The organism is Pseudomonas sp. TWRC1-2, from assembly GCF_049896685.1.
Lineage (GTDB): Bacteria > Pseudomonadota > Gammaproteobacteria > Pseudomonadales > Pseudomonadaceae > Aquipseudomonas.
Genome location: NZ_JAFCUU010000002.1, coordinates 670,925 through 782,380 on the forward strand (window position 1 = coordinate 670,925; position 111,456 = coordinate 782,380).

Consider the following 111,456-nt stretch of genomic DNA (forward strand, 5'->3'; position numbering starts at 1 on the left):
TGCTTTACGCAGCATCGAAGTGAACTTGACTGACCGCAGCGCATTCCAATACCCGCTGCTGATCGGCTCCGAAGCCTTGAAACGCTTTGATGCGCTGGTCGACCCCAGTCTTAAATACGCAGCGGGCAAACCTGCCTGCGCCGCTGACGCTCCTACCGCCGAGTAAACCGAATGCGCTCTTTGACCCTGCACCTGAAAATCCTCATCACCATTTTGGTGGTGCTGGGTATTTCGGTCACCGCCTACCAGATTTTCGTGCTGGGGATTCCCGTCACCGAGGACGCCACCGACGATCTGTGGAACATCGACGCCAAGGTCGAGTTTGTCGCCAGCCCCAAAGACCCGGTGAAGATCTCGATGTTCGTGCCGCCCCTGAGCCGCGACTTCGTCAGCCTCAACGAGAGTTTCATCTCCAATAACTACGGCGTGAGCGTCAACCGCACCGACGGCAACCGCAAGGTCACCTGGTCGGCGCGCCGCGCCAAGGGCAACCAGACGCTGTATTACCGCCTGGTGCTGACCAAGCGTTACAGCGGCGAAAAGGTCAAGGTCAAAGGTCCGACCTTCCGCGACAGCATTGCTGTGGAAGGCCCGGAAAAAATCGCCGCCGAAGCCTTGCTGGCGCCGATCCGCCAGCATTCGGCCGACGTCGAAACCTTTATTACCGAAGCGATCAAGCGCACCAACAACCTCAACGACGACAATGTGAAGCTGCTGCTGGCGGGCGACCCGTCGACGCCGCACAAGGCCAAGATCGTCGAGTTATTGCTGTCCATAGCCCATGTGCCGGTGGAAAAAGTCCACACCATCCGCCTCGTCGCCGACCAGCCGCAAACCCCGGAACTGTGGCTGCGCAGCTTCAATGGCAATGACTGGCTGTATTTCAACCCGGAAACCGGCGAGCAAGGCCTGCCCGCCGACCGCCTGCTGTGGTGGACCGGCGATGAAAACCTGATCACGGTGGATGGCGGCAAGAAAGCCATGGTGACCTTCAGCCTGAACAACAGCGAAATGAACGCGATTCGCCTGGCCAAGCTGACCGACGAGAACACCGACGCCAACTTCCTCGAATACTCGCTGTACGGCCTGCCGCTGCAAACCCAGCAGACCTTCATGATCATGGTGATGATCCCGATTGGCGTGCTGGTGATTCTGATCCTGCGCAACCTGATCGGCCTGCAGACGCTGGGCACCTTCACCCCGGTGCTGATCGCCCTGGCGTTTCGCGAGACGCAACTGGGCTTTGGCATCGTGCTTTTCACCATTATTACCGCGCTGGGCTTGTCGCTCAGGTCGTACCTGGAACACTTGAAGCTGCAGATGCTGCCGAGGCTGTCGGTGGTGCTGACCTTCGTGGTGGTGCTGATTGCAGCCATCAGTTTGTTCAGCCACAAGCTGGGCCTGGAGCGCGGGCTGTCGGTGGCGCTGTTCCCGATGGTGATTCTGACCATGACCATCGAACGCCTGTCGATCACCTGGGAAGAACGCGGCGCCAACCATGCGCTGAAAGTAGCGATTGGTACGCTGTTCGCCGCCTCGCTGGCGCACATCATCATGAGCGTGCCGGAGCTGATCTACTTTGTGTTCACCTTCCCGGCAGTCCTGTTGATCCTGGTGGGTTTCATGCTGGCCATGGGTCGCTATCGCGGCTACCGCCTGACCGAACTGGTGCGTTTCAAGGCCTTCCTCAAGGCTGACTCGTAATGTTCGGCTTCTGGAAAACCTGGAAGGCCCTGGAAGCGCGGGGGATCATGGGCATCAACCGGCGTAACGCCGACTACGTGCTCAAGTACAACAAGCGCAGCCTGTACCCGATTGTGGATGACAAGATCATCACCAAGGAGCGGGCGATGGCGGCTGGCATTCATGTGCCGGAAATGTACGGGATCATTTCCACCGAGAAGGAAATCGACAAGCTCGACGACATCATCGGTGGGCGCAGCGACTTCGTGATCAAGCCGGCCCAGGGTGCCGGCGGCGATGGCATCCTGGTGGTGGCCGACCGTTTTGAAGGGCGCTATCGCACGGTGTCCGGCAAGATCATCAGCCATGAAGAAATCGAACACCAGATTTCCAGCATCCTCACCGGCCTGTATTCCCTGGGCGGCCACCGTGACCGCGCGCTGATCGAATACCGCGTGGTGCCCGACCAGATCTTCAAGAGCATCAGCTACGAAGGCGTGCCGGACATCCGCATCATTGTGCTGATGGGTTACCCGGTAATGGCCATGCTGCGCTTGCCGACGCGCCAATCCGGCGGCAAGGCCAACCTGCACCAGGGCGCGATTGGCGTGGGTGTCGACCTGGCCACGGGTTTGACGCTGCGCGGCACCTGGCTGAACAACATCATCACCAAACACCCCGACACCACCAACGCGGTGGATGGCGTGCAACTGCCCAACTGGGACGGTTTCATGAAGTTGGCGGCCAGCTGTTATGAGCTGTGCGGGCTGGGTTACATCGGCGTTGACATGGTGCTGGACCAGGAGAAAGGCCCGCTGATCCTCGAGCTGAACGCACGGCCGGGGCTGAATATCCAGATTGCCAACGACTGCGGCCTGACGTTGCGCACCCATGCGGTGGAAGCGCGGTTGGAAGAGTTGAAAGCTGCGGGCGTGACGGAAACGCCGCAAGAGCGGGTTAAGTTCGTGCAGGAGATGTTTGGGCATATTCCCGCCGTTGAAGGCTGACGCCACTCAACTGTGGGAGCGGGCTTGCTCGCTGCCCCATTTAAACCGCGCTCTAGGACCAAACCCTTCGGAGGACTACAATCGCCTCCCCCAAGCCAACAGCTGATCCACCCCGCATGTCGACCTGCTCTGTACACCCGCTGCCCTACCGGGCCAACCCCGCCGACTACTTCGCGGCGATTCGTCACGCTCCCGGCGCAGTGTTGCTCGACAGCGGCCGCCCGGCTGCCGAACGCGGGCGCTATGACCTGCTCAGCGCCTGGCCAGTGGAAACGCTGACGGTACGGCCTGACGAAAACGGCAGTGATTTCCTGCAACGCTTGCGCGAAAACCTCACGCAGTTGGGTGAGGCGGCATTGCCCGCAGGTTTAGAACTGCCGTTTGCCGGGGGTTTGATCGGCTACCTGAGCTACGACTTCGGCCGCCACCTGGAACACATGCCGCATTTGGCGGTGGACGACCTGCACCTGCCGGACGCGCGCTTTGGGCTGTACGCCTGGGCGCTGATCAGCGACCACCGGGTGCAGAGCAGTCAGTTGGTCTTCCACCCTTCGCTGATCGACAGCGAACGACAACGCCTGATTGCGCTGTTCAACGCTGAAGTTGTCGACATCCAGGCCAGCTTCAAACTGCACGGCCCCATGGTTGCGGACCTGACCGCCGACGCTTACCGGCAGGCCATCGTGCGCATTCAGGAGTACATCCAGGCCGGCGACTGCTACCAGGTCAACTTTGCCCAGCGCTTTCGCGCGCCGTGCGTCGGCGATCCGTGGGCGGCTTACTGCGCCTTGCGTGAGGCGTGCCCTACCCCGTTTTCCGGGTTCCAGAGCCTGCCGGACGACGGCGCAGTGCTGAGCCTGTCGCCGGAGCGCTTCGTGCACATCAGCGAGCGCCGCGTCGAAACCCGCCCGATCAAAGGCACCCGCCCGCGCGGCCTGACGCCCGAAGAAGACGCGGCCCACGCCGCCGAGCTGCTGGCCAGCCCCAAGGATCGCGCCGAAAACCTGATGATCGTTGACTTGCTGCGCAACGACCTGGGCCGCACCTGCCGCACCGGCTCGGTGAAAGTACCGGAGTTGTTCAGCCTTGAAAGCTACCCCAACGTGCATCACTTGGTGAGCAGCGTCACTGGCACCTTGGCCGACGACAAAGACGCCCTCGACCTGATCGCCGGCAGCTTCCCAGGTGGTTCCATCACCGGCGCACCGAAGATTCGCGCCATGCAGATCATCGATGAGCTTGAACCCACGCGGCGCGGGTTGTACTGCGGCTCGTTGGTGTACCTGGATGTGCGCGGCGAGATGGACAGCTCCATCGCGATTCGCAGCTTGCTGGTCAAGGATGGGCAGGTGTGCTGCTGGGGCGGTGGCGGGATCGTGGCGGACTCGCAGTGGGAGGCGGAGTATCAGGAGTCGCTGACTAAAGTGCGGGTGTTGTTACAAACGTTGGAAAGCTTGTAGCAGCCCGGCCCTGCCTGAGGCTCAGGCGCAGAGCCGAGCTGCCGAAAAAGCCTGCATCAGAACAGTCGTGGACGACGTGTAGCCTGGAGGATAGCGTCCACGTCCACCCGCCGTTTGTGAAGGATCACATGAAGCGACTGCCTACTCGTCAGAAATTATTTCCGCGATTGCATATCCACCTCACCGGGCCTACCATCTCCCAAATTGGGAGGTTGCAGCGATGCGCATAATCGCTCTGTCTGCCTTACGAACATTCTGGGAAAGCCATCCCGCCTATACCGATGCCAAAACACCCCTGGTCGAGTTGTACCGTCATAGGGAGAAGACCACTTACCAGACGCCACAGGCACTCAAAGCAGATCTCAGAACAGCCAGCATTCTCAAAGGCTGCAGGGTTGTGTTCAACGTGGGTGGCAACAAGTATCAAGTGATCATGGCAATCGATTATCAGCGCCAGCTGGGGTTCATACGCTTCGTGGGAACCCACGCGCACTACGACCAGATCAACGCGGAGACCGTGTGATGAACATAAAACCCATTCATTCCCAGCAAGACCTGGCGGCGGCGCTCGCACGCGTCGAGCAACTATGGGGGGCCGAGATCGGCTCGCCGGAGGGTGACGAGCTGGAGATCCTTGCCGTCCTTATTGAGAAATACGAAGCCGAACACTTTCCCATGCCGCCTTCGGACCCGGTGGAAGCGATCAAACTTCGCATGGAGCAGCTAGGCATGACCGCCCGTGACCTTGAGCCTTTCATCGGCACGAGCGGGCGAGTGTCTGAAGTGCTGAACCACAAGCGCAAGCTGAGCCTGGCGATGATCAAGCGCCTGCATGAGGGCTTGAGTATTCCTTATGATCGGTTGCTCGCAGGCAAGCCAGCCACCACAGGTTGAACTGTGTGAACCCGACCAAATGTGGGAGCTGGCTTGCCTGCGAAGCGGCCATCAGCAGCGCTGAAAAACTTACAGGCTCAACGCCCGATTCGACGCCTTGATGAACTCTTTCTTCAAATCCTCAAACGTATGCACCGCGGGAAATTGCGGGAACTCGCGAATCACGTTCTGCGGCGCATGGAACAGAATCCCACGGTCAGCTTCGCCCAGCATCGTGGTGTCGTTGTAGGAATCGCCGGCGGCGATCACGCGGTAGTAGAGGGTCTTGAATGCCAGCACGGATTGGCGCTTCGGGTCCTTTTGACGCAGTTGGTAACTCACCACCCGGTCGTTTTCATCGGTGATCAAGCGGTGGCACAGCAAGGTCGGAAAACCCAGCTGGCGCATCAGCGGTTGGGAGAATTCGTAAAAGGTGTCGGACAGGATCACCACCTGGAAACGCTCGCGCAGCCAGTTGACGAACTCAATGGCGCCGTCCAGCGGCTCAAGGGTGGCGATCACTTCCTGGATGTCGGCAAGCTTGAGCCCATGCTCGTCGAGGATGCGCAGGCGTTGCTTCATCAGCACGTCATAGTCGGGAATGTCGCGGGTAGTGGCGCGCAGGGATTCAATACCGGTTTTTTCGGCGAAGGCAATCCAGATTTCCGGAACCAGCACCCCTTCCAGGTCGAGACAGGCAATTTCCACAAGACACTCCCATTTAGATGTTGTTAGTTGAGCGAGCAAAAGGACTGCCGAACTCTAGCGACTCAAGCTCTGCGCCGCAACGCGGGGCGGATTTTGGTACCATCGCTTCCCTATAGAGCGCTCAGCGCCACTGACCTGTAGGAACCGTCCTGATGAACCAAGCCTTCGACGTCGTTGAACTCGCCACGACTTATGCCAACAAATCCGCCCAGGACATTCTCAAACTGGCGTTCAGCCAGTTCGGTGATGACCTGTGGATTTCCTTCAGCGGCGCCGAGGATGTGGTGCTGGTAGACATGGCTTGGAAGCTGAACAAGAACGTCAAGGTGTTCAGCCTCGACACCGGGCGCCTGCACCCGGAGACCTACCGGTTCATCGAACAGGTGCGCGAGTTCTACAAGATCGACATCGAGTTGATCTCGCCGGACCAGAGCAAACTGGAACCCTTCGTCAAGGAAAAGGGCCTGTTCAGTTTCTACAAGGATGGCCATGGCGAATGCTGCGGTGTGCGCAAGATCGAACCGCTGCGCCGCAAACTGTCCGGCGTGAGCGCCTGGGCCACCGGCCAACGCCGTGACCAGAGCCCCGGCACCCGCAGCCAGGTGGCGGCGTTGGAAATTGACGCGGCGTTCTCTACGCCCGAGCGCACCCTGTACAAATTCAACCCGCTGGCGCAAATGACCAGCGAGGAAGTCTGGGGTTACATCCGCATGCTCGAGCTGCCGTACAACAGCTTGCATGAGCGCGGGTTTATCAGCATAGGCTGCGAGCCGTGCACCCGCCCGGTACTGCCGAACCAGCACGAACGCGAAGGCCGCTGGTGGTGGGAAGAAGCCACGCAGAAGGAATGTGGGCTGCACGCGGGGAATATCATCAGCAAGGCCTGAGGTCTGTCGCAGTAAAAAATGTGGGAGCGGGCTTGCCCGCGATGAGGGTGTGTCAGTCAATGAATTGTTGGCTGATAGATCACTATCGCGGGCAAGCCCGCTCCCACATTTGCTTTGTGGTGAATAAAAATTCTGTACACACTCATGTAACTATCGGTGCCATTTATGTGTGCAATTTATATTGCACCGCACCAAAACGTAACACCCATCCCCGCGTGCTGCTTGCCTCTCCAGTAGAGCGCCTCCCCACTTAAAAATAAATACCTGTTCAAACGGTCAATTTATATCGCTTTAAATTCAGCCAGTTATTTTAATAATCAGTAAAAACGAAATTAAACACAGTTTTTATAGATCGAAAACTGGCACGCATGTGGCTTAAGGTGAATTACGCTTTGTATACAATAAATACAAAACATACATACACTTTGCCATCTGCGACGTTCCAGCAGATGCGCCGGAGCCTGCCGGAATGCGTACAAGCCTCTCGAATAACATCGCACTGGATCTGCCCTCCTCCGTCCTGAACCCTGTGGCCGCAAGCCCCGGCCCGCTCGTGCTCAGCCCGCGCTTGCACAACAAAGACCTGGCGCCCACCAAGGTTGAGGGCCGACGTTGGGGCCGCTACAGCATCTTTGCGCTGTGGACCAATGACGTGCACAACATCGCCAACTATTCGTTTGCCATCGGCCTGTATGCCTTGGGCCTCGGCGGCTGGCAGATTCTGATGTCGCTGGGGATCGGCGCAGCGCTGGTGTACTTCTTCATGAACTTGTCGGGGTTTATGGGCCAGAAGACCGGAGTGCCCTTCCCGGTGATCAGCCGCATCAGTTTCGGCATCCACGGTGCACAGATTCCGGCATTGATTCGCGCGGTCATTGCGATTGCCTGGTTTGGTATCCAGACCTACCTGGCCTCGGTGGTTTTCCGCGTGCTGCTGTCGGCCATTCATCCAGGATTTGCCGACTATGACCACAACTCCATCCTCGGCCTGTCGACCCTCGGTTGGGCGTGTTTCGTGGCGATCTGGTTTGTGCAGCTGGTGATCCTGGCGTACGGCATGGAAATGGTACGCCGCTACGAGGCGTTCGCCGGGCCGGTGATTCTGGTGACGGTGGCCTCGCTGGCCGGTTGGATGTACTTCCAGGTCGGCGGCAATATTGCCTGGTCGATCCGCGAACCGCTGAGCGGTGGCGAGATGTGGCGCAATATCTTTGCCGGTGGCGCGTTGTGGCTGACGATCTACGGCACGCTGATCCTCAATTTCTGCGACTTCGCCCGTTCCTCGCCCTGCCGCAAGACCATCCTGGTCGGCAACTTCTGGGGCTTGCCGGTGAATATCCTGGTGTTTGCCGCAATCACCGTGCTGCTCTGCGGCGGGCAGTTCCAGCTCAATGGCCGGGTGATCGAAAGCCCGACCGAAATCATCGCGGCCATTCCCAATACCTTCTTCCTGGTGCTCGGCTGCCTCGCCTTCCTGATCGTTACCGTGGCGGTCAACATCATGGCCAACTTCGTCGCCCCCGCGTTTGTGCTCAGCAACCTGGCGCCCAAGTACCTGAACTTTCGGCGCGCCGGGTTGATCAGCGCCACGCTGGCAGTGCTGATCCTGCCGTGGAACCTCTACAACAGCCCGCTGGTGATCGTGTATTTCCTCTCGGGCCTGGGCGCGCTGCTGGGGCCGCTGTACGGGGTGATCATGGTCGATTACTGGCTGATCCGTAAAAGCCAGGTGGACGTATTGCAGCTGTATAGCGAAGACCCCAATGGCGTTTATTACTACAGCCGCGGAGTCAATTTACGTGCGGTCGCGGCGTTTATTCCCGCAGCGGTGATCGCAATTCTGCTGGCGCTGTTGCCCGGCTTTGCCAGCGTCGCCCCGTTTTCCTGGCTGTTTGGCGCCGGTATTGCAGGGCTGTTGTACCTCTTGATCGCCAAGCGTCGGCCGCACTACGCCGATGTCAGTGGCGAAAGCATTGCAGTCGATAACGTCAGTCATTAATCAAGGACATTCCATGCGTATCCTCGTGGTCAACGTCAACACCACCGAATCCATCACTGAAACCATTGCCCAGCAGGCGCGGGCCGTCGCCTCGCCAGGCACTGAGATTGTCGGGCTCACGCCTTACTTCGGCGCCGAATCAGTGGAAGGCAATTTCGAAAGCTACCTGGCCGCCATCGCGGTGATGGACCGCGTGATGGCCTACGACCAGCCGTTTGATGCGGTGATCCAGGCCGGCTATGGCGAACATGGCCGTGAAGGGTTGCAGGAGTTGTTAGACGTGCCAGTGGTGGACATCACTGAAGCAGCCGCCAGCACAGCAATGTTCCTGGGGCACGCCTATTCAGTAGTCACCACCCTGGATCGCACCGTGCCGTTGATTGAAGACCGCCTGAAACTCGCCGGCCTGTACCAGCGCTGCGCCTCGGTACGCGCCAGTGGCATGGCCGTGCTGGAACTCGAAGAAGACCCGCTGGCGGCAATGGAAGCCATCGTGCGTCAGGCGGAACGGGCCATTCACGACGACAAGGCCGAGGTGATCTGCCTGGGCTGCGGCGGCATGGCCGGGCTGGATGAACAGATTCGCCAGCGCACCGGCGTGCCGGTGGTGGATGGGGTGACGGCCGCGGTGACCATTGCCGAATCGCTGGTGCGGTTGGGGTTGTCGACGTCGAAGATCAGGACCTATGCCACCCCGAGGCCGAAGAAAGTCATTGGCTGGCCGGGTCAGTTCGGCCGGTAGACTGCGTCGCCTGCATCGCGGGCAAGCCCGGCTCCCACAGGGGAATGCGCTTAACAGTAGGAGCCGGGCTTGCCCGCGATGGCCGCGCCTCGGTAGGCCGCCGGGATCAAATGGCGCTGAACCGTCGCCCCAGTTGCTGCTCGGCAAACTGCTCAATGATGAAATCCACAAACACCCGGGTCTTGCCGGGCAGCAGTTTGTGTTCGGCGTAGTACAGGGAGATGTTGCCGTCGTCGACGAACCAGTCGGGCAACACCCGCACCACCGCACCGCTGTCCAGAAACGGCACGGCCATCGGCATGCTCACCAGCGCAATGCCCAGGCCTTGAGCGCTGGCGCAGCAGGCGGCTTCGGAGTCGCTCATGGTCATGCGCGGTTTGAGTACCAGCGGGCGTTGTTCACGGTCCGGGCCGGTGAGTTGCCAGGTGCGCACGCGGCCGGTTTGCGGCGAGCGAATCAGGATGCCCAGGCACCGCGATAAATCTTCGGGCGCGTGCACCGGCGGGCGTTGCGCCAGGTAATCCGGGGAGGCCACCAGCACTCGATGCGCGGGGCTCAGCTTGCGCGCCACCACGCCCTGGGGCAGTTCAAAACCACCGCCAATGGCAGCGTCGAAGCCTTGACCGATCAGGTCGACCTGACGGTTATCGAAATGCCAATCCGGGCTGATATCCGGAAAGCGCCGCATAAACTCCGCCAACAGCGGCACCACATAACGATTGCCGAACACCGTGCCCATGCTGACTTTAAGCGTGCCCACCGGCCGCCCTTCGGCGCTGGCCAGGTTGGCCACGGCGTTCTGGATGGTGGTGAGGCTGCCACTGACCTCTTCGAGGAACAGCTTGCCGGCCTCGGTCAGGGTCAGGCGTCGGGTGCTGCGCTGGAACAGCCGCACACCCAGGCGTGCCTCCAGCTTGGCGACACTTTTACCCACCGCCGCCGGCGTCAGGCTCAAGTGCCTGGCGGCCTCGGCAAAGCTGCCGCCTTCGGCGCTGCGTACAAAACATTCGATACTGCCAAAGCTATCCATATCGCCCCATTGCAAACTTTTGGTTTACACAGACTATAGCAATCACGGTCTACCGGGTCGGTTGGGCGAGGTCGATACTCACCCCATCAACTACTTGGAGATCGACATGACTGCACACAACCTCACTGGCAAAGTCGCCTTGATTCAAGGCGGTTCCCGCGGCATCGGTGCCGCCATCGTCAAACGCCTGGCCGCGCAGGGCGCAGCCGTCGCCTTTACCTACGTCAGCTCGGCCGCAAAAGCCGAAGCGTTGCAAAACAGCGTGATCAGCGCAGGCGGCCAAGCCCTGGCGATACAGGCCGACAGCGCCGATGCCACAGCGATTCGCGCTGCCGTCAACGCCACCGTCGACGCCTTCGGGCGCCTGGATATCCTGGTCAACAACGCCGGGGTGCTGGCCATCGCGCCACTGGAAGACTTCAAGCTGGAAGACTTCGACCAGACCCTGGCGATCAATGTGCGCAGCGTGTTCATTGCCACGCAGGAAGCGGCCAAACATATGAGCGAAGGCGGCCGCGTGATCAACATCGGCAGCACCAATGCCGAGCGCATGCCGTTCGGCGGCGGCGGGCCGTACGCGATGAGCAAGGCGGCGCTGGTGGGGCTGACCAAGGGCTTGGCACGGGACCTGGGGCCGCGTGGCATCACGATTAACAACGTGCAGCCTGGGCCGGTGGACACCGATATGAACCCGGCGAGCGGCGAGTTTGCCGAAACATTGATCGGGTTGATGGCAGTGGGACGTTATGGCCACGTGGAGGAGATTGCCAGTTTCGTGGCGTATCTGGCGGGGCCGGAAGCCGGGTATATCACGGGTGCCAGCTTGACCATCGATGGTGGCTTCAGCGCCTGAGGGTTCTGGAGAACAGCAAAACCCAATGTGGGAGCTGGCTTGTCTGCGATGGCGTCCTCAAGGTCGCTATCGCAGGCAAGTCAGCGCCCACATTTTTTGGCCTGTGTTGAGTCAGCGCATGGGAGGGAGGCCATAGGCGGCCAGGTCAAAGTCTGCGAGTTTGCGGATGATCTGGTCGGCATGCGCGTACTTGCTGTCGGCCATGGCTTCATCCGGCACGGCGATGGCCGTCATGTTGGCAGCTTTTGCGGCCGTCACGCCAAACGGTGAATCTTCGAACACCAGGCAATCTTCTGGCGCTACGCCCAAGCGGCGCGCAGCGGTGAGGAAGATATCCGGTGACGGTTTGGCGGCGCCGACTTCCGGGTCGTCAGCGGTGACGATGGTGCCGAACAGGCCAAACCATTCGCGGTGCAGCGTGGTTTTGTGGCCAAACGAATGACGCGACGAGCTGGTGCCCACCGCAATCGGGATGTTATGCGCGTTCAAGTGCCGCACCAGCGCTTCGGCGCCGGGCATGCCCAAGGCCTTGGGGAAACGCTCGCTCATCAGCGGTTCGCGTATTTTCAGAAACTCAGCCGGCGTGATCGGCAAGTCCAACGCTTTCACCACATAGTCGGCCAGGTCCTGAGCACCTCGGCCGATGATGTGCTGCTTGATCCCCCAGTCGTAGGTGCGACCGTAACGTTCGGCGATGATCTGCGTGACTTCGGTGTAGATGCCTTCAGTGTCCAGCAACAACCCGTCCATATCGAAAATCACGGCCTTGATTGGACCGACTGCAATACGCGGTGCATTCATCACAACAGAACCTTGGGGGAAGGACTAAAAGGATTCAGCACAATAACGGTCATGGTTGCCTGCAAGCAACCGTTGCGATGACCAATCCGCCCTTCCCCTCCTGCCTTACTGAACACAGCGGAAAACTGCGCGAGCTCATCGACTACCCGCAAGAACAACTCAGTTAAGGAACAACACTGTCATTATGCTGAGGTGTTGCCTGTTCTGTCTGTGACTCACTTTTAAAAGCGAACCCGACATGCTCTATCGCGTAGCCGCCGACAGCCTGGTGCTGTTTCACCTGTGTTTCATCCTGTTCGTATTGTTCGGCGGGCTGCTGGCGCTCAAGTGGCGGCCGGTCATGTGGCTGCACTTGCCCGCTGCCGCCTGGGGCGTGGCCGTGGAAGTGTTCCACCTGCCCTGCCCGCTCACCCGCTGGGAAAACCTGTTTCGCCACCTCGCCGGGCAGGACGGTTATGGCGGCGGGTTTATCGAGCATTACCTCCTCACGCTGATCTACCCGGCCGGGCTGACTCCAAACATTCAACTGGTGCTTGGCGCGCTGGTGTTGCTGATCAATATCACGGTGTATGTGCGCCTGATCAGGCAGGCGTAGGCAGGCAGCCCAGGTCAGCCAGGGTGGCTTCGACCGCTTGATCCAGCGGCGTGTGTGGCTCACAGCCCAAGGTATCCAGCAAACGCTGGTTATCCATCCGCAGCGGGGTTTGCCACAGGTAGCGCATCTCCAGCATCTCGCGAACCGTGACCACGAAGGGCGCGATCACTCGCATCAACCACCAGGGGAAGCGGCCTGCGCGGGGTTGATGACCGGTCCTGCGCAAGACTGCCCGCTGGATCGCCTGAGTCATCTGCGTGCCATCCATATCCTCATGCCCTGCCATATGAAAGCGCGCGAACGCCTCGAGCGTTTCGCGGCGTTCAATCAGCGCGAGCATGGTGCGCGCCACATCCGGCAAGTACGCCCATTGGTGCGCCACACCCGTCGCGCCCGGATAGCTGACGACATGCACCGGTTTGCCGGGCTTGACCAGGCCTTGGGCAAACCAATTGTTGGCGACACGGGCGCCAAAAAAATCCCCGGCCCGTACGATCAACACGCGAGCGCCCTGGCGGGACGCCTGTTCCAAACGCTGCTCCAATTGCACCCGGATCGCGCCCTTGCGCGTTTGCGGGTGTTGAGGCGAGTCTTCGTGCAACACGGGAAACGCATCCGGCCCGAAGTTATAGACCGTGCCGGGCAGCACAATCGTCGCGCCTTCGGCGATGGCCGCCGCAATGGTGTTGTCGATCATCGGCATCACTAATTCAGCCCAGCTGCGATAGCCCGGCGGGTTAACCGCATGCACGATCACCGCACAGCCACGCGCCGCGGCAAGCACGTCTTGACGATTGAGCGCGTCGCCCTTGATCCAGGAAAAAGTCGAGTTCTCACGCCGGGCCTTGTCCACATCCCGGGTCAACGCACACACTTGCCAACCCGCCGCGCGCATCTGCCGCGCCACTTCACCGCCAATCCCGCCCGTTGCACCCAGTACCAGAACTTTGCTCATGACCTGCTCCCATGTTGTCGGTGAGGTCATTTTGTGTGCAGCGTCGCTATAGATAAATTGCCGAAGAGCATCCAGCCGCTATACATTTATGCATGGCTGCACATATTGGTTGGGAGCTTTACCGATCGTTCCTTGGTGTACTCAAGGAAGGCTCGTTGTCGGGGGCCGCACGGCAGCTTGGCATCACACAGCCCACAGTCGGCCGGCACATTGCCGCGCTTGAAGCGGCGCTGGGCGTGGTGCTTTTTACCCGTTCACCCACGGGGCTGTTGCCAACTGCGGTGGCGCACACCTTGCGCGCCCATGCTGAAACCATGGAGCGCACCGCCGCCGCTCTGGAGCGTGCGGCGTCTTCTCAAGGCGATGAAGTGCGCGGGGTGGTGCGGGTCTCGGCCAGTGAAGTGGTTGGCGTGGAAGTGCTGCCGCCGATCATCACCGCGCTGCGCCGCCAGCACCCGCACCTGCGGGTTGAACTGATCCTGACCAACCGCCTGATCGACCTGCTGCAACTGGAGGCCGACATCGCTGTGCGCATGGTCCGCCCCAGCCAGGAGCAACTGCTGGCGCGGCGTGTCGGCTTGATTGAAGTCGGCCTGCACGCCCGCGACGATTACCTGCACGAACGCGGCATACCTGTGCAAATGCAGGATCTGGTCGGTCATTCAGTGATTGGCTTCGACCAGGAAAACGCGTTTATCCGCAGCCTGGCCATCAAGGGCTTTGAACGCAGCGCCTTCGCCATCAGCAGCGACAGTGACCTGGCGCAACTGGCGATGATCCGCGCCGGCGCCGGCATCGGCGGGTGCCAGGTGCAATTGGCCAAACAGAACCCGCGCCTGCAGCGGGTATTGCCGCAGGCGTTCGCGTTCAAGATGGACACCTGGGTGACCATGCACGAAGACCTGCGCAACAGCCCGCGCTGCCGCGTGACCTTTGATGCGTTAGTGGCGGGTTTGCAGCGTTACGTACAGGCTTGAGACAGCTTGGTTGGTAAAGAATCAGTCTCCCTCATTCCGTTCGTAGACGCCCCCATGTCCGAAGCCTTCGAAGTCCCCAGCCCCCACGAAAAACATATCGAGCACACCACCGAACATGCGCACGGGCGCGGTGACAATTTTGCCAGCCGCATCGCCGTGATGACCGCGCTGATGGCCACCCTCGGCGCCATGCTCAGCTACCAGGCCGGCTCCACCGAAAGCGAAGCGGCGATGGACAAGAACAACGCCGCCATCATCAAGACCGAAGCCGCCAACCAGTGGAACTACTACCAGGCCAAATCCAGCCGGCAGAACCTGGCCGAATTGGCCACGCATATTCCCGGCGTGGACGCTGCGCATTACAAGGATGAGATCGAGCGTTACAAGAGCCAGAAGGAAGACGTGCGCAAACAGGCCGAAAAGCTTGAGGCGACTTCCAAGGAATGGGATCAGAAATCCGAAGAGGCACTGCACCAGCATCACCGTTGGGCGCAGGCGATGACGGCGATTCAGATCGCGATTTCGTTGGCGGCGATTACGTTGCTGACGCGTAAGGAATGGCTCAAACGCATGTCCTACACCGCTGGCGGTGTGGCCGTAGTACTGGGCGCCTTGGCGTGGCTACACCTCTGACAGACTCAACACAGTCAAAAATGTGGGAGCGGGCTTGCCCGCGATGTCGGTGGGTCAAGCAACATTAATGTTTGCTGTGCCACCGCTATCGCAGGCAAGCCAGCTCCCACATTGGTTCTGCGGTTTTTTCGGAATTGGGTTCGCCATCACATCGCTATATAGTAAAACGCATAACGCCTGATGCTGTTCAACGCGAGGGGAAACCGGTGACTGCACAACCCAAAGAAGCCGTGGGCGCCGCCTACAGTATCGACTCCATGCGCTACGCCCAAGCCATGACCTGGCAAGCCATCGACCACCTCGCCCAACGCATTCGCTCCGGCATGCTCGAATCCCAAGCGCGTGAACTGGGCAAACAGGTACTCGCCGAGCTCGACATGCAACGCATCTGGCATCCGCTGCTGGTGCGGTTTGGCGCCAATACCCTCAAGGCTTTCAACCAACGCTCGGACGGCGACCCGGTGCTGGGTGAAAACGATATCTTCTTCATCGACATGGGCGCCGTGTGGCAAGGCCACGAAGGTGACGCCGGCGCCACCTTTGCCACCGGCAACGACCCTGAAATGATCGCCTGCGCCAGCGCCGCCAAAGTACTGTTCGAGCGCGTACAATCGCGCTGGAAAAATGACCAGGTCGTAGGCCTTGAGCTGTACCGCTACGCCGAGGAACACGCCAAGGCCATGGGCTGGCAACTGAACCTGGACATCAAGGGCCACCGCGTCAGCGACTTCCCCCACGCGATCCACCGTGGCGGCGACCTGGGGGATTTCGAGCACTGCCCGAACGCCGGGCTGTGGATCCTGGAAATTCAGATTGCCCACCCGAGCAAGCCCTACGGCGCTTTTTACGAAGATCTACTCGCTTAAGGAATACCCATGGAACACTCCACCCAATTCCCCGTGCTGTTGTTTTCCTACGGCACCTTGCAAGACAAGGCCGTGCAACTCGCCAACTTTGGCCGGGAACTGGTCGGCCAGCACGACGCGATGCTCGGCTATTCGCAAAGCTGGGTCGAAATCACCGACCCCGAAGTGCTGGCCACCAGCGGCAAGACGCACCATCCGATTGTCGCGCCGACCGAAGAACAGGCTGCTAGCGTTGAAGGCATGGTGTTTCAGATCAACGAGCAGGAACTGGCGGCAGCCGATGCCTACGAGGTGTCGGACTACAAGCGTGTGTCAGTGGCATTGGCTTCGGGGCTGACAGCGTGGGTTTACGTGCAAGCCTGAAGATGAAATTGCGGGCAATTGATTTCAATCTGCCAGTGCGCAGATTAAAGTGGCGCCCCCTCGAGAATTGAATCTCGAGGGTCAGTCCATGGAGTTACACAGTGAAGTACGTCAGTAAAGTGGTTGCAGCAGCTGTTCTCGGTTTTACCCTCGCAGGCTGCACCGGCACCGCCATCAAATCCCCGCAGTACGACAGCAGCCAATACACCGTTTTGGGCCACAGTGAAGCCAGCGCTACCGGCATCATGTTGTTCGGCGTCATCCCGATTGGCCAGAACAGCCGCTTCGTGCGCGCCCAGACTGCGGCCATCAAGGCCAAAGGCGGCGACGCGCTGATCAACACCCAAGTGCAGGAAAACTGGTTCTGGGCCTGGGTGCTGAGCGGTTACACCACCAAAATCTCCGGTGATGTGATCAAGCTGAAAACCGCGCAATAAGCCGGAAGTTGCCAGGGCATTGAGCCCGACAAGCGACGTATCATGGGCCAGACCTTCGAGGACGGCCCATGAACCTCAGTATCGTTTACGCACTCGCCGCTGCTGCGCTGTTCGGCGCCAGCACCCCGCTCGCCAAAAGCCTCGGCCTGGGCCTCTCGCCCATACTGCTCGCCGGCCTGCTCTACCTCGGCAGCGGCATCGGCCTCGCAGGCGTGCGCCTCATCCGTGATCGTGGCTGGAAACCCACCGGGCTCACCCCGGCTGAATGGCCGTGGCTGATCGGCGCCATCGCGTTCGGCGGCATCCTCGGGCCGGTGGCACTGATGTTCGGCCTGACCCGCACCGCCGGCACGACCGCCTCGCTGATGCTCAACCTTGAATCGGTGTTGACCGCCGTCATCGCCTGGCGGGTGTTCAGAGAAAATGCCGACCGGCGCATTGTGTTCGGGATGATCGCCATTGTGCTGGGCGGCGTGGTGCTGTCCTGGTCCGACGCCGGCGGCGCCAGCCACGATTGGCTCGGGCCGGCGGCCGTGGCAGTGGCCTGTTTGTGCTGGGGCATCGATAACAACCTGACGCGCAAGGTATCTGCGTCGGACGCATTGTTCATCGCCGGCGCCAAAGGGTTGATTGCCGGGGCGGTGAACTGCAGCCTCGCGCTGTACCTCGGAGCGCAGATGCCGGGTGTGGCGCAGCTGACGCCAATCTTGCTGGTGGGGTTTCTGGGGTACGGCATCAGCCTGGTCATGTTTGTTTTGGCCTTGCGCGGGTTGGGCAGTGCGCGCACCGGGGCGTACTTCTCGACGGCGCCGTTCCTTGGGGCGGCGGTGGCCCTGCTGGCATTCGGGGAGTCGGTGACGGTGGCGTTCTGGATTGCGTCGGCGCTGATGGCCGTGGGCGTGTGGTTGCACCTGACAGAGCGGCATGCACATGAACATCTGCATGATGCGACGGAACACGGGCATCGGCACGTGCATGATGAACATCATCAACATGAGCATGGGTTCGAGTGGGACCCGACGCAGCCGCATAGTCATGTGCACGTTCACAGCGTGATGAAGCATAGCCATGCGCACTTTCCGGATGTGCATCATCGGCATCGGCATTGAGGCACTGACGGCAAAGCGACCGGGCATTATGGGAAAGGGCGAGGTAGAGTCGCCCTTCTTTTCAAGGCCAATCGTCAATAAAAAAACAACTGATGATGAGACCGAAGAGGGAGAGACAGGTCACGAAAGTTGGTATGACCATCCAGTACTTTAGATGCCGAGGTATTTTTTCAACATCCTCAACAAGTACCATGCCTCTCCACTGAATGACTTTTGGGATAAGAATGACGGTAGCCATGGCGTATACGCGTTGAGGCCTTCCCTGAAAGGGCGCATTACGAAAAGTGTGCCTGCATCCGACTATGTAGCTGCTGTATTGCAGATAGCGCTCCGCGGCATCGAGTTTTTTGAACATGGCAGAAAACATGATTGGGAAGCTTATTAGCAAGAGGGCGCATGAGCCCAATACAAAATATTCCAGATACATTCAATTCTCCACGGACTTATAGAGAAATTTACCTAAGAACTCTCCAGCGCTGCTTCCGAGCTTCCCTGAGGCGAGGCCGCCCGCAGCACCGCCGACGATGGCGCATGCCAAAGCTCCGGCGCCCGCTGTAGGTATGCCAAAAACGATGGCGCAAGCACTGGTACCGACAAGAGTACCAAGTGTCCCGCCTATGGATGCGCCGCCCACTCCCATCACCAACTTGCCTGCTTCAACATATTTCGCCTGCGTACACTCTTGCTCACGGCCCGTGGAACACGCCTCCGATATCTCCAGCGCCGTGGCCCCAACATCCAGTGCTATACCAATATAAGTCCCCGCCTTTAACATCTGCGAAGCCTTGGCTAGACGCTTGACCCTCTCCTCATACCCACTGATTTCTCCATGGTGCCAGTAGCTTTTACTGGAAATCCCGAGCATTTTTTTAATCGAACCTTCGTTTCTCAAGCCCGTACCCAAACGCGCCATCCCCGAAATTTGAGTATCCAACCTTGCAAACAGCGCCCTACGCTTAACCAGAAACTCTTCCCTTGCCCCCGTGGTGCCCTTTCTCAAGTACTGCTTATGCAAATCCTCGATTTCCATAAGGGTCTTCTCAACCTGCGCTAGATGCTTACTCCAGGCACTGCTGGCACTGCCGATGCCAACAGACGAATAGGACAATATGGACTGCAATTGATCATGGTTTTTGATCAGAAATTGGTCAGTTGCGGAGTATGCCAACAGGGCGAGCTTTATATTCTGCGCCGAGCGCATCAGCTGTGCCTCTGCAGCGGTGCAATCGGCAGTTCGGCTATCGCCAATGATCACCAACTGCCCAGGCAACACCAGCATGTTGCGGATGTGCTGGTTCAGGGCGTCGAATTTGGTGTGAGTATGCGGATCAAGCGCCAAGCTCATTTTGAGCAAGGGATAAGGCTGCGGTCGTTCGTTGATAAATGCGTACGGTCCCTGCATGCGTGCACTTCCAAGTGACTGAGGCGCACGACTATAAGAAGGCGCTACTGCCGAGGTAAGACGCGTATAGGGGTGATTTTGATGTTTCAGAAACAGGCCACTTCAATCGAGGCCAATTCCTACGATTGCAGGTTCTGGCTGATCACCTGCCCCAATCATTCAAGGGAGTTGCGTGGATCTGATCGAGATAGATTACTTAGGCAACGTCCTACGGCCCATTGGGAAGCGTCGACCTACCGCTTCAAAATCACCAAGCCTATAGTCGCTCGGTCGCCCACATGGCGATCGGGTTTGGCGACTCGACGATAAATCGAAAGAAACATCCACGCGTATTTGCGGGATGCTTCTGCGCGCAATAAGCTGCTCAACGGTAGCTGTGCGCGGGAGACCTTCGGGTCTGCCGGTTTTTCCGATTGTCCCGGTTCGCCAACCTGCGTACAGCTGCCACCCTTTTGTTTGGCGACAAATGTGTGGTTGCTATTCTCTGACAACCGGAGTTTCACACATGAACCAATACATTGCCCTCACCAGCAACGACAGCGCCACCCCTGCCCTTTTTATCGATACCACCGTGCCGTTGGAAATCCTCCTCGACGCCGCAAGTTGTCGGCTTCGGGCTGTCACCCAAGTTCTCGAGAACCTTGCCCTACGTAGTGAAATAAGTAGTGATGCAGTTGTGCTCAGCGATTTTGCGTTGCTTTGCTCAATTCCGCTGCGCGATGGGTGCGATTTGCTGGATGTCATCGCGCGGCGGATGGATATGCCACGCGTATGATCTAAGAACGCTACGCTTTCAAACTTCCCCCTAGGTCTCTGCCGAAACCTGGGGGGTTTGTTTTCTCGTATTTGACGCCACGTCCCTCGCTTTAGAATTTAAGGGCACGCCTATACACTGAGCTGCAATGGCACCTGCCGGATCCCTCTCGATTCAGACCTGACTCATACAACAAGACCCTATAAAAATGAAAATAGTGTTCATCGCTACGCTGGGAGTGTTATCGCTGATTCAACCATCACTGTCCTTCGCGGATAACGCCAATGGGAAAAACCTCTTCTTACAGCGATGTGCCATGTGCCACGGCGCTGATCTCAAGGGAACAGGGCCATTAGCGCATAGGAGCAATCCGCCTACGCCTGATTTGACAACGCCTGCTTTCAAGAAACGACTGAGTGATTATCCGGGCGTTATTGTATCGTCGGTAATACTTCGGCCGAATGGAGACTTGATTCCGAGAACGTTGCGGGACAATGGTGTGAAGGTGCCGCCACATGCCTGGACGGTTAATGATTTTCGCGATTTGAATCAATATATGAGTGGCGCTATTTTAAAAAAATGATGCTTTTTAAACAGTAATCCAAGTATCAATTACTTTGTCATTTGCCAAGTAGATGGGGATAACCCTCGCAAAACAAGCTCTCTCACCGAGCGAGCGTGTGAGGGCCTGTATTAAATAAGTGGCGTTATTCGAATTCAGCGTTCAGCCACTATAAAGTTCTTTTATCGCCTTGCTGATAACGGCCTGCCGTTTACAAATCGAAGGGCGGCGCCTGGCCAAGGTCTAATGCCGTCAATTGCGGTTTGTCAGAAGCTTCCTAACTTCGATCTATCTCAAGCGCCAGCGCCCAGCGTTTAAAGGGTGCTATGCCCGCCAAACCCAGCACATCAAAAAACACCCATTTGCGGGTCCGTACCGAAAAAGCCTGAACGGCTTGCCCCGGGGTAAGGCTCTGAGCATTGCTGATCGATATGAGCGCACCAGACATGCTTCCTATATACGGCGAATTTGCGGGGTCAAGCAGACCGACTTGCAACGTCCCGCAAGCATCCGGAAGGACTAGAGATAATGTTTCACCCGTTTCCTGGCGCCCTACGACCTTACCGTCAAACAAGATTGCCAGCGCAATAGCTTGACCATAAGCACTATCAATCAGGCCTTTCTTGCGATGAATTGTGATATCCATGCGCTGTCCTGAGAGTGCTCGATGCACAAAGTGTAGTTGTAGGTTTACGACGCACCGGGGGCAAGGGCACTGAGGACTGAACGCCGCTGATTTGTGATAGCTGAATAGCCGCTTGGGTGGGATCAGTCACACATAGACAAAGTCATCAGCGGCAGATGGATCGGCCCTGCCAATTCAGTTATTGGCTGTACTTATGTACCCACCTAGCACACCCGTCCCATGGGCTATTTTGCGGACGCCAAAAACCACAAACCCCCGACTTTCTCTAGGAAAATCAGGGGTCTGTGTTTACTTAATGTGGCGGTGAAGGAGAGATTTGATTTTACCACCCCTCGCGGCCTTTTAAGCCCGTATTTCGGGGGATCCAGCTCGAATAGTAGTACAGCTGAGTAATACACTCGACCGTACTACTCCCCTCCTACGGCACCACCATGGCAGACCAACTGATTCAGAAAAAAGGCGAATCCACGTGGTATGTGCGGTTGGCTGTGCCCGCCGATGTCCGTGCAACTATGGGCGGAAAGACCGTACTCATTCGCTCATTGAAAACCGGGCTACGCGGTGAAGCGATGGAACGGCGCCATGCGGTGATTACTGAGTGGAAGGCAGCATTTGATCGAGCGAGAGGAAAACGTGCTGCGCGTGGCGACACTTGGAAAGATCCAATTGCGACAGCGGCTCAGGATATTGCTCAGGCTACACGCAAGCTGAAGACTGACGTTGCTCTCGAAGAGACGGACGACAAGACTACATTTGATGCAGACGAGATACAGGCGCTGTATCAGCGCTTGTTTGACGATTCACCAGAGGGACGGTTACGTAAAGAAAAAGCGGATCGTGTGTACGCCATGACAGGGCTTGAGGGAGAGCTGGCTAACGTCGAGTTCGCCAAGGAAATGGCCTTAGAGGTGATGGAAAAGGTGTTCGGAGTGACACAGGAACTCTCGCCTACTGAGCAAGAAGAAGCAAAGCTGATCCTCAATGATCCGAAGGCACACCAACCGAAGTCGCCAATTACAACTACCAGACTCAAAGCATTCCGAGAGTTCAGGGAACGCCGTGGCGGTGCTCCCAAACACGTCGATCAACAAGTGAGGCGGATGGAGGACTTGTCTAAGTTCCTCAGAGAAAATTCGTTACCGCTCGAGTTCGATTCCATTGATGCATGGATACAATCGCTCAATCGTGCGCCTGCGACAATCAGCTAGCACTGATGTCGGGTACAGCCTTCTGGTCATGGGCAATCCTCTGCGACGCTCAATGGCGCGTCGATCACAAAGACAAAGCAGATCCGTTTAAAGGGCACGAGATACCCAAAGGCGGTGGCGAAGAAACGGCAGGGGAAAAACGGGAGGCATACACTGTTGCCGAGCTGAGGAAGCTCCACAAGGCTGCACAAGGCTGCAAAAGGCGTTGGGAACATGCCACTCGCTGATTTGATCCTGCTTGGTGCGTACACCGGCTGCCGTGTCGAACAACTCTGTCAGTTGAAGATTGAACACATCATTGAAGAAGACGGAGTGACCAGCTTCAACTTCTTGAAAGGCAAAAACAAAAAATCGAGGCGGATCGTACCAATTCACCCCGTGCTCAAAGGAGTGGTGACGCGCTTGGTCAAAGAATCGACTGACAGATTCTTGATTCCAGCAACCGAGAACCTTTATCAAAAAAGATCGCACACTCTATCGAGGGCGTTCGGCAAGCTGAAAGAGAAGCAAGGATTCGGCCCGCTATATGTTTTCACTCAATGCGAAATACAGTGATCACTACGCTATTACGGGCCGACGTGCCTGACTACATCGTCCAAGAAATAGTTGGCCACTCGAATGGCAGTGAGACTCAAGACACATACAGCCGGGGTGCATCCGCTCAGCAAAAGCTTAACGCCATTTCGAAGCTGCCAACGATTTAGATACCAGACACGCAGCCTAAAGCAGGAAGGATATCTGCCCATGAGTAATCGTGGATACACTCGCACACATCAACGTGTGATGTTGCAAAGAAGAGGCTAGGAAATTTATGCTGTACCACTTCCACAATGCAAACGCTGTACTGACAAAACCAAATAGTAACGGTGCAACATAATCAGTAAACCAAGGGGTGACAAATGCACCTCTTAGAACTATAAAAATTTTAATTGGCCAAGCAATCAAAACACTCATTACATAATAACTAGTCTTTTCGCCGTCCAACCATCCTTTGTCGGACTGACACATATACTTTGCCTTCAGGTAGACTCTTACGCGATACTCGTAAAGAAGAATTCGCGATTTTAGTCCCACACCTCTTTGTCGCTTCGATAGATCGTGAGTAGGCCGATATGAAAGCTGTGTAGTATAAGACTGGATTTTGAATGGAGCACCTTCTCTAGTTCTTTTAGCAACCTCGCTCACAATTTCTTGCTTTAATTTACGTCGACCTAAGGTCAAAGCTACCCACCGCAAAGATGCTTCGTAAAGGCCGTCCATAGCGTTATCAAAATTTAAACCAGCAGGAGGAATACGCTGGTAGCAGCGAAACCAAAAGTAGGCGTTGAGAGCAGCAAGCACCAGCCAAATGCTATTAGTACGCTGCTGAAGCCGCACCTCGTTCCCCATTAGCTTAAAGTGGGTGAGGTCTGCTCCGAAATACCACAAAGCCAAGACAAGGGCTGAGTAGGTGAGCAAGAAGCCTCTAGCCTTGTTGAAATCCCTACCATCATCCAATGAATCCACCACCGAACTGCTCCTTCTCAAAAGTGATGTGATATTAACACGCCATCAATACTGAGTCTTATCCCCCGTAGGCTCGATCACACTAGCGAGGAAAGGAGTACGACGCTCCAACAATTCCGCAACCCTGTACTGCATGTCGGGTTGTTTATCCAAAAGGCTTTCCATCCCAAGACGATCCATGTCCAACCAGAACAACGCAATGGCACTGACATAACGAGTCAGAATTTCCAAAGTGATTTGCAAGTGCTGCACTGGCGGTTTTGGTGGGGATGGTGGTTCCATCGAAGAATCCAACCACGGGAACTGTATAGGTACGAGCCACAACTCAGGATACAAGGTGTGAAGATCTCTGGCGGAGTCACCATCGCCGTGACGGCAAGCGTTGCCCAACATCTGCAACTGAGTAAGGGCGGGGTAGGAATCGAAGCTACTCAACTCAATACCTCGCACCTTGAAGAACAGTGCGTTCAACTTAGTACCCCACGTGGCCGTCTCCAGCTTCTTAAGGGTTACCCCTTCAATGGTGTGACTACCTAAGCAACAGATGAGGTAGGAGCGGATCTGTTGCTCCCATAATGAGTGGATAGCGAGGGCGAACGTCATGTATGTACGCTGGATCAGCCCCTCATGGTCGGACAAAGCAAAATGAAACACCACATCATCTTGAGCAGCACGGGCCAGTTCTTGCCGTTTCCGTTCCAACGCAGCGAGCGACGGTTGCACGACCAATGACATGAAGTCTTGAACAGTGTCGCCGTTGTTGTGAGCGTAAGCATCAGCAAACCCAATCGTCCATTTGTAGGGTGCTCTCATGTCTTCATCCTTGTGGCAGTCGGGGCAGAGTTTTTCAGGCTCCCATTTTTCGCCAAAAATTTCGACCATTCGTGCAGGGGTTCGGGTTTCACGGCTGGAAAATAAAGTGGCGAGATTTTGGGAGGGATTTCCGCGCCGCTTAGCAGACCACGACATGGGATCACTTGATTGCTGGAAAAGTATAAATAACCTGACACCCTGTAGCGCTCTCCCACGCTGTCAGAGGTGAGCAACATCAGAGATAACCACGTACTAGAGAAACAACAAAGCCCTCTCTAGGCGGGCTGAATCAGTTCTTGATAGCCAGATTTTGGGGCATGTTAAAGACGGCCCGAGCTGCATAGTGTCGAGAAGGAATGCGACATAGAGCGACAGTAGTACAATTGAGTAGTACAAACGAAAAGCCCGCGAACTCTAAGCAACTGAATTCACGGGCTTTTCTAAATGTGGCGGTGAAGGAGAGATTCGAAACTACCCGTTCGCGGTTTTCGAAACCAAGCCCCCAGCTTTATAAGGGCTGCAGCCCGGTCGCGTCCGTAGGATCTGTCCCATGTCAGCCCCATGGCTTAAATGCACCAGGTTGCAGAAAACGGTCAGAACAGGCGTTTTGAACGATTTATGTTGAGGCATGGGAAAAAGGTAATTTTGCTAATGAGCTGTGAAAAATTGGATAAAACTCAATAAAATCAGGTAGTTGATATATTTTTATAGAGGTAATAACAAGGTAAGTAAGTGGTTAGAAAATTACCTTCAGGACTGGTAATGCCAATGAGCCGCCAAACCCAGTAAAATGGAGGCTTGAACAAAATATTACCTCTCTCGTTACCTATATTACCCTCCAAGGTAATGACTGAAAGCCACATTCTATAAGGGCTCTAGCCCGTTATGACCTGCAAATTACTAAAATTATCCTTTTCCAACCCCTCGCCTGGAAAAAAGCCATCCGCCCATCGTTTCAGCGATTTTTTCCGCACGCTCTGGACTGGTAATAACAGTCGGAAATTGATGGCGATGCTGTGCAATGCCTCAAAACGCTTGAAGCCCATACAGGCTGGGCCTGTCAGTCGTTTCTAGATAGCCTTCGACAGCGGTTGGTTGACCCCAGATATGAACGGCCCCGAAAACGAAAACACCGCCTGTTGCAGGTTTTCACAGCCATAGCCCCCGTAAGCCGGACACCTCGTCTGCGTGAACACTCCCCTGCCGTCCTGTGACGCATGTGCAAGGTCACTGCGCTTTTTTGTAAAGCCTTGCACTCCGTACAATCGCGAAACATACCCCAGACCCCGCAGCGGGCTTGGGCGGGTACCGTTTGCACCCCACTACCCGCTTGCACAAAAAAGTGACACAAAGCCCGTCGGCGGGAGGGGGATAAGTGAATTCCTGGACGTTTTTTTTCGAGGAGACGTGTTTTGCATCACGGGCTGGGATAGAGCGTTTGGAAAGGAGGTGCAAACCGCATAGCCAACCAGACTATGACACTGCTATCTTCATCCGTAGGAAGGGAACAGCGAAAGCTGGCCACGCATTTAAACTCAATGTAAGTAGGGATAGAGATGTCTTTAGTTGATCAGATTGAAGAAAAACGTAAAGAGATCCACACGGATGCTTACCCAATGTCAATTGGCGAGCTAATCAACCTTTACGCAGACAAGGAACTAGACATCCACCCCGAATTCCAGAGAATTTATCGCTGGTCAGAAGTTCAAAAGAGCCGCCTGATCGAATCAATATTACTTGGAATACCTCTTCCATCTTTTTTCGTAGCACAGCGAGAAGATGGGATTTGGGATGTTGTGGATGGACTGCAAAGACTTTCCACAATATTTTCATTCATCGGTATATACAGAAATGAACACGGCCAAATAGAGCCTCCTTTAGTCCTAAAAGGAACAGAATATTTGCCTGCTCTTGAAGGTATAGCTTGGAGCGAGACAACCTCTCCAAACAACTTCTTCTCTGTAGATTTGCAGCGCGCCTTCAAACGGGAGAAAGTCGACCTTAAAATCATCAAAAAAGAAAGCGACGATCAAACCAAATATGAACTATTCCAACGCCTTAATACTTTTGGCAGTTCACTCTCCGATCAAGAAGTTCGCAACTGTCTTCTTATAATGATTGATCGTACCTTTTTTGAATGGATTAAGGCACTTGCCGAGTACGAACCATTCCTGCAAACACTTACAATTACTGGTCGCCAACTGGATGAACAGTATCACTTAGAACTTGCTGTAAGATTTTTAATACTCAAAGGCGCAGGCGTCGCGGACCTTCGGGGGATACCAGACATTGGCGACTACATTACAAAGTCAATAAAAATCATTGCTTCTGATCCAGAATTTGATCGTGAAAAAGCCGCCCAAGATTTCCGTAAAACATTTAACTTGCTTTATACAGCATTGGAAGACAATGCTTTCAGAAAATACCAAAACAACAAATACACTGGCGGATTCTCGTTATCCATCTATGAAGTCATGGCACTCGGACTTGGAAATAATATACAAGCTTATGATATCAACAACCAAGAACACCTTGAAAAAATAAGGACAGTCTCTAAAGGCCTGCTCCAGGAAGACAGATATGTAGTCAAAAGAGGCGCTGGATATAAAGCTTCTGACCGTCTCCCACATATTCTCCCACTAGGCGTGGAACTTCTTAGGTTATGAAAATTCGGTCAAGCATGGAGTTTGAAGATTATATCGCATCTGAATACTCATGGCGCCGGAAGGAACTAACTAACCTTTCGAACGTTGCACGTTCCGGGCGTAAAGGAATGCGAGAAACATTGTTTCGAAGTGCCATACCGATAATATATGCTCACTGGGAGGGTTTCGTCAAACAAAGCTCAATCGCAAAAATGAACTATCTTATATCTCAGGGCTTGAAATATCGAGACCTCCAGCCATGCTTCCATGTATACGCTATATTGGAAGCTTACGGAGGTCAAATCCCAGCAAAGCAATTTGAAGCCTGGGTCGATATAACAACGGGAAAAGTAGATTATTCAAAGTCAATAAATACATCTTCATTAAACCTCATTGACACCAAGTCCAACCTCAAATACGAGGTATTACGTGAAGTCGCCGTAAAAGTCGGAGTGGACTACAAAAAGTTTGAATTAAAAGAAAACTGGATAAATGAAACGTTAGTAGGCTTAAGAAACAAAATTTGTCATGGCGAAAGAGCGCCGATTGCTGAAGATGAGTTTGAAGACATTTACACCGAGACCGCTGCACTCATAGACATTTACAAAGATGAAATTCTTTACAGCGTACAAAGTAAAACCTATCTAAAAACCCCTGTATAACCAAACGGTGGTTCCGACATCAGCGAAACCACCGATTCCTACAGTTTTAATACGTGATCTTTTCTAGCTCACGCAGCTTGGCGTCGGGTTCTCCGTCCGGGCCCATGACCTCGATGTCGACCGCGTAACGTGGGCGGAAGTCGTCGCAGATCCCGGCGCCGGCGGGCGCGTCGGCCACGGCGACAACCCGGGCAAAGCGTGGCAGGTGGTAACCACCGGTGAGTTCGGGGGATTGTCGTTCTACGCTGCGGCGGATTGCGTCGTCCATCGGATGGCCATCTAATTGTCGATGAGCGCCACACTGATGATGCGCTCGCCGTGGTTGATCGTTGCACCCGGTCGCAACCCGGGAAGGGCCGCAATCATCGCGCTTTGGTTGCCCTGGTAGTCGTCGAACAGTTCCACCGGCAGTTGCAGCGGCGAGCGAACGCCGAAGAAGGTGTCGGTCCAACTGCCCACGAACACGTCCCCGTCACCCTGTTGCTGCCAGATGAAGTCAGGGATGTTGAAAACCCGCGCCAGGCTGTCCATGGCTTGATAGGCGGCGGCCAGGCTGTAGAAAAATGGCGCCTTGACGCTCGCACAGGGCTGTTCTGGGACGCGAAAGCGCAAACCGGTGTGCTGGCTGATCGCGACGAGAACCGCGCGCAGGTCGACATGTCGCAGATTCAGCGGCAATGGGTTGGCCAGGATCGCAAAGCGCGCGGAGCTTACCGGGTGACGAAGACTCGGCGTTCAACGCGTAAGGTCCGTCTACTCGCCCCGGCCTGGGATGCGCTGAATAAGATCGACGCACTGAATCGGAAAAAGAAAGGCTGAGACAGTCAAAATTGTCGAGCACGACAAAACGGTACGGCAGCACAAGCTGCCCTTTGTCTTCTTGAATACGAAAAGCGGCTTGCCGTACGTCAGCGACTTCGTGGCTAGGGATAGGTTTTCAAAGCTCACTTGCTCGCGGCCGGGATTCGCTATCGCGGGCCTGGCCAGTACCGGCACACGTACGCCAGTCAACTGCTGACCACGGGGATAGCGTCAATCGACTGGATAGCCGAACAGATGGGACATACCAACGCGAACATGATCCGTCAGCACTATGGGGCGTGGATTAATGAGGATGGGCCGGATGTCGTGGGGATGCTGCAGTTAGCGTTGAAGTTTTAGAAAAAAATAAATATTTACGGGCGGGGCGCTTCAACAATAGCGTTCCTTCGAAAGGATATGAAAGAGGTCTAATTCACGCCACCTGCTTAAAAAGCTTTATAGCTGAATATAGGCTTGAGCCGAACTCCGTCAGCGGTGATCGAAAGAGCTGCGCCAAAGGGCAGCGTGGTGTAATCACCGTCTTTGATAAACTAAAGAACGGCAGGCTTGACACAACCACTCGCTATAAAAGCTCATTCAGCATGAACGCTAACCGAGCTTGGCACATACGTATTACCTTCAGAATCACACTAATCGCCTGTTTACTCTTTTGACAATCATTGATTATGACGTTCTTGCCGCCTAAGCCTTGCCACTTCAATTCGTTTAGGCTCTGTATATATCCGCTCAAGCATAATGAAAGCAAAATCTGAAAGATCCTCCGCATCCTGCTCAGTTAGAATGCCTTCATGTGCGCCGTCGTTTCCGTCATCCTTGACGCATGTGGATAGCTCTAATAGTGCTTCCGGTAAGTATCTTTTCTCGAACAACCAGGTAAGCCGCAGCCCTAAGCTGCGCCGTACTTTATTGTTCAACCCGGCTTCGTCAGCCTGAGGAAGCATCGCTCGAGAGGCCAGATCCAAGCACAAGCGGAACATTGTGGCCCCGGCATTGAAGCATCCTATCGCCATGCAAGCGGCACCTTCCCGAAACGCCGCATGAATATTCTCAGGTAAATAATCTGGTGGGGCTTGTGCCGCTGCATCTTTCAGAGATAAAAAGCCGACTACTTTCAGCGACCTATTTACTGCCATCGGCAGTGCTGATGGCGAATACTTTCGAAGCAAGTCGTCTGAATTAGCGTCAATTTGATCAACAAAAAATACCGTGGATTTTTTGCACGATCGACAAACACTATATAGTTCAAAATGCCTCTGCCAGCCATAAGAACTGCCTATGAAATTTTCTGACTTCACATCAAAAGTGATCGCTTGGGCAGAGCACCTTGGGCAATTCGCAACAATTTCACTCATTTCTCGTCCATGTCATTTTTAGAGTTTATAATTTTCCAACACCTTTATAGGATTGTCGGCATTGGATATGAGTTTTATAACTGCAATCCACATCATTTATTTTGAGAGCTTATCTCGGTATCGCCCGATGACCTATTAGTAGGGTATCTACACCTCACCAAGAACGCACTGCTTTACAAGGTGCGCCATCAACGTGATCGATGGAGTCGTAGCACTCAGTGTGCATGATCACTTACTTGATCTCGCTCACTCCTTAGGGATCACCGCCGTTTCGCCTGAACGCAATCTAACAGTCAGCTGACTTTCTTGACGAATTTGCGCCTTTCTTTACTGCTTGTTGGTATTGATTCTAGGCTAAGGGTCAGGTCAGCACACCCGCATTGTCAAACGAGAGAAACAACGATCTCTCCCATATGGCCGTTTTCCAGACGCCAGAAACCACAAACCCCCGACTTTCTCTAGGAAAACCGGGGGTTTGTGTTTACTTAATGTGGCGGTGAAGGAGAGATTCGAACTCTCGATACAATTTCTTGTATACACACTTTCCAGGCGTGCTCCTTAAGCCACTCGGACACTTCACCGTATCTCGTCAAACCAGTTCAGTCTGTCGAGGCGCGCTAATGTAGTCGAAAGCCTTTCTGATGGCAAAGGTTTTTTTCAGAATTTTCATGCGCTTAGACGGTTATGCCGTTACCTACCCGGCGAGGGACGGTGAATCTGCCATTCTCGGGCATCGGCGGTACGCGTTTGGTGGGGCTGCTACGCCCTGCTCCGGGCCGTCTACCCTTGGGGATGCAGGAAAAGTCTGACTGTGTAGTCAGTCACGGCGCTTTACCGGGGCGGGTGTGGTGGGTAACGTCTGCGCATGCGCTTCTATAAGCAGCCTATCTATAACAAATCCTACAAGGAACCGCGTCATGAGTGAGTTGATTGCCTACCACCTCGAAGACGGTATCGCGACCCTGACCTTGAGCAACGGCAAGGTGAATGCCATTTCTCCGGCCGTCGTCAGTGAGTTTAATGCTGCACTGGATCAGGCCGAGAAGGATCGCGCGGTGGTGATCATCACCGGCACGCCGGGGATTCTGTCGGGTGGTTATGATTTGAAGGTGATGACAGCCGGGCCTAAAGAGGCCATCAGCCTGGTGACGTCGGGCTCGACGTTGGCGCGTCGCCTGCTGTCGCACCCGTTCCCGGTGATTGTGGCGTGCCCTGGGCACGCGGTGGCAAAAGGTGCATTCCTGCTGTTGTCGGCCGATTACCGCATCGGTGTGGAAGGCCCGTTCAGCATTGGCCTGAATGAAGTGGCGATCGGCATGACTATGCATCACGCCGGTATCGAGTTGGCGCGGGATCGTCTGCGCAAGTCGGCGTTTCACCGTTCGGTCATCAATGCTGAAATGTTTGACCCGCAAGGTGCCTTGGCAGCCGGCTTCCTGGATAAAGTGGTTGCGCCAGAAGAGTTGCACGCGGCGGCCCTGGAAGCGGCGCGCCAGTTGAAGAAGATCAACATGAACGCTCATAAGCACACCAAGTTGAAGGTGCGTAAGGCACTGCTGGAAGCCTTGGATGACGCAATCATCCAGGATCAGGGGCATAACCTGATCTGATGCCTTACCCATGTTGTGCCAAAGCCCGACCTTGAGTCGGGCTTTTTCTTACAAAAAATGGGGATACGTCTTAAACCCCTCTAGCTGGGCGCTGCCGGCACACATTGAAACATGTGCTTAAACATCGCCTATCTCCCACATCTGTAGGGGCAATTGCCGAATACAGTGCACATCCGTACACTGCGCCACCTTTTGTCCCGATGGGCTGTGTCGATGCTTTTTCTGTTACGTATGTTGTTGATGGGCCTGCACTTTATGGTCGCCGGAGTGCTGGGCGTGCTGCTGGGCATCTGTCGGCCGTTCAACCCGGATAACAGCCGCTTGTGCGCTCGCCTGTATGGGTTGCCTGCGATGTGGATGTTGCGACTGAACGTGAGGGCGGACGTCGACTCGCTGCGTAATAAGCCCGGCACGTGCGTGATCATCGCCAACCACCAGTCCAACTACGACCTGTTTGTGCTGGGCACTGTGGTGCCGCATCGCACGGTGTGCATTGCCAAAAAAAGCCTGAAATGGGTGCCGCTGTTCGGCCAGTTGTTCTGGTTGGCTGGCAATGTGCTAATCGACCGGGGCAACGCGCACAAGGCGCGGCGCGCGATGCTCACCACGACGCGCACTTTGCAGCATGAAGACACATCGATCTGGGTGTTCCCGGAAGGCACACGCAACTTGGGCAAGGGGCTGCTGCCGTTCAAGAAAGGCGCGTTTCATATGGCGATTGCGGCGGGTGTGCCCATCGTGCAGGTGTGTGTCAGCAATTATGTCACGCACATGCAGCTTAATCGCTGGGACAGCGGTGATGTGCTCATACGCTCGCTGCCGCCGATTCCTACCGTAGGACTGACTTCGGATGACATCCCGGCGTTGATGCAGGCGTGTCAGAAGCAGATGGATGAGTGTATTGCACAGATGGACCGTGAACTGCAGGCCGCTTGGGCACCTGCGCCTTTGTGATTTTTTGCGGGCGCTTTGCCCCCCGTACAAACGAGCGTGCTCGCCACAAAAAGCGTGCCTGCATGAGCAACAAGGGAACGCCATTCACGCTAAGCTGCCCAACACCTGTCCTCCCAATAAGAAGCGATCAGCACCATGGGTAGAGTTGTTGCGGCGGCCGTCTACAGCGCCGGAAAGAAAGTCACTGATATCACCCTCGATGAAGGCGCAGCCTGGGCCGCCAAGCCCGATCACTTTGTGTGGATCGGCCTGGAAGAGCCCAGCGCCCAAGAGCTGGCCAACCTGCAACGCCAGTTCAATCTGCACGAACTGGCCATCGAAGACGCCCTCGAAAAACACAGCCGCCCCAAGCTTGAAACCTTCGGTGATGCGCTGTTTATCGTCACCTACTCACCGGTGCGCGAGAACGGCAAGCTGGAGTTTATCGAAACCCATATTTTTGCCGGCAACGGCTACATCATCACCGCCCGCAACGGCCATTCCGCGTCCTACGGCTTTGTGCGCCAGCGCTGTGAGGCGCGGCCGTTGTTGCTGGAGCACGGGGAAGATTTCGTACTCTATGCGCTGCTGGATTTCGTCACCGAGAATTACCAGCCGGTGAGCGAAGCGATCCACGCCGAAATTGATGAGCTGGAGCGCAATGTGCTGTGCAGCTCGCTGAGCGAGCGTGATATCCAGAACCTCCACGGCCTGCGCCGCGACGTGCTGCGGCTTAAACGCTATGTGGCGCCGATGGTAGAGATCAGTCAGGAACTGCAAAAACTGAGCTTCCCGTTTATCGACAAGAACATGCGCCCGTATTTTCGTGACGTGCAGATCCACGTGACGCGGCAGATGGAAGACCTCACCACCTTGCGCGATATCGCCAGCCAGACGATTGAGATTGGTGTGTTGCTCGAAGCCTCGCGTCAGAGCGTGGTGCAGCGCAAGTTCGCCGCGTGGGCGGCGATCCTGGCGTTCCCCACCGCAGTGGCGGGGATTTATGGGATGAACTTCCAGAACATGCCCGAGCTGCAATGGCATTACGGCTACTTTGCGGTGCTCGGGTTTATTGCGGTGGGCTGCACGAGTTTGTGGGCCAGCTTCAAGCGGTCGGGCTGGTTGTAAATCAACGCCGGCCGGCCCCCGCCTCGGCGTGATTCAAGCCACGTCGGCTTGGGGCTTGTGCGCCACAAAACGCATCATCCATTCCGCCACGGTGGCGCCGTGGTGGTCACGCGCCAGACTGGCCACGCCGTTGGTGTAGATCTTTTCGCCCAACGTTGTCTGAAGAATTTCCAGCAGCTCGCGGGAATAGTCGTGGATGAATTCCGGGTGGCCCTGGAAGCACAACACCTGGTCTTCAATGTGGTAAGCGGCGTACGGGCAGAAATCGCTGGAGGCAATCACGGTAGCGTTTTCCGGCAGGCGGGTGACCTGGTCCTGATGGCTGATCAACAAGGTCAGCTCTTCCACCACCGGGCTCATCCACGGCGCCTTGGCGTTGAGCTTGTAGTCGTGGATGCCCATGCCCCAGCCCTTGCTGGCCCGCTCGGTCTTGCCGCCCAACAGCAGCGCGAGCAACTGGTGGCCGAAGCACACGCCCAGCAACTTGTCGCCGCGTTCATAGCGTTCAAGAAGGTAGGTTTTGAGGGTCTGGATCCACGGGTCGGTGCCAAAGGAATCGGCCTTGCTGCCAGTGATCAAGTAGGCGTCAAACGCCTCGTCATCCGGCGGGTATTCGCCCTGAACCACGTTGTACACAACAAACTCGGCAGCAATCGGCTGCTTGGAGAACAGGCGCTTGAACATCTGCCCGTACCCTTGGTATTGATCGATCAAGCCTGGACGCAGGATATCGGTTTCCAGGATACAGACGCGTAGCGACATAAAAAATACCTGACACGGTGGTGGGAATAATGCACACCCCAGAGCCTGCCTTGAAACACCCCTGCAAAGCAAGTCTCGCCAAGTGCCTCAGTGTGGGGGCGCGCTTGCGTGCGATGGCCTCATATCAGCCGACATATGCATTGGCTGACACACCGCTATCGCGGGCAAGCCCGCTCCCACATGGGTTTTATATCGCTCAGACTAAGGTGTTTCGGTCAGGCGAATATGTCTCCCTGTGCCGCTTTTTCCAGCAGCAGAGCCGGGGGCGAGAAGCGCTCCCCGTACTGCTCGGCCAGGTAGCGCGCCCGGGCGATAAAGTCGTTCAGGCCGTACTGGTTGATAAACTGCAGCGCACCGCCGCTCCACGCGGCAAAGCCTATGCCGAAGATTGAGCCGACGTTGGCGTCAGCCGTCGACCTCAACACGCCCTCCTCCACACAACGCACGGTTTCGATGGCCTGGATGAACAGCAAACGGTCGCGCACATCCTGTGGCGAAATTTGGTTATCGGGCTGTTCAAAGCGCGCTTTCAGCTGCGGCCACAGGTGTTTCTGCGCCCCTTGGGGATAGTCGTAAAAACCACCGCCCGCCGCCTTGCCCGTGCGTTTGTACTCATTCACCAACAGGTCGATCACCTGGGTCGCGGGATGCGTCGGCGGCGCCTTGCCTTCAGCCTGTAGATCTTTCGCGGTTTGCTGCCGGATGTGGCTCATCAAGCTCAGCGACACCTCATCCGACACCGCCAACGGCCCCACCGGCATGCCGGCCTTGCGCGCTTCGGTTTCGATCATCGGCGCGGCCACGCCTTCACCGAGCATGGCAATGCCTTCGTTGGTGAAGGTGCCGAACACCCGCGAGGTGAAAAAACCACGACTGTCGTTGACCACGATCGGAGTTTTCTTGATTTGCAGGACGAAATCAAAACCTCGGGCCAGGGTTTCGTCGCGGGTATGGGCGCCCTTGATGATTTCCACCAGCGGCATCTTGTCGACCGGACTGAAGAAATGCAGACCAATGAACTTGCCTTGATCGGGCACGGCGTTAGCCAGGCCGCTGATGGGCAAGGTCGAGGTGTTGGAGGCGATGACGGCGTCGCTGCCGACCACACGTTGCGCGGCGGCCGAGACCCTGGCCTTGAGCTCACGGTCTTCGAACACGGCTTCGATGATCAGGTCGCAGCCGGCCAGGTCGGCGTCGTCCTGCGTAGGATGAATCCGCGCCAGAATGGTGTCGCGCTGTTCGGCCGTCAGTTGCCCACGGCTGATCTTCTTGTCCAGCAGCGCAGCCGAATGCGCCTTGCCCTTTTCAGCCGCGGCCAGGCTGACGTCCTTGAGCACCACGTCGATGCCCGCACTGGCGCTGACATAGGCGATGCCCGCCCCCATCATCCCCGCGCCCAGTACGCCGACTTTGCGCGTGACGTACGGCGCAAAACCTTGTGGCCGTGAGCTGCCGGCGTTGATGTCATTGAGCTGGAACCAAAAGGTGCCGATCATGTTTTTCGCCACTTGGCCGGTGACGAGTTCGGTGAAGTAGCGCGTTTCGATCAGGTGCGCAGTGTCGAAATCGACTTGGGCGCCCTCCACGGCGGCGCAGAGGATTTTCTCCGGGGCCGGGAAGCAGCCATGGGTTTTGCTGCGCAAAATCGACGGCGCAATCGCCAGCATTTGCGCCACCTTCGGGTTCGACGGCGTGCCGCCAGGGATCTGATAAGCCTTGTTGTCCCACGGTTGTCTGGCCTCGGGATTGGCCAGAATCCAGGCGCGGGATTTGGCCAGCAGCTCATCGCGATCCATCGCCAGCGCATTGATCAACCCGGCTTGCAGCGCCTGCTGCGGCCGCACCTTCTTGCCTTCCAGCAAATACGGCAGGGCCTTTTCCAACCCGAGCATGCGCACCATGCGCACTACCCCGCCGCCGCCCGGCAACAAGCCCAAGGTGACTTCAGGCAAGCCGAGCTGTGTCGAGTTGTCATCCAGCGCGACGCGGTAATGGCACGCCAGGCAAATCTCCCAACCGCCGCCCAACGCCGCACCGTTGATAGCGGCCACCACTGGCCTGCCAAGGGTTTCCAGACGGCGCAGTTGGGCCTTCAACACCAACACGCCGTCGTAAAATTCCTTGGCGTGAGCCTTATCGACTTTGATCAATTCATTGAGGTCACCGCCGGCAAAAAAGGTTTTCTTCGCCGAGGTGATCACCACACCGGCGATGCCGTCCTTTTCTGCCTCCAGGCGCGCGACTGCGGCCGCCATGGCCTCGCGGTACACGCCGTTCATGGTGTTGGCGCTCTGGCCGGGCATATCGAGGGTCAGCACCACGATCTGGTCCTGGCCTTTTTCGTAACGAATGGCGTCGGTCATGACAGGTTCCTTGGACTCAGAGGCGTTCGATGATGGTGGCGATGCCCATGCCACCGCCGACACACAGGGTGGCCAGGCCGTAGCGCTGCTGGCGCGCTTCCAGTTCGTCGAGCAGGGTGCCGAGGATCGCGCAGCCCGTGGCGCCGAGCGGGTGACCCATGGCAATGGAGCCGCCGTTGACGTTGACCCGCGCAGCGTCGATGCCCATGTCCTTGATGAACTTGAGGACGACAGACGCAAACGCCTCGTTGACTTCAAACAGGTCGATGTCTTCCACGCGCAAACCGGCCTTGGCCAGGGCTTTGCGCGTGGCCGGTGCCGGGCTGGTGAGCATGATGGTCGGGTCGGTGCTGGTGACCGCCGTGGCGACGATGCGCGCCCGCGGTCGCAAGCCCAGTTCGCGGCCTTTGGCCTCGGAGCCGATCAACATCAGCGCGGCGCCGTCGACGATGCCGGAACTGTTGCCTGGCGTGTGCACGTGATGGATGCGTTCCACATGGCTGTAGACGCGCAAGGCGGTGGCATCGAAGCCCATCTGGCCCATCATCTCGAAGCTTGGCTTGAGCTTGCCGAGGCCTTCAAGGCTGGAGTCGCCACGAATGAACTCGTCGTGGTCCAGCAGCACGATGCCGTTTTGGTCCTGCACCGCGATCAGCGACTTGTTGAAAGAACCGTCCGCACGCGCCCTGGCCGCTTTCTGCTGGGAATGTAGGGCGAAGGCGTCGACGTCATGGCGGGTGAAGCCTTCCAGGGTCGCGATCAAGTCCGCGCCGATGCCTTGGGGCGTGAAGTGACTGTGCATGTTGGTCTGCGGGTCGAGCACCCAGGCGCCGCCATCACTGCCCATGGTCACGCGCGACATGGATTCGACGCCGCCGACCACCACCAGGTCCTCAAAGCCGGAACGCACTTTCATCGCGCCCAGGTTCACCGCTTCGAGGCCCGAGGCACAGAAACGGTTGATTTGTACGCCGGCGACACTGATGTCCCAGTCCGCCACCAGTGCGGCGGTCTTGGCGATGTCGGCGCCCTGGTCGCCCACCGGGGTGACGCAACCGAGCGCGATGTCATCCACCTGGCGTGTGTCGAGGTCGCTGCGCTGCGCCAGCGCGGTGAGCAGACCGGCCACTAGGTTTACCGGTTTGACGCTGTGCAGGGCGCCGTCGGCCTTGCCTTTGCCCCGGGGCGTGCGTATCGCATCAAAGATCAAAGCTTGGGTCATGACATCCTCGAACGCAGTGCGTGTGTGCCCCTACCTTAGGCCCGATTGACACGGTTTCAATGACGGATGCGCTCATTGCTTTTGACCCTCACGCTCGGACGAACGGTAGGGTGCTATGGGAAAGCGCGGGTTAATCGTTTTAGCGGTCTAGCCAAGGCATTGGCGCCAAGATGGCGATATGCCTCATGCCTTTTTAAGTAGAAATGCTGATTAGCTGATATTAAATGGATCTAAGCGACGCAGAACGAGGGCTCTAAGGTTCAATCAGTAAGAAGTTGCTGCCGGGTTTTGCTGGAGCAGCTGTAAGAAAAGCGACACGTCACGTTGCGATACTGAAATTGACCGGCACGCATTTGACGCTCAGGAATAACAACAAAAGGCAGTCAGCCATGTTCAAACATTCGAAAGTACGTCAGGCGGGACTTATTCTGTTCGCCACCACACTGATTCTGATCTTGCCCAATTTAACCAAGGTTATTGGGTGACGACTCGATCCTCACATTCCGTGCACACATTGCATCAGGACTGCAGCTTTTGGCAGCACCTGCCGGGACATTGCGTATAGCGGTCCTGTTGCAGGGGCTGTCTTTTTGCGTGCCAATTTCCGGTATCGTGGGCGCCATCGCCACTTCAAACCGGGCTCACTCTTGAAACTGATCCTCGCCTTTCTCGCCGCGCTGTTGGCCCTTCCTGTCGCGGCCGCCCAGTTGACCATCGACTTGGACCACGCCAGCAAAACCTGGCAGACCGAAGACCTGCTCAAGCACCCGCAGGCGCAGACGGTGCATATCGTCGATGACGTTTCCTACAAGCGCGACATGACTTATCGCGCGGTGCCGATGGCGGCTCTGTTGCCGGGCCTCTCGCCGGAAAATCATCTGCAAGCCGTCGCCCTCGATGGCTTCGCCGCCGAGCTGACGGCGGCGCCTTTGCTGCAAAAACACGGTGCCCGTGCCTGGCTGGCGGTGGAAGACCCGGCTCATCCGTGGCCCGCGCTGGCCGAAGGCAAGCCAAGTGCCGGGCCGTTCTATCTGGTGTGGACCGACCCGCAAGCCGGGAACATCAGCCCTGAGCAGTGGCCCTTCCAGATGTCCGGGATCAAGCAATTGAAGACAGTGGCCGAGCGCTTTCCAGCCCTGTTGCCTGACCCGAAACTCGCCGCGAATGACCCGATCAACCAGGGCTTTGCGCTGTTCCAGAAAAACTGCCTGGCCTGTCACCGCCTCAACGGCGCCGGCGATGCGCAGGTGGGGCCGGACCTGAATATTCCCTACAACCCTACGGAATATTTCAGCGGGGATTTCCTCAAGCGTTATATCCGCGACCCGCAGAGCCTGCGGCATTGGCCTCAGGCGAAGATGCCAGCGTTCGCAGCCAGTGTGTTACCGGACGGCGAGCTGGATTTGCTGGTGGGGTATTTAAAACATATGGCGGGGCGTAAGCAGCAGCCGTGAGCCTGGCAAAGACTCTGAAAACACCACCGTTCACTGTGGGAGCTGGCTTGCCTGCGATGGCGGTCGGTCAGTTAACCCATTTACAGCTGACCCGCCGCTTTCGCAGGCAAGCCAGCTCCCACATTTAATCTGCTTCGTTCTTAAGATTATTGCTGCTGCACCGAAATCACCGGCGTCGGCGCCACGAACACTTTGGCGTGCATTTGCTCATGCCCGCCGCCTCGGCGCATGCCGCGTACCGGGCAGGCATCCAGGTAATCCAGGCCTACCGCCAACTTTAAATGCCGCTCGGGACGCGCCAATTGGTTGGTCACATCAAAGCTGTACCACGCGTCATCCAGCCAGGCTTCGGCCCAGGCGTGGCTGGCCAGGTGCGTGCTGTCTTCGGTGTACAAATACCCCGACACATATCGCGCTGGAATGCCCAGGCTGCGCGCGCAGGCCAGGAATGCATGGGTGTGGTCCTGGCACACGCCTGCGCGCCCCGCGAATGCCGTGGCGGCGCAGGTGTCGACTTCAGTGGCGCCGGGCGTGTAGACCATCGACTGGTTGAGCGCATGCATCAGGTCGATCAACGCAGAGCGGTCGCGGCGTTGACGGCAATGCTGGTCGGCAAAGCCGCGCAACGCGTCGTCCGGCTCGGTCAGTCGCGTGCTGCGCAGGAACGGAAACGCCGACTGGCTTTCGTGCTCAGCCTCGCGCAATTCATCGATATCCACTTGGCCACGGGCGCCGATGATGATGGCGTCGTGGGACTCATCAAGGGTCAGCACATGCAGGATGTTGCCAAACGGGTCGACCTGCGCGCGCACCGGGCGCGGCAGATCGAGCTGCCAACTGAGCACGTGCTGGCGTTCGCTGTCGTGGGGCGTGAGGCGCAGGTACTGGATGCTGGCGCGCACCTGGTCTTCGTAGTGATAGGTGGTTTCGTGGCTGATGGAAAGTCTCATGCCGCCTCCAGGTAGGAACTGTAGATGGCGTCGCCCAACTGGCGGACCAAGGGGATAAAGTCGGTCAGCCAGGCATGCAGGCCTTCCTCGAGAATTTCGTCGATGGCAGTAAAGCGCAGGCGCGCGTCCATCTCGGCGGCCAGGCGCTGGGCCGGGCGCCCGTTGAGGCCCGGCAGGCTGGCAAGGATCTGGTCGATCTCTTCGCTGCAGGCACGCAGCGAGCGTGGGACATCAGCGCGCAACAACAGCAGTTCGGCCACTTGCCGGGCGCCGGGTGCGTCACGGTAGATCTCGGTGTAGGCCTCAAACGACGACAACGCGCGCAGCAAGGCACTCCACTGATAATAGGCGTGGGCCGTGCCGTCGCTGACGGCTGCCGCTTGGTCGCCGGCCATTTCGTAGCGCGCATCCAGCAGCCGCAGGGTGTTGTCGGCACGCTCGATGAAGGTGCCCAGGCGAATAAAACGAAACGCGTCGTTACGCATGATGGTGCCGTAGGTGGCGCCACGGAACAGGTGCGACCGCTCCTTGACCCACTCACAGAACCGGCTCATGCCGTAGCGGCTCAGCCCTTGCTGGGCGATATCCCGGATATCCAGCCAGGTGGCGTTGATGTTTTCCCACATGTCGGCGGTGATTCGCCCACGCACTGCATGGGCGCTGGCGCGCGCGGCGCCGAGGCAACTGTAGATGCTCGCCGGGTTAGCCGCGTCCAACGCAAAGAAGTGCAGCAGGCGCTCGGCATGCAGTTCGCCGTGGCGCTCGTGGTAATCCTCCAGAGTGCCGGTGATCAGCAGCGGCATGGCCAATTCGTGCAGGCCATCACCGCGCCCATCCTGGGGCATCAGCGACAGCGAATAACTGACATCAAGCATACGGGCGAGGTTTTCCGCGCGTTCCAGGTAGCGCGACATCCAGTACAAATCCGAGGCAGTTCTACTCAACATGGCATCAGTCCTCGACCACCCAGGTGTCTTTGGTGCCGCCGCCCTGGGACGAGTTGACCACCAGCGAGCCCTCGCGCAGGGCCACGCGGGTCAAACCGCCGGGCACCACGCGGGTTTCCTTGCCGGACAACACGAACGGCCGCAGGTCGATATGGCGCGGCGCAATGCCGTTTTCGACGAAGGTCGGACACGTGGATAAACACAGCGTCGGCTGCGCGATATAGGCGTGGGGCTTGGCCTTGATGCGCGCGCGGAAGGCTTCGATTTCCGCTTTTGTCGACGCCGGGCCCACCAGCATGCCGTAGCCGCCGGAACCTTGGGTTTCCTTGACGACCAAGTCCGGAAGGTTGGCCAGCACGTGGGACAATTCGTCGGGCTTACGGCATTGAAACGTAGGCACGTTCTTCAGAATCGGCTCTTCATCCAGGTAAAAACGGATCATCTCGGTGACGAAGGGATACACCGACTTGTCATCGGCCACCCCGGTGCCAATCGCGTTGGCCAACACCACATTGCCCGAGCGATAGGCCGCGAGCAGGCCGGGCACGCCGAGCATGGAGTCGGGGTTGAAGGCCAGTGGGTCGAGAAATGCGTCATCGAGGCGACGGTAGATCACATCCACGGCCTTGGGGCCGTCAGTGGTGCGCATGAATACGCGGTCATCGCGCACGAACAAGTCGGCGCCTTCCACCAGTTCCACGCCCATTTCCCGCGCCAGGAAGGCGTGCTCGAAAAACGCGCTGTTAAAGCGCCCCGGGGTCAGCACCACCACGCTGGGGTTATCCAGAGGGCTCGAGCTTTTCAGGGTGTCGAGCAACAGGTTGGGGTAATGGTCGATGGGCGCGATGCGCTGGGCGGCGAACAACTCGGGGAACAGGCGCATCATCATCTTGCGGTCTTCGAGCATGTAACTCACGCCGCTCGGTGTGCGCAGGTTGTCTTCCAACACGTAGTAGGTGCCGTCGCCATCGCGTACGAGATCGACACCGGAGATGTGGGAATACAGATCGCGGTGCAGGTCCAAGCCCTGCATGGCCAACTGGTATTGCTCGTTGGCCAACACCTGTTCGGCGGGGATGATCCCGGCCTTGATGATGCGTTGCTCGTGATAGAGGTCGGCGAGAAACAGGTTCAGCGCTTTGACCCGTTGAATGCAGCCGCGCTCGACAATTTGCCACTCACTCGCCGGAATGCTGCGCGGGATGGTGTCGAAAGGAATCAGGCGCTCGGTACCCTGCTCGTCCCCGTAAAGGGTGAAGGTGATCCCGGCTCGGTGGAACAGCAAATCGGCTTCACGCCGGCGCTGGGCCAGCAGTTCGGCGGGAGTTTCAGCTAACCAGCGGGCGAACTCGCGGTAATGGGGGCGGACCTGCCCTGCCCCGTCGTACATTTCATCGTAATAAGTGCGGATCATGCCGTACTCCTTGTCCCCCGGGCGCGAGAACCGTCGCAAGGCCCGTGCCAGCGGCATAAACACTTAAAAATCAGTGATTTAAATAACCTTCAGGTTTTGCGCGCACCGTCCTGGTGCGCAGAACGCCTGCTGTCCTGTACCACGCTTCATCGCAATGCGGGCTTTGACTATCAACAGCATAGTCAGAGTTGATTTCACTGCCCGGCCGCGCTTGCGGATAATCCCCACATCGGCTGACCAGGACGTTTCCTGAGATGTCAGCGAACCGCTCTTCCCTTTAAGCCACCCTCTTTGGGTGGTTTTTTTTGCGCCGTAGAAAGCCAAGAGCCCGTTTTGCCGGCGATCGCAACTTTAAAGACGCTATCGGCGGCAGGCCGGGCTCGTAGTGGGTGGCGATGTTAAGGATGCAGTTGTGGGGAGTGCACAAACAAAATCGGCCGACCCAAAGGTCAGCCGATACGCTGTGTTGCTCATCAAATGCCGCTACATGGGTAACCCACGCACCTCCTGCTTGACGCCCCATCCCTCGATGATCCCGCCCAAAGGCTCGACCACCGCTTCAAAGTCTTGCTCGAAGTCTCCTATGCCGTCGTAGGTTGCGAACATGATTTTGCTCAGTTCCAGGTACCAGGCGCCATCATCGCGCGCGCTGACCTGGGCATTCAGGGATTCCCCACGAAATCGACCCGCAGCCCTGCGCGCCCGTTCCTCATCCGGGAAAATGGCGTAGAACTCAATGGGGTGAAAACGTGAGAAGTCGAAACCGCCTTCTTTCATGCGGCGCAGTACGTTGGTGCTGATGTCTTCTTGATAGGCTGTGCTCATGAAACGTCCTCCTCAAACTGATGGATAGACTTTCCGTGCTTCCCGAAGACCGCGCCCTGCTGGCGCGGGTGCTACGGCATTAACGACACCGCGGGAAAACAAGCATGTAGCTGACAAGACCAGACCTTAGCGATTCATTCGCTGATCTCGGTTGCAGAGTAGCGCGAAGCTATCACCTCCACCAGAGGTGCTTGAAGGGCATACAGGCAATGTTCAGGCGGCGGGCGAAATGTCGAGGATTTGAATGCTGTTCTGATCTTTAAGAATCTTGACCGTAGGCTCGGGTTTGCGCCCTTCCAAGTCATTCAGGTCAAGTTCGGCGGCCACTGGCACCAGCTTGTTACGAATCATGTGTGCCGCATCTTCGAGGCTGGGCTTCTGGTCGCAGCTGAACTGCTCGACGGACTGAACGCCGTGATCATCAACGAAGGTAATCTGCCACTTTTGCATCGGTGCCTCCTCGATAAAACCCATGTGTGGGCTTACAACTATCTGGACCTTGAGGGCTCGGCAAACGTTCCACTCAAGTCAGGAGGCACCTGATTAATGACACTTATTTTTCAGCGTGTTCTTTCAAGGCTTTCAAGGTGTTGAACGGCGCGTCCACCACGAACTTGTTGGCCAGCCACGATGGCACGCTGCCGCCTGGCTCGGTGTGCACCTGGTAGGTCACTTCGGTCTGGTTGTCGCCTTTGGGTACCAGCTTCCAGTAGCCGTCTACCTGGGCAACGCGCACGTAACCTTTCACTTCTGGCTGATAGGTCGGCACTTCCAGCAATTTGCGGGTCACGGTGCCGTCGGCAGCCTTGGAAGTGGTGATTTCGAGGATCGAATCGCGGTCGGTCACCGGGAACGGTGCCTTGAACTGGGTGTAGGTCCAGCTCTTGTCGCCTTCGGTCTTGAGCAGTTTTTGCGATTTGCATTCGTGGATCCAGGAGCAGGCACCGGCCACGTCTTCCTGCAGGGCCTGGATCTTGGCGACAGGCGCCTTGATCAGCGCCACACCGCGGTAGGCCTTGTATTTGGAGCCGGCAATTTCGCTCAGGGACACCTTGATACCGTCTTCGTCCTTGGCGACCTGCCAATCCTCAGCCTGCGCAGTGGCAGCAAACAACACCGTAAAACCGCACAACACAGCCATTCGTTTCAGCGAACCCATTGTTGTATTCCTTATTGTCGAAGTTCTGAAAGTAAGTTCTGAAAGTAAATTCCGATAGTAAAGCCCATCAAGCCGCCGTCATCTGCTCCCACCAGCCGATCAACCGGATCGCATCGGCCTGGTCGTTGCCACAGACATCCAGATCTGCCTTGAAATCACTGCACACCGCTGGGCGTTCCGGTTGGCCAAACAGCAGGCATAGCTGTTCGACCGACAGGTGCAGGCAGCGTTCGCCCGCGGGTTTGCCGTGCGGCATTCCCGGCAATGGCGAACTGATAGAGGGGGCAATGCAGCATGCGCCACAGCCTTCACGGCATTTCATGACCAACAGGTCCTCGACGACTCAATGTGGATGGCCGGGCTAGAGTACGCCCTTAAACAGCCGTTTTAAAATGGTCTAACAGGGGTTTTTCGCACAAAACAAAAGTGACTGGCCAGTCTGCGACAGATGGTCGATGAGCGGCGTCACCTTTGCGCGAAATTTATTGCTTGAACTCGAAATCCAGCGCCGCGCCTTCGATATCGCGGCGTTCATCGTTACGCAACTGCAGCTTCATCTCGTTGCTGAGCAAGCGGCCGTTGATCTGGAACGCGCTGTTGTCGGAAGGTTTCTCGCCAAACATCGGCGGCAGCAAGGGCACGCTCTTGGGCTTGGGCATGGTGCCAATGGGCTGCAAGTGCCTGACCATCTCCGTAGGCAATGTCAGGTCCAACTGTGCCGGTGGCAGTTTGGTCTGCGCCACTTCATGGGCTGACTTGGATTTGCTCGCGACGGGGGCGCGCTTTTTCACCGTGGCGGCTTTCTTCTTGGCCGCCGGAGCCTTTTTGGCGGGCGCCGGTTTTTTCGCGGGGGTGGCCTGCTCGGTACTGGCGGCGGGCTTGCTTTCAGACACCACAGGCGTTGCCGCCAGCACGGTGCCGACGTTACACAGGCTTAACAGGCCAACCACTACAGCAGCGCGAAAAATAGATGTCATATCGCCAACAGCATTAACGGCAGAGGGCCATATGCTCGCTTGTTGTGCGCGGCATGACAAGTCTGGTGATTAGCCAGCTATCGGTACTGTCCCCATTACACGCCTCAGCCACCGGCCTCAAAGCCCGGCTGCAGTTTCCTGGCACAGCTGGCTGGCGAGCATCCCCAAGGTCATCAGCGCCCGCTCTGCCTCGCGGTTCCACGGCGTGCCGCAGTTGAGGCGAATACAGTGGTTGAACTGTTCCGTATTACTGAAAATCACCCCCGGCGCAATGCTGATGCCCTGCTGCAGTGCGCGCACGTGCAGTTCCTGGGTATTGACCCGCCCCGGCAAACTGACCCACAAGATAAAGCCGCCGTTGGGACGCGTCATCTGAGTGCCTTCCGGGAAATACTGCTGCACCGCCAGCTGAAAAGCGCTGAGGTTCTTGCGGTACTCCTGGCGGATATAACGCAGGTGGCGGTCATAACCGCCGTTTTCCAGGTAGGCCGCAACGCCCATCTGGGTCACGCTGCAGGCCGAGTGGGTGCTGAACATCTGCAGCCGCTGGATTTCCTGCTGGTATTTGCCGGCAATCATCCAGCCGATGCGCACGCCGGGAGACAAGGTCTTGGAAAAGCTCGAGCAGTAGATCACCCGGTCGAGGCGGTCATAGGCTTTCAGCGCCTTGGTGCGGCCCAGTTCGAACATCAGTTCGCCGTAGATATCGTCCTCGACGATCTGGATATCGAAATCCGAGGCCAGGCGCAGCAGCTGTTTCTGGCGTTCCTCAGGCATGGTCGCGCCTAAGGGATTGCTCAGGCGCGTGGTCAGCACCAGGGCCTTGATCGACCATTGGTTGGCCGCCAGTTGCAAGGCCTCAAGGCTCATGCCGGTGGACGGGTCGCTGGGGATCTCGATGACTTTAAGGCCCAGCAGATCGGCCAATTGCAGCAAACCGTAATAGGTGGGCGATTCGGCGGCGATCAGGTCGCCCGGGCGGGTCAGCACGCGCAACGACATCTGCAACGCATCGACACAACCGTGGGTGATCACCACTTCGGAGGGGTCCACCACTACGCCGGCGTCGCGCATGCGAATCGCCACTTGGCGGCGCAACGGCTCAAAGCCCGGGCTGAACATGTAACTGAATGCGCGCGGGCTCTGGAAGCGGGTGACTTTGGCCAATTGCTGGTGCAGCGCCCGCACAGGCAGGTAATCCACACTCGGCACGGCGGCACCCAACGGGAACACACCTTCGCGGCGCGACTCGACCAAGACTTGCTGGATGATGCTGCTGCGGGTGACCAACCCCGGGCGCTCGACCCTCGCGATGTCCGGCGTGGGCGCCGTCAACGCAGGCGTCTGGTGCACGTAATAGCCCGACTGCGGCCGCGCCCGGATCAGCCCCTGGTCTTCCAGGTTGGCATAGGCCTGTAACACCGTGGCGTGGCTGACGTTGAGCTGGGAGCTCATTTTGCGCACCGAGGGCACACGCTCACCGGGTTGATAGACACCACGGCGGATGTCCTCAGCCAGTTGCTGGGCGATACGTTGGTAGAGCAACAGATTGGTCATGACGCAGCACTCGATTTCACGGGTATTTTATTTTTGTGTGAAACATACCGGCACAGTTTAGAAGTGTACGGGGACAGTTGCGAGAATAGTCGAGCGCGGGCGGCAGTGATAGAAAAAACTGTGCGGGTGTTGAACATGAAAAACCCGATCAGCGATCGGGTTTGCTTGGGGTGGGAGCTGGCTTGCCTGCGATGACATCACCTCGGTTAGCCAGATCCACCGAGGTGCCCGCATCGCAGGCAAGCCAGCTCCCACAGAGGACCGCACAGGGCGTTAGCGCGCAGCGCCCAGCTGGCCCTTTTCATCGGAGAACACAATCTCCACCCGACGGTTCTGCGCGCGGCCACGCTCGGAGGCGTTGGCTTCGACCGGGTACTGGTCGCCATAGCCTTCGACCTGGATACGTTTTTCATCGATCCCCAGGTCCATCAGCACGTCGGCCACCGATTGCGCACGGTCGCGCGACAGCTTCAGGTTTTCCTGCTCGCCCCCGGTGTTGTCGGTGTAACCCTCGATGCGCACCACGCGCTTGGGGTTCAGTTGCAGGAACTGCACGATCTTCAGCACCGTCCGATTGGCCGAGTTTTCCAGCTGCGCATCACCGGTGTCGAACAGCACATCGCCGAGGGTCATCACCAGGCCGCGATCGGTCTGGGTGGTGGTCAGGCTGGCGATTTGCTCTTCAAGCCACTTGCCCTGTTGCTGCACGCTGGCAAGTTTGTTTTCGCGCAGGGCCAGCTGCAGGCGTTGGCGTTCCAACTCGAGCTTGGTGCCGCGCTCGGCGTTGAGGCCCTGTTCGGTGTGTTCGCGGGCGATCGCACTGTACCGCTGGCTCAGGTAAGCGTAATGCACCACGTCGGCACCGCTGCCCCAGTAGCTGGACAAACGATCGGCGCGCGCCAGGGATTCACCGGCGCGAATGACGTCCTTGGGTGCAAAGCGCAGCACATTGGCGTCCTCTTTGACCTTCTGGAAATCAGTGCCGGCCTGTTGCAAGGCCTGCTCGCTGTTCGGTTGGCTGGCGCAACCGCCCAGGGCGGCGCTGCCCAGCAGCACGACACAGCTCAACCCACGGATCATCGGGCTCATTGGGCTTCTCCCAACTGCAATTGCTTGCGCAGGCGGGTGATGCGGGTGTTGAGCACGCTCAGTTGCTCTTGGCTCTTTTGGGTCAGAACCTTGGCTTCGGCAAGGCGCGCGTCCAACTCGGCCTGTTCGGCCCGCATGCGCGCATGCTTGTAGGACTCATCGGCCATGTCGGCCTTGGCCCTGGCGAACTTGTCTTCGGCCAGTTTCAGCTCAGGCGAATCGTCGACGCTGGCCCCCACGGCGCTGGCTTGTTCCAGGGCTTGCTGGGTGAGGCGTATTTGCTCATTCGGCGCAGGATCGGCTGCACATCCCGCCAAAGCGACAACGGCGAGGGCCGCGAAAAGAGGTCGAATAGTCACTGTAAATCCTTACTTTGCTGGGGTGCCGACGGGTTGTTGCAATTGCGCTTTCCAGCGCTCGAGGTTGCGCTGCATTGCTGTTTGCACCACACCGGACGCGGGCAATTCTGTCATCTTTTTGGCCAGCTGTCCGCGCAGCCACGGATCATTGCAGGCCGAGTTGTGGGAAATCGCCAGGTACAAGCCGGGTTGATCGACAGGCACTTCTCGCGCGATCAAGTCGTTGCTCATGCCCAGCGTCTGGGCCATGGCCATACCCGAATAACGCCCGGCAAGCACGTAGTCCACTTCCCCCAGCAGCAGTTTCTGAAAGGCCGGCGTCAAGGTGGGAAAGCGTTGCAGGTTGAGCTGTTGGCTGGCGAAGGTGTCGAAATCGGCACTCAAGCGTGCGCGTTCCGAGACTGCGCCCTTTTGACCGTGCAGGTCGGCTGCCGTGGCGTAGACCAGCGCCGAATCCTTGCGGGTCCAGACCAGGTAGTCGATCTGCATCAAGGCCGGGTGGATGTAGTCGAGGGTTTCCAACTCGCCCAGGTTCAGCGGCGCATCGGCGAGGATGTCCATGCGCCCGCTGCGCACTTCATCCAGGGCCAGGGCGCGTTTGCCGCCATAGAGCAGGTCGATTTTAAGCCCCAGCTCCTTGGCCACTTGTTGCAGCACATCGGCGGTGGCGCCGATCAGGTGCGTCGGGTCTTGTGGGTCACGCCATAACAAGGGCGGCGCGTCCGGGCTGCCGGTGATCACCAGGCGCTCACATTTGCCAGCGGCCAGCGCCAGGCTCGGCAGTAGCGCCAATCCAAGTGTCAGTGCCAGCATTACAGGACGCAGATCCATGGCGGTTCTCCAGATTAAAAAGGGGCGCGCAAAAAAAAGCCCGGTCCAAAGACCGGGCTCTTTATAAGTGAAGCGGCTGGATTAGACCAGCTTCTCCAGCTCAGGTACGGCTTCGAACAAGTCTGCCACCAGGCCGTAATCAGCCACCTGGAAGATCGGCGCTTCTTCGTCCTTGTTGATCGCAACGATCACTTTGGAGTCTTTCATACCGGCCAAGTGCTGGATCGCGCCGGAGATACCGACGGCAATGTACAGCTGTGGCGCAACGATTTTGCCGGTCTGGCCGACCTGCATGTCGTTGGGTACGAAACCTGCGTCGACGGCCGCGCGGGACGCGCCGACCGCAGCGCCCAGCTTGTCGGCCAGGGCGTACAGGTGCTTGAAGTTGTCACCGTTCTGCATGCCACGCCCGCCGGAAACGACGATCTTGGCAGCGGTCAGCTCAGGACGATCCGACTTGGCCAGCTCTTCGCCAACAAAGCTGGACGTACCCGCGTCGTGGGCAGCGGAGACGGCTTCAACGGCCGCCGAACCACCTTCAGCAGCAACCGGGTCGAAACCGGTGGCACGCACGGTGATCACTTTTACCGACGCGTTGGACTGCACGGTGGCGATGGCGTTACCGGCGTAGATCGGGCGCTTGAAGGTATCAGCGCTTTCAACCGAGATGATCTCGGAGATCTGGTCAACGTCCAGCTGCGCGGCAACGCGTGGCAGGATGTTTTTGCCGTTGGAAGTAGCGGCAGCCAGGATGTGGCTGTAGCCAGCGCCCAGCTCTGCAACCAGAGGAGCAACGTTTTCCGGCAGTTGGTGAGCGTAGGCGGCGTTGTCGGCCAGCAGTACTTTGCTCACGCCAGCGATTTTCGCCGCGGCGTCAGCCACGGCGCCAGCGCCCTGACCTGCTACCAGCACGTGAATGTCGCCACCGATTTTCGCAGCGGCAGCCACGGTGTTCAGGGTGGCCGGGGCCAGCACCTTGTTGTCGTGTTCTGCGATTACCAAGATAGTCATGATTAGATTACCTTCGCTTCGTTTTTCAGTTTCTCGACCAGTTCAGCCACCGACTTGACCTTGATGCCCGCGCTGCGTGCAGCCGGCGCTTCAACCTTGACGGTCTTGTTGGTGGAGGCGGTGGAAACGCCCAAAGCTTCTGGAGTCAGCGACTCAAGCGGCTTCTTCTTGGCTTTCATGATGTTTGGCAGGGACGCATAGCGCGGCTCGTTCAAACGCAGGTCGGTGGTGACGATGGCCGGCAGTTTCAGCGAAACGGTCTGCGCGCCGCCGTCGATTTCACGGGTAACCGCTACGCTGTCGCCGCTCACTTCGACTTTGGAGGCGAAGGTGCCCTGGCCGTAACCGGTCAGCGCAGCCAGCATCTGGCCCGTCTGGTTATTGTCGCTGTCGATGGCTTGCTTGCCGAGGATCACCAGCTGAGGCTGTTCCTTGTCGACAACGGCTTTGAGCAACTTGGCAACGGCCAGGGAGGTCAGCTCTTCAGCCGATTCAACCAGGATGGCGCGGTCGGCGCCCAGTGCCAGGGCGGTACGCAGCTGCTCTTGGGCAGTGGTAGGACCGATGGAAACCACGACGATTTCAGTCGCCACGCCTTTCTCTTTCAGGCGTACGGCTTCTTCCACAGCGATTTCGCAGAAAGGGTTCATCGACATCTTGACGTTAGCGAGGTCGACGCCGGAATTGTCCGCCTTGACGCGAACTTTCACGTTGTAATCGACAACGCGTTTGACAGCTACAAGAACCTTCATGGATTCCTCGTTACTCTCCGGTGAAAAGAAAGTCGCCTAGGCGAACCTGGCGGTTGATGCTCATCGGCACACAAGGGCACCTCCAAAAACGTCGGCGGATGACCTTACTCACGGGAAATGATGACCGTTCGTCAGTGGTGACTGAGAGGTCATTCTTTATCGCGGCGTGTAAACTGCGCGCCATCAATGAAACGCGCGTCACCTGTTTTGCCTTGGCCCTGCTTTTGGACGTGCTCTTGAAACCTGCGGTATGCCTACGGTATGCGCAAAACCGACCGTATATTGACCGGAACGCCTATTCTGGTCAATACGCCAAAATAGCCAGTCATAAGCCGCGTTGCTTTGATTTACCTAGCTTCCAAGCAATTCAAACAAACGTTTGTATTGGACGCTGCCAGTGGTGTAGATATAATGCGCCACCTAGAGAGAAAGGTGGGTCATCCCGTGCTCCGAATGCACTGATGACGGATGCGACACCGAACCTCCACCCATTAAAAAAAAAGCCTGTTGAGCCTTGAGTAGGAGATAGCCTGTGGAACGCGAATACATGGAATTCGACGTGGTCATCGTCGGCGCTGGCCCGGCAGGCCTGTCTGCCGCCTGCCGACTGAAGCAGAAGGCCGCCGAAGCCGGTAAAGAAATCAGCGTCTGCGTGGTCGAGAAAGGCTCCGAAGTCGGCGCGCATATCCTTTCCGGTGCGGTGTTTGAACCCCGCGCCCTGAACGAACTGTTCCCGGACTGGAAAGCACTTGGCGCCCCGCTCAACACTCCCGTGGTGCGCGATGACATCTATGTACTGCGCAGCCCGGAAGCCGCCACCAAGGTTCCCGACTTCTTTGTGCCCAAGACCATGCACAACGAAGGCAACTACATCATCTCCCTGGGCAACCTGTGCCGCTGGCTGGCCCAGCAGGCCGAGAACCTGGGTGTGGAAGTCTACCCAGGCTTCGCCGCTCAAGAAGCTCTTTTCGACGAAAACGGCGTGGTCCGCGGGATCATCACCGGCGACCTCGGCGTCGACCGCGAAGGCCATCCAAAGGAAGGCGTCTATACCCCGGGCATGGAGCTGCGTGGCAAGTACACGCTGTTCGCCGAAGGCTGCCGTGGCCACATCGGCAAGCAACTGATCCAGCGCTTCAACCTGGACAGCGACGCCGACGCCCAGCACTACGGCATCGGCCTCAAAGAAATCTGGGAAATCGACCCCGCCAAGCACCAACCTGGCCTGGTGGTACACACCGCCGGTTGGCCGCTGGACATCATGAGCAACGAGAACACGGGCGGTTCTTTCCTCTATCACCTGGAAAACAACCAGGTGGTCGTGGGTCTGATCGTCGACCTGTCCTACAGCAACACCTTCCTGTCGCCGTTCGATGAGTTCCAGCGCCTCAAGCATCACCCGGTGCTGGCCCAGTACCTGGAAGGCGGCAAGCGCGTCAGCTACGGCGCGCGTGCCCTGGCCAAAGGCGGCATCAACTCGTTGCCGAAGATGGTCTTCAAAGGCGGCGCCCTGATCGGCTGCGACCTGGGCACCATGAACGTGGCCAAGATCAAAGGCAGCCACACCGCGATGAAGTCCGGCATGCTCGCCGCCGACGCGGTGGCCGAACGCCTGTTCGCCGAGTCTGAAGGCGGCGACGAACTGACCAACTACGTCGACAGCTTCAAAGCCAGCTGGCTCTACGAAGAGCTGTTCGCCAGCCGCAATTTCGGCCCGGCGATGCACAAGTTCGGCCCGATCCTCGGCGCCGGCTTCAACTGGTTCGACCAGAACATCCTCGGCGGCAAAATGCCGTTCACCCTGCACGACACCAAGCCGGACTACGCCTGCCTGAAGCTCGCCAAGGACAGCAAGAAGATCGATTACCCAAAACCCGACGGCAAGCTGAGCTTCGACAAGCTGAGCTCGGTGTTCATCTCCGGTACCAACCACGAAGAAGAACAGCCGTGCCACTTGAAGCTCAAGGACCCGAGCATCCCGATCGGCACCAACCTGCCGCTCTACGATGAACCGGCGCAGCGCTACTGCCCGGCCGGCGTGTATGAAGTGATCACCAAGGAAGACGGCGAGAAGCGCTTCCAGATCAACGCCCAGAACTGCGTGCACTGCAAGACCTGTGACATCAAGGACCCTTCGCAGAACATTACGTGGGTGACGCCGGAAGGCGCCGGCGGGCCGACTTACCCGAATATGTAAGTCATTGGCTTGAACAAAAAGGCTCCCAATCGGGAGCCTTTTTTATGCCCGGCCCAGATCAAATGTAGGAGCTGGCTTGCCGGCGATGACGGAGTATCAGTCAACCAATCTTTAGCGGGTCCACCGCTATCGCAGGCAAGCCAGCTCCCACATTGACCGCGTTGCATCAACAGAATCTAGGCAGCCCGCTCTTCACCGGGGTTACGCAGAAAATAGCGCTTATATTCACGACTGAACTGCGACGTACTCTGATACCCCACACTGTGCGCCGCCTGCGCCACGCTCAGGCCGTCCACCAGCAGCAACTGCTGCGCCTTGAGCAAGCGCAGCCGCTTCAAATACTGCACCGGCGACAACAACGTACAGCGCTTGAAATGCTCGTGGAACGTCGACGCGCTCATGTGCGCATAACCGGCCAGCGTCTCGATATTCAGCGGCTCGGCGTAATGGGCATGCAGGTGATTCAACGACGTGGCGATGCGCGAAAACTGCCCCTGCTGCTCCACCAATGCCCGCAACACATCGGCCTGCGGCCCGCGCAACGCGGTGAACAACAATTCGCGCACCCGCGCCGGGCCCATGATCCGGCTTTCCAGCGGATCGTGCAGGCACTGCAACAGTCGCTCCACGCACCCACGCATCGCATCATCGAGCACCACCGAACTCATCGATTCCAGCGTCTGCGCTGCCGGCGGCGGCCCGGCCTGAATGCCCATGGCCATGACCAACTCGCCCAGCACCACCCGATCAATACCCACCGTCACGCCATACAACGGCGCGTTCGGCAGGGCAAAGGTCTCGCATTCAAACGGCACCGGCATCGCCTGGATCAAATAATGCCCGGCGCCATACTCCAGCGTACGCGGGCCCAGGTAGGCGACTTTGCTGCCCTGGGCGACGATCATCAGGCTCGGCTCGTAGATCTGCGGGCCGCGCGCCACGTCGCAGCTGGCGCGCAAGACCTGCACGCCGGGAAGGTTCGTCGGCGAAAATCCGTCGCAGGGCGTAAGCCCTTTTATCAAGGCCACCAAGGTGGCGTTGGCGTCGAGATGGCGGGTCAACAACATGGCAAAAAACTTCGCGAAAAAGGGATGAGAGCATCATCGCAGGTCTGAGGGCACATGAATCCAAACAAGGGGCACTCCCGGACGAATAGGCATGAGACTCGGAGCAATCGCCATGGCCGCATCCGGGCGCGGCGCGGAGAATGCGCCGCCTCCCTAGTTATTCCTGTTGCGAGGTTTCCTCATGTATACCGCCATCGGTTATGCCGCCCAGTCGGCGACCACTCCCCTCGCCCCCATGTCCTTCGAACGCCGCAGCCCGCGCGCCGATGACGTGGCCATCGAGATTCTCTACTGCGGCGTGTGCCACTCCGACATCCACCAGGCGCGCAACGAGTGGGGCATTGCCGTGTACCCGCTGATGCCGGGCCACGAGATCGTCGGCAAAGTCACCGCCGTCGGCGCCAGCGTCACCGCGCACAAAGTCGGCGACCTGGTCGGCGTGGGCTGCATGGTTGATTCGTGCCGCCACTGCGACGCCTGCCACGCGGACCTGGAGCAATACTGCCTCGAAGGCCCGACCATGACTTACGCCACCCCGGACCGGGTCGACGGCAGCAACACCATGGGCGGCTACTCCGACAGCATCGTGGTCAGCGAGCACTTCGTGGTGAAAATCCCGGCCAAGCTCGACCTGGCCAGCGCCGCACCGATCCTGTGTGCCGGCATCACCACCTACTCGCCACTCAAGCATTACGGCGTAAAAGCGGGCGACAAAGTCGGCGTGCTGGGCATGGGTGGCCTGGGCCACATGGGCATCAAGTTCGCCAAGGCGATGGGCGCAGAAGTCACGCTGTTCACCCGCTCCGCGAGCAAGGCTGAAGAAGGCCGTCGCCAGGGCGCCGATCACGTGATCGTGTCCACCGACGCCGAGCAAATGAAAGCCGCCGCCGGCAGCTTCGACTTCCTGCTCGACACCATTCCGGTGCAGCACGACCTGAACCCCTACCTCGACGTGCTGCGCTTTGACGGCGTGCACATTCTGGTCGGCCTGATCGAACCGGTCGATCCGCCGGTCAACGCCGCCAAGCTGGTGTTGGGCCGTAAAGTGCTGGCCGGTTCGTTGATCGGCGGTATTGCCGAAACCCAGGAAGTCCTGGATTTCTGCGCCGAGCACAACATCACCTGCGACATCGAAATGCTCGACATCCGCCAGATCAATGAGGCTTACACCCGCATGATCGCCGGTGATGTGAAGTACCGCTTTGTCATCGACATGGCGACCTTGAAGGCCTGATCAGGCCTTCGCGCCTAACTCCGCTGACAGCCGCGCTGCGACCTGTTTGATCACAGGGATCAGCTCGGCCATTTTTTCCAGCGGCATGTAGGGCACGGTACTGGCGATGCTGATGCCGGCGACGATTCGCCGGCTGGCATCGCGCACCGGTGCCGCCACACAACGGATCGACGGTTCGTTGTCTTCCAGATCGAACGCATACCCCCCCGCCACATATTCGCGCATGCGCTGCTCGAACTGTGCCCAGGATTGCTCCGGGTGCTGCGGCCACTGCTGGCTCTTGCCACCGGCCGGAAGGCTGGCTTCATACAGGCGCTGCCACTCCTGCACCGAGTCGTCCAGCAACATCGCCTTGCCCACACCCGTGCGCGCCAGTGGCATGCGATGGCCCACCCGCGAGCGCATTTCCGGACCGTTACGGCCGGGATTCTTGTGCAGGTAAAGCACGTCGTCGTATTCGCGAATCGCCAGGTGGATGGTGTCGCCGGTCAGCGCCGACAACTCATCCAGATACGGCACCGCGAGGCTCACCAACGGCAATTCTTCACGGGCCTGGAAGCCCAACTCGATCAGCTTGGGCCCCAACAGGTAACCGACTTGCGGCACGACGCGAAGGTAACGCTCCTCCACCAGGCAACTGGCCAGGCGGTGGGTGGTGCTGCGGGTGGTGCCGATGCGCCGGGCGATCTCTTTCAGATCCCGCGCACCGGCCGCCACTGCCTGCACCACGCCCAGGCCACGCAACAGAGTCTGGGTGCCGGTGGGCGCGGCGTCTTTGACGGGGATGTGGGCGTTTTCCTGCATATCGGGCCTATTGGGAAGTACGAAAACGGCGCCATTATGGCAAAAGCAGCCCTCCTGAACAGAGGAGATCCACTGTGGGAGCTGGCTTGCCTGCGATGAGGCGTGTCAGGCAGTCAATGTGCAGGCTGACACACCGCTATCGCAGGCAAGCCAGCTCCCACATTTGGATCTCCACAGGGCAAGGCTTCAGCGTTGTTTCATACGGTCGATAATCACCGCCAGCAACAGGATCGAACCGCGAATCACGTACTGGTAAAAGGTGTCGATGTTCTTCAGGTTCATCGCATTCTCGATGATCGCCAGAATCAACACCCCGGCAATCACATGCCGGATCATGCCGATGCCGCCGCTCAGCGACACGCCGCCCAGTACACAGGCGGAAATCACCGTCAGCTCAAAGCCCTGCCCGATCATCGGCTGGCCGGAGGTCATGCGCGAGGCCAGAATCACCCCCGCCAACGCGCCGATCAAACCGTGCACGGCAAAGATGATGATCTTGGTGCGATCGACATTCACCCCGGCCAGCAACGCCGCTTCCTGGTTACCGCCGATGGCCATGGTGTTGCGCCCGTAGGTGGTGTAGTTGAGCAGCCAGCCGAAGAACACAAAGCACAGCACGGTGATGATGATCGGCACCGGCACGCCCATCAATTGGCCGTTGCCGAACACGAAAAAGCGCTCATCCATCACGCCGACGGCCTTGCCGTTGGAGAAGATATAGGCCAGGCCGCGCACGATCTGCATGGTCGCCAAGGTGGCGATCAACGCATTGATGCGCAGCTTGGCGATCACAATGCCGTTGATCAGCCCCACCACCAGGCCCATGGCCAACGCCGCCGACACGCCGAGCACCACGCTGTCGGTGTCACGAATCACAATCCCCGCCACGACGCCGGCGCAGGCAATCACCGAACCCACCGACAAGTCGAAGTGCCCCGACGCCAGGCAGAACAACATGGTGCACGCAGCGATACCCACCGTGGAAATCGCCAGGCCCAGCCCGCGCATGTTCAGCGGCGAGAGGAAGTTGTCGATAAACAACGCGCTGAGCACAAAAATGCTCAACGCGGCGAGCAGCATCACCCAATCATCAAGAAACTTGCGCTGGTTAAAACCCGGCCAGAAGCTCTTTGCAGTTTTTATTTGCGACATCATTCACCTCGAATTCTTCAAGCCCGCGTACGCGGAAGTGCCAATTGCAATAGCTGTGCTTCGTCCGCCTGATCGCGGTTCAACTCGCCGGTCAGTACGCCTTCGCTCATCACCAGGATGCGGTCGGAGATGCCCATGACTTCCATCAAGTCGCTGGACACCACGATCACCGCGATGCCACTGGCAGCCAGGTTGTGGATGATCTGGTAGATCTCCGACTTGGCGCCGATGTCGATGCCGCGCGTCGGCTCATCGAGCAGCAGCACCTTCATCGGCATCGACAGCCAGCGGCCGAGAATGGCCTTCTGCTGGTTACCGCCAGACAGGTACATGATTTTCTGTTCGGCGTTCGGCGTTTTGACTTTCATCGCCTGGATTTGATGGTCGGCGTTGCCCTTCTCCCAGCCCTCACGCAAGAGCCAGCCAAACGTGGAATGGGCGCCGCGTGCGCTGATGTTGATGTTCTCGGCGACGCTGGACAGCGGGATGATGCCTTCCTTTTTACGGTCTTCCGGGCACAGCAGCACGCCCGCATCGATGGCATCACGCGGCGAGCGCAGGTGCAGGTTTTCACCAAAGAGCTGCAGCTGCCCGGCGGTGGAACGCGTCAATCCGCTCAGCAGCCGAAACAACTCGGTACGCCCCGCGCCAACCAACCCGAACAGGCCGAGAATCTCGCCTTTGTGCACCTCAAGGCTGACCGCTTCGCGCAAGCCCGGGCCCAGCAAGCCCTCGACCTTGAGCGCCACCTCGCCGCGCTCACGCGGGCGGTAGTCGTAGATGTCCTGAATATCCCGGCCGACCATGCACGTCACCAATTGGTCGTGGGTCAGCGTGGCCATGTCGTCAAAGGTGCGCACGAAGCGGCCGTCCTTGAACACCGTCACCGCGTCGCAGATACGGAACACCTCTTCCATACGGTGCGACACGTAGAGCACCACTTTGCCCTCGTCGCGCAGGCGCGTGATGATCGCCATCAAACGGTCGATCTCCCGCGCCGAGAGGCTGCTGGTGGGTTCGTCGAAGGCAATTACATGGGCGCCACGGGACAACGCCTTGGCGATTTCCACCAGCTGACGTTGGCCCAGCGACAGCCGGCCGAGCTTCTCCTGCGGGTCGATCTCATCGGCCAGGCCTTTGAGACACGCCAGCGCCTGCTTGCGCAGCAGCCCGCCATTGACCACGCCGAAACGCGACGGCAAATGCCCGAGGAACAGGTTCTCGGCCACGGTCATTTCCGGCACCAGGTGCAGCTCCTGGTGGATCACCGCGACGCCGCTGGCAATGCTGTCGGCGGCAGACTTGAAGTCCATGGTCTGCTCGCCGATCTGCACCGTGCCGCTGCTCGGAATGTAGGCGCCGCCGAGGATTTTCAGCAGGGTCGATTTGCCCGCGCCGTTCTCGCCCATCAGCGCGTGCACCGAGTGCGGTCGCGCTTCAAAGCTGATCTGCGCCAAGGCTTTGACCCCGGGAAAATCCTTGCCGATGCCGTTGAACCGCAAGGCCGCGCCGGTCATTTCCACAGACCGATTTTGCTCAACTCTTCCTTGAAGTTGGCGCGGGTGATCAGGGTCACGTTGTCCAGGGCGGTGAACTTGGCCGGCTCAGTGCCTTTGGTCACCCACTCGAACATCGCCGTGGCGGTTTTGTAGCCGGAAGCGTCCGGGCTCAGCAGCATCGAGCCGTAGAAACCGGTGTCTGATTTCTTGAGCTCTTCGATGGCATCGGTGCCATTGATGCCCACGCCAATCACGTTGGCCGCCTTGAACCCGGCGCTTTCGGTGGCGCGCACGCCGCCGAGCACGGTGCTGTCGTTCATGCCGCCGATGATCAGGTTTTTCGCGGTGCCCGGCAGTTTCACCAGTGCCGAGTTGGTCGAATCCATACTGCCCGGTACGTCGAGGGTTTTCTGTGCGCTGAACAGGATGTGGTCGGCGGGCAAGCCGGCGGCCTTGAGGCCTTCTACCGAACCGTCGGTGCGCTTCTTGCCGGTTTCCAGCTCGTCAAAGGTATTGATGACGGCGTAGGTTTCCTTCCAGTCCCAGTTGCGGTGCTTGGCTTCGGTGGCCATGGCTTCACCTTGTTTCTGGCCGATCTTGTAGGCGTCCAGGCCGACGTAAGGGACGTCTTCCATGGGCTTGCCTTTGGCGTCGACGAAACGGTCATCCACCGCCAACACTTTCAAACCGTTGAGCTTGGCCTTGGCCATGATCGCCGGGCCCAGTGACACGTCCGGCGGGCAGATCACAAAGCCTTTGGCGCCGTTGGCGGCGAGGGTGTCGATGGCCGACAGGGTTTTCTCGCCATCGGGCACGGCGATCTTGATCACGGTGAAGCCCTGGTCCTTGCCGGCCTTTTCGGCGAAGGCCCATTCGGTCTGGAACCAGGGCTCTTCTGCCTGCTTGACCAAAAAGCCGATCTTTACCTCTTCGGCAGACACGAAGCCGCTGAAGGCTGCGGCGAGCGCCAGGGCACCGAGTGTTTTCTTGAACATGAACCACCTCTTCTTGTTATCGAAAAATTTTAGTCGTGGTACATCACAGAACGCCCGCCATCGATCATCAGGCAGGTTGCGTTGATAAAGGGAGCCTCGTCAGTCGCCAGGAACAGCGCCGTCATCGCCACCTCGACCGGCTGGCCGATGCGCTTGGGCGGGTGCAAATCGAAGGCACGCTGGCGCTCGGCATGCGGGTCGGGAAAACCGTTCCAGTAATCGACGTTGAGCTGGGTTTCGATATAGCCCGGCGCGATGGCATTCACACGGATGCCCTTGGGCGCGTACTCGATGCCGAGCGCGCGGGTCAGGCCGAGCAGGCCGTGCTTGGCGACCGGATAGGGAAAGCAGCCGGGGATGATGTGGCTGGAATGGGTGGAGGCGATGTTGATGATGTTGCCGATGCCCTGCTCGATCATGTGCGGCAGCACCGTACGGCAGCCGTACCAGGCGCCGTCGAGGTCGATGGCGAAGCAGCGGCGCCAGTCTTCGTCGGTCATTTCCAGTGGGTCGCGGAACACGTTGACGCCGGCGCAGTTGACCAACACATCCACACGGCCAAAGCGCTCGATGGTGAGGTTAACCAGCGACTGCCATTGCTCTTTGGACGTGATGTCGACGGCCTGCGCGACAATGTCGGCACCGCGTTCGCGCCAGTGGGCGGCGACGTTCTGGACTTTTTCACCTTGGATATCCGCGATCACCAGACGGGCCTGCTGGGCCTGGAAGCAGGCGACGATCGCCTCGCCAATGCCTTGAGCGGCGCCGGTGATGATCACCACTTTGTTTTTCAGCCGCTCGCCGTAGGTGGGTTCCGGCACGGCGGGTAATGACAACGGTTGGGGCTGCATCGCTTCACCTGTTTTATTTTTGGTAGTGAGTGCTGATGCAGGCGACTATAAACCCATCTTTTGAAATATCTCAATATATAAATTTGCATCCCATATAGTGAAACAAAAGCTGAGAAGTGCGGGTGTGGGGTTGCTTGGGAATGCGGTGGGTCAGAGGTGAAGGGTTGGCCGGACGAGCGCCATCGCGGGCAAGCCCGGCTCCCACAATTGGGCTGAGGTGGATGCGGAATTTTGCTCTGTCGCTCATTAGTGTGGGAGCTGGCTTGCCTGCGATAGCGGCGGGTCAGGCGGCCTGGTTGGTGCAGATACACCGCCTTCGCGGGCAAGCCCGCTCCCACATTTGATTGCGTTGGGTGCGGAGATTTTGGTCTGTCACCAATAAAGGTGGGAGCTGGCTTGCCTGCGATAGCGGTGGGTCAGGCGGCTTGGTTGGTACAGATACACCGCCTTCGCGGGCAAGCCCGCTCCCACATTTGAGCTGCGGCGGAGTGCGGAGATTTTGGTCTGTCGACAATTAAAGGTGGAAGCTGGCTTGCCTGCGATGGCGGTGGGTCAGGCGGCTTGGTTGGTACAGATACACCGCCTTCGCGGGCAAGCCCGCTCACACCTTTGATCTTCTGGGGTTACAGAGGGTTGGCTTCAGCCCTGGGCGAAATCGCGCAGTGCGTCGCCTTCCATGCGGTAACGCACCCATTCTTCCTGCGGTTGCGCGCCGATGGACTTGTAGAAGGCGATCGCCGGCTCGTTCCAGTCCAGCACGCTCCATTCGAAACGTCCGCAGCCGTTGTCGCAGGCGATCTTCGCCAGGTGGCGCAGCAATTTCTTGCCCGCCCCGCCGCCGCGCTGTTCGGGGTTGATGTAGAGGTCTTCGAGGTACAGGCAATTGCTGCCCAACCATGTGGAATAGCTGAAAAAGAACACCGCAAAGCCAATCGGCAGGCCGTCCCGCGAGCAGATCAGGCCGTGGGCGGTGGCGCCCTCGCTGAACAGGCTGCGCTCGATATCCGCCACACTGGCGATCACTTCATGCCGGGCCTTTTCGTATTCGGCAAGCTCGGTGATGAAGGTCAGGATCTGCGCAGCATCGCTGGGCACGGCAGGGCGAATCTCGATGGTCATGGGCGGGCCTTGGGCAATTTTAAAGCCCACATACTAAGGCGCTTTCATGACTGATTGCAGCGCATTTTCGTGCAGGCCAGGGAGGCTTACTCCAGCGGATGCTAAAGCAAGCACCACCAAGCACAGAACAATCGGTCGCAGCGTGCGTGGTAAAAGTTGGCCACAACTCCAACTATTCCAAGGCTTACCCCATGCACGCCACTGCACCCGCAAAAAAGCAAGGCGCGACGCTCTTCGCCCTGTTCTGCCTGGCCAGCTTCCTGTTGTCGCTGTCGTACGGCTCGACGTTTCTGCTGTCACTGCTGATCCATTCACGCGGTGGCAATGAGCATGATGCGGGCAGTGTGATCTCCACGGCGATGCTCAGTACCTTTGTGGCCGTGGTGTTTTCCGGGCACCTGGCCGATGCGGTCGGGGCCGCGCGGGCTATTGCGGGAATGGGCGTATTGCTGGTTGTGGCCTGCCTGGGTTTCGCCCTGACGCCGGGGTTCGGCCAAGGCTTGATGGTGTTCGGGCTGGCCCTTGGTCTGGGCTGGGGCGTGTTCTACACCCTGGGCCCGATCATCGTGAGCCTGCTGGTGGAGCCCCAGCAGCGAGCCAAATACTTTGCCCTGCTGTCGGGCAGCATGTTGAGCGGGATCGGCTCCGGCCCGTTGCTCGGCCGAGCCGCCAGTGCGCTGGACCTGCCGCTGACGACGGCCTTCTATATTGCCGGGCTGGCCAGCTTTGCCGGGGTGCTGATGTTCTGGCGCATGGGCGCCCGCCTCAAACAGCACGCGAATGTGCCGGCCTCGAGGATTTCCTGGGCCGCCAGCCGTCGCGTGCTGTCATCCAAGGCCGGGTTTGCAATCCTCATGGTCGGCCTGGGAGGGTGTGTGTTTGGCGGGCTTTCGTCATTTCAAACCAGCTATGCGGCCGCGCATGGCCTGGACTACTCGCTGTTCTTCGCCGGGTTCCTGAGCGCTGCGATCACCAGCCGTCTGTTGATCGCAGGCCACGTGGTCAAACGTGATGCCTACCGGGCGGCGTGTGTGTTGTCGGGGATCATGCTCGGGTCGATCGTGCTGTTTGCGGTGAGCGTGAGCGGCAATTTCAGCTACTTGCTGGCCGCCGCCACGCTGGGAGTGGGTTACGGCCTGACGTATTCGGTGATCAACGGGCTGGTGGCCAACGAAGCACCGCCCGGCACCACGTCCCAGGCATTGCTGCTGTTCAGCCTGGCGTACTTTGTCGGCGTGTTCGGGTTTCCCTGGCTGGCGGGCAGGATCATCGTCGATTACGGCCTGCCGACATTGATGGCAATTGTCGTGGGCGTGGCGTCGTTGAATTGGCTGATCACGGTGGCGCGGCTGGTGTGGCGCAAAGCCTCTGCACACAAAATCTTACAGGTGAGCTAAGACCGTTCGTCGCCATCAAGGCACGAACCGCCAGCGGGGGCTGACCAATAAAGGGTAAGGACATTAATCATATGGAGACACCCCCATGAAGAATTCCAAGTTTGCCGCCCTCGCCCTCACCGGCCTGCTGTCTGCCGCGTCGCTGAACGCCTTTGCCGCCACTTCCTCGACCGGCAAGACCGACCCGGTCGGCAGCCCGCCAAGCCCGGCCACCCAGGAATCCCAGGATTCGATGGGCACCGGCCTGGACACCAATGGCGGCGCGATCATCGACAACGGCGCTGGCGCTGACCCTCGCACCAAGGGTAACGACACCCAACGCCAGGCACCGGCTGCAGTCGGCAACGGCAAAATGGGCCCCGGCATCAGCAATGAGCCGAAGGTCAATAAAGGCGACGACTCGAACATCCCTGGCGCCCCAAAACAACCTGCGCCTTGAAGCATCCATAACGACACCGACACCCGATCATTCCCAGTGAAGAGGTACGCATGAACGTCGATAGAAACCTTGAAAGAGAAGTCCTCACCCGCCTGCTGCACGCCCACCCTAACGGTCTGGGCAAGGAGGTGCTGGATAACTACCGCGGCGGGAAGGAGGTTGCCAGTGTCTTGGCGTTCCTGCAGGACCGTGGATTTATCAAGGATGGGCATGTGACCACCGACGACGCCGGTGAATACTCGTTGAACCTGCCGATCAAGCTGACCGCGTCAGGCGTTGACGAGGCGCGCAAGCTGGAAGGCGAAAGCACCCAGTAATCCATTTTGTCTGGTCTGGCCCTGACAACAGGGCCAGTTGGAGTATCGCAATGCCTCTTGGAAGCAAAGCTAAATACACCGCCGCACAGAAGCGCAAAGCTGCCCGTATCGAACACAGTTACGAGCACAAAGGCGTGCCCAAGGAAGAAGCCGAAGCCCGCGCCTGGGCCACCGTCAACAAGCAGTCCGGCGGCGGCGACAAAGCCGGCGGTTCGGGCCAGCGCAAAGCGCCGCAGAAAAAAGCCGAGGCACGCAGTGATTCGGCCAAGCGAGCTGCCGCCAGCCGCGAGGGTCACCCTCGCATCGGTCGCACTTCGCTGGCGACGCAGACCAAGGAAAGCTTGCTGAAAGAAGCGCGGGCGAAGGATATTCCGGGCAGGTCGAGCATGCGCAAGGATGAGCTGATCGAAGCGCTGCGCAAGGCTAGCTGACGCCGGCCTTGCCGACACAACAAACACAATGTGGGAGCCAGCTCCCACATTGTGTTTTGCGTTGCACATCCAGAGTCAGCGGTGAGCCGATACCAGCAGCATCATGGGGCGCTCTTGTTCTTCGGCCAATGCTGGCCGAGCAATGAGGTCCGCTTCGCTTGGCCCCCACTCCTGCACGTGACTGAGCGTGAACCCCGCCTGAATCATCAGAGTGAGCAACGTGCCCAGCGTACGGTGCTGCTTGATCACGCCTTCGGCCAACCAATGGGTCACCCGCGGCCCTTCCAATTGATAGCCATCCACCGGCCAGCTTTTGCGGCCTTGATCATCGACCAGCCAGCCCGGATTGCGCGGTGCCATGAAGATTGGATGCTCGATGGAAAACACCAGTCCCCCGCCAGGCACCAGGGCGTGGTGAATACGCTCGAACAGCCCCTTCAGATCGACGATGTAATGAAAGGCCAGCGAGCTGTAGGCCAGATCGAACGAGGCAGCAGGCAGGTCGAGCTGTTCCAGGTCGGCGATGGCATAGGTGATGGTCGCCGCAGAGGTCATCTGTTTGGCCCGCGCCAGCATCTTCTGCGACACGTCCAACCCCAGCACACAAGCCGCGCCCTGCTCCTGCGCCCAGCGGCTGAACCAGCCATAGCCACAGCCCAGGTCCACCACTTTCAAGCCAGCCATCGGCGGCAACATTGCCTGTAAGGCAGGCCACTCCGGCGCGCCGGCCAAGCCTTCGACCGAGCGGCCCATTTTGCTGTAGCCCTCGAAGAAGGCTGGCGTGTCGTAGATATTCTGGGTCATGGCGTCGCTCCGTGCTGAGTGGCGCCTATTCTGCCAACAACGCATCCACTTCGGCAGCCCCAGGTGAGGTTGCCGGCCCCCAGCGCGTGACCGCCAGCGCTGCGGCCGCATTGGCGCGGCGTGCCGCATCAGCCGGTGTCAAGCCCTTGGCCAACCCCGCAAGAAACACACCGGCATGCGCATCGCCGGCGCCGTTACTGTCCACGGCGGTCACCTTGAAGCCGGGCACGTGCCTGGCCTCGCCTTGAAGGCTGACCCAGCACCCGTTCGGCCCATCGCGCACCACCAGCAACGCATCGGCAGGCAAGTGCCGTTCGAGTTCGAGCAATGCCTCGGCCAGGGTATCGGCGCCGGTAAACGCCAGGGCTTCCGGGCCGTTGCTGGTCCAGATGTCGATGCGCGGCAGCAAGGCCACCATCAGCGCCGAGTCCGGCGCCTTGACCAGCGGCCCCGGGTCGAACACCACCGTGATGTCACGCGCCAGCGCCAGCAGCCAATCAAGCAATGCCTGGGCCTTGCCTTCGAGCAACAGGCTGTAGCCGCTGACATACACGTAATCGTCCGCGCGCGGCACGACGTTCGCCAGGTCCTCGGCGCTCAAATCCCCTTCAGCGCCGATATGCGAAATGAAGGTGCGTTCGGTGGTGGCTTCGGTCAGCGACACGCATAAGCCGGTGTCCTTGCCGTCGCTGGTCGCCTGGGCCATCTCTACGCCCTCGGCTTGCATGGCCGCGCGCGCCAGGTCGCCGAAACGGCCGTTGCCATGGCGGCCGAGGTAAACCACTGGCAGACCATTGCGTCGGGCGGCGGCCATCACGTTGAAACCGCCGCCGGCCTCGAAGCTGGCAGACCGCGCCAGCACATCGCCGCCAGTTGCAGGCAAGGTGTCGAGGGCCATGACCAGGTCTACGATGACCTGGCCGGTGTGCAGCAATCTAGACATTGGGGCTCTCTACTAAAGCCGGACGACGGTCAGCTGCGCCGCCCAGTACTGCGTAAATTCCGCCGGCCACCAGGAAGGTGACGATCCAGCCCAGCCCGTTGTGACCCAGCCATGAGTCGGACAGCGGGCCGGCGAACCAGATGTTTTCGGCTGTGGTGCCGATGGTGGTGAAGCTGAAGCCCAGCACGATGGCCACGGCCCAGGCGCCGAACGCACGCCATTCCACGCCGCCGCGATACCAATAGGCACTGCTTGGGCTCACGTCCAGCAAGTCTTTGGGGCTGTAGTAGTGGCGATGAATCAAGTCGACCACGAAGATCCCGACCCACGCCGTAATCGGCACCGCCAGCAGCGAGATGAACGTGATGAACGGGCCGTAGAAACTGTCGGCAATCAGCATGAAGTAGATCGAACCGGCGAAGATCGCGACGATGTCGACGATCACCGCGTGCACGCGCTTGACCTTCAAGCCAAGGGTCAAGGTGGTCAGGCCCGCCGAGTACACCGACAGGTTATTGGACAGCAGCAGGCCGCCAAACGCGGTGATCAGGTACGGCACGGCCATCCAGGTGGGCAGCATGTCGCGGATCGCGATGATCGGGTCAGTGGCCGAGGCCAAATCGTTGTTGCCCACCGACAGCAAGCCGCCGAGGGTGATCAGCAACACCAGCGGAATCCCCGCACCAAACGCGGCGGAGGCCACCAGGCGCACGGCCTTGACGCTGCGGTGCTGGTAGCGCGACATGTCGGCGCCGGCGTTGGCCCAGCCGATACCGGTGCCGGCAGCCATGGTGCCGACGCCGATGATCATCGCGCTCAGCGGCGCCGGCGTGGCGTTGAACACCGCGCTCCAGTCGATGGTGGCGCAGAGGAAGCCGCCCACCAGGATGTTCAAGGCGCCAAATACGTAGGTCGCCCACTTCTGGATCACCAGCAAGGTCGCGTGGCCCAGACCGGAGACGGACAGGGTCAGCAGCACGAAGATGGCGATGAAGATCAGTGTCAGCACGGGCGCGCTTTTCGCTTCGACCGGCGAGTGGAACAGGATCGAACACAACGACAGCAACACGAATGCTGCCGTGGTGGTGTTGACGGTTTCCCAGCCCAGTCGCGACATCAGCGACACAAGGGTCGGGCCGATATTGCCGCGCACGCCGAAGATCGCGCGGGACAGCGTCAGGCTCGGTGCACGCCCGCAGCGGCCGGCAATCGAGATGATGCCCACCACGGCGAACGAGCCGGCGGCGCCGAGGATTGCCACGATGATCGCCTGCCAGATCGCCAGGCCACGGAACGCCACGAGGGTTGCGCCCAGCGGCAAACCGAGAATGCTGATGTTGGCCGCGAACCACACCCAGAACAGTTGCAGCGGATGACCGTTGCACTCGCCTTCAGGGACCGGTTCGATACCGCGTGTTTCCAATTGCCCAGCACTTTGGCCGGAAGAAGTGGTGCTCATGAGGGGTGCTCCTGGTGCCTGTATTGTTGTGGTTGTGGCAGATACTCAAGGTGAATCGACTCTCGGTCTTCCTGACTCTGCGAGTTCAATGCCTGCGGCGCTTAGCGAATTTGCAGCAGCCCCTGCACCAGCGGCTGCAAGTCCAGGCCATTGACCCGCTTGACCTGTTCAATCATCGCTGGCGGCCAGCACTGCATGCCCAGGCACGCGCCCAACATCGCGCCGAGCATCGCGGCGATGGTGTCGGTGTCGCCGCCAAGGCTGGCAGCCAGGCACACGGCTTCAAAAGCATTCATCGCGCCCACCGCCACTTGCTGCGCGAGGGCGAACGACACCACCACCGATTCCTGGGAGGCGACAGAGGTGCCAATCAGTTCGTAAAGCAGGTCGGCAAACAGGGCCTTGTCGCCGCTGCCGACGCTCAAGGTCCGCGCCCAGCTGATGCGCGTGGAAATACGCCCACCGGCAATCCAGTGACCATGGTTTTCCGCCTGCTGGGCGATCTGCGTGCCGATGTTGAGCGCTTCGCCCAAGTCCACGCCGTTGATACCGGCTGAGACCACCGCCGCAACAGCGGCCGCGCTGGAGATGCCCAACGTGGTGTTGTGGGTGACCTGGCAGGCCTGGATCACCGCCTGGATGAACGGCGCCGGGTCGCTGACATCGGCGGCGATTCCCACCGGCGTGATCCGCATGGCGGCGCCGTTGGTGGTGCCATAGCGCCCGGACTCTTCCGGGGTGTGGCCGGCGAGGATCATGTCGATGGCGCGCTTGGTCGATGGCCCGAGCAAATCCTGGGAGCCCTTGGCGCGCATCGCCGCTTCCCAGTCGATCAAGCGCTGGGCGAGCACGGTCGGTTCGATCTTGCCGTGGCCTTCAACCAGTAACTCGCCGACCAGGATCGCCTGCTCAGTGTCATCGGTGATCGAACCGGCCGGCATGTTTGGCGCAATGGGTTGGTCGGCGTCGGCGTCTTCCAAACCCGTGATGGCACCGAAGCGCTGTTGCACCTGCTCGCGACTCAAGGACTGGGTGGGCATGCCCAATGCGTCGCCCAACGCCAGGCCATAGAAGGCGCCGAGGGCGCGGTTTTGCGGGGTCATTTTGACGCTCCAAACTGCAGGTGCAGGCGAAAGTGCAGAGGGTCGAGCAAACTTTCGACGTACTCCATGAAGCGCTCGCGGCGGTCGTAGGTGGTGCGCGAGGCCTTGAGAAACACCGTGCCCGCAGGGCGGCCAAGCAGCTCGGCGTCTTCGTCGCTGAGGGGCTCGGCGCCGATCCATTGGTCACCTTCGGCGCCAACGTAGCCGTAGGCGGCCAGGGTGATGGTCAGGGAATTGTCGATCAGGCCGACGCGGGGCAGGCCTTCCAGGCCACCGGAGGCGGGCATCAGCGAGCGCTCCAGCGACACCGCCGTGCCATCGGTGGTACGCCGGCGACGGTCGAGGGCGATAAATTGGTCGCTGCCGAAACGGCTGAGCAGGTCGGGCCGGGTCACGGCTTCCAGGCGCAGGACGTCGGTGGTGACCAGCGCCCCCGTGTCCGCCAGGGCCTGGGCCCAGCCGCTGTGTTGGTCGAGCACCATGCCGTCGAACGTGACGATGGAGCCGACGCCGCTCTGGGTCGCAATGTAGTTGCGGCGTTTGAGCTCGGCCAGGGCTTCGCGCAACGTGCCACGGCTGACCGCAAACTCTTCGGCCAGCTGGTGCTCGCCTGGCAGCAGGAAACCGTCGGCCATCACCCCCGCCTCGATACGGCGGATAAGCTCGTCGACGACGCGTTTTTTCTTATCAAATCGGACATGTCTAATCATGTACAAATTGATAACCGATAGCGCCCGATGACAGCAAGCGAATTATTTCAGGAAGGTGAAAAAGCCGGCCTCAGGGCTCCAGGCCAATGCGGAAAAACTCCCCGGCGCTCCATACGCCAAGCCAGTTCTGACCGTTGATCGGACGGCTGACCGCCAACTCGACCAGTTGGTAGAAAACATTGCGATGAACGAGGGCTTCGAGGTTGGTGCGCACACGCAAATAGGGCGCGGGCTCCTGGGTGATGGGGTCGATTTCGACGCGCAGCGGGTGTTCGAGGCTGGCCTCGACGTGCTCGTCGACATTGGTAGTGAAGTGCAGCACCTGGCTTTCGCCCTGCCCTTGCACCTCAAGGGTTATCGCCACGAACGGTGCGTCATCGACGGTGATGCCGACCTTCTCTACCGGCGTCACCAGAAAATAATCATCACCGTCGCGGCGAATGATGTTGGAGAACAACTTGACCATCGGCTTGCGCCCGATCGGCGTGCCTTGGTAAAACCAAGTGCCATCGCGGGCGATGCGCATGTCGATGTTGCCGCAGAAATCCGGATTCCACAGGTGCACCGGTGCCGGCCCCTTGCCCTTGGGCAATTGAGCCAACAGGTCATTGGCCTTGGCGGAATCGGACATGCAGTTCTCCTTGAGTTTTTTACTGATCTCCCATGCCCAGCAGGCCGCGGGCGTACTGCGCCAGGGGGCGGGCAATCAGATCTTCTGGCTTGTTGTCGTGGAACGTCAGTAAACCGCCACGACTGCGAATACGTGCAGTATCAATCAAATACTGGGTGCTGGTCTCGATCAACATGATCTGGATGACGCCGCTGTCCAGCCCGACGCGGTCCAGCGCCTGTTGATCCGTCCATTCATCGGCATTGCCGATGCGGTCATCGGCTGCAGCGAAGCGGCAATACAACAGGTAATGCGCACCCGCCCCACGGGCTTCGGCCATCGCCTGCTCCAGGCCTTCGGGCTTGCGCGCGCGGCGCACCATCGGGAAGTATTCGACAAAGCCGTTGAAGGCTTCTTCGGCCACCACGTTGGGTCGCGGATAAGCGCTGCCCGGCGGCACAAACGCACCTTGGGCGATAAAGACAAAAGAGTCCGGCTGTATGCGAATCGACGCAGTGCGGCGGGTATCACTGTGGTCCAGCAAGCCGGCGTCGCTCATCTGATAGCGGGTGCCTTCGGCCATATCGCTGACGGTCATGCAACCACTCAGCGTCAACGACGCCAGCAACAAAACCAGACTACGCATCCTAATCCTCCAGAAGCCGGTGACGGAAAACCGGCGAATGGGCGTGAGATGCAGAATCCGCGCCATCCGGCAGCGCCGCAAATGAAATGTGGGAGGAGCGTGCGTGGGCTAGCCGCCAATGATCTTCATGATGGTGGCACCGCCGGAGAAGGCCACTTCCTGTTTGTCGCCCAGGGCCTTCATCAGCAGGCCTTGCAAGGCGGGGAGCGCCTGATGGCGCGGCAGGTCGAGCAGGTCGCCGACGTAATGCCGGTTGCTCGACGACAGGCAGCCATGCAGCCAGCCGGTAGACGACAAACGCAGACGCGAACACGTCCGGCAAAACGGCACGCTTTCATTGGCGATGACACCAAAGAAGCCCTGGCCCGGCACCTCGTAGCGCACTGCGGTGGCGTCTACTGGCGCGTTGGCTTGCAGGTATTCGTGGTGTTCACCGATCAGGCTGAGCAGTTGCTGCAGGCTGACGAATTGCTGCAGGAAGGCGTTGGAATCTTTGGCCAGATGGCCCATGCGCATCAGTTCGATAAAGCGCAGCTCGTAGCCACGCTCAAGGCAGTAGTCGAGCAGCGGCATGACCTGGTCCAGGTTCTGCCCGCGCAACGGCACCATGTTCACTTTGATCTTGATCCCCGCGGCGCGGGCCTGGTCCATGCCATCAAGCACGGTGGCCAAGTCGCCGCCACGGGCGATGCTGCGGAAGGCATCGGCGTCCAGGGTGTCGAGGGAAACGTTGATGCGCCGAATGCCGGCATCCACCAGCAGCGGCAGTTTGCGCGCCAGCAATTGGCCGTTGGTGGTCAGGCTGATATCACTGAGGCCCATTCCGCCGACCGCGCTCATGAAGGCTTCCAGCTTGGGGCTGACCAGCGGTTCGCCGCCCGTGATGCGCAGGCGGTCGATGCCTGCCGCTTCGATCAGGTACGCCACCCCACGGGCCATAGCCTCGGCCGAGAGTTCGTCCTGGGCAGCCACCAGCCGCTTGCCGTTAGGCACGCAGTAGGTACACGCGTAGTTGCAGGCTGAGGTCAGGCTGATTCGCAAGTTGCGAAATCGCCTGCCTTGACGATCAACGATCATGGATCACTCCGGCAGAGGATGATTCGGGCGCGCTAAAAGCTGACCTATAAATCAACTTTTAGCAAGGTCCTTGCCTGAGTATATTCCTGGGGTACTGCAACTGGCAGTAAATCATTGCGCCATCACTGTCGGGAATAGCTCAAGCAGCGGGGGTTTCACCGCTCTTGGGCTCAGCGCCCGGCAGTTCAGCGCTGTGCTTGCGTTTGTTGCCCATGCGCACGCCGATGTCCATCAGGAACTGGAAGAAACCTTCCTGATCTTCCAGCACGTTGCTCCAGAACGGCGAGTGGTACAGCGCCACGGCGCCGTGCACCAACGCCCAGGCGGCGCAGTAGTGGAAATAAGGCGGCACATCTTCAAGCTTGCCTTCGCTGATGCGACCTTTGATCAGCAGGGTCAGGCGCTCAAAGTTCGAGGCGCGAATCTTGTGCAGCTCCTCGACCATTTCCGGAACCTGATTGCCCTTGACCACTTTTTCTTCCAGGCGATCGAACAGGCGGTAGCGCTGCGGATCACGCATGCGGAACTCGAAATAGGCGCGGGACAAGGCTTCTTTGTCTTTATCGACATCGGCCGAGTGCAGCAGCTCGTTCAAGTCGCGCTCGTAGTCGAGCATCAGGCGCAGGTAGATCTCGGCCTTTGACTTGAAGTGCTTGTAGATCGTGCCTTTGCCGATACCCACGGCATCCGCAATCATCTCGACGGTGACGCTGTCTTCACCTTGTTCGAGGAAAAGCTTGAGTGCAGTGTCGAGAATTTCCTGCTCACGGCGGCGAAACTCACGGACCTTACGGGGTTCTTTTTGCATGAGGGAGAAGTCTGCAGAGGTCAAAGTGGGAGGGTTGCGCAGGGCCATTGATACGTGGCGATACGATTTACCCAGTGCGAGGGATTATCCCGACTGAACAGTCGTTGGGCAACGCCTATGTGAACCCGTTACACACTTAACTTTCAGCGCGCCAACGTTTTCGCCCTTCTCAGTCAGAAACAATACACATAAATGGCACCCGTGCACCTGCGCAATGAGAACTCAAGCGAAGCGCGCGTATTCCAAATCTGTTTAAAAAACGATCAGATGCGACTGGACTGAATGGGATCCTGATCAATACTTGAACTGTCGGCGTGGCATCTCCCCCAAGTGACGCGTCGACCTGGGTACCGACGGACTGTGTACCCTTGTTTACTCCTAATGGTCTTAGCCCGGATTCACCCCCCAGAACCCGGGTTTTTTTTGCCTGCAATTTGGCCGTATCAGCAGCCGACGTGGGCCAGTGGGAACAGGCGCTTGAAGTTTTCGGAGGTCTGCTCGGCGAAGCGTTCGTACGACTCACCCCGCAGCATTGCCAGGTAATCCGCCACATCGCGCACGTATTCCGGCAGGTTCGGCTTGCCGCGATGGGGGATGGGCGCCAGATACGGCGAATCGGTTTCCACCAGCAGGCGGTCGGCCGGCACCTGGCGCGCCACATCACGCAGGGCATCGGCGTTGCGGAAGGTGACGATGCCCGACAGGGAAATGTAGAAGCCCAGGTCCAGTGCGGCCTTGGCCATGTCCCAGTCTTCGGTGAAGCAATGCAGCACGCCGGCCTGGGGCAACGCGGCCTCGCGCAGCAGCGTCAGGGTGTCTGCGCGGGCGCCACGGGTGTGAACGATCACCGGTTTGCCGGTTTGCTGGGCGGCCTGCAGGTGCAGGCGGAACGACGCCTGCTGCAACTCAGCGGCTTCGGGCTCGTAGTGGTAATCCAGTCCGGTTTCGCCAATCGCCACCACGCGTGGGTGATTGAGTTCGCCCAGGAGCCAATCGAGGGCGGGGGCTTCGCCGGGCTTGAGGTCCAGCGGGTGAATGCCCACCGAACAGTCAACATCGGCATAACGATCAGCCAGCGCTTTGACGTCGGCGGCGTTTTCAGCGCTGACACCAATACACAGGAAGTGCCCTACTCCACGCTGGCGCGCAGCTTCAAGGGCAGCGTCGAGGGAGCCACCATGCTGGGCAAGGTCGAGGCGATCAAGGTGGCAATGGGAATCTACGAGCATAGGAATGTACAACTTGAGTCACGGAAAGTGTCTGGCCGACGATACACCGTCGGCCGCGGAAATTAACGCCGGCCGAGCAAGCCGACCCACTGCACCAGCAATGCTTCGAGTAACAGCACGCGGTTGAGGTTGGCTTTGCCGAGCACCTTCTGGCGCTGGGCCAGAATCCAGTCCTGGATATTCAGCACCTTGTCCTGCGCGCTTTTCTGCGCCAGGTACTGCACCACTTTGCGCATGTCCGGCAGGCCCAGGCCGGTTTCATCCTGGGTCAACTGGTAGCGCAGGATGAGGCTCGACCAGTCACAGAACCAGTCGAACAGCAGCAATAACGGAATATCCTTCCACGCGCTTTCGGCCAGTTGCGTCGCGGACAGCTCCTGCTTGAGCAGCTTCTTCACGCCATCGACCACCAGCGCACGTTGCTCACGCACGCCCTGGGCGTGCAGCTTCACGGCCGCCAAGGGGGAACCTGCAGCCAGGGTCAGCAACTCGACGCGTTCGTCTTCGCCGCACTCGGGCAGCGCCTGCGCCAGCCACTGCAGGCTCATCGCTTCGCTCGGCAATGGGCAGGCCTGCTGCACGCAACGACTGCGAATGGTCGGCAACAGGCGACTGGACTGGTGACTCACCAGCAACAGCACCGTATCGCCCGACGGCTCTTCCAGGCTTTTTAGCAAGGCGTTGGCGGCGTTGATGTTCATCGCCTCCACCGGCTCGATCAGCACCACTTTGCGCCCGCCCATCTGCGCGGTCTGCACCACGAAGCTGACGAGGTCACGCACCTGGTCGACTTTGATCGCCTTGTCGGCTTCCTCGGGCTCCAGCAGGTAGTTGTCAGGGTGGCTGCCGGCCTTGAGTAGCAGGCAGGATTTGCACTCACCGCAAGCCTCCAGATTGACCGGACGCTGGCATAACAGGCTGGCCATCAGGCGCTCGGCCAACGCACGCTTGCCGATACCCGCTGGCCCATGCAGCAAATACGCATGCGCATGCTGGGCACGCCCGGCCAGTTGCTGCCAGAGGCTGTCCTGCCACGGATAGGCCTCAGCCACGAGCGCGCTCCAGCAGCGTCGGCACCAGGGCGTCAATGGCCTGCTGTACCTGCGCCAGCGGCTGGGCGGCGTCCAGCAGGTGGTAGCGCGCGGGCTCCGCCTTGGCGCGTTGCAGGAACGCGCTGCGCACCGCATCGAAAAACACCTGGCCTTCCAGTTCGAAGCGGTCCAGGCGACCCCGGGCACTGGCGCGGGCCATCCCCACTTCCACCGGCAGGTCGAACAGCAGGGTCAGGTCTGGACGCAAATCGCCCTGGACGAAAGTTTCCAACGTGGCGATACGCGCCAGGCACAAGCCGCGCCCGCCGCCCTGGTAGGCATAGGTCGAATCGGTAAAACGGTCGCAAATCACCACCGCGCCACGCGCAAGGGCTGGGCGAATCACCTCGGCCAGGTGCTGAGCGCGTGCAGCAAACACCAGCAGCAGCTCGGTGTCCGCGTTCATCGGTTCTTCACCCGGGGCCAGCAATACTTCACGGATGCGCTCGGCGAGGGGTGTGCCACCGGGCTCGCGGGTCAATACCACCTCGATGCCCGCCGCACGCAGGCGTTCGGCCAGGTAATCGCGGTTGGTACTTTTGCCGGCGCCTTCCGGGCCTTCCAGGGTAATAAACAAGCCAGTCACAGGCAGTCCTTAGTCAGAGTCATTGCGGGCTTTGCGGCGCGGCGGTATCGGGCGCAGCCTCGACGGGCTTTTCAACCGGCGCTTCGGTCGGTGCTTCGGTCGGTGCTTCGGCAGGAGGCGCCGCGTCTTCCGCCGGTTTCACCGCCGGCGCAGGGCTGGAACGGTAATCGGCACGGCGCTTGAGCTGAAACTCGCGCACGGCGGCATTATGCGCATCCAAGTCATCGGAGAAAATATGGCTGCCATCGCCACGGGCGACGAAATACAGGCTGCTGCCCGGCACCGGGTTCAACGCCGCATGAATCGCCTCGCGGCCGACCATCGCGATCGGCGTCGGCGGCAGGCCGGCGATCATGTAGGTGTTGTAAGGGTTGGCTTCTTTGAGATGCGCGCGGGTCAACTTGCCGTTGTAGCGCTCGCCCAGGCCGTAGATCACTGTCGGGTCGGTCTGCAGCAACATGCCGATCTTCATGCGCCGCACAAACACGCCGGCGATTTGCCCGCGCTCTTCCGGCACACCGGTCTCTTTCTCGACCAGGGAGGCCATGATCAGCGCTTGGTAAGGGTCGGTGTAGGGCGCATCGGCGGCGCGTTTGCTCCACTCCTGGGCAAGTACATCATCCAGGCGGTTGTAGGCTTTTTTGAGGAATTCGACGTCGGTCATGCCGCGCACGAAGCGGTAAGTGTCAGGAAAGAACCGCCCTTCGGGGAACACGCCGGGATGACCAAGCTTGTCCATCACTTCACTGTCACTCAGGCCCGACAGGGTCTGCACGATCTTTTCATGCTTGGCGAGGGCCGACCGCACCTGACGGAAGTTCCAGCCTTCGACCAGCGTCAGGCTGTATTGCACCACTTCGCCGCGCTGCCACAGGCCAATCAAGCCTTCGGCGGTAAGGCCTGGGGTCATGCGGTATTCGCCGCTGTGCAGCGGCTGGCCGTCGAGGTTGAAGCGCCAGTACAGGCGCAACCAGAAAGCATCATCCAGCACGCCTTCGGCTTCGAGGCGATTGAAGGTGCCCGTCGGGGTCGACCCGGCAGGCACATCAAGCAATTGTTCCTGGGTCAGATTCAGGGGCTGCTTCAAGGCAGAATCGAGCTTCCAGGCCGAGAAGCCCAGCAGCAAGCCTGCCGAGACCAGGCCGATCTGCAGCAGTAAAACCAGTTTTCGTATCAACTCAAATATCCAATAGCGCGCGAACAATGCCCTGCAGTTTACGGGTGAGCGGCCCAACCGACCAGCTCATCGCAGCGCAACTGCGCACCGGCCAAATGCCATAAACGCTGTTGCACACGAAGACTTCATCGGCCTGCTGTAACTGCTCAACGCTGATGTCGGCCACGGCCAGCGGGATACCCAGTGCGTGCGCCTGGGCCAGAATCTCGGCGCGCATGACCCCGGCAACGCCACAACGATTCAGATCAGCGGTCAGTAACACGCCATTGCGAACCAGGAACAGGTTGCTGAACACGCCCTCGATAACGCGACCAGACATATCCAGCATTAAACCTTCGGCATGCTCGGCATCCTGCCACTCGGCGCGGGCGATCACTTGTTCCAGACGATTAAGGTGCTTGAGACCGGCGAGCAACGGCTGCTCGGCCAAACGGGTAGCGCACGCAAACAGGCGGATGCCGTCGGTTGCGTGAGCGTGGGGATAGGTCGCGGGCGGATTGCCCTGCAAGATACGGCGCACCGGGGCGCCGGGGTTGATGCCATAACCGCGCTGGCTGTCGCCGCGGGTGAGGATCAACTTAAGCACTGCGTCGCCAAGAGCGGCGGCGTAAGCCAGGACTTCATCGCGGATCAGTGCGTGATCCGTGATCAACGCAAGGCGCCGGCAGCCCTCCTCGAGGCGTTGCAGGTGGCGGTCGAGCAGCACGGGCTGCCCGGCCTTGACGGCGATGGTTTCAAACAGCCCATCACCGTACGCCAGGCCGCGATCTTTCAGGGGCACGCTGTCCGCTGGCTGACCGTCGACCCAGCTGTGCATCACTCGGCGAACCGGCGGAACACCAGGGAGCCGTTGGTGCCACCAAACCCGAAGGAGTTGGATATCACCACGTCGATTGGCATCGGCTGGGCTTCGTGGGGCACGAAGTTCAGGTCGCAACCCTCGTCCGGCTCATCAAGGTTGATGGTCGGCGTAGCGACCTGATCCTTGATGGCCATTACGCTGAAGATCGCCTCGACCGCGCCTGCCGCACCCAACAGGTGGCCGGTCATGGACTTGGTGGAACTGACCGCCAGCTTGTAGGCGTGCTCGCCAAACACCGACTTGATGGCCTCGGCTTCCGCCAGGTCGCCGGTCGGGGTCGAGGTGCCGTGAGCGTTGATGTACTGCACCTGGTCGGGATTCACCTTCGCGTCGCGCAACGCATTGGTGATGCAGCGCGCAGCGCCGGCACCGTCGGACGGTGGCGACGTCATGTGATAGGCATCGCCGCTCATGCCAAAGCCGATCAGCTCGGCGTAGATGGTGGCGCCACGCGCCTTGGCATGCTCCAACTCTTCGAGCACCAGGGCACCGGCGCCGTCAGACAGTACAAAACCGTCACGGCCCTTGTCCCACGGACGGCTGGCACGGGTCGGTTCGTCATTGCGCGTCGACAGCGCACGGGACGCGCCGAAGCCGCCCATGCCCAGGCCGCAGGCGGCCATTTCAGCGCCACCGGCGATCATCACGTCCGCCTCGTCATAGGCGATGTTACGCGCCGCCATGCCGATGCAGTGAGTGCCCGTGGTGCACGCCGTAGCAATGGCGTAGTTAGGCCCCTGCGCACCCAAATGGATGGACAGGAAGCCGGAAATCATATTGATGATCGAGCCCGGCACGAAGAACGGTGAAATTCGACGGGGGCCGGAATCGTGCAGCGTGCGGCTGGTTTCTTCGATATTGGTCAAACCGCCAATACCCGAACCCATGGCCACGCCGATGCGGTCACGGTTGGCGTCGGTGACTTCCAGGCCGGCATTACGCACCGCCTGAAAACCGGCTGCCAGGCCGTACTGAATGAACAGGTCGAGTTTGCGGGACTCTTTGATCGAGAGGTATTCCTCGACATTAAAGCCCTTTACCGAGCCGCCAAAACGGGTGGAATAGGCAGAAAGGTCCGTGTGCTCGATCAGACCGATACCACTGTGGCCAGCCAGAATGCCCTGCCAACTGCTTGGCACATCCGTACCCAGTGGCGACAACATACCCATACCGGTGACTACGACGCGTCTACGCGACACAGCACTCTCCTTTTTTCTTGATGGCGACACTTCGCTTCAGCACGCATTTTATCAGCGCTGAAGTTTCATCAGAGCTAAAGAAAAAACCGCACGCCGTTACAGCAGTGCGGTTTTTCCCTAACAGCAAGCGACGACTACAAACTATTACGCCTGGTGGGCAGTAACGTAGTCGATAGCAGCTTGAACAGTAGTGATTTTTTCAGCTTCTTCGTCCGGGATTTCGGTCTCGAATTCCTCTTCCAGAGCCATCACCAGCTCAACGGTGTCAAGGGAATCGGCACCCAGGTCTTCTACGAAGGAAGCGCTGTTGGTCACTTCTTCTTCTTTAACGCCCAGTTGCTCGGCGACGATTTTCTTGACGCGTTCTTCGATGGTGCTCATACCTTGTTTAACTCCTAATGGACAAATTCAGGCAGCTGGCCAGTGGGTAAGTGTATAGAAAGCCATTTCAGCTTTTCAACTGAAAGCTTCACCCTGTACCCGGTCGGCCACCAGCCTATAAATTAAGTTGCAGCTTTATAACGGATTTTAGACAGCTCGTATGACATTTTTTTGAAGCGATCCGTCACAATTTAACTCATGTACATCCCGCCGTTCACCGGGATTGTAGCCCCAGTCACGTATGCCGCACCGTCGGATGCCAGGAAAGTGACCACATTTGCGATCTCTTGAGCCTGGCCCAGACGGCCCAGCGGAATCTGCGTCAGCAACGCTTCACGCTGTGCTTCCGGCAGTTCGCGGGTCATATCGGTGTCGATGAACCCTGGGGCCACCGAGTTGACCGTAATCGACCGCGAACCGACTTCACGCGCCAATGCACGACTGAAACCTTCCAGACCGGCTTTGGCCGCCGCGTAGTTTACTTGGCCTGCGTTGCCCATGGCACCCACTACGGAGCCAATATTGATAATTCGGCCCCAACGCGCCTTGGTCATGCCACGCAAAACGCCCTTGGACAGGCGAAACAGACTGTTCAAGTTGGTATCGACCACGTCGTACCACTCGTCGTCTTTCATGCGCATCATCAGGTTGTCGCGGGTGATACCGGCGTTGTTCACCAGAATAGCCGGTGCGCCAAATTGTGCAGTGATTTGCGCCAGCACAGCGGCAACCGACTCATCGTTGGTCACGTTCAGCTCAAGGCCCGTGCCCTGAACGCCGTTTTCCTTCAAGGTGGCGGCGATACGCTCGGCACCCGAGGCGGATGTCGCGGTGCCGATGACTACGGCGCCCTGACGGCCCAGTTCCAGGGCGATCGCCTGGCCAATGCCACGGCTCGCGCCGGTAACCAGTGCAACTTTACCTTGCAGACTCATGCAGGCTTCTCCTAAGTTCGGGGATCAGGGATTCAGGCCAGTGCCGCGCGGGCGGCAGCGAAGGCATCCGGGGTATTGAGGTTGGCAGTCGAGACGCCGTCGGCGCAGCGCTTGTTCAGGCCAGCGAGGACCTTGCCCGGGCCACACTCGACAAGCTCGGTGGCCCCCTTGGCCGCCAGGGTCTGGACCGACTCAACCCAGCGCACAGGCTTGTAGAGTTGCTCCAGCAGGTCGCGCTTGAGGGTCTCGAGGTCGGCGGCAACGGCCGCGCTGACGTTCTGCACCAGCGGAATCTGCGGCGCCTGCCAGTTGATGGCGGCGATGGACTCGGCAAACCGCTCGGCAGCCGGGCGCATCAGCTCACAGTGGGACGGCACGCTGACCGGCAATGGCAAGGCGCGCTTGGCACCACGAGCCTTGCAACCTTCGATGGCACGCTCAACGGCAGCCTTGGCACCGGCGATCACCACCTGGCCAGGCGAGTTGAAGTTCACCGCGCTGACCACTTCGCCTTGGGCCGCTTCGGCGCAGGCTTCGATCACCACGGCGTCGTCCAGACCCAGGATAGCGGCCATGCCGCCCTGCCCGGCAGGAACGGCTTCTTGCATCAGTTGACCACGACGCTCGACCAACTTGACCGCTTCGCCCAGAGTCAGGCTGCCCGCAGCCACCAGGGCGCTGTATTCGCCCAGGCTGTGACCGGCCACGTAAGCCGGGCGCGCGCCACCTTCAGCCAGCCACAGGCGCCACAGCGCGATCGACGCGGTGAGGATGGCCGGCTGGGTTTTATCGGTTTGATTGAGTTGCTCTTCCGGCCCTTGCTGGGTCAGCGCCCACAGGTCGTAACCCAGGGCGTCGGAAGCTTCCTTGAAGGTGTCCAGGATCAACGGATGTTGCGCGCCCAGCTCGGCCAACATGCCGAGGGACTGCGAACCCTGCCCTGGAAAGACGAATGCGAGGGATGTAGACATGTAACAAGCCCCTAATGATCTGGTCGTCAAAAATGAACGCTCCCGATTTTGAGATGAATCCACGGGTGGGAGCGCACGAAACTGACAGATTGGATGGTCAATTGAACTGGCCGGTCACATTTAAGCATTCCCGGGCCAATTCGCCTAAGGCAACAAGTCCTCAAGACGGCCGTGCAAGCGTTGCGGCAGGTTTTCCTGGATCTCGATCAGCGCCCGCGCAATCGCACTTTGAAAACCTTGCACCCCTGCCGAGCCATGGCTTTTCACCACAATGCCCTGCAACCCCAGAAAGCTCGCACCGTTGTGCCGCGCCGGCGCCAGGTCGGCCTGCAAGCGGCGCATCAACGGCAGCGCCAGGGCGCCAACCATGCGTGAGGCGAGATTCTGCTTGAACAAGGCCTCGATACGCGTAGCGATCATGGTTGCAAGGCCTTCGCTGGACTTGAGCAGGATATTGCCGACAAACCCATCGCATACCACCACGTCGGCTTCGCCACGGTACACACCGTCACCTTCGACAAACCCGACGTAGTTCACCCCTCGCGCATTTTGCAGCAAGGCGGCGGCGAGCTTGACCTGCTGATTGCCCTTGATGTCTTCGGTGCCGATATTCAGCAACGCCACCCGCGGCCGGGTCACGCCCAACGCCTCAGCGGCCACCGAGCCCATCACCGCGAACTGGAACAGGTGCTCGGCACTGCAATCGACGTTCGCACCCAGGTCCAGCAGTTGGCAGTAGCCTTTTTGTGTGGGGATGGCCGCAACCATCGCCGGGCGATCGATCCCGGGCAGTGTCTTGAGCACATGCCGCGACAACGCCATCAAGGCTCCTGTATTGCCAGCACTGACACAGGCTTGCACCTTGGCATCACGCAACAGCTCAAGCGCCACCCGCATCGAAGAGTCGGGCTTGCCACGCAGGGCTGCCGCCGGCTTGTCATCCATGCTGATGGTTTCACTGGCTGGCGTAATCGTCAGGCGCGCGCGATCCACCGCCGGATGGCTGGCAATCAATTCTTCAAGAAGGGAGGGTTGACCGACGAGGGTCAGGTGCAGCGAGGGCGTAGCGGACAGGCTGGCAATGCAGGCCTGAACAATGCTGCGGGGACCGAAGTCCCCGCCCATTGCGTCAATCGCGATGACTTGAGCAGACAAGTGATTACTCGTCAGCGCCCTTGTCGATCACTTTACGGCCACGGTATACGCCTTCTGGCGATACGTGGTGACGCAGGTGAATTTCACCGGTGGTTTTTTCTACAGACAGAGTGCTTGCCGTCAGGGCATCGTGCGAACGACGCATGTCACGGGCAGAGCGGGATTTTTTGTTCTGCTGAACAGCCATAATTGATTAACTCCTAAACGTTTGGGTCACGCTTTAACTGCGCCAATACACTGAACGGGTTGGACCGCGTTACCTCGTCCTCGCTCGGCTCGGCCTCGTCATCGAGACCCTCCGGCTGCTGGCATTCTTCCGGATGATGAGCAGGCACAATGGGCAAGGCGAGCAAAAGCTCCTCCTCGATCAGTGCATGCAGATCCAAAGGATCTTCGCCCAGTTCCAGCACGTCATAACCTTTCGGCAACGACTGGGTATTCGCACCCTCCTTCACCACAGCGTAACTGCATTCGCTGTGAATCGGCAGGGTGACCAGCTCAAGACAACGCTGGCAAACCATTTTGACTTCGGTGTCGATAAAACTGTGGATTACCACAGACTTACGTTCATCTCGTTCAAAAACAAATTTGGCCTGCACCGTACCGACAGTGTCGGAAAGCGGGTCGCAGAGTCTCTCCAAATCGGCCAGCAGCAATTCACCTTGAAGGGAAGTGCCACGATCTGCCAATTTGCGCGGGTCAACGTGAGGTGGAATCGGGTCATTCAACATAGGCGCAGCATTATAGGGATGCACCCGGCCATGTCAAAGGAAATTCAGCCCTGTGCGTCAGCCGGTCACCCCGCTAGAATCCCCGGCTGCTCTGAGGAGACGCCTATGCTGCCTTTATTACTTGCATCCAGCTCGGTTTATCGCCGGGAATTGCTGAGCCGCCTGCACCTGCCGTTCATCTGCAGCTCGCCGGATATCGACGAAAGCCACCGTGAAAATGAATCCGCCATTGAGCTGGTCAAGCGCCTGGCCGAACAGAAAGCTCGCGCCCTCGCCGGCAGCCATCCGGGGCATTTGATCATTGGCTCCGATCAGGTCGCTGCTCTGGAGGGCAGGATCATCGGCAAGCCCCACACCTTCGAGAACGCGCGCGCGCAACTGCTGGCAGCGAGCGGCAAGCGTGTCAGCTTCCTTACCGGGCTGGCGCTGCTGAACAGCGAGACCGGGCACTGCCAGGTCGACTGCGTACCGTTTACGGTGCACATGCGCGAACTGAGCGCTGAACGCATCGAGCGTTATCTTCGGATCGAGCAACCTTATGACTGCGCCGGCAGCTTCAAGGCCGAGGGACTGGGCGTGAGCTTGTTCCAGAGCACCGAAGGGCCGGATGCGACCAGCCTGATCGGCCTGCCACTGATTCGCCTGGTGGACATGCTGCTGGCCGAAGGCGTACAGACCCCCTAAGCCCACCACAAAACCAATGTGGGAGCTGGCTTGCCTGCGATGCACACACCTCGGAACATCAGTCGAACCGAGGTGATGCTATCGCAGGCAAGCCAGCTCCCACAGTTTGAACCCTGCCGCTTTCGAGGTATCAGCGCAACGTCGGGCCCTGGAAGCCCATGTACATCGCCAGCTTCTCGGCCACGCTGGCACCCAGCTTCTTGGAGAAGCGATCAAACGGCGACTCCTGAACGGTGAAATCCACCAATTCCTTCTCGCCAATCACGTCCCGCGCCACCGAACTGGCACTGCCCAGCCCATCGATCAAGCCCAGCGGCAACGCCTGCTCACCCGACCACACCAGCCCGGAGAACAGCTCCGGATGGTCTTTATCCTTCAGACGATCGCCACGCCCCTGCTTCACGCTGGCAATGAACTGACGGTGAGTGGTATCGAGCACGCCCTGCCAGAACTGGGTTTCATCAGCTTTTTGCGGCTGGAACGGGTCGAGGAACGCTTTGTGCTCACCCGAGGTGTAAGTGCGACGCTCAACCCCCAGCTTCTCCATGGTGCCAACGAAGCCATAACCGGCCGCCGTCACGCCAATGGAGCCGACCAGGCTGGCCTTGTCGGCGTAGATCTGGTCAGCGGCGCTGGCGATGTAATAGGCGCCCGAGGCGCCCAGGTCGGAAATCACCGCATACACCTTGATATCCGGGTGCAGGCCGCGCAGACGGCGAATCTCGTCATACACGTAACCCGACTGCACCGGACTGCCACCTGGGCTGTTGATGCGCAGGATCACGCCCTTGACCTTCGGGTCTTCAAACGCCGCGCGCAGGCTGCTGACAATATTGTCGGCGCTGGCGGACTCTTTGTCGGCGATCACGCCACGCACTTCGATCAAGGCGGTGTAGTTACTGCCACGGGTAGCGCTTTTTTCCATGTCCATCAGTGGACTGAACAGCACCAGCATCGCGAGCAGCCAGATAAAGGTCAGCAGCTTGAAGAAAATCCCCCAACGCCGCGCACGGCGCTGTTCCTGAACACTGGCCAGGAGGGTCTTCTCCAGCAGCTTCCAGCTTTTATCATCGCTGCTATCCGCCTTTTCCGGCGCCTTCCACTCGTCACTCATGCCATTAACCCCAGCAAAGACTTATTGGGCCCGGCTGAGCCAGGCCTGCAGTTCGGAAAAATGATCAATCGTCAGCCTCGGCTCGTACTGCTGCAAGGCCTCGGCAGCCTGAGCGCCGTAGCTGACCGCCACACTGTCCATGCCAGCATTGCGCGCCATCATCAGGTCGAAGGAGGCATCGCCTACCATCAACGCCTGACGCGGCGACACACCACAATGGGCAAGGATCTGCTCAAGCATCAGAGGATGAGGCTTGCTGGCGGTTTCATCCGCCGCCCGGGTGATGTCGAAATAATCTTCGAAGTTGTGCGCCTTAAGGACCCGGTCCAACCCGCGACGGGCTTTGCCGGTGGCGACTGCCAAGTGATAACCCTGGGCACGAAAGGCCTCCAGCGATTGCACCACACCGTCGAACAGCGGCGAAGGCGTGGCCTCCAGCGCGATGTAGTGTTCGGCGTAATGGTCGCGAAAGGTCACCAGCTCAGCGTCACTGATCTGCGGGTACAGGGTACGGATGGCTTCAGGCAAGCCCAGGCCGATGATGCCTTTGACCGCGAGATCGGTGCACAACGCAAAGCCCGAGCGGGTTGAAGCTGCGTGCATTGATTCCACGATCCGCCCGATGGAATCGCACAGGGTGCCGTCCCAGTCAAAGATCAGCAGTTTGTAATCAAGGTGCGACACTCAAACGCTCCACGGTCCTGGCCCACATTTCGTCGACCGGCGCCTGCAGCTTGAGCTCACCGCCATCAGGCAGCGGAACCGTCAGCATGTAGGCGTGAAGGAACAGGCGCTTGCCGCCCAGGTCGCGGATTTCCTTGGAAAAATCCTCATCACCGTACTTGGTGTCGCCGGCGATGCAGTGGCCTGCGTGCAGGGTATGCACGCGAATCTGGTGAGTACGCCCGGTCACTGGCTTGGCCTCGACCATGGTGGCGAAGTCACCGAAACGGCGCAGCACTTTGAACAGGGTCAGGGCTTCTTTGCCCTCCTCGTCCACTTCGACCATACGCTCGCCGGAGCGCAGGTTGCTCTTTTGCAGCGGCGCACGAACGCTTTTGATCGAGCTCGCCCAGTTGCCACGCACCAGCGCCATGTAGCGCTTGTCGACACCATCGCCACGCAGGGCAGTGTGCAGGTGGCGCAACATGCTGCGCTTTTTGGCGATCATCAGTAGACCGGAGGTGTCGCGGTCCAGGCGGTGGACCAACTCCAGCTCCTTGGCATCCGGGCGCAACTGACGGAACGCTTCGATCACGCCGAAATTCAGGCCGCTGCCGCCGTGCACCGCAATGCCGCACGGTTTGTTGATCACGATCAGCTTGCTGTCTTCGAAAACAATTGAAGCCTCAAGGCGCTGCAGCAAGCCTTGGGCCAGCGGCACGGGTTCGTCACGCTCAGGCACGCGAACCGGCGGCACACGGACGATATCGCCCGCCTGCAGCTTGTACTCGGGCTTGATGCGGCCCTTGTTCACGCGCACTTCGCCTTTACGCAAGATGCGGTAAATCAAGGTCTTGGGCACGCCTTTGAGCCTGGCCAGGAGAAAATTGTCGATGCGTTGGCCGGCATATTCCGGCGAGACCTCGAGCAGCTGGACGCTGGGGGTCTGGGGGGCGGTAGTCGTCATGGCGGCGATGATAACAATTTTTTATGGAATTGAAGCACTTAATCATTGCTGCTATAGTCGCGAACGCCGCCAAAAGCGGCCTGGACAGAGGACTTGCGGCAAACTGCCGGCCCTGACCATCGCAATTCATCAGGACGCGAGGCCGTCCTACGGGGCTTTTGCCACCTTGGAAGGCTCGAGATTGTAACAAGCGCAGGTGACATGAGGCCTGAAGCGAGTGCAGAAAGCAGAGTGAATAGTCGCGTTCTGCGCCGATATTTACGGCCAGTTCACAAAGTGCAGTCAGTCTTGAGCCAGACCATGGCGAAAGCTTCGGAAACAACGCCTGTTAAGAGCTGAGTGAGAGCGCAGTCGCCCACACCTAGTCTTGTTTAGCCATGAGCGTGGACTCCCCATTGGAGAACACGGTAAATGCCAACCCGCTGCGGATTCTGCGCGCGGCAGCACCCGAATTATCAGGGATACGTGTAGGGTGGAGATGCACAACCGTCGGACCGTGTAGCACTAGGCTTATATTTAGACGCTTCATCTCGTCCACAGTCGCCGGTTGATTCCTCCTCCTGACCTTAGCTTTTGTTGAAGTGGTGCCTTTGTCACCACCGCTAACAAGCAGGACGCGTCCGTCGCGATACCGGCCCAATTGGCTCGTTATTGCTGGACACTGGAGTGGCCAACCACTCTTGACGCACCTGACACCGACCGTGAGAAGTCGTGTGTGCCGAACGCCGTTTCCGGCAGCCCGGAAACCGACGGTACAACATGAAAAGAATGCTGATTAACGCAACTCAACCCGAAGAGTTGCGTGTTGCACTGGTAGATGGCCAACGCCTCTACGACCTGGACATCGAATCCGGTGCACGCGAGCAAAAGAAGGCCAACATCTATAAAGGCCGTATTACTCGCATCGAACCAAGCCTTGAGGCTGCCTTTGTCGATTTCGGCTCCGAGCGCCACGGCTTCCTGCCCCTCAAAGAAATCTCCCGCGAATACTTCAAGAAAGCCCCAGAAGGCCGCGTGAACATCAAGGACGTCCTGAGCGAAGGCCAGGAAGTCATCGTTCAGGTCGAAAAAGAAGAACGTGGCAACAAGGGCGCCGCCCTGACCACTTTCATCAGCCTGGCCGGCCGTTACCTGGTGCTGATGCCGAATAACCCACGTGCCGGCGGTATTTCCCGTCGCATCGAAGGCGAAGAGCGCAACGAACTGCGTGAAGCGCTGAACGGCTTGATTGCACCAGCCGACATGGGCCTGATCGTGCGCACTGCCGGCCTTGGCCGCAGCAGCGAAGAAATGCAGTGGGACCTCGACTACCTGCTGCAACTGTGGACCGCTATTAAAGAAGCGTCCCTGGACCGTTCCGCGCCGTTCCTGATCTACCAGGAAAGCAACGTGATCATCCGCGCCATCCGCGATTACCTGCGCCAGGACATCGGCGAAGTGCTGATCGACAGCGTTGAAGCCCAGGACGAAGCCCTGACCTTCATCCGCCAGGTAATGCCGCAGTACGCCAGCAAGATCAAGCTATACGAAGACAGCGTTCCGCTGTTCAACCGTTTCCAGATCGAAAGCCAGATCGAGACCGCCTTCCAGCGCGTCGTCGAACTGCCTTCCGGTGGCTCCATTGTGATCGACCCGACCGAAGCCCTGGTGTCCATCGACATCAACTCGGCGCGTGCGACCAAAGGCAGCGACATCGAAGAAACCGCCCTGCAGACCAACCTGGAAGCGGCTGAAGAAATCGCTCGCCAGCTGCGCCTGCGTGACATCGGCGGCCTGATCGTGATCGACTTCATCGACATGACCCCGGCCAAAAACCAGCGCGCCGTGGAAGAAAAAGTCCGCGAATGCCTGGAAGCTGACCGTGCCCGCGTACAGGTCGGCCGCATCTCGCGCTTCGGCCTGCTGGAAATGTCCCGTCAGCGCCTGCGTCCATCCCTGGGCGAAAGCAGCGGCATCGTCTGCCCGCGTTGCAACGGCACCGGCATCATCCGTGACGTTGAATCGCTGTCCCTGGCAATCCTGCGCCTGATCGAAGAAGAAGCTCTGAAAGACCGCACCGCCGAAGTCCGCGCGCAAGTGCCGATCCCGGTTGCAGCTTTCCTGCTCAACGAAAAACGCAACTCGATCACCAAGATCGAACTGCGCACCCGTGCCCGTATCGTCATCCTGCCGAACGATCACCTCGAAACGCCGCACTTCGAAGTGCAGCGCTTGCGTGATGACAGCCCGGAAGCGCACAGCGGCCAGTCCAGCTACGAAATCGCTGCTGCCGCGGCTGAAGTGGAAGAAGTCCAGCCAGCTGCCGCAACCCGCACCCTGGTTCGCCAGGAAGCTGCCGTGAAGACCGCGCCGGCGCGTGCCAACGCACCGGTACCTGCCGAAGTAGCCGCCCCGGTTGCCGCGCCAGCCGCCCTGCCTGAGCCAAGCCTGTTCAAAGGCCTGGTGAAGTCGCTGGTCAGCCTGTTCGCCATCAAGGAAGAGCCTGTTGCTCCGGTAGTGGTTGAAAAACCTGCCACCGAGCGCCCGGCCCGTAACGAAGAACGTCGCAACGGTCGCCAGCAAAGCCGTAACCGCAACGGTCGCCGTGATGAAGAGCGCAAGCCGCGTGAAGAACGCGCGCCACGTGAAGAGCGTGCACCTCGCGAAGCCCGCGAAGCCCGCGAAGAAACTCCAGCCGTAGCCCGTGAAGAACGTGCACCGCGTGAAGAGCGCGCACCACGTACCCCACGCGCCCCTCGTGAAGACCGCAAGCCACGTGGCGAGCGTGAAGAACGTGTGCGTGAACTGCGCGAGCCACTGGACGCAGCGCCAGCCGTGGCTGCCGAAGCCGCCAGCGAAGAACGCCCGGCTCGCCAGCCGCGTGAAGAACGCGCCCCACGTGAAGAGCGCCAGCCGCGCCCACCGCGTGAAGAGCGTCAACCACGCGCCGAGCAAGCCGCTGCCGCCAGCGAAGAAGAAGTGCTGACGAGCGAAGAGCAACTGCAGGAAGACAGCCAGGACAACGCCGAAGGCGATCGTCCACGTCGCCGCTCCCGTGGCCAGCGTCGTCGCAGCAACCGTCGCGAGCGTCAACGTGACGCCAACGGCAATGTCATCGAAGGCTCGGAAGAGTCCGGCGAAAACGCAGAAGCCGCCACCGCCGAACCGACTGGCGCCGAACTGGCTGCCGGCCTGGCTGTGACAGCCGCCGTGGCCACCTCGGTGATCAGCGCACCTGCTGAAGCCCAGGCTCACGAGCAAGCTGAACGCGCCACTGCCGCCGTCGAAGACACCTCTGCTGTAGAAGCGCCAGTCGCCGAAACGCCAGCGGTTGAAGCGCCAGTGGTTGAGGCCCCGGCAGTTGAAACGCCGGTAGTTGAAGCGCCAGTCGTCGAAGCAACCACCCCGATCGAAGCCCCAGTGGTGCCGGAAGTGGAAGTTGCACCGGTTCGCGAAGCCCAACCGGCAGCGGAAGTCACCGCTGTCGAGCCTGCACCGGTGGTTGAGCCTCAGCCAGTGGTTGAAGCCGTGGTTGAAGCGCCGGTTGTCGAAGAGGCCGCCCCGGCAGTGCGTGAAGTTCGCGAAGAACAGACCGCCTTCCAGTGGACTGCCGAGCCAGCCGCTCCGGTTGAAGCGCCGACCCCTGCCCCTGTGGCAGAAGAAGCGCCAGCACCGGTTGCCGAAGTGGTTGAAGCCGCTCCGGTGGTGGTTGCCGAGCCTGCGCCAGTGGTTGAAGCACCAGTGGTTGCCGAAGTCGCCGCCCCGGTGGTTGAAGCCGCCCCTGCCAGCGCCTTGACTGAAAATGGCCGCGCGCCGAACGACCCACGTGAAGTGCGTCGCCGTCGCAAGGAAGCTGAGGCCGCCGCCGCGGCAGCCGCTGCCGCACCGGCTGCTGCTGAAGTGGTCGAGGCGCCAGCCCCGGCTGCCGCTGAACACGCCCCAAAGGCTTTGGAAGCAGAACACGAGCCTAAACCTCTCGTCTGATTCCATCAGCCACTAAAAAGCCCCGCCTGAGTGATCAGGCGGGGCTTTTTTATGGGCGATTGATTTGAGACCTGCGCAGTTCCAACACGGGAGCAAGCAAGCCCGCTCCCACATTCAGTCAGCGTTGAAATTCAGCCTCTGTGGCAGATCCACATCCCAAAGCACACCCGGATCATTCACGTGAACCTGCGCTACCTTCGCCTGAGCGAACAGAGGCTTGGCGCCACGATCCCCGGTCAACGCCATCAGGCCTGGCCCGAACGCACGACCAAACGCCACAGGATGGCCGCACGCTCCCGCATGCACCGGCACGCTGATACCCTCTTCCTGCAGCGCATCCAGTACCTGTTCAATGCTCGATGATTGAATAAACGGCATGTCGCCCAATACCACCAACCAGCCGTCTGCCGCGCCACTGGCGGCAACCACCGCCGCAAGGCTGTCGCCCATGCCGGCAGAATGCAGCAACAGGACTTCACAGCCGTAAGCCTGTGCCAGGCGAATCACCTCCAGGCGGTCCGGCGAAGTCACCACCCAGCGCTTTACAACACGCTCAGGCAAATTCACAAGCACCTGCTCGATCACCGGCCGCGTCACACCATCTAGGCCCACGCAATCGGCCAGCAACTTGTCTTTATCAGCCCCCGCCTCAGCCCGAAAACGACTGCCCTGCCCGGCCGCCAGCACAATCGCGGCAACGGTCATTGGGCCGCTACCGGCAACGGCTTTTTCTGCAGTGGTGCCACGCCGTTCTTGATCGCAACGATTTCGGCCATCAACGACAACGCAATTTCCGACGGTGTATGACTGCCGATGTGCAAACCGATCGGCCCATGCAAGCGGGCAATGGCCTCCGCCGACAGGCCCAGCGCCGCCAGGTTCTCTCGGCGCTTCTGGCTGTTGACCCGTGAACCAAGGGCACCAATGTAGAACGCCGTGGAATTGAGCGCCGTCAGCAGCGCCATGTCATCCAGGCGTGGATCGTGGGTCAGACAGACGATGGCAGTGCGTTCATCGGTCTGGATATTGAGCACCGCTTCATCCGGCATGCCCGGTACAAAGCGGCCGTGCTGCTCTTCCCAGCCATAGACGAACTCTTCACGCGGGTCGCAGATCAGCACTTCGAAATCCAGCAACCGCGCCATCTCGGCCACGTAGCGTGACAACTGGCCCGCACCGATCAGCAACAAACGCCAGCGGGGGCCATAGATCGCGCGCAGGCGTTCACCATCGAAGGTCACGACATCGGTCTTGCTCGCACCGCTCAAGTTCACCTCGCCAGTGGCCAGGTCCAACTCGCGCGCAACGATTTCATGCGCCTCACACCGCGCCAGCAATTGGGCGACCCAAGCCCAGTCGTCCACGCGCTCTTCGGTCAGGCGTAATGTACCGCCGCAGGGCAAGCCAAAACGCGCAGCTTCATCCCGGGTAACGCCATAGGTCACCAGTTGCACCGGCGGCCCGTCGTCCGGCAAGCGACCGTCCTGCAAGCGCGCGATCAAGTCATCCTCGATGCAGCCACCGGACACCGACCCAATCACGACACCGTCGCCCCGCAAGGCCAACATCGCCCCAGGCGGGCGCGGCGCACTGCCCCAGGTCTGGACCACGCTGTAGAGCACCACTCGGTGCCCTGCGCGGCGCCAATCGAGCACGCTGCGCAAGACATTCAGATCCACACTGTCCATCAAAACTCCTGCAAGCGATTGCAGCGCAAACATGCGGCTGGCTAATGGGTTTTAGAGCGGACACCCCGGCGTGAGTTTCATCAGCATCGTCCGGTCAGGGCCAACGGACGTAGGCAGATACGAGCCTCATCGCGATTTGATGAAGCGGTGACTGACTGTAAATCAAAAGCACCGAAAAGTGACCCCGCAGAAACGCAAACGCCCCGATCAAGTCGGGGCGTTTGCAGAGCGTCTGGCGCGATTCACGCCTTCGGCATGTTACTTGACCGCAGGAGCAGGGCCTTCAGCCACGCCCAGGTCATCTTCCGGACGGGTGTCGGAGATGCCAGTGCCGCCGGACGCCAGCTCGCTGTGCAGCTTGTCGGTGTCCAGTTCCTTGACCCACTTGGCCACAACGATGGTGGCAACGGCGTTACCGACCAGGTTGGTCAGTGCGCGGGCTTCGGACATGAAGCGGTCGATACCCAGGATCAGCGCCAGGCCGGCAACCGGCAGATGGCCAACAGCCGACAGGGTGGCCGCCAGCACGATGAAGCCCGAACCGGTCACGCCTGCAGCGCCTTTGGAGGACAGCAGCAGCACCAGCAGCAAGGTGATCTGGTGGGTGATGTCCATGTGGGTGTCGGTCGCCTGAGCGATGAACACGGCCGCCATGGTCAGGTAGATCGAGGTACCGTCGAGGTTGAAGGAGTAGCCGGTCGGGATCACCAGGCCTACTACGGATTTCTTCGCGCCCAGACGCTCCATCTTGATCAGCATGCGTGGCAGTGCCGATTCGGAGGAGGAAGTCCCCAGTACGATCAACAGCTCTTCACGGATATAGCGAACCAGCTTCAACACGCTGAAACCGTGTGCGCGGCAGATGGCGCCCAGCACCACGACCACGAACAGGATGCAGGTGATGTAGAAGCAGATCATCAGCTGACCCAGCTGTACCAGCGAGCCTACCCCGTAGGCGCCGATGGTGAACGCCATGGCGCCCAGGGCACCCAGTGGCGCGAGCTTCATGATCATGTTGATGATGTTGAACATCACGTGCGCGAAGCGATCGATGAAGTCCAGCACCGGCTTGCCGTAGGCACCCAGGCGGTGCAGGGCGAAACCGAAGATCACCGAGAACATCAGCACTTGCAAGATATCGCCGTTGGCGAAAGCGCCGACGATGGTGTTCGGGATCACGTTAAGGATGAAGCCAACCACGCTCTGGTCTGCACCGGCAGTCACGTAGGCCGCGACTTTGGAGGCGTCCAGGGTAGCCACGTCGATGTGCATGCCGGCGCCCGGTTGCACGACGTTAACCACGACCAGACCGATCAACAGGGCGATGGTGGAAACAACTTCGAAGTACAGCAGCGCGTAGCCACCGGTTTTGCCCACCGATTTCATGCTTTGCATGCCAGCGATGCCGCTGACAACGGTGCAGAAGATGATCGGGGCGATGACCATTTTGATCAGCTTGATGAAGCCGTCACCCAGTGGCTTGAGCGCCACGCCGGTCTGCGGGTAGAAGTGACCGAGCAAAATACCGATAACGATTGCAACGATCACCTGGAAATACAGGGATTTGTACAGTGGCTGACGAGTCGTCATTGCAAAGTTCCTCAATCGCACCGTGTGGCAAATATCCGCCATTGCCCACGACACTTGAATTGCGAACCCTCCTGCACTGGAGGGATTTGTTGTTTGCGAGGTCTGCTGAAACAGGCCTGCGCTGTTTTCTGTATCGCAAACGCCGTGCCACTTCGCTTAAAAAATGCTGAAGGCCTTTAGACATCAGGGCTGGGGGCAAGACGACGGCCCTGTACACCCTGGAAGATGTGGCGGAATTCCGCCAGGCCGCCCGGTCTCGTCCTACAATTTGGCGGATATCCGCCTTGTCGCCCCTCTCGGTGATGGCTAACATCCGCCACTCCATGGACGAGGCCCTCACATGCGTGAACGTACCATCGCCAGCCACTACGCCCGGGCCGCCCTCGGCGGTGCGCGCCGGGTCGGCTACGACTGCTCGGGCCTGCTGCTGCAGGTGGGCATCACCCCCGAACTGTTGACCGAACCCCGCGCCCGCATCGCCCCCGAGCAATTTACCCGGCTGTTGCAGAGGTTGTGGCTGGCGCTGGACGACGAATACCTGGGGTTTGCCGAAGGCCCGAGCAAGCGTGGCACTTTCGCCATGATGTGCCACGCGCTGATTCACTGCCGCACCCTGGAGAAGGCTCTGGAACGCGGCTTATTATTTTATAGCCTATTCCCACAGGGTCCGCGCTGGCAGCTGACGAGAGAAGGCGACATGGCCCGGCTGAGCCTGGACGATTCGCAGCTGTGGGACCCGGATCACTTCCTCAGTGAATGCCTGCTGGTGATCTGGCATCGCCTGGGCAGTTGGTTGATCGGCCAGCGTATCCGCCTGCAACAGGCAACGTTCAGCTACCCGATGCCGGCCCATGCCGGCGAATACGACCTGCTCTTTCCCTGCCCTCAGGTATTCGGCGCGCCACACAGCAGCCTGGTGTTTCCCAGCCGCTACCTGAGCTTGCCGCTGCTGCAGGACGAACGCACCCTCAAGCATTTTCTCGAGCGCTCCCCCGCCGACCTGCTGTCGCGGCCGGATGAAGGCGACAGCCTGAGCAGCCAGCTGCGCCGCCTGTTGAGCCGCGACCGCACGCCCTGGCCGGACCTGGAAGCGGTCGCGCAGCACCTGCACATCAGTCCTCAAACCCTGCGCAGGCATTTACGTGAGGAAGGCACCAGCTTTCAGGCGCTCAAGGATGAGTTGCGACGGGACATTGCCATCTATCATTTGGGACGAGCGGATTTGTCGTTGCAGGAGATTGCCGAGCAGCTGGGGTTTTCCGAGCCGTCGGCGTTTCATCGGGCGTTCAAGAAGTGGACGGGCTTGACGCCGGGGGCGTATCGGGCGCAGGAGAGTTAGCGGTGTGGTGCCATTGCCGGCCCCTTCGCGAGCAAGCCCGCTCCCACATTTAACCGCGTTTATCCTGTAGGAATGCGGTCGAATGTGGGAGCGGGCTTGCTCGCGAAGGGGCCAGTGGAGTCAACAGAGATCACAAGGCCGGAAAGTGAATCTTGAACGCCGCGCCGCCCAATGGTGAGTCGCCCAAAGTCAGCCGCGCGCTGTAACTTTCAATGATGTCCTTGACCACCGCCAGACCAATGCCCTGCCCCGGATGCTGGCGGTCCAGCCGTTCGCCCCTTTGCAGGATCCGCGCACGCTGATCAGGCGGCACACCAGGCCCGTCATCTTCAATGCACAGCTCGGTGCCTTCGAGGCTTTCTGTCAGGCTGATGCGCACTTCACTCAGGCACAGGCGATAGGCGTTTTCCAGCAAGTTGCCGAGCATTTCGAGCAACGCGCCTTTCTCGATCGGGACATCGCATTCGGCCGGCAACTCAAAGGTCACCGTCACGCGTTTATCGCGATAGACCTTGTCCAGCGTGTCACACAGGCTTTGCAATACCGGCTCAAGGCGCACCTGGTGGCGCACCAGGCCGCTTTTGCGCAAGCTGGCACGCTGCAGCTGGTAGCCGATCTGCTGGCTCATCCGTTCGATCTGCGACTGCAATACCCAGGCCTGGCCGCGATCTTCCGGGCGCTGGGCCATGTCTTCACTCACACCCTGCAACACGGCCAGCGGCGTTTTCAGGCTATGGGCCAAGTCGTCGAGGGAATCGCGGTAGCGCGCCCGTTGTTCACGCTCGCTGTGCAGCAAACGGTTGAGAGAGCCCGTCAGACGCAGCAATTCACGTGGATGCTCCTCGGAAAGGCTTTCGCGGGTGCCGCCTTCGATCTGGTCAAGTTCCTGGCTAAGGCGCCGCAGGGCTTGCAGGCCCCACGTCAGGCCCAGCCACAGCAACGTCAGCAACACCAGCAAGGCCGCGCCGAACCCCAAATAGAGGTTTTCCCGCAGGCCTTCAAGGGTCAGCTGGTATTCGCGCACTGGCTGCAGGGCCACGATACTGAACGCCGCGCTCTTGCCGCCCAGCAGCTTGACCTCGACGTCATACACGAAAAATTCCTGACCATTGGCCTCGCGAATGCGCGCGAACTCATTACCGCGCCCGTCGTAGCGCGGCTTGTAGTTGATGTTTTCTTCCTGGGTAGCGCGTGAGCGCCATACCAGATGGCCTTCACGGTCGTAGATATAGCCAAGCAGACGACTATCGGTGAGGTTGAAACGCTCGTCCGGCAACTGCGCAGGCATCAGCAGGCGATTGTTTTCGACGCGCGCAGCAGAAATCAGGGTGGTGACGTCCGACGCCAGGCGCTGCTCGATGGAATCCTGCAGCGCCAGGCTGAATGCCCCTTGCATGGCGGGCAATAAGCCCAGCATGAACAACACGGCCAGGGTGGTGGCCGCCAGCATCAAGCGCACACGTAACGAGCGTATCAACGGCAGCGCTCATTAAACAGGTAACCCAGGCCCCGCACGGTGTCGATCGGCTTGAACCCCGCCGGCCCTTCCAGCTTGCGGCGCAGGCGGCCGACGAGCACTTCGATCACGTTCGGATCGCGCTCGTCGTCATCGGGATAAAGCTGCTCCATCAAGCGGTCCTTGGCGACGACTTGCTGGTGGTGGCGCATCAAGTATTCGAGAATCCGATACTCATAGGCGGTCAGCGCCAGCGGCTGTTCATCCAGGGACGCTTGCTTGCGATTGAGGTCCAGCAGCAAGGGCCCGGCAACAATGGTCGACTGGGTGAAACCGCTGGAGCGGCGCAGCAAGGCGTTCATCCGCGCCTCCAGCTCTTCGAACTGGAACGGCTTGACCACGTAGTCGTCAGCGCCGGCCGCCAAGCCTTCGACCTTGTCCTGCCAGTTGCCGCGGGCGGTGAGGATCAGGATCGGGAAGGTCTTGGCCTGGCTGCGCAGTTGGCGGATCAGGTCCAGGCCGCCCATGCCGGGCAGGCCCAGGTCGATGATGGCCAGGTCATGGTTGAATTGCCCGGTCTGGTACAGGGCTTCCTCGGCATTGGCTACGGCCTCAACCACGTGCCCGCTGTCGGTCAGGCGGGTGAACAGGTGATGACGCAACAGCGCCTCATCTTCCACGACCAGCAATTTCATAAGGCTCTCCAAGGCAATTCAACTGTCCGACAGGGGGATATCATAGCGGCCCTGCAAGTCTTGCGGGCGCAGTTTAATGCCATTGTATTGGCCCGTCAGGTGTTCGTAACCGGTGCGGTAGGCAGGTTGCGGGGCGCTCAGGCCCAGGGACTGGCCCCACGGCGCGGCCTGGGTGCCCGCGTCTTCGAAGCTGACACGATGGATCAGGTTGCTGGACTTCTTGGTTTTCTCGCCACCAAAGGCCGCAAATGCACCGTCCGACGCCTGGACGCCGGCAGTGGCACTGAGCATGGTTAACGCCAACATCAGCTTTTTGATCGCAGTCATGGTGCTTACCTCTACGCGTTTTGGCTGTTGAGCCCAGACTACGCAGGCGCCCCTGAACTCCCCCTGAACGGGCTCTGAACCGGGCCTGAACCGTGACGGGCTATCCACTGGCGCGCCAACTGACGCAAAATACCGCGCATGACGCCTCTACCCGCTTGCTGCACCCCACTCGATGCCCATTGGCCGCTGCCCGCTCCGTTGCCGGGCACGGTGTTTCTGAGCACCCGTTTCGATCCAGCCTTATTAGCTGCCGGTGATTTCCAGCGCTGCGCGGTGCCGCCTCCGGCCAGCATCCAGCGCTCGGTGGCCAAGCGCCAGGCGGAGTTTCTCGCCGGCCGCCTGTGCGCCCGCGCGGCGCTGCAACAACTCGATCACCTTGATTGCGTGCCGCCCATCGGCGAAGACCGTGCGCCGGTGTGGCCTGAACACATCAGCGGCTCAATCACCCACAGCACCGGGCACGCTGCAGCGATTGTCGGGCACAAGGCGCAATGGCGTGGGCTGGGGATGGACCTGGAGAATGTGCTGGCCCTGGACCGGGCCGAACGCCTGGCCGGGGAGATTCTGACGGCTGAAGAAATGCAGCGCATGGCAAGCGTGCCGCGCGAGCAGGTCGCCTTGTTGGTGACGCTGACGTTTTCGGCCAAGGAAAGCCTGTTCAAGGCGCTCTACCCGATCGTGCAGAAGCGCTTTTACTTCGAACATGCCGAGGTGGTGGCGTGGTCCGAGACCGGACAGGTGCGACTAAGGCTGCTGACCGACCTGTCTGCCGAGTGGTGCCATGGCACGGAGTTGGAGGCGCAGTTTGCGGTGGAAGGTGAGCAATTGTTGAGTCTAGTGGCCGTCAGGGCCTGATCTGACGCTATCGCAGGCAAGCCAGCTCCCACAGTTGGAATGCATTTCAACTGTGGGAGCTGGCTCGCCTGCGATAGCGATCTCAAGCCTTCTCCTGATCCCTGGGCCAACTCAGGCTGAAACACGCCCCACCCAGGTTGTTGCTCTTGCTGATCAACGCCCGCCCGCCGTGCCAATAGATGATCCGCCGCACAATCGACAAACCCAGGCCGTGCCCGCCGGAGGCGCGGGTGCGGCTGTCGTCCAGGCGCAGAAACGGCGTGAAGATGCGCTCCCAGGCGCTTTCCGGCACACCGGGGCCGTCGTCTTCCACATCGATGCGGCAACGCACCTGCCCGACCTGGTAGCTGATCAACACCTGGCCCTGGGCGTGGCGCATCGCATTGCTCACCAGGTTTTGCACGGCGCGGTGCAGGTAGCGCGGCTCGGCATCGACCCAGGCGTCGTCCCAATGCGCCGACGACAAGCAAATACCACGGGCTACGTTGACCTGAGGGCGCAGTGGCGACAATTCGCCGATCACCTGATCGAGCAACGCGCTGAGGTCGACCCGCTGGAAATTCAGCTCCGGCGCGCCCTGCTCCAGGCGGGCGTAGGTGAGCATTTCGTCAACCAAGCCATCCAGGTCCTGAATGTCGCTGTCCATGCCGTCCATGTATTTGCGCCGCGCCTCGGGGCTGGCGGCGTCGCCGATCATCTCCAGGCCAAAGCGCAGGCGTGCCACCGGAGTGCGCAATTCGTGGGACACCGCCCGCACCAGCTCACGCTGAATCGCCAGTAACTGCTGCAAGTGCTCGGCCATGCCATTAAAGGCCGCCGCCAGTCGCCCCACCGAGTCGGCGCCACGTGCCGGCACGCGGACCTCCAGATTGCCTTTGGCGATGCGTGTGGCCGCCGCTTCCAGCCCCTTGAGCCGCCGCTCGAGCTGACGCACCAATAAATACACGATCAAGCCGATCAAGGTCAGGCTGATCAAGGCGATCAGGATCAGCCACTGCGGCGGGTAAGGGTTCATTTGGTACAGCGGGCCGATTTCCAGTACCCATGGCGTCCCGACCATGCCGGCAAACACGCGGATCGAATCGCCGCCCTTGCCCAAGGCCATCACCGTGTCGCCTTCCGAAACCCGGCGACGCTGATCGTCGTCCATGTCCGCTTGATCCAGGGTCATCAGGTGCATGTCAAAACCAAAGCCCTTGGCTTCTTTTATGTCAGCGAGTTTTTGCGGCTGCTCGGCGACCGGAAAGCGCACCAGTTCGTCAGCCAGCAGGTAAATCGTCGCGCGGGCCAGTTGTTCGCTGATCTGTTGCACTTCGCCGGTGAGTACCAGTTGTTCCTGCTCGCTGACCAGGCGCAACACTCGCGCCGCATGCGGCCCGGTCTGCTCGACCAGCACCTGACCGCGTTGCAGGCGGTTGCGTTGGCTCAGGTCCAGTTGCGCGTCGGTGAGTGTGCGCAGTTCCAGGGGAATGCCCAGCAAACGCTCCCACACCGCCAGGGCGCGCTGGCGTTCGATGGCGCTCATAGGCTGCAGGTTGTCGCCCATCAACGCGAAGGTGCCGTGGGCCAGGCGTTCACGGTATTGGCCGCTGCGCACTTCATTGAGCAGGTGCAGGGCCAGTACGCCGAGCAGCGCGACCAGGATCAGCGCCGCGCACATGCCGCCGTAGATGCGCAGGAAGATTGAGTTCACAGCGGCATATCGGCAGCGGCTTCGGGGACGAACAGGTAGCCTTTGCTGCGGATCGTCTTGATCAAGCGCGGGTGGATCGGGTCGTCGCCGATTTTGGGGCGAATGCGTGAGATGCGTACATCAATGGAACGGTCCTGGCCGTCGTAGCCGATGCCGCGCAGGGCGATAAAGATTTCTTCGCGCGACAGGATGCGCCCGGCATTCGCCACCAGCAGCCATAGCAGGTCGAATTCGGCACTGGTCAACTCAATGCCGCCTTCGTGCAGCCAGGCTTCGCGCAGGGCGTTGTCCACCACCAAGGGGCCAAATTGCAGGCGACGCTGGTTTTCCACGGCAATCGGCAAGGCCGGCTCACTGCGCCGCAGCAGGGCCTGGATACGCGCCAGCAACAGGCGCGGGCGCACGGGTTTGCACACGTAATCATCAGCGCCCATGTCCAGGCCCTGCACCTGGTCCATGTCATCGGTGCGTGCAGTGAGCATCAGGATCACACCGTCATAGCGCTCGCGCACACTGCGGCAGATGCTCAGGCCATCTTCGCCGGGCAGCATCAGGTCGAGGATCACCAGGTCGGGCTGTTCGGCAATGATGCGTGCCGCCGCCAGGGCGCCGTCGCTTTCCACCGCCACCCGCAGGCCGTTGCTCTGCAAATAATCACGGGTCAACTCGGCCAATCGCTCGTCGTCCTCGACGATCAATATCTGCCAGGCTTCTTGCTCCATGCGCTACCTCGGTTCTAATTATTGTCATCTACGGGGCACACACTGCTGCCTCTATTGAAGGCCGATTGTAGCCATGCGCCAGCCCTCTGGCACAAGCCGGGAAATCCATTCGGTGATCGCATTTTTTTGTGGTAGGGTTCGCGCCCTCAAAATTCCAATCGACTGTTTTTACCTTGGAATATTCGGTGACAAACGGCGCGATCCAGTAGTACTGCGGCCTACACGGGCGTTCTACGATTCATACACATTTTACCCACAGCGTTATCCACAGGTAGTGCGTTGCTAAGCCCCCCAAAACGCATTATCTTGTACCTCGGCGCTAAAAAAACCCTACATGTAGGGTTTTAAGCGAAAAACCAAACACAGATCAGACAAGAAACTCAAGCGCTTTCTTGCTCCCGTTTGGTTGGAACCAACGCATTTTTTAAAAGCCCAAACCGCGCACGCGGATGGCAGCCGTTTTCCAGCCTCCAGGGCAGAAAGCGGTACGGGTGTTGCAGTGCTTGAAGCGAGCAACTGTCACCCACCAAGAATACGGCGAAGGGCGCCTCATGGCCCGAACCGAAGACTTCGGCATGGAAGCGGCGCGATGAGCTCCCTTCCTCCTGTCCCGAAGTTGTTATGCCAGGCCCAGGCCTGCTGTAAGTGCTTCAGGACGGAACGGTGGGCACCGTGATGGTGCCCAAATAAATATAGAATGTGGAGACAACCCCCCATGCAAACCGACACAACTCGCGAGAACCCGCAGGGCTCCGTGCCGCAGGCCGCTGATTCGAACCTGGATCTGTCCGCCACCGCACCTGGCCAACTGCGAGTGATCAAGCGTAACGGCACTGTCGTTCCTTACACCGATGACAAAATCACCGTCGCCATCACCAAAGCGTTTCTTGCAGTTGAAGGCGGCACCGCTGCTGCCTCGTCGCGCATCCATGACACCGTTGCCCGCCTGACCGAACAAGTCACTGCGACCTTCAAGCGTCGCATGCCCTCGGGCGGCACCATCCACATCGAAGAAATCCAGGACCAGGTCGAACTGGCCCTGATGCGTGCCGGCGAGCAGAAAGTTGCCCGCGACTACGTGATCTACCGTGACTCCCGCGCCAAAGAGCGCGCTGTACGCACCCCGGCTGAAGAAGCTGCCGTGCAAGCTCACCCGTCGATCCGCATCACCCTGGCTGACGGCACCTTTGCACCGCTGGACCTGGGCCGCCTGAACACCATCATCACCGAGGCCTGCGAAGGCCTGGAAGAAGTCGACGGTGACCTGATCCAGCGCGAAACCCTGAAGAACCTGTACGACGGCGTGGCCCTGACCGACGTCAACACCGCCCTGGTGATGACCGCCCGTACCCTGGTTGAACGTGAGCCGAACTACTCGTTCGTGACCGCGCGCCTGCTGATGGACACCCTGCGTGCCGAAGGCCTGGGCTTCCTGAAAGTCGCCGACAGCGCCACCCACCACGAGATGGCTGACCTGTACGCCAAGGCCCTGCCTGCCTACATCGCCAAGGGTATCGAGTTCGAATTGCTCAACCCGATCCTGGCCACCTTCGACCTGGAAAAACTCGGCAAGGCGATCAACCACGAGCGCGATCAGCAGTTCACCTACCTGGGCCTGCAGACCCTGTACGACCGTTACTTCATCCACAAGGACGGTATCCGTTTCGAACTGCCGCAAGTGTTCTTCATGCGCGTGGCCATGGGCCTGGCGATCGAAGAGAAGCACAAAGAAGACCGTGCCATCGAGTTCTACAACCTGTTGTCGTCCTTCGACTACATGTCGTCGACCCCGACCCTGTTCAACGCCGGTACCCTGCGTCCACAGCTGTCGAGCTGCTATTTGACCACCGTGCCGGATGACCTGTCGGGCATCTACCACGCGATCCACGACAACGCCATGTTGTCCAAATTCGCCGGCGGCCTGGGCAACGACTGGACCCCTGTGCGTGCACTGGGTTCGTACATCAAGGGCACCAACGGCAAGTCCCAGGGCGTTGTACCGTTCCTGAAAGTCGTGAACGACACCGCTGTAGCCGTGAACCAGGGTGGCAAGCGCAAAGGCGCTGTGTGTGCCTACCTGGAAACCTGGCACATGGACATTGAAGAGTTCATCGAGCTGCGTAAGAACACCGGTGATGACCGTCGTCGTACCCACGACATGAACACCGCCAACTGGATTCCTGACCTGTTCATGAAGCGTGTCTTCGACGACGGCCCGTGGACCCTGTTCTCGCCATCGGAAGTACCAGACCTGCACGACCTGACCGGCAAGGCCTTCGAAGAGCGTTACGAGTACTACGAAGCCCTGTCCCAGTACCCAGGCAAGATCAAGCTGTTCAAGACCATCCAGGCCAAAGACCTGTGGCGCAAAATGCTGTCCATGCTGTTTGAAACCGGCCACCCATGGCTGACCTTCAAAGACCCGTGCAACCTGCGCAGCCCGCAGCAGCACGTGGGCGTGGTCCACAGCTCGAACCTGTGCACCGAGATCACCTTGAACACCAACAAGGACGAGATCGCCGTTTGCAACCTGGGCTCGATCAACCTGCCGAACCACATCGTCAACGGCAAGCTGGACACCGCCAAGCTGGAACGCACCGTGAACACCGCCGTTCGCATGCTCGATAACGTTATCGACATCAACTACTACTCGGTACCACAGGCGCAGAACTCCAACTTCAAGCACCGTCCGGTCGGCCTGGGCATCATGGGCTTCCAGGACGCGCTGTACTTGCAGCACATTCCTTACGGTTCGGACGCTGCGGTCGAGTTCGCCGACAAGTCCATGGAAGCGGTCAGCTACTACGCCATCCAGGCTTCCTGCGACCTGGCCGACGAGCGCGGTGCCTACGAGACGTTCCAGGGTTCGCTGTGGTCCAAAGGCATCCTGCCGCTGGATTCGCAACAGATCCTGATCGAGCAACGTGGCCAGAAGTACATCGACGTTGACCTGGAAGAGTCCCTGGACTGGGCCCCGGTACGTGCCCGTGTGCAGAAAGGCATTCGTAACTCCAACATCATGGCCATCGCACCGACCGCCACCATCGCCAACATCACTGGCGTATCGCAGTCGATCGAACCGACCTACCAGAACCTGTATGTGAAATCGAACCTGTCGGGCGAATTCACCGTGATCAACCCGTACCTGGTTCGCGACCTGAAAGCTCGTGGCCTGTGGGATTCGGTCATGATCAACGACCTGAAGTACTACGACGGTTCGGTGCAGCAGATCGAGCGCATCCCGCAAGAACTCAAAGAGCTCTACGCAACTGCGTTCGAAGTGGACACCAAGTGGATCGTTGACGCCGCCAGCCGCCGTCAGAAGTGGATCGACCAGGCCCAATCGCTGAACCTGTACATCGCTGGCGCATCGGGCAAGAAGCTCGACGTGACCTACCGCATGGCTTGGTACCGCGGCCTGAAAACCACTTATTACCTCCGTGCCCTGGCCGCGACCAGCACCGAGAAGTCGACCATCAACACCGGCAAGCTGAACGCTGTTTCCAGCGGCGGCAACCACGGTGATGATTCGGTTCTCGCAGCACCAGCCGGTCCAGCGCCAGTGCCAAAGGCCTGCGCGATTGATGAGCCGGATTGCGAAGCTTGCCAATAAGCTGAGCTGATCCCGGGCTTGATTGCCCGGGATTAAAAAAACCGATAGACCCTGCTGCAGTGGGTTTATCGGTTTTTTTGTTTTTACGCTAAACGAATTCGTAGGCGTTGCCTTCCTGGGGAGCGCCGCCCCGCCCTCCCCACAACTCCACGCGCCCGCCAATCACCGCCATTGAATGGCCGCCATAGTCGACAACGCCCAGTGTGCCGCTTGCCAGCTCCAAACTCGAAGAGGCTTTGTAGAGGCCCTTCAACCCAAGCCGGTCCAGCGCCTCTTGCCCCATCTCACCGTTGTTCAAGCTTTGCATCGCATGCGCAAAACTCTGTTTTGAAGCCTCGGGATTGTCATCAAAACCATTCCCTTCCATCTGTGCACGCTTGGCACTCACCGCGTACATGAAGTTAGCGTCGGTCATCATCGAGGGGTTATCCCCCTTGAACTGCGCGTAACTGGCGGCGTACCTCAGTTCAGCCTTGGATAAATCCAGTTCGAACCCATCGCGCATCTTGACGTGATAGCCACCAGCGGTCTCATGCACCTCAGCGAAAACATCAGTGGGCTTCTGCCCAAACTTCATCATCGCCCCCTTTATCGCGGCAACCGTGACGCAATTACCATCAGGCCCCTGGCTGAATCCACTCCAGATATTGTCCGGCTTCTTGCCCGGGTTACTTGCGTCCGGCGTGTAGTTGAAATGCTTGGAGCCCTCGGTAATCGGCAGATTACTCATGGGCTCACTGCCGCCAAAATCGCTTGGATTAACCCGACCGCCATCACCGCCTCCGCCACCGCGGTCTGGCGACGGTGTGGGACGCGGTGTTGGAGACGGAGTCGCGTCATCTGCAAACAGCTCCGGAAACAGCCTCTTCAACAGCGCAAGAAAATCTGTGACCGCATCGCGCTTCAGCTGCTCAAGGATCGCTTTGAATTTTTCCTCTCCCAGCGCATTTCGCTTGTCATTGAGCTTGTCGCGCAGGTCCTGGACCGTCTGGTTTTTGGAGGTTTTCTCGGCGTCATCCAACTGCCTGAGAAGCTGCGTGACCGCCTCTTTATCGGCATCGAACGCATCCCGGTTGCCCTCTGATCGGCTGACGCCATTCAGGTACTGCCCTGCCCACCCAACGCCATAACGCACACCTCCAGCCCCTTGGCCGGACATCGACGAACTTCCCATACCGAGCCACCTTGTGATCGAACACGTTGAGGCTTGATGAGTGGGAAGAACCGTGTGGCCGGTTCCAACACGGGCCTGTCGGCTGTAATCAGGCGAGAGGTGGGAATATTCCCCGATGCCAAATGGCAGGCAAAAAAAAGCCCCTCGATCGAGGGGCTTTTGTTGCGCGTGCGCGTCAGGCCAACAGCATCAGGTCATCTGAATGATGGTCTGCATGATGGTGCTCTGAGTGGAGATGGTCTTGGCGTTCGCCTGATAGTTGCTCTGGGCCTTGATCAGGTCCACCAGCTCGTTGGTCAGGTTGACGTTGGAGTTCTCCAGGGATTTGGACACGATCGAACCCAGGGTACCGGCTTGCGGGGTGTCGTAACCCGGCTGGCCCGATGCATAGGTTTCTTTCCAAGTGGTGCCGCCCGCCGGCTGCAGGCCTTGTTCGTTGTTGAAGCTGGCCAGGGAAAGCTGGCCGATGGACTTGCTCTGCTGGTTGCTGAAGGTGGCGAACAACACGCCGTTACCGTCAATGTTCAGGCCGGTGATCTGGCCGGTGGCGTAGCCATCGGTGACCGGTGGGTTACGGTAGGTGGCCGAGTTGTACTGGGTGATGTTGCTCATGTTGATGGCAATCCCACCTGGGTTGGCGTTCGCACCGTTTTGGGTCCACACACCGTCGGTCACTGTGCCTGGCACCCAGCCGGTCAGCTGCAAGGTGGTGCTGGAAGTGGTGCCCGTGACAATCCCGGTGAGCTTGCCGGAACCGTCGAAGCTCAACGTCGAGGCGACCGGCGGCGTCGAGCCTGTGCCGGTAGGCGCCGAACCGTCAGGGTTACGGCCATCGATCAGGGTGTAGGATTTCCAGGTGTTGGAATCTGTTTTCACCAGGTATTGCACCATTGGGTGGGCGTTGCCCTGGGTGTCATACAAGGTGGTGTTGTATTGGGTGCTGAAGGTGGTGGAGTCCGTTGGATCAAACGGCTTGGTCGTCTGATCGATCACCGGCGAAGACGAGTTCAGGTTACTGGTGGAATCGACTTTGGTGGACGCCTTGGGCGGCAGGTTCGACAGGTTCAGTTGCAGGTCGGTCAGCGCGCCCTTGATGATGTTGCCGTCGGCGTCCGCCGCGTAGCCTTGCAGGCGCGAGGTGCCGGTGTTGTTGGTGATGTAGCCATCCTTATCCGAACGGAAGGCACCGCTGCGGGTGTATTCCAGCGAGCCGTCACTGCCCTTCTGAACGAAGAAGCCGCCGCCCTGGATCGCCATGTCCAGCAGACCACCGGTGTTGTTGACGTCACCCTGGGTGAACTGCTGGGAAACGGCTGCCAGGTTCACACCACTGCCGACACTGTTCTGGCCGGTGCCCAGCTTGGACGCGGCGTAGATGTCCGAGAACTCGGCACGGGACGACTTGAAGCCCGTGGTCGCGACGTTGGCGATGTTGTTGCCGGTCACGTCCAGTTGTTTGTTGGCCGCATAGAGGCCGCTAAGGCCGATGTTAAAAGACATGTTTCTCTCCTTCTGCCGTATTTAGCCGGCTCTATGTACCGATAGTCTGAATTTGCGACAGCTTGACGCTGCCCATGCCGCCGGCAAGGTTGAGCAGCATTTCGCCGCCGGTCTGGCTCAACGTCACGCTGGTCACTGTTGCCGGCAGCGAGGTCAACAAGGCAACCGAGTCGCCCGTATCATTTTTGGTGCTGGCCGCGAAGGTATAAGTCCCGGCGGGCGCGACCTCGCCGTTATCGTCCTTGCCATCCCAGATAAAGCTCGAATCACCGGCGCTTTGGGCGCCCATGTCGAGGGTGCGGACCACGTTGCCGTCCTTGTCGGTGATCTTCACGGAGACGTTGCCCGTCGCCGCGGTCACCGCCACCGAGCCGGTCATGCTCTTGCTGGTGTCAACCATGGCCTTGTCGGTCTGGGTGATGATCGAACGCCCGACCATCGACGACGCCTGCAGCGCTTGCGAGGAGCTGAAGTTGCTGGAGATCGCATTCACCGAGTCGTTCAGGGTGTTGATGCCTTCCAGGCTACTGAACTGAGCCAGCTGGGCCACGAAGGCGCCGTTGTCCTGTGGCGACAGCGGGTCCTGGTTTTTCAGCTGGGTTACCAGCAGCTGCAGGAATGCATCTTTACCCAGCGCCTGGTTACCGGTGGCCGCCGTGGCCACCGAAGCGAGGCCGCTGTTGTCCGTCGAGGTCTTGACCTTGGAGTTGAAAAGGTCCTGAACCGGCGTGTTGGTTGTCGTAGAAGTGCTATCAACAATGGCCATTATTTGGCGCCCCTTATCACTGACCCAGGGTCAGGACCTTCTGCATCATGGTTTTGGCGGTGTTCATCATTTCCGCGTTGGTTTGGAACGAGCGGCTGGCGGAAATCATGTCGGCCATTTCCTCGACCACGTTGACGTTGGGGTAGTACACGTAACCCTTTTCGTTCGCGGCGGGATGGTTGGGTTCGTAGCGGGCTTCCAGATTGCTCTGGTCTTCGACCACGCCAAGCACCTGCACGCCCTGGCCTGCGGCGTCCTGGTTCTGGAACAGCGAGTCGCCGCTACCGCTCTGGCCACTTTGGCCGTCCTGAAACATGGTGGCGAACACCGGGTGACGGGCACGGTAGGTCTGGTCAATGCTCGAAGACACGGTCTCGGCGTTGGCGATGTTACTGGCGACGGTGTTCAGGCGCGTGGTCTGCGCGCTCATGCCACTGCCGGCAATATTGAAAACACTGGCTAAGGACATGGCTTACTCTCCACGCAGGGCTGACATCAGCCCTTTGAATTTGCTGTTGAGCAGGGTGAAGCTGGCCTGGAAGTTCACCGAGTTTTCGGCGTAGGCCGATTGCTCCAGCTGGGCGTCGACGGTGTTCTGGTCGATCGATGGCTGCATCGGCGTGCGATACAGCAACGACTCGTCACCATTGCTCAAGCCTTGCGCTTCAATATGACGGCTGTTGGTCATGTTCAAGGCGAAGGTGCCGTTCTTGGTCTTGTCCTGCTGTGCGGCGAGCACGGCAGAGAAGTCCAGGTCCCGAGCCTTGTAGTTCGGGGTGTCGGCGTTGGCAATGTTGTTGGCCAGGACTTCGGCACGCTGGGCGCGGAAGCCCAGGGCTTGTTCGTGGATACCGAGCGCTTTATCGAAGCTGATGCTCATGGCGGAAACCTTTAGGCTGACCTGCTTTTCGTAACAGGGTCATAGCAAGGCGCATGCCAATTCCATCTTGGCCCGTAATTCAAGGGTTTGCGGGAAGTTTGCCGGTGGTAATGCCAGAAAAGCGGCAACGGCCTTCCGCGTGGCGCCAGTAAAGCGGCAATACCGGTTGCCGCTTTTATGCAAACTGCCGGCAGTGACACGGCTGCTTGGACGACAGGTTCAGCAGGCAGCCCTTCAATGCAACGGCCTGAATACTGAATATTGCGTCGCCTGGGCTTGAACCCTGCCGAATCGCGCGCATAAAAAACGGGAGGCCTTTGCGGGCCTCCCGTTTTTTAATGCTCATGTGCCCATCACTTGGCCTGGTAAATGATACCGGGACTGCACTGCACCATCTGGTAATGATCCGGCAACCCGTTCAGCGCCTCGGACGCACCGAGGAACAGGTACCCACCACGCTTGAGCGTGCCGTGGATGCGCAACAGGATGTCTTTCTTCACTTCGGCCGAGAAATAGATCAGCACGTTGCGGCAGAACACCATGTCGAACTTGCCCAGGCTGGCGTAGCTGTCGAGCAGGTTGAACGAACGAAACTCCACCCGGCTCTTGATCGGTGCCTTGACTGCCCAGCGCCCCGCCCCTTTGGGGTCGAAGTAACGCTGCAGGCGCTCCTGAGACAAACCACGGCCCAGGGCCAGGCTGTCGTACTCGCCGGTCTTGCAATTGGTGAGCATGGTGCCGGACAAGTCAGTGGCGACAATCTGCGCCCCGGCCTTCAACTGGCCCATGTTCGTGCGCTCGAATTCGTCGATGGACATCGAGATCGAGTACGGTTCCTGCCCCGAGGAGCAAGCGGCCGACCAGATACGCAAGCGCTGGCCCGGGCTGGCCTTGATGGCCTCCGGCAGCACTTTGTTCTTGAGCACTTCGAAGGGGTAGGTATCCCGAAACCACAGGGTTTCGTTGGTGGTCATGGCATCCACCACCATTTCCTTGAGCCCGCTGCGCGGCTGGCCCTGAATGCGCTGGACCAACTCGCCCAGCGACTTGATGCCCTGCTGCTCCATCAGTTTGTTGAGGCGGCTGGATACCAGGTACTGCTTGTTTTCACCGAGCAATATGCCACAGGCTTTTTCCAGGAAGACCCGGAACTGTTCGAAATCCAAATTACCCGTAGACAATGATACCGCCTCTTAAATCGTGTGACCGCCAGGGGAACTCCCCTTAGCCGTGATCTGCTGCCTTGATCCGGTCGACTACCCGGGATGCCAGGTCATCAGGGCGGAATTTGGCCAGAAAGTCATCGGCACCGACCTTCTTGACCATCGCCTGATTGAATACGCCCGACAACGAAGTATGCAGGATGATATGCAATTTTTGCATGCGTGGATCGTTGCGTATTTCGGCCGTGAGCGTGTAGCCATCCATTTCCGGCATCTCGATGTCGGAGATCATCATCAAAAATTCTTCTTCCGGCTTCTTGCCTTCATCCACCAGCTTGCGCAGGTAATCCAGGGCCTGGCGACCGTCGTTGAGGGCCACCACTTCCACGCCGACGGTCTGCAGGCAACGGGTCACCTGCTTGCGCGCGACCGAGGAGTCGTCCACGGTCAGCACGCGCAGCGAGATTGCCTTGTGCGCCGTTTCGGCGTCGACGACGCCTACCGAAATCGATTCGGAGGTCGGTGCCACTTCCGCGAGGATCTTCTCCACGTCGATGATTTCCACCAACTGGTTATCAACCCGTGTCACCGCCGTCAGGTAGTGATCGCGCCCCGTGCCCTTGGGCGGCGGGTGGATCTCCTCCCAGTTCATGTTGACGATGCGTTCTACCGAGCGCACCAGGAAACCCTGGGTCTTGGTGTTGTATTCGGTAATGATCACGAACGGATTCTGACGGTCCTGCAGCCCCGCAGAGCCGGTGGCCAAGGCCAGGTCAAGAATGGGAATGGTCGCACCACGAATGTTGGCCACGCCACACACCACCGGACTGGACTTGGGCATGATCGTCAGTTTGGGACACTGCAGCACTTCCCGCACTTTAAACACGTTGATGCCGTACAGCTGCTTGCCGTCCAGGCGAAAAAGCAACAAC

The 111,456-nt window shown here is 59.3% G+C and carries 111 protein-coding genes, 1 tRNA gene and 3 pseudogenes (2 of these 115 only partly in view); 40 read left to right on the forward strand and 75 right to left on the reverse strand.

Going from position 1 to position 111,456, the window contains the following annotated elements:
* From ACP7B3_RS07505 to ACP7B3_RS07530, 6 genes are all read left to right on the forward strand, one after another.
* Positions 1-166: the final stretch of an ATP-dependent zinc protease family protein gene (locus tag ACP7B3_RS07505; protein ID WP_119742081.1), read on the forward strand. It extends 371 nt beyond the left edge of the window; the window shows 166 of its 537 coding nt (coding positions 372-537); its start codon lies off the left edge, out of view; its stop codon occupies positions 164-166.
* Between the two features lie 5 nt (positions 167-171).
* Positions 172-1,704 (forward strand): inactive transglutaminase family protein, encoded by a 1,533-nt coding sequence (locus tag ACP7B3_RS07510; RefSeq protein ID WP_106576285.1) that lies wholly within the window; start codon positions 172-174, stop codon positions 1,702-1,704.
* Complete coding sequence (locus ACP7B3_RS07515) at positions 1,704-2,690, forward strand: alpha-L-glutamate ligase-like protein (protein ID WP_426178556.1); 987 nt, start codon at positions 1,704-1,706, stop codon at positions 2,688-2,690. The genes ACP7B3_RS07510 and ACP7B3_RS07515 overlap by 1 nt, the downstream gene beginning before the upstream one ends.
* 116 nt (positions 2,691-2,806) lie before the next feature.
* Positions 2,807-4,150: an aminodeoxychorismate synthase component I gene (pabB, locus tag ACP7B3_RS07520; protein ID WP_426178557.1), complete on the forward strand. Its 1,344-nt coding sequence runs from the start codon at positions 2,807-2,809 to the stop codon at positions 4,148-4,150.
* A gap of 220 nt (positions 4,151-4,370) precedes the next feature.
* Positions 4,371-4,673: a type II toxin-antitoxin system HigB family toxin gene (locus ACP7B3_RS07525; protein ID WP_426178558.1), complete on the forward strand. Its 303-nt coding sequence runs from the start codon at positions 4,371-4,373 to the stop codon at positions 4,671-4,673.
* Positions 4,673-5,044, forward strand: coding sequence for a helix-turn-helix domain-containing protein (locus ACP7B3_RS07530; RefSeq protein WP_426178559.1), 372 nt, complete (start codon positions 4,673-4,675; stop codon positions 5,042-5,044). The genes ACP7B3_RS07525 and ACP7B3_RS07530 overlap by 1 nt, the downstream gene beginning before the upstream one ends.
* A gap of 69 nt (positions 5,045-5,113) precedes the next feature.
* Here the strand turns inward: ACP7B3_RS07530 and thrH are convergent, their stop codons facing one another.
* The gene (thrH, locus tag ACP7B3_RS07535) at positions 5,114-5,731 is read right to left on the reverse strand and encodes a bifunctional phosphoserine phosphatase/homoserine phosphotransferase ThrH (RefSeq protein ID WP_145159167.1); all 618 of its coding nucleotides are present in this window, start codon (positions 5,729-5,731) and stop codon (positions 5,114-5,116) included.
* Between the two features lie 152 nt (positions 5,732-5,883).
* On the opposite strand from thrH, the gene ACP7B3_RS07540 reads away from it, so the two are divergent.
* From ACP7B3_RS07540 to ACP7B3_RS07550, 3 genes are all read left to right on the forward strand, one after another.
* Entirely contained in the window at positions 5,884-6,618 is a 735-nt protein-coding gene (locus tag ACP7B3_RS07540) for a phosphoadenylyl-sulfate reductase (RefSeq protein WP_426178560.1), read from the forward strand.
* Between the two features lie 469 nt (positions 6,619-7,087).
* Entirely contained in the window at positions 7,088-8,617 is a 1,530-nt protein-coding gene (locus tag ACP7B3_RS07545; RefSeq protein ID WP_145159169.1) for an NCS1 family nucleobase:cation symporter-1, read from the forward strand.
* Between the two features lie 13 nt (positions 8,618-8,630).
* Positions 8,631-9,359: an aspartate/glutamate racemase family protein gene (locus tag ACP7B3_RS07550; protein WP_416362823.1), complete on the forward strand. Its 729-nt coding sequence runs from the start codon at positions 8,631-8,633 to the stop codon at positions 9,357-9,359.
* Between the two features lie 106 nt (positions 9,360-9,465).
* Here the strand turns inward: ACP7B3_RS07550 and ACP7B3_RS07555 are convergent, their stop codons facing one another.
* Positions 9,466-10,389: a LysR substrate-binding domain-containing protein gene (locus tag ACP7B3_RS07555; RefSeq protein ID WP_426178561.1), complete on the reverse strand. Its 924-nt coding sequence runs from the start codon at positions 10,387-10,389 to the stop codon at positions 9,466-9,468.
* A 106-nt stretch (positions 10,390-10,495) separates the two neighbouring features.
* On the opposite strand from ACP7B3_RS07555, the gene ACP7B3_RS07560 reads away from it, so the two are divergent.
* The gene (locus ACP7B3_RS07560; RefSeq protein WP_145159175.1) at positions 10,496-11,242 is read left to right on the forward strand and encodes a 3-oxoacyl-ACP reductase family protein; all 747 of its coding nucleotides are present in this window, start codon (positions 10,496-10,498) and stop codon (positions 11,240-11,242) included.
* A gap of 111 nt (positions 11,243-11,353) precedes the next feature.
* Here the strand turns inward: ACP7B3_RS07560 and ACP7B3_RS07565 are convergent, their stop codons facing one another.
* Positions 11,354-12,043 carry an HAD-IA family hydrolase gene (locus ACP7B3_RS07565; RefSeq protein WP_106576275.1) on the reverse strand — a complete coding sequence of 230 codons (690 nt, stop codon included), beginning with the start codon at positions 12,041-12,043 and terminating at the stop codon, positions 11,354-11,356.
* Between the two features lie 238 nt (positions 12,044-12,281).
* Here ACP7B3_RS07565 and ACP7B3_RS07570 point away from each other — a divergent pair, with 238 nt between their 5' ends.
* A complete protein-coding gene (locus ACP7B3_RS07570) occupies positions 12,282-12,638 on the forward strand; it encodes a DUF2784 domain-containing protein (protein ID WP_416362821.1) in 357 nt (118 codons plus the stop codon).
* Here ACP7B3_RS07570 and ACP7B3_RS07575 read toward each other — a convergent pair.
* Positions 12,625-13,593: an NAD-dependent epimerase/dehydratase family protein gene (locus tag ACP7B3_RS07575; RefSeq protein WP_426178562.1), complete on the reverse strand. Its 969-nt coding sequence runs from the start codon at positions 13,591-13,593 to the stop codon at positions 12,625-12,627. The genes ACP7B3_RS07570 and ACP7B3_RS07575 overlap by 14 nt on opposite strands.
* A 92-nt stretch (positions 13,594-13,685) precedes the next feature.
* Here ACP7B3_RS07575 and ACP7B3_RS07580 point away from each other — a divergent pair, with 92 nt between their 5' ends.
* The 6 genes from ACP7B3_RS07580 to ACP7B3_RS07605 all read left to right on the forward strand — a co-directional run bounded on the left by ACP7B3_RS07580 (position 13,686) and on the right by ACP7B3_RS07605 (position 17,978).
* Entirely contained in the window at positions 13,686-14,570 is an 885-nt protein-coding gene (locus ACP7B3_RS07580; protein WP_426178563.1) for a LysR family transcriptional regulator, read from the forward strand.
* Between the two features lie 54 nt (positions 14,571-14,624).
* Positions 14,625-15,203, forward strand: coding sequence for a DUF4337 domain-containing protein (locus tag ACP7B3_RS07585; protein ID WP_145159185.1), 579 nt, complete (start codon positions 14,625-14,627; stop codon positions 15,201-15,203).
* A gap of 206 nt (positions 15,204-15,409) precedes the next feature.
* A complete protein-coding gene (locus ACP7B3_RS07590; RefSeq protein ID WP_426178564.1) occupies positions 15,410-16,069 on the forward strand; it encodes a M24 family metallopeptidase in 660 nt (219 codons plus the stop codon).
* A gap of 9 nt (positions 16,070-16,078) precedes the next feature.
* The gene (locus ACP7B3_RS07595; protein ID WP_106576264.1) at positions 16,079-16,432 is read left to right on the forward strand and encodes a gamma-glutamylcyclotransferase family protein; all 354 of its coding nucleotides are present in this window, start codon (positions 16,079-16,081) and stop codon (positions 16,430-16,432) included.
* Positions 16,433-16,533: 101 nt separating this feature from the next.
* Positions 16,534-16,869, forward strand: coding sequence for a hypothetical protein (locus ACP7B3_RS07600; RefSeq protein WP_106576263.1), 336 nt, complete (start codon positions 16,534-16,536; stop codon positions 16,867-16,869).
* Positions 16,870-16,937: 68 nt separating this feature from the next.
* Positions 16,938-17,978 (forward strand): EamA family transporter, encoded by a 1,041-nt coding sequence (locus tag ACP7B3_RS07605; protein WP_426178565.1) that lies wholly within the window; start codon positions 16,938-16,940, stop codon positions 17,976-17,978.
* Positions 17,979-18,405: 427 nt separating this feature from the next.
* Here ACP7B3_RS07605 and ACP7B3_RS07610 read toward each other — a convergent pair whose 3' ends face one another.
* Complete coding sequence (locus tag ACP7B3_RS07610; protein ID WP_426178566.1) at positions 18,406-19,380, reverse strand: hypothetical protein; 975 nt, start codon at positions 19,378-19,380, stop codon at positions 18,406-18,408.
* Between the two features lie 505 nt (positions 19,381-19,885).
* Here ACP7B3_RS07610 and ACP7B3_RS07615 point away from each other — a divergent pair.
* Complete coding sequence (locus ACP7B3_RS07615; RefSeq protein WP_159959002.1) at positions 19,886-20,155, forward strand: short-chain dehydrogenase; 270 nt, start codon at positions 19,886-19,888, stop codon at positions 20,153-20,155.
* A gap of 187 nt (positions 20,156-20,342) precedes the next feature.
* Positions 20,343-20,717 carry a c-type cytochrome gene (locus ACP7B3_RS07620; protein WP_426178567.1) on the forward strand — a complete coding sequence of 125 codons (375 nt, stop codon included), beginning with the start codon at positions 20,343-20,345 and terminating at the stop codon, positions 20,715-20,717.
* A 256-nt stretch (positions 20,718-20,973) separates the two neighbouring features.
* On the opposite strand, the gene ACP7B3_RS07625 is transcribed toward ACP7B3_RS07620, so the two are convergent.
* Positions 20,974-21,342 carry a hypothetical protein gene (locus tag ACP7B3_RS07625; RefSeq protein WP_426178568.1) on the reverse strand — a complete coding sequence of 123 codons (369 nt, stop codon included), beginning with the start codon at positions 21,340-21,342 and terminating at the stop codon, positions 20,974-20,976.
* Between the two features lie 431 nt (positions 21,343-21,773).
* Between ACP7B3_RS07625 and ACP7B3_RS07630 the strand changes: the two genes are divergently transcribed.
* The 3 genes from ACP7B3_RS07630 (at position 21,774) to ACP7B3_RS07640 (ending at position 23,254) form a co-directional block, all read left to right on the forward strand.
* On the forward strand, positions 21,774-22,550 hold the full coding sequence (locus tag ACP7B3_RS07630; RefSeq protein WP_426178569.1) for a DUF6538 domain-containing protein: 777 nt from the start codon (positions 21,774-21,776) through the stop codon (positions 22,548-22,550).
* A 213-nt stretch (positions 22,551-22,763) separates the two neighbouring features.
* Entirely contained in the window at positions 22,764-23,105 is a 342-nt protein-coding gene (locus ACP7B3_RS07635) for a hypothetical protein (protein ID WP_426178570.1), read from the forward strand.
* On the forward strand, positions 23,090-23,254 hold the full coding sequence (locus ACP7B3_RS07640; protein WP_426178571.1) for a hypothetical protein: 165 nt from the start codon (positions 23,090-23,092) through the stop codon (positions 23,252-23,254). Before ACP7B3_RS07635 ends, ACP7B3_RS07640 begins: the two co-directional genes overlap by 16 nt.
* A 16-nt stretch (positions 23,255-23,270) precedes the next feature.
* Here ACP7B3_RS07640 and ACP7B3_RS07645 read toward each other — a convergent pair whose 3' ends face one another.
* Positions 23,271-24,059, reverse strand: coding sequence for a hypothetical protein (locus ACP7B3_RS07645; RefSeq protein WP_426178572.1), 789 nt, complete (start codon positions 24,057-24,059; stop codon positions 23,271-23,273).
* Between the two features lie 42 nt (positions 24,060-24,101).
* The gene (locus tag ACP7B3_RS07650) at positions 24,102-25,025 is read right to left on the reverse strand and encodes a hypothetical protein (protein ID WP_426178573.1); all 924 of its coding nucleotides are present in this window, start codon (positions 25,023-25,025) and stop codon (positions 24,102-24,104) included.
* Positions 25,026-26,425: 1,400 nt separating this feature from the next.
* Between ACP7B3_RS07650 and ACP7B3_RS07655 the strand changes: the two genes are divergently transcribed.
* Positions 26,426-27,535 carry a DUF262 domain-containing protein gene (locus tag ACP7B3_RS07655; RefSeq protein ID WP_426178574.1) on the forward strand — a complete coding sequence of 370 codons (1,110 nt, stop codon included), beginning with the start codon at positions 26,426-26,428 and terminating at the stop codon, positions 27,533-27,535.
* A gap of 14 nt (positions 27,536-27,549) precedes the next feature.
* Positions 27,550-28,176: an MAE_28990/MAE_18760 family HEPN-like nuclease gene (locus ACP7B3_RS07660; RefSeq protein ID WP_426178575.1), complete on the forward strand. Its 627-nt coding sequence runs from the start codon at positions 27,550-27,552 to the stop codon at positions 28,174-28,176.
* 73 nt (positions 28,177-28,249) lie between these two features.
* Here ACP7B3_RS07660 and ACP7B3_RS07665 read toward each other — a convergent pair.
* Together ACP7B3_RS07665 and ACP7B3_RS07670 are read right to left on the reverse strand one after the other, a co-directional pair.
* A pseudogene (locus ACP7B3_RS07665) lies at positions 28,250-28,444 on the reverse strand (hypothetical protein); the annotation flags it as partial.
* A gap of 11 nt (positions 28,445-28,455) precedes the next feature.
* Positions 28,456-28,872 (reverse strand): annotated as a pseudogene (locus ACP7B3_RS07670) (hypothetical protein); the annotation flags it as partial.
* On the opposite strand from ACP7B3_RS07670, the pseudogene ACP7B3_RS07675 reads away from it, so the two are divergent.
* A pseudogene (locus tag ACP7B3_RS07675) lies at positions 28,873-29,337 on the forward strand (site-specific integrase); the annotation flags it as partial. It abuts the pseudogene before it with no gap.
* A gap of 317 nt (positions 29,338-29,654) precedes the next feature.
* Here ACP7B3_RS07675 and ACP7B3_RS07680 read toward each other — a convergent pair.
* Both ACP7B3_RS07680 and ACP7B3_RS07685 read right to left on the reverse strand, forming a co-directional pair.
* Complete coding sequence (locus tag ACP7B3_RS07680) at positions 29,655-30,350, reverse strand: hypothetical protein (protein ID WP_426178576.1); 696 nt, start codon at positions 30,348-30,350, stop codon at positions 29,655-29,657.
* A 491-nt stretch (positions 30,351-30,841) separates the two neighbouring features.
* Positions 30,842-30,931, reverse strand: a tRNA-Ser gene (locus tag ACP7B3_RS07685).
* 336 nt (positions 30,932-31,267) lie between these two features.
* Between ACP7B3_RS07685 and ACP7B3_RS07690 the strand changes: the two genes are divergently transcribed.
* The 3 genes from ACP7B3_RS07690 (at position 31,268) to ACP7B3_RS07700 (ending at position 34,021) form a co-directional block, all read left to right on the forward strand.
* Positions 31,268-31,960 carry a crotonase/enoyl-CoA hydratase family protein gene (locus tag ACP7B3_RS07690; protein WP_145159212.1) on the forward strand — a complete coding sequence of 231 codons (693 nt, stop codon included), beginning with the start codon at positions 31,268-31,270 and terminating at the stop codon, positions 31,958-31,960.
* A 213-nt stretch (positions 31,961-32,173) separates the two neighbouring features.
* Complete coding sequence (locus ACP7B3_RS07695) at positions 32,174-32,914, forward strand: 1-acylglycerol-3-phosphate O-acyltransferase (RefSeq protein ID WP_262208494.1); 741 nt, start codon at positions 32,174-32,176, stop codon at positions 32,912-32,914.
* 135 nt (positions 32,915-33,049) lie between these two features.
* Complete coding sequence (locus ACP7B3_RS07700) at positions 33,050-34,021, forward strand: magnesium and cobalt transport protein CorA (protein ID WP_058420797.1); 972 nt, start codon at positions 33,050-33,052, stop codon at positions 34,019-34,021.
* A 33-nt stretch (positions 34,022-34,054) separates the two neighbouring features.
* Here the strand turns inward: ACP7B3_RS07700 and ACP7B3_RS07705 are convergent, their stop codons facing one another.
* The 3 genes from ACP7B3_RS07705 to ACP7B3_RS07715 all read right to left on the reverse strand — a co-directional run bounded on the left by ACP7B3_RS07705 (position 34,055) and on the right by ACP7B3_RS07715 (position 38,368).
* Positions 34,055-34,783 (reverse strand): amidotransferase, encoded by a 729-nt coding sequence (locus tag ACP7B3_RS07705; protein WP_426178577.1) that lies wholly within the window; start codon positions 34,781-34,783, stop codon positions 34,055-34,057.
* A 215-nt stretch (positions 34,784-34,998) separates the two neighbouring features.
* Positions 34,999-37,146: a 3-hydroxyacyl-CoA dehydrogenase NAD-binding domain-containing protein gene (locus ACP7B3_RS07710; RefSeq protein WP_426178578.1), complete on the reverse strand. Its 2,148-nt coding sequence runs from the start codon at positions 37,144-37,146 to the stop codon at positions 34,999-35,001.
* A gap of 16 nt (positions 37,147-37,162) precedes the next feature.
* Complete coding sequence (locus tag ACP7B3_RS07715) at positions 37,163-38,368, reverse strand: acetyl-CoA C-acetyltransferase (protein ID WP_426178579.1); 1,206 nt, start codon at positions 38,366-38,368, stop codon at positions 37,163-37,165.
* Positions 38,369-39,015: 647 nt separating this feature from the next.
* Here ACP7B3_RS07715 and ACP7B3_RS07720 point away from each other — a divergent pair.
* The gene (locus ACP7B3_RS07720) at positions 39,016-39,822 is read left to right on the forward strand and encodes a c-type cytochrome (RefSeq protein WP_426178649.1); all 807 of its coding nucleotides are present in this window, start codon (positions 39,016-39,018) and stop codon (positions 39,820-39,822) included.
* A 146-nt stretch (positions 39,823-39,968) separates the two neighbouring features.
* Here ACP7B3_RS07720 and ACP7B3_RS07725 read toward each other — a convergent pair whose 3' ends face one another.
* The 14 genes from ACP7B3_RS07725 to ACP7B3_RS07790 form a co-directional block, all read right to left on the reverse strand.
* Positions 39,969-40,772, reverse strand: a complete 804-nt coding sequence (locus tag ACP7B3_RS07725) for a transglutaminase family protein (RefSeq protein WP_426178580.1) — start codon at positions 40,770-40,772, stop codon at positions 39,969-39,971.
* Complete coding sequence (locus ACP7B3_RS07730; RefSeq protein WP_106576198.1) at positions 40,769-41,719, reverse strand: alpha-E domain-containing protein; 951 nt, start codon at positions 41,717-41,719, stop codon at positions 40,769-40,771. Before ACP7B3_RS07730 ends, ACP7B3_RS07725 begins: the two co-directional genes overlap by 4 nt.
* A 4-nt stretch (positions 41,720-41,723) precedes the next feature.
* Positions 41,724-43,133, reverse strand: coding sequence for a circularly permuted type 2 ATP-grasp protein (locus ACP7B3_RS07735; protein ID WP_145159230.1), 1,410 nt, complete (start codon positions 43,131-43,133; stop codon positions 41,724-41,726).
* A gap of 483 nt (positions 43,134-43,616) precedes the next feature.
* Positions 43,617-43,958, reverse strand: a complete 342-nt coding sequence (locus ACP7B3_RS07740; RefSeq protein ID WP_003193463.1) for a ribonuclease E inhibitor RraB — start codon at positions 43,956-43,958, stop codon at positions 43,617-43,619.
* Between the two features lie 213 nt (positions 43,959-44,171).
* Positions 44,172-44,408: a hypothetical protein gene (locus ACP7B3_RS07745; protein WP_106576196.1), complete on the reverse strand. Its 237-nt coding sequence runs from the start codon at positions 44,406-44,408 to the stop codon at positions 44,172-44,174.
* A gap of 103 nt (positions 44,409-44,511) precedes the next feature.
* Positions 44,512-45,117, reverse strand: a complete 606-nt coding sequence (locus ACP7B3_RS07750) for an START domain-containing protein (RefSeq protein WP_064453725.1) — start codon at positions 45,115-45,117, stop codon at positions 44,512-44,514.
* Between the two features lie 67 nt (positions 45,118-45,184).
* The gene (locus ACP7B3_RS07755) at positions 45,185-45,439 is read right to left on the reverse strand and encodes a YkgJ family cysteine cluster protein (RefSeq protein ID WP_083357231.1); all 255 of its coding nucleotides are present in this window, start codon (positions 45,437-45,439) and stop codon (positions 45,185-45,187) included.
* A 160-nt stretch (positions 45,440-45,599) separates the two neighbouring features.
* Positions 45,600-46,094, reverse strand: coding sequence for a translation initiation factor 2 (locus ACP7B3_RS07760; protein ID WP_426178581.1), 495 nt, complete (start codon positions 46,092-46,094; stop codon positions 45,600-45,602).
* Positions 46,095-46,211: 117 nt separating this feature from the next.
* Positions 46,212-47,651: a PLP-dependent aminotransferase family protein gene (locus ACP7B3_RS07765; RefSeq protein WP_106576193.1), complete on the reverse strand. Its 1,440-nt coding sequence runs from the start codon at positions 47,649-47,651 to the stop codon at positions 46,212-46,214.
* A gap of 273 nt (positions 47,652-47,924) precedes the next feature.
* Complete coding sequence (locus ACP7B3_RS07770; protein ID WP_426178582.1) at positions 47,925-48,740, reverse strand: OmpA family protein; 816 nt, start codon at positions 48,738-48,740, stop codon at positions 47,925-47,927.
* The gene (locus tag ACP7B3_RS07775; protein ID WP_242196081.1) at positions 48,737-49,099 is read right to left on the reverse strand and encodes a DUF4398 domain-containing protein; all 363 of its coding nucleotides are present in this window, start codon (positions 49,097-49,099) and stop codon (positions 48,737-48,739) included. The genes ACP7B3_RS07770 and ACP7B3_RS07775 overlap by 4 nt, the downstream gene beginning before the upstream one ends.
* 9 nt (positions 49,100-49,108) lie before the next feature.
* Entirely contained in the window at positions 49,109-49,930 is an 822-nt protein-coding gene (locus ACP7B3_RS07780; RefSeq protein WP_426178583.1) for a substrate-binding periplasmic protein, read from the reverse strand.
* A gap of 81 nt (positions 49,931-50,011) precedes the next feature.
* A complete protein-coding gene (locus tag ACP7B3_RS07785) occupies positions 50,012-50,941 on the reverse strand; it encodes an electron transfer flavoprotein subunit alpha/FixB family protein (protein ID WP_145159239.1) in 930 nt (309 codons plus the stop codon).
* Positions 50,942-50,943: 2 nt separating this feature from the next.
* Positions 50,944-51,693 (reverse strand): electron transfer flavoprotein subunit beta/FixA family protein, encoded by a 750-nt coding sequence (locus ACP7B3_RS07790; protein WP_057009251.1) that lies wholly within the window; start codon positions 51,691-51,693, stop codon positions 50,944-50,946.
* Between the two features lie 532 nt (positions 51,694-52,225).
* Between ACP7B3_RS07790 and ACP7B3_RS07795 the strand changes: the two genes are divergently transcribed.
* Positions 52,226-53,890, forward strand: a complete 1,665-nt coding sequence (locus ACP7B3_RS07795) for an electron transfer flavoprotein-ubiquinone oxidoreductase (RefSeq protein WP_106576188.1) — start codon at positions 52,226-52,228, stop codon at positions 53,888-53,890.
* A gap of 176 nt (positions 53,891-54,066) precedes the next feature.
* Here the strand turns inward: ACP7B3_RS07795 and ACP7B3_RS07800 are convergent, their stop codons facing one another.
* Positions 54,067-54,957 (reverse strand): AraC family transcriptional regulator, encoded by an 891-nt coding sequence (locus ACP7B3_RS07800; protein ID WP_242196086.1) that lies wholly within the window; start codon positions 54,955-54,957, stop codon positions 54,067-54,069.
* A gap of 181 nt (positions 54,958-55,138) precedes the next feature.
* Between ACP7B3_RS07800 and ACP7B3_RS07805 the strand changes: the two genes are divergently transcribed.
* Complete coding sequence (locus ACP7B3_RS07805; RefSeq protein WP_017138342.1) at positions 55,139-56,191, forward strand: NAD(P)-dependent alcohol dehydrogenase; 1,053 nt, start codon at positions 55,139-55,141, stop codon at positions 56,189-56,191.
* Here ACP7B3_RS07805 and ACP7B3_RS07810 read toward each other — a convergent pair whose 3' ends face one another.
* From ACP7B3_RS07810 to ACP7B3_RS07835, 6 genes are all read right to left on the reverse strand, one after another.
* A complete protein-coding gene (locus ACP7B3_RS07810; protein WP_106576182.1) occupies positions 56,192-56,995 on the reverse strand; it encodes an IclR family transcriptional regulator in 804 nt (267 codons plus the stop codon). It abuts the gene before it with no gap.
* A 186-nt stretch (positions 56,996-57,181) separates the two neighbouring features.
* Entirely contained in the window at positions 57,182-58,147 is a 966-nt protein-coding gene (gene araH, locus ACP7B3_RS07815; RefSeq protein WP_106576704.1) for an L-arabinose ABC transporter permease AraH, read from the reverse strand.
* Between the two features lie 17 nt (positions 58,148-58,164).
* Positions 58,165-59,664 (reverse strand): L-arabinose ABC transporter ATP-binding protein AraG, encoded by a 1,500-nt coding sequence (gene araG / locus ACP7B3_RS07820; protein WP_416362781.1) that lies wholly within the window; start codon positions 59,662-59,664, stop codon positions 58,165-58,167.
* Positions 59,661-60,641 carry a substrate-binding domain-containing protein gene (locus ACP7B3_RS07825; protein WP_106576180.1) on the reverse strand — a complete coding sequence of 327 codons (981 nt, stop codon included), beginning with the start codon at positions 60,639-60,641 and terminating at the stop codon, positions 59,661-59,663. The genes araG and ACP7B3_RS07825 overlap by 4 nt, the downstream gene beginning before the upstream one ends.
* Positions 60,642-60,670: 29 nt before the next feature.
* A complete protein-coding gene (locus ACP7B3_RS07830; RefSeq protein WP_426178584.1) occupies positions 60,671-61,492 on the reverse strand; it encodes an SDR family oxidoreductase in 822 nt (273 codons plus the stop codon).
* A gap of 639 nt (positions 61,493-62,131) precedes the next feature.
* Complete coding sequence (locus ACP7B3_RS07835; protein WP_119742815.1) at positions 62,132-62,611, reverse strand: GNAT family N-acetyltransferase; 480 nt, start codon at positions 62,609-62,611, stop codon at positions 62,132-62,134.
* A 191-nt stretch (positions 62,612-62,802) separates the two neighbouring features.
* On the opposite strand from ACP7B3_RS07835, the gene ACP7B3_RS07840 reads away from it, so the two are divergent.
* The 4 genes from ACP7B3_RS07840 (at position 62,803) to ACP7B3_RS07855 (ending at position 65,195) form a co-directional block, all read left to right on the forward strand.
* Positions 62,803-64,008 carry an MFS transporter gene (locus tag ACP7B3_RS07840; RefSeq protein WP_426178585.1) on the forward strand — a complete coding sequence of 402 codons (1,206 nt, stop codon included), beginning with the start codon at positions 62,803-62,805 and terminating at the stop codon, positions 64,006-64,008.
* 85 nt (positions 64,009-64,093) lie between these two features.
* Positions 64,094-64,447: a hypothetical protein gene (locus ACP7B3_RS07845; protein WP_145159255.1), complete on the forward strand. Its 354-nt coding sequence runs from the start codon at positions 64,094-64,096 to the stop codon at positions 64,445-64,447.
* A 50-nt stretch (positions 64,448-64,497) separates the two neighbouring features.
* Positions 64,498-64,764 carry a hypothetical protein gene (locus tag ACP7B3_RS07850; RefSeq protein WP_145159257.1) on the forward strand — a complete coding sequence of 89 codons (267 nt, stop codon included), beginning with the start codon at positions 64,498-64,500 and terminating at the stop codon, positions 64,762-64,764.
* Between the two features lie 50 nt (positions 64,765-64,814).
* On the forward strand, positions 64,815-65,195 hold the full coding sequence (locus tag ACP7B3_RS07855) for a Rho termination factor N-terminal domain-containing protein (RefSeq protein ID WP_426178586.1): 381 nt from the start codon (positions 64,815-64,817) through the stop codon (positions 65,193-65,195).
* 75 nt (positions 65,196-65,270) lie between these two features.
* Here the strand turns inward: ACP7B3_RS07855 and ACP7B3_RS07860 are convergent, their stop codons facing one another.
* From ACP7B3_RS07860 to ACP7B3_RS07960, 21 genes are all read right to left on the reverse strand, one after another.
* Complete coding sequence (locus ACP7B3_RS07860; RefSeq protein WP_426178587.1) at positions 65,271-65,999, reverse strand: class I SAM-dependent methyltransferase; 729 nt, start codon at positions 65,997-65,999, stop codon at positions 65,271-65,273.
* A 25-nt stretch (positions 66,000-66,024) separates the two neighbouring features.
* Positions 66,025-66,942, reverse strand: a complete 918-nt coding sequence (locus ACP7B3_RS07865) for a PfkB family carbohydrate kinase (RefSeq protein WP_369301417.1) — start codon at positions 66,940-66,942, stop codon at positions 66,025-66,027.
* Positions 66,935-68,401 (reverse strand): purine-cytosine permease family protein, encoded by a 1,467-nt coding sequence (locus ACP7B3_RS07870; protein WP_426178588.1) that lies wholly within the window; start codon positions 68,399-68,401, stop codon positions 66,935-66,937. The genes ACP7B3_RS07865 and ACP7B3_RS07870 overlap by 8 nt, the downstream gene beginning before the upstream one ends.
* Before the next feature lie 101 nt (positions 68,402-68,502).
* Positions 68,503-69,504: an ADP-ribosylglycohydrolase family protein gene (locus ACP7B3_RS07875; protein WP_145159267.1), complete on the reverse strand. Its 1,002-nt coding sequence runs from the start codon at positions 69,502-69,504 to the stop codon at positions 68,503-68,505.
* Complete coding sequence (locus ACP7B3_RS07880; protein ID WP_145159269.1) at positions 69,501-70,214, reverse strand: GntR family transcriptional regulator; 714 nt, start codon at positions 70,212-70,214, stop codon at positions 69,501-69,503. Before ACP7B3_RS07880 ends, ACP7B3_RS07875 begins: the two co-directional genes overlap by 4 nt.
* 70 nt (positions 70,215-70,284) lie before the next feature.
* Complete coding sequence (locus ACP7B3_RS07885; protein WP_262208516.1) at positions 70,285-70,845, reverse strand: DUF1285 domain-containing protein; 561 nt, start codon at positions 70,843-70,845, stop codon at positions 70,285-70,287.
* A gap of 19 nt (positions 70,846-70,864) precedes the next feature.
* Positions 70,865-71,470: a DUF4823 domain-containing protein gene (locus ACP7B3_RS07890; RefSeq protein ID WP_106576165.1), complete on the reverse strand. Its 606-nt coding sequence runs from the start codon at positions 71,468-71,470 to the stop codon at positions 70,865-70,867.
* 108 nt (positions 71,471-71,578) lie between these two features.
* The gene (locus ACP7B3_RS07895) at positions 71,579-72,547 is read right to left on the reverse strand and encodes a GTP 3',8-cyclase MoaA (RefSeq protein ID WP_145159273.1); all 969 of its coding nucleotides are present in this window, start codon (positions 72,545-72,547) and stop codon (positions 71,579-71,581) included.
* A gap of 139 nt (positions 72,548-72,686) precedes the next feature.
* Positions 72,687-73,355, reverse strand: a complete 669-nt coding sequence (locus tag ACP7B3_RS07900) for a TetR/AcrR family transcriptional regulator (protein WP_106576163.1) — start codon at positions 73,353-73,355, stop codon at positions 72,687-72,689.
* Positions 73,356-73,798: 443 nt separating this feature from the next.
* Positions 73,799-74,584: a TatD family hydrolase gene (locus ACP7B3_RS07905; protein ID WP_426178589.1), complete on the reverse strand. Its 786-nt coding sequence runs from the start codon at positions 74,582-74,584 to the stop codon at positions 73,799-73,801.
* A 62-nt stretch (positions 74,585-74,646) separates the two neighbouring features.
* Entirely contained in the window at positions 74,647-75,636 is a 990-nt protein-coding gene (locus ACP7B3_RS07910; protein WP_106576160.1) for a DNA polymerase III subunit delta', read from the reverse strand.
* Positions 75,629-76,261, reverse strand: coding sequence for a dTMP kinase (gene tmk, locus ACP7B3_RS07915; RefSeq protein WP_369301421.1), 633 nt, complete (start codon positions 76,259-76,261; stop codon positions 75,629-75,631). Before tmk ends, ACP7B3_RS07910 begins: the two co-directional genes overlap by 8 nt.
* 19 nt (positions 76,262-76,280) lie before the next feature.
* Positions 76,281-77,438: an endolytic transglycosylase MltG gene (gene mltG / locus ACP7B3_RS07920; protein WP_262208519.1), complete on the reverse strand. Its 1,158-nt coding sequence runs from the start codon at positions 77,436-77,438 to the stop codon at positions 76,281-76,283.
* Position 77,439: 1 nt separating this feature from the next.
* Positions 77,440-78,255 (reverse strand): aminodeoxychorismate lyase, encoded by an 816-nt coding sequence (pabC, locus tag ACP7B3_RS07925; RefSeq protein ID WP_426178590.1) that lies wholly within the window; start codon positions 78,253-78,255, stop codon positions 77,440-77,442.
* On the reverse strand, positions 78,255-79,499 hold the full coding sequence (gene fabF / locus ACP7B3_RS07930; protein WP_426178591.1) for a beta-ketoacyl-ACP synthase II: 1,245 nt from the start codon (positions 79,497-79,499) through the stop codon (positions 78,255-78,257). The genes pabC and fabF overlap by 1 nt, the downstream gene beginning before the upstream one ends.
* Positions 79,500-79,643: 144 nt before the next feature.
* Complete coding sequence (gene acpP / locus ACP7B3_RS07935) at positions 79,644-79,880, reverse strand: acyl carrier protein (protein ID WP_016973676.1); 237 nt, start codon at positions 79,878-79,880, stop codon at positions 79,644-79,646.
* Between the two features lie 191 nt (positions 79,881-80,071).
* Positions 80,072-80,815, reverse strand: a complete 744-nt coding sequence (gene fabG, locus ACP7B3_RS07940; protein ID WP_106576155.1) for a 3-oxoacyl-ACP reductase FabG — start codon at positions 80,813-80,815, stop codon at positions 80,072-80,074.
* Positions 80,816-80,847: 32 nt separating this feature from the next.
* On the reverse strand, positions 80,848-81,786 hold the full coding sequence (gene fabD, locus ACP7B3_RS07945; RefSeq protein WP_426178592.1) for an ACP S-malonyltransferase: 939 nt from the start codon (positions 81,784-81,786) through the stop codon (positions 80,848-80,850).
* 144 nt (positions 81,787-81,930) lie between these two features.
* Positions 81,931-82,941, reverse strand: a complete 1,011-nt coding sequence (gene plsX / locus ACP7B3_RS07950; RefSeq protein WP_416362772.1) for a phosphate acyltransferase PlsX — start codon at positions 82,939-82,941, stop codon at positions 81,931-81,933.
* Between the two features lie 4 nt (positions 82,942-82,945).
* On the reverse strand, positions 82,946-83,128 hold the full coding sequence (gene rpmF / locus ACP7B3_RS07955) for a 50S ribosomal protein L32 (RefSeq protein ID WP_008152339.1): 183 nt from the start codon (positions 83,126-83,128) through the stop codon (positions 82,946-82,948).
* A gap of 13 nt (positions 83,129-83,141) precedes the next feature.
* Positions 83,142-83,672, reverse strand: coding sequence for a YceD family protein (locus ACP7B3_RS07960; protein ID WP_032886799.1), 531 nt, complete (start codon positions 83,670-83,672; stop codon positions 83,142-83,144).
* Positions 83,673-83,777: 105 nt separating this feature from the next.
* Between ACP7B3_RS07960 and ACP7B3_RS07965 the strand changes: the two genes are divergently transcribed.
* Positions 83,778-84,356, forward strand: coding sequence for a Maf family protein (locus ACP7B3_RS07965; RefSeq protein ID WP_369301430.1), 579 nt, complete (start codon positions 83,778-83,780; stop codon positions 84,354-84,356).
* Between the two features lie 130 nt (positions 84,357-84,486).
* Here the strand turns inward: ACP7B3_RS07965 and ACP7B3_RS07970 are convergent, their stop codons facing one another.
* From ACP7B3_RS07970 to rluC, 3 genes are read right to left on the reverse strand one after another with little or no spacing between them, the layout of a single operon-like run.
* Positions 84,487-85,470, reverse strand: coding sequence for a S49 family peptidase (locus tag ACP7B3_RS07970; RefSeq protein ID WP_145159295.1), 984 nt, complete (start codon positions 85,468-85,470; stop codon positions 84,487-84,489).
* Positions 85,471-85,491: 21 nt separating this feature from the next.
* A complete protein-coding gene (locus ACP7B3_RS07975) occupies positions 85,492-86,154 on the reverse strand; it encodes an HAD-IA family hydrolase (protein ID WP_242196148.1) in 663 nt (220 codons plus the stop codon).
* A complete protein-coding gene (gene rluC / locus ACP7B3_RS07980; RefSeq protein ID WP_426178593.1) occupies positions 86,141-87,100 on the reverse strand; it encodes a 23S rRNA pseudouridine(955/2504/2580) synthase RluC in 960 nt (319 codons plus the stop codon). Before rluC ends, ACP7B3_RS07975 begins: the two co-directional genes overlap by 14 nt.
* Positions 87,101-87,859: 759 nt before the next feature.
* On the opposite strand from rluC, the gene rne reads away from it, so the two are divergent.
* The gene (rne, locus tag ACP7B3_RS07985) at positions 87,860-91,063 is read left to right on the forward strand and encodes a ribonuclease E (RefSeq protein WP_426178594.1); all 3,204 of its coding nucleotides are present in this window, start codon (positions 87,860-87,862) and stop codon (positions 91,061-91,063) included.
* A gap of 114 nt (positions 91,064-91,177) precedes the next feature.
* Here the strand turns inward: rne and ACP7B3_RS07990 are convergent, their stop codons facing one another.
* From ACP7B3_RS07990 to ACP7B3_RS08000, 3 genes are all read right to left on the reverse strand, one after another.
* Positions 91,178-91,768, reverse strand: coding sequence for a nucleotidyltransferase family protein (locus tag ACP7B3_RS07990; RefSeq protein WP_369301434.1), 591 nt, complete (start codon positions 91,766-91,768; stop codon positions 91,178-91,180).
* Positions 91,765-92,751, reverse strand: coding sequence for an XdhC family protein (locus ACP7B3_RS07995; protein WP_426178595.1), 987 nt, complete (start codon positions 92,749-92,751; stop codon positions 91,765-91,767). Before ACP7B3_RS07995 ends, ACP7B3_RS07990 begins: the two co-directional genes overlap by 4 nt.
* A gap of 258 nt (positions 92,752-93,009) precedes the next feature.
* Positions 93,010-94,341, reverse strand: a complete 1,332-nt coding sequence (locus tag ACP7B3_RS08000) for a dicarboxylate/amino acid:cation symporter (RefSeq protein WP_145159305.1) — start codon at positions 94,339-94,341, stop codon at positions 93,010-93,012.
* Between the two features lie 340 nt (positions 94,342-94,681).
* On the opposite strand from ACP7B3_RS08000, the gene ACP7B3_RS08005 reads away from it, so the two are divergent.
* Entirely contained in the window at positions 94,682-95,680 is a 999-nt protein-coding gene (locus tag ACP7B3_RS08005; RefSeq protein ID WP_145159307.1) for an AraC family transcriptional regulator, read from the forward strand.
* A 130-nt stretch (positions 95,681-95,810) separates the two neighbouring features.
* Here ACP7B3_RS08005 and ACP7B3_RS08010 read toward each other — a convergent pair whose 3' ends face one another.
* From ACP7B3_RS08010 to ACP7B3_RS08020, 3 genes are read right to left on the reverse strand one after another with little or no spacing between them, the layout of a single operon-like run.
* Positions 95,811-97,157, reverse strand: a complete 1,347-nt coding sequence (locus ACP7B3_RS08010; RefSeq protein ID WP_106576142.1) for an ATP-binding protein — start codon at positions 97,155-97,157, stop codon at positions 95,811-95,813.
* Positions 97,154-97,831: a response regulator gene (locus ACP7B3_RS08015; protein WP_017138377.1), complete on the reverse strand. Its 678-nt coding sequence runs from the start codon at positions 97,829-97,831 to the stop codon at positions 97,154-97,156. The genes ACP7B3_RS08010 and ACP7B3_RS08015 overlap by 4 nt, the downstream gene beginning before the upstream one ends.
* A gap of 18 nt (positions 97,832-97,849) precedes the next feature.
* Entirely contained in the window at positions 97,850-98,158 is a 309-nt protein-coding gene (locus ACP7B3_RS08020) for a hypothetical protein (protein ID WP_145159311.1), read from the reverse strand.
* A 138-nt stretch (positions 98,159-98,296) separates the two neighbouring features.
* On the opposite strand from ACP7B3_RS08020, the gene ACP7B3_RS08025 reads away from it, so the two are divergent.
* Positions 98,297-99,013 carry a 4'-phosphopantetheinyl transferase family protein gene (locus tag ACP7B3_RS08025; RefSeq protein ID WP_369301449.1) on the forward strand — a complete coding sequence of 239 codons (717 nt, stop codon included), beginning with the start codon at positions 98,297-98,299 and terminating at the stop codon, positions 99,011-99,013.
* An 82-nt stretch (positions 99,014-99,095) separates the two neighbouring features.
* On the opposite strand, the gene ACP7B3_RS08030 is transcribed toward ACP7B3_RS08025, so the two are convergent.
* Positions 99,096-100,706, reverse strand: a complete 1,611-nt coding sequence (locus tag ACP7B3_RS08030) for an ATP-binding protein (RefSeq protein WP_242196164.1) — start codon at positions 100,704-100,706, stop codon at positions 99,096-99,098.
* The gene (locus tag ACP7B3_RS08035; protein WP_145159317.1) at positions 100,703-101,428 is read right to left on the reverse strand and encodes a response regulator; all 726 of its coding nucleotides are present in this window, start codon (positions 101,426-101,428) and stop codon (positions 100,703-100,705) included. The genes ACP7B3_RS08030 and ACP7B3_RS08035 overlap by 4 nt, the downstream gene beginning before the upstream one ends.
* Before the next feature lie 715 nt (positions 101,429-102,143).
* On the opposite strand from ACP7B3_RS08035, the gene ACP7B3_RS08040 reads away from it, so the two are divergent.
* A complete protein-coding gene (locus tag ACP7B3_RS08040; protein WP_145159319.1) occupies positions 102,144-105,041 on the forward strand; it encodes a ribonucleoside-diphosphate reductase subunit alpha in 2,898 nt (965 codons plus the stop codon).
* 88 nt (positions 105,042-105,129) lie between these two features.
* On the opposite strand, the gene ACP7B3_RS08045 is transcribed toward ACP7B3_RS08040, so the two are convergent.
* From ACP7B3_RS08045 to ACP7B3_RS08075, 7 genes are all read right to left on the reverse strand, one after another.
* Entirely contained in the window at positions 105,130-106,215 is a 1,086-nt protein-coding gene (locus tag ACP7B3_RS08045; RefSeq protein ID WP_426178596.1) for a hypothetical protein, read from the reverse strand.
* 189 nt (positions 106,216-106,404) lie between these two features.
* Positions 106,405-107,715, reverse strand: a complete 1,311-nt coding sequence (gene flgE / locus ACP7B3_RS08050) for a flagellar hook protein FlgE (RefSeq protein ID WP_145159354.1) — start codon at positions 107,713-107,715, stop codon at positions 106,405-106,407.
* 31 nt (positions 107,716-107,746) lie between these two features.
* Positions 107,747-108,481, reverse strand: a complete 735-nt coding sequence (gene flgD / locus ACP7B3_RS08055) for a flagellar hook assembly protein FlgD (RefSeq protein ID WP_242196168.1) — start codon at positions 108,479-108,481, stop codon at positions 107,747-107,749.
* 16 nt (positions 108,482-108,497) lie between these two features.
* A complete protein-coding gene (gene flgC / locus ACP7B3_RS08060) occupies positions 108,498-108,950 on the reverse strand; it encodes a flagellar basal body rod protein FlgC (protein ID WP_106576134.1) in 453 nt (150 codons plus the stop codon).
* 3 nt (positions 108,951-108,953) lie between these two features.
* A complete protein-coding gene (gene flgB / locus ACP7B3_RS08065; protein ID WP_010208346.1) occupies positions 108,954-109,361 on the reverse strand; it encodes a flagellar basal body rod protein FlgB in 408 nt (135 codons plus the stop codon).
* 353 nt (positions 109,362-109,714) lie between these two features.
* Positions 109,715-110,542: a protein-glutamate O-methyltransferase CheR gene (cheR, locus tag ACP7B3_RS08070; RefSeq protein ID WP_119741973.1), complete on the reverse strand. Its 828-nt coding sequence runs from the start codon at positions 110,540-110,542 to the stop codon at positions 109,715-109,717.
* 43 nt (positions 110,543-110,585) lie between these two features.
* On the reverse strand, positions 110,586-111,456 hold the 3' portion of the coding sequence (locus ACP7B3_RS08075; RefSeq protein ID WP_242196171.1) for a chemotaxis protein CheV. It continues 62 nt past the right edge of the window; the window shows 871 of its 933 coding nt (coding positions 63-933); the start codon falls outside the window, past its right edge; the stop codon is at positions 110,586-110,588.

Excerpts from the sequence above, each read along its gene's own strand:
- ACP7B3_RS07510 (WP_106576285.1), top strand. The coding sequence starts at position 172 with ATGCGCTCTTTGACCCTGCACCTGAAAATCCTCATCACCATTTTGGTG.
- ACP7B3_RS07515 (WP_426178556.1), top strand. The coding sequence starts at position 1,704 with ATGTTCGGCTTCTGGAAAACCTGGAAGGCCCTGGAAGCGCGGGGGATC.
- pabB (WP_426178557.1), top strand. The coding sequence starts at position 2,807 with ATGTCGACCTGCTCTGTACACCCGCTGCCCTACCGGGCCAACCCCGCC.
- ACP7B3_RS07525 (WP_426178558.1), top strand. The coding sequence starts at position 4,371 with ATGCGCATAATCGCTCTGTCTGCCTTACGAACATTCTGGGAAAGCCAT.
- ACP7B3_RS07530 (WP_426178559.1), top strand. The coding sequence starts at position 4,673 with ATGAACATAAAACCCATTCATTCCCAGCAAGACCTGGCGGCGGCGCTC.
- ACP7B3_RS07540 (WP_426178560.1), top strand. The coding sequence starts at position 5,884 with ATGAACCAAGCCTTCGACGTCGTTGAACTCGCCACGACTTATGCCAAC.
- ACP7B3_RS07545 (WP_145159169.1), top strand. The coding sequence starts at position 7,088 with ATGCGTACAAGCCTCTCGAATAACATCGCACTGGATCTGCCCTCCTCC.
- ACP7B3_RS07550 (WP_416362823.1), top strand. The coding sequence starts at position 8,631 with ATGCGTATCCTCGTGGTCAACGTCAACACCACCGAATCCATCACTGAA.
- ACP7B3_RS07555 (WP_426178561.1), bottom strand. The coding sequence starts at position 10,389 with ATGGATAGCTTTGGCAGTATCGAATGTTTTGTACGCAGCGCCGAAGGC.
- ACP7B3_RS07560 (WP_145159175.1), top strand. The coding sequence starts at position 10,496 with ATGACTGCACACAACCTCACTGGCAAAGTCGCCTTGATTCAAGGCGGT.
- ACP7B3_RS07565 (WP_106576275.1), bottom strand. The coding sequence starts at position 12,043 with ATGAATGCACCGCGTATTGCAGTCGGTCCAATCAAGGCCGTGATTTTC.
- ACP7B3_RS07570 (WP_416362821.1), top strand. The coding sequence starts at position 12,282 with ATGCTCTATCGCGTAGCCGCCGACAGCCTGGTGCTGTTTCACCTGTGT.
- ACP7B3_RS07575 (WP_426178562.1), bottom strand. The coding sequence starts at position 13,593 with ATGAGCAAAGTTCTGGTACTGGGTGCAACGGGCGGGATTGGCGGTGAA.
- ACP7B3_RS07580 (WP_426178563.1), top strand. The coding sequence starts at position 13,686 with ATGGCTGCACATATTGGTTGGGAGCTTTACCGATCGTTCCTTGGTGTA.
- ACP7B3_RS07585 (WP_145159185.1), top strand. The coding sequence starts at position 14,625 with ATGTCCGAAGCCTTCGAAGTCCCCAGCCCCCACGAAAAACATATCGAG.
- ACP7B3_RS07595 (WP_106576264.1), top strand. The coding sequence starts at position 16,079 with ATGGAACACTCCACCCAATTCCCCGTGCTGTTGTTTTCCTACGGCACC.
- ACP7B3_RS07605 (WP_426178565.1), top strand. The coding sequence starts at position 16,938 with ATGAACCTCAGTATCGTTTACGCACTCGCCGCTGCTGCGCTGTTCGGC.
- ACP7B3_RS07610 (WP_426178566.1), bottom strand. The coding sequence starts at position 19,380 with ATGCAGGGACCGTACGCATTTATCAACGAACGACCGCAGCCTTATCCC.
- ACP7B3_RS07615 (WP_159959002.1), top strand. The coding sequence starts at position 19,886 with ATGAACCAATACATTGCCCTCACCAGCAACGACAGCGCCACCCCTGCC.
- ACP7B3_RS07620 (WP_426178567.1), top strand. The coding sequence starts at position 20,343 with ATGAAAATAGTGTTCATCGCTACGCTGGGAGTGTTATCGCTGATTCAA.
- ACP7B3_RS07625 (WP_426178568.1), bottom strand. The coding sequence starts at position 21,342 with ATGGATATCACAATTCATCGCAAGAAAGGCCTGATTGATAGTGCTTAT.
- ACP7B3_RS07630 (WP_426178569.1), top strand. The coding sequence starts at position 21,774 with ATGGCAGACCAACTGATTCAGAAAAAAGGCGAATCCACGTGGTATGTG.
- ACP7B3_RS07635 (WP_426178570.1), top strand. The coding sequence starts at position 22,764 with ATGCCACTCGCTGATTTGATCCTGCTTGGTGCGTACACCGGCTGCCGT.
- ACP7B3_RS07640 (WP_426178571.1), top strand. The coding sequence starts at position 23,090 with ATGCGAAATACAGTGATCACTACGCTATTACGGGCCGACGTGCCTGAC.
- ACP7B3_RS07650 (WP_426178573.1), bottom strand. The coding sequence starts at position 25,025 with ATGTCGTGGTCTGCTAAGCGGCGCGGAAATCCCTCCCAAAATCTCGCC.
- ACP7B3_RS07655 (WP_426178574.1), top strand. The coding sequence starts at position 26,426 with ATGTCTTTAGTTGATCAGATTGAAGAAAAACGTAAAGAGATCCACACG.
- ACP7B3_RS07660 (WP_426178575.1), top strand. The coding sequence starts at position 27,550 with ATGGAGTTTGAAGATTATATCGCATCTGAATACTCATGGCGCCGGAAG.
- ACP7B3_RS07680 (WP_426178576.1), bottom strand. The coding sequence starts at position 30,350 with ATGAGTGAAATTGTTGCGAATTGCCCAAGGTGCTCTGCCCAAGCGATC.
- ACP7B3_RS07690 (WP_145159212.1), top strand. The coding sequence starts at position 31,268 with ATGAGTGAGTTGATTGCCTACCACCTCGAAGACGGTATCGCGACCCTG.
- ACP7B3_RS07695 (WP_262208494.1), top strand. The coding sequence starts at position 32,174 with ATGCTTTTTCTGTTACGTATGTTGTTGATGGGCCTGCACTTTATGGTC.
- ACP7B3_RS07700 (WP_058420797.1), top strand. The coding sequence starts at position 33,050 with ATGGGTAGAGTTGTTGCGGCGGCCGTCTACAGCGCCGGAAAGAAAGTC.
- ACP7B3_RS07705 (WP_426178577.1), bottom strand. The coding sequence starts at position 34,783 with ATGTCGCTACGCGTCTGTATCCTGGAAACCGATATCCTGCGTCCAGGC.
- ACP7B3_RS07710 (WP_426178578.1), bottom strand. The coding sequence starts at position 37,146 with ATGACCGACGCCATTCGTTACGAAAAAGGCCAGGACCAGATCGTGGTG.
- ACP7B3_RS07715 (WP_426178579.1), bottom strand. The coding sequence starts at position 38,368 with ATGACCCAAGCTTTGATCTTTGATGCGATACGCACGCCCCGGGGCAAA.
- ACP7B3_RS07725 (WP_426178580.1), bottom strand. The coding sequence starts at position 40,772 with ATGAGACTTTCCATCAGCCACGAAACCACCTATCACTACGAAGACCAG.
- ACP7B3_RS07730 (WP_106576198.1), bottom strand. The coding sequence starts at position 41,719 with ATGTTGAGTAGAACTGCCTCGGATTTGTACTGGATGTCGCGCTACCTG.
- ACP7B3_RS07735 (WP_145159230.1), bottom strand. The coding sequence starts at position 43,133 with ATGATCCGCACTTATTACGATGAAATGTACGACGGGGCAGGGCAGGTC.
- ACP7B3_RS07740 (WP_003193463.1), bottom strand. The coding sequence starts at position 43,958 with ATGAGCACAGCCTATCAAGAAGACATCAGCACCAACGTACTGCGCCGC.
- ACP7B3_RS07745 (WP_106576196.1), bottom strand. The coding sequence starts at position 44,408 with ATGCAAAAGTGGCAGATTACCTTCGTTGATGATCACGGCGTTCAGTCC.
- ACP7B3_RS07750 (WP_064453725.1), bottom strand. The coding sequence starts at position 45,117 with ATGGGTTCGCTGAAACGAATGGCTGTGTTGTGCGGTTTTACGGTGTTG.
- ACP7B3_RS07755 (WP_083357231.1), bottom strand. The coding sequence starts at position 45,439 with ATGAAATGCCGTGAAGGCTGTGGCGCATGCTGCATTGCCCCCTCTATC.
- ACP7B3_RS07760 (WP_426178581.1), bottom strand. The coding sequence starts at position 46,094 with ATGACATCTATTTTTCGCGCTGCTGTAGTGGTTGGCCTGTTAAGCCTG.
- ACP7B3_RS07765 (WP_106576193.1), bottom strand. The coding sequence starts at position 47,651 with ATGACCAATCTGTTGCTCTACCAACGTATCGCCCAGCAACTGGCTGAG.
- ACP7B3_RS07770 (WP_426178582.1), bottom strand. The coding sequence starts at position 48,740 with ATGAGCCCGATGATCCGTGGGTTGAGCTGTGTCGTGCTGCTGGGCAGC.
- ACP7B3_RS07780 (WP_426178583.1), bottom strand. The coding sequence starts at position 49,930 with ATGGATCTGCGTCCTGTAATGCTGGCACTGACACTTGGATTGGCGCTA.
- ACP7B3_RS07785 (WP_145159239.1), bottom strand. The coding sequence starts at position 50,941 with ATGACTATCTTGGTAATCGCAGAACACGACAACAAGGTGCTGGCCCCG.
- ACP7B3_RS07790 (WP_057009251.1), bottom strand. The coding sequence starts at position 51,693 with ATGAAGGTTCTTGTAGCTGTCAAACGCGTTGTCGATTACAACGTGAAA.
- ACP7B3_RS07800 (WP_242196086.1), bottom strand. The coding sequence starts at position 54,957 with ATGTTGTTGACCCGCCATCTCGACGCCAACGCCACCTTGGTGGCCTTG.
- ACP7B3_RS07805 (WP_017138342.1), top strand. The coding sequence starts at position 55,139 with ATGTATACCGCCATCGGTTATGCCGCCCAGTCGGCGACCACTCCCCTC.
- ACP7B3_RS07810 (WP_106576182.1), bottom strand. The coding sequence starts at position 56,995 with ATGCAGGAAAACGCCCACATCCCCGTCAAAGACGCCGCGCCCACCGGC.
- araH (WP_106576704.1), bottom strand. The coding sequence starts at position 58,147 with ATGTCGCAAATAAAAACTGCAAAGAGCTTCTGGCCGGGTTTTAACCAG.
- araG (WP_416362781.1), bottom strand. The coding sequence starts at position 59,664 with ATGACCGGCGCGGCCTTGCGGTTCAACGGCATCGGCAAGGATTTTCCC.
- ACP7B3_RS07825 (WP_106576180.1), bottom strand. The coding sequence starts at position 60,641 with ATGTTCAAGAAAACACTCGGTGCCCTGGCGCTCGCCGCAGCCTTCAGC.
- ACP7B3_RS07830 (WP_426178584.1), bottom strand. The coding sequence starts at position 61,492 with ATGCAGCCCCAACCGTTGTCATTACCCGCCGTGCCGGAACCCACCTAC.
- ACP7B3_RS07835 (WP_119742815.1), bottom strand. The coding sequence starts at position 62,611 with ATGACCATCGAGATTCGCCCTGCCGTGCCCAGCGATGCTGCGCAGATC.
- ACP7B3_RS07840 (WP_426178585.1), top strand. The coding sequence starts at position 62,803 with ATGCACGCCACTGCACCCGCAAAAAAGCAAGGCGCGACGCTCTTCGCC.
- ACP7B3_RS07845 (WP_145159255.1), top strand. The coding sequence starts at position 64,094 with ATGAAGAATTCCAAGTTTGCCGCCCTCGCCCTCACCGGCCTGCTGTCT.
- ACP7B3_RS07850 (WP_145159257.1), top strand. The coding sequence starts at position 64,498 with ATGAACGTCGATAGAAACCTTGAAAGAGAAGTCCTCACCCGCCTGCTG.
- ACP7B3_RS07855 (WP_426178586.1), top strand. The coding sequence starts at position 64,815 with ATGCCTCTTGGAAGCAAAGCTAAATACACCGCCGCACAGAAGCGCAAA.
- ACP7B3_RS07860 (WP_426178587.1), bottom strand. The coding sequence starts at position 65,999 with ATGACCCAGAATATCTACGACACGCCAGCCTTCTTCGAGGGCTACAGC.
- ACP7B3_RS07865 (WP_369301417.1), bottom strand. The coding sequence starts at position 66,942 with ATGTCTAGATTGCTGCACACCGGCCAGGTCATCGTAGACCTGGTCATG.
- ACP7B3_RS07870 (WP_426178588.1), bottom strand. The coding sequence starts at position 68,401 with ATGAGCACCACTTCTTCCGGCCAAAGTGCTGGGCAATTGGAAACACGC.
- ACP7B3_RS07875 (WP_145159267.1), bottom strand. The coding sequence starts at position 69,504 with ATGACCCCGCAAAACCGCGCCCTCGGCGCCTTCTATGGCCTGGCGTTG.
- ACP7B3_RS07880 (WP_145159269.1), bottom strand. The coding sequence starts at position 70,214 with ATGATTAGACATGTCCGATTTGATAAGAAAAAACGCGTCGTCGACGAG.
- ACP7B3_RS07885 (WP_262208516.1), bottom strand. The coding sequence starts at position 70,845 with ATGTCCGATTCCGCCAAGGCCAATGACCTGTTGGCTCAATTGCCCAAG.
- ACP7B3_RS07890 (WP_106576165.1), bottom strand. The coding sequence starts at position 71,470 with ATGCGTAGTCTGGTTTTGTTGCTGGCGTCGTTGACGCTGAGTGGTTGC.
- ACP7B3_RS07895 (WP_145159273.1), bottom strand. The coding sequence starts at position 72,547 with ATGATCGTTGATCGTCAAGGCAGGCGATTTCGCAACTTGCGAATCAGC.
- ACP7B3_RS07900 (WP_106576163.1), bottom strand. The coding sequence starts at position 73,355 with ATGCAAAAAGAACCCCGTAAGGTCCGTGAGTTTCGCCGCCGTGAGCAG.
- ACP7B3_RS07905 (WP_426178589.1), bottom strand. The coding sequence starts at position 74,584 with ATGCTCGTAGATTCCCATTGCCACCTTGATCGCCTCGACCTTGCCCAG.
- pabC (WP_426178590.1), bottom strand. The coding sequence starts at position 78,255 with ATGCACAGCTGGGTCGACGGTCAGCCAGCGGACAGCGTGCCCCTGAAA.
- acpP (WP_016973676.1), bottom strand. The coding sequence starts at position 79,880 with ATGAGCACCATCGAAGAACGCGTCAAGAAAATCGTCGCCGAGCAACTG.
- fabG (WP_106576155.1), bottom strand. The coding sequence starts at position 80,815 with ATGAGTCTGCAAGGTAAAGTTGCACTGGTTACCGGCGCGAGCCGTGGC.
- fabD (WP_426178592.1), bottom strand. The coding sequence starts at position 81,786 with ATGTCTACATCCCTCGCATTCGTCTTTCCAGGGCAGGGTTCGCAGTCC.
- rpmF (WP_008152339.1), bottom strand. The coding sequence starts at position 83,128 with ATGGCTGTTCAGCAGAACAAAAAATCCCGCTCTGCCCGTGACATGCGT.
- ACP7B3_RS07960 (WP_032886799.1), bottom strand. The coding sequence starts at position 83,672 with ATGTTGAATGACCCGATTCCACCTCACGTTGACCCGCGCAAATTGGCA.
- ACP7B3_RS07965 (WP_369301430.1), top strand. The coding sequence starts at position 83,778 with ATGCTGCCTTTATTACTTGCATCCAGCTCGGTTTATCGCCGGGAATTG.
- ACP7B3_RS07970 (WP_145159295.1), bottom strand. The coding sequence starts at position 85,470 with ATGAGTGACGAGTGGAAGGCGCCGGAAAAGGCGGATAGCAGCGATGAT.
- rluC (WP_426178593.1), bottom strand. The coding sequence starts at position 87,100 with ATGACGACTACCGCCCCCCAGACCCCCAGCGTCCAGCTGCTCGAGGTC.
- rne (WP_426178594.1), top strand. The coding sequence starts at position 87,860 with ATGAAAAGAATGCTGATTAACGCAACTCAACCCGAAGAGTTGCGTGTT.
- ACP7B3_RS07990 (WP_369301434.1), bottom strand. The coding sequence starts at position 91,768 with ATGACCGTTGCCGCGATTGTGCTGGCGGCCGGGCAGGGCAGTCGTTTT.
- ACP7B3_RS07995 (WP_426178595.1), bottom strand. The coding sequence starts at position 92,751 with ATGGACAGTGTGGATCTGAATGTCTTGCGCAGCGTGCTCGATTGGCGC.
- ACP7B3_RS08000 (WP_145159305.1), bottom strand. The coding sequence starts at position 94,341 with ATGACGACTCGTCAGCCACTGTACAAATCCCTGTATTTCCAGGTGATC.
- ACP7B3_RS08005 (WP_145159307.1), top strand. The coding sequence starts at position 94,682 with ATGCGTGAACGTACCATCGCCAGCCACTACGCCCGGGCCGCCCTCGGC.
- ACP7B3_RS08015 (WP_017138377.1), bottom strand. The coding sequence starts at position 97,831 with ATGAAATTGCTGGTCGTGGAAGATGAGGCGCTGTTGCGTCATCACCTG.
- ACP7B3_RS08020 (WP_145159311.1), bottom strand. The coding sequence starts at position 98,158 with ATGACTGCGATCAAAAAGCTGATGTTGGCGTTAACCATGCTCAGTGCC.
- ACP7B3_RS08025 (WP_369301449.1), top strand. The coding sequence starts at position 98,297 with ATGACGCCTCTACCCGCTTGCTGCACCCCACTCGATGCCCATTGGCCG.
- ACP7B3_RS08035 (WP_145159317.1), bottom strand. The coding sequence starts at position 101,428 with ATGGAGCAAGAAGCCTGGCAGATATTGATCGTCGAGGACGACGAGCGA.
- ACP7B3_RS08040 (WP_145159319.1), top strand. The coding sequence starts at position 102,144 with ATGCAAACCGACACAACTCGCGAGAACCCGCAGGGCTCCGTGCCGCAG.
- ACP7B3_RS08045 (WP_426178596.1), bottom strand. The coding sequence starts at position 106,215 with ATGGGAAGTTCGTCGATGTCCGGCCAAGGGGCTGGAGGTGTGCGTTAT.
- flgE (WP_145159354.1), bottom strand. The coding sequence starts at position 107,715 with ATGTCTTTTAACATCGGCCTTAGCGGCCTCTATGCGGCCAACAAACAA.
- flgD (WP_242196168.1), bottom strand. The coding sequence starts at position 108,481 with ATGGCCATTGTTGATAGCACTTCTACGACAACCAACACGCCGGTTCAG.
- flgC (WP_106576134.1), bottom strand. The coding sequence starts at position 108,950 with ATGTCCTTAGCCAGTGTTTTCAATATTGCCGGCAGTGGCATGAGCGCG.
- flgB (WP_010208346.1), bottom strand. The coding sequence starts at position 109,361 with ATGAGCATCAGCTTCGATAAAGCGCTCGGTATCCACGAACAAGCCCTG.